Genomic DNA, 113870 nt, shown 5'->3' on the forward strand with positions numbered 1-113870 from the left:
TGCTCCTGATCCAGGGTGCCGTGGGAGCTGAGATAGCTCATCGCCTGCGGGGGCAGCCCGAGGCCGCTTTTCAGCTGGTCGGCCACAGTGAGGGCGATGGCGACGCTGGTGCCTTCCAGCACCTGTACCATGCCGAAGAAACCCATGGGGTTTCCCCGCTGGATCTGGTCGTAGAGGAAGGCGACCATCAGCTCGATGGGCAGCCCGGGCTGGCCATGACGCACCGCCTCGGCATCGCCGCCACAGGCGCGGATGTCATTGAGGATCCACTCCTGATGGCCGTACTCCTCGTCGATGTACTCAGCAATGGCGCCGCGTACCCACTCATACTCCTGACCCAGCTTGCCGCCGGTTGCCATTAAAAGCGGGACAGTGTGGCGCACGTGGTAGTAGGCCTGCGCCAGAAAGGCGAGATAGGTGTCGCGACTGATGTCACCACGGCGGCAAGCTTCAATGATGGGGGCCTTGAAAAGGTGCTCGCGCTCAGTGGCAGTGGCTTGTTGCAGAGTCTGATAGAAGCTCATGAGGATTCTCCTGTGGTGCCGGTTGCAAGGCACTGGCTGATCTGTTGGGCAAACTGGCGATAGGTCTCTTCCCGGCGCACCCGCCCGTTGGCGGTGAGCAGCCCGGGATGCTGGTCGAGTGCCACCGGCAGCCAGTGGTGCAGGCGGGCGTAGTCGGGGAGACGACGATTCAATACTTCGATCTGTTGTGGCAGTTCTGCCTCTTTGCCCGGCAGGGGCTGGATCAGCGCCACGTTGGCGGGCTGGCCATCGCCGAACACCACGATACGGGCGATGGCGGGGCAGAGCTGGGCTTCAGCCTCGACCCACTCGGGGGAGAAGTTGCGGCCAAAGGCGGTGATCTGGACATTCTTCTTGCGCCCGGTGATGTGGAGGTAGCCCTCTTCATCGAGGCGGCCCAGATCTCCCGTGGCAATCAGCTCGGGGATTGACTCATCGCTACCCAGATATCCCAGCATGGCGCTGCCGCGTACCAGGATCTCGCCATCGTCGCCGATGGTGACCCGGGTGTGGGGCAGGGGGCGGCCAACGCTGCCTGGCTTGTCAGTACCCATGGTGTTGAGGGCCACCACCGAGCAGCACTCCGAGAGGCCATACCCCTCGTAGACTGGCAGACCAAGCTGGCGGGCATGGGCGATAAGATCGGGGGCAACCTTGCCACCGCCGACGGCGATAAAGCGCAGACCGCGCAGCTGCTGGGCCAGCACCGGGGTACTGGTACAGAGCGCCAGCAATAGGCGCAGCAGCTCGGGCACCAGCACCAGACTGTGAGTTGACCAGCGCAGCAGCGCCTCCCCCAGCATGGCTGGATTGAGCGAGCTGGAGCCGGTGAAGCCGAGTTCTGCCAGCGATGGAATGCGGCTGCAGGCACCGGTCAGCAGCGGTACATAGAGGCCGGTGAGGTTCTCAAGCAGGGTGGCCAGCGGCAGCAGGGTGAGGTGTTTTTCCACCTTGGCTGGCGCAACACGCTCGGCCAGCGATTCGCACACCGCCATCATGCTGGCCAGCGAGAGGCAGACCCCTTTGGGCTGGCCCGTGGTGCCGGAGGTGTAGGTGATCTTGGCAGTGCCCTGTGGCAATACCGGGAGGTTTGCCGGTTTGCGGCGCCAGAGTGGCAGTTCGCCGCTGACCAGCAACAGCGGCTCGGCAGCGTGCCATCCCTGATGGGCCGGGCCAACCAGCGCATCGGCGCCGCTGCTCTCCAGCAGCCACTCTTGCTGCTCAAGGCTGAAGAAGTGGGGTACCGGGATCACCACGATCCCGGCTTTGGTGCAGGCCAGATCCATCAGCGCCCATGGCAAGCCGTTGTCGAGTTGCAGGGCAAGGCGCTTGATGCCGGCTTGCTGCAGTTTGCCAGCCAGATGCTGGATCTGCTGCCAGAGGCTGTGGTAGTCGAGCCGCTGCTGGCTGCTCAGCAGCGCAGGTGATTGCGGATTCTCGCGGGCATGTTTGGCGATGGCGTCGAACAGGCTCATTGGGCGCACCTTTTCTCACTGGTCAGGGTTGCATCGGTAAAAAGCACTGGCATGGGGGCCAGCAGGTTGAGCAGCAGGCTGCTCTGGGCGAGCACTGCCCGCCCCTGATTGATATCTCCCACCATCACCTTGGGCTGGCAGCGGTAGTACTCGCCCCAGGCAGCGGCGTCGGCACCGACCTGATGGGCCTGGGCGGGGGCCAGTTCGACCGGATTGAGGCGCAGACGGGTGAAGCTGTTGCGCAGCTTGGCGGTGCCGGTAAAGACCACATAGTCGAGGGCGTTGTCACACAGCATGCGGCAGAGAGCGGCAAACATCAGGCGGGCATTGCCCGGCTCGCGACAGGCGAGATTGCCCACTTCGATGATGCGCTGGCGGTCGGGACGAACACCAAGGCTAGTCTCGATGGAGGCTTCGATCGGTTGCTCCAGATACTGCTCCAGATAGAGGCGATGCTCGCCGGCCTGGCTGCTGGCACGGTTGAGGCCACAGGCACCAACCAGCGTCCCGTCGGCGCGATATAGTCCGATCAGGCAGGGCAGAAAATGGGGAATGCGGGCATTGAACTCCAGGGTGTAGGCATCCTGGATATAGGCTTGCAGCGCCATGACCTGCTGCTCTGATTCGGCCAGGATCAACCGGTATGGGGCTTGGATCTCGGTGGTCATGGGGAGGCTCCTTCTCTTGCGATGGATTCAGAGTAAAAGCCCAAACTTAAGAAACCCTTAAGCGGCAAAAAAAAGTTGTCAGCATCCGGTACGGCAGGCAAGCTGCCCCCCTGTCGCCATCCCGAGGTATTCCATGTCATCGACTGCCTGCTGCCCCCTCTGTGCCAGCCATCACTCCTATCCCCTGCCGGTGGCGGGCAAGCGCTATCACCGCTGTCGCCAATGCGAGCTGGTCTGGCTGGATGCAGGCGATCATCTGGATGAGGCGGCGGAGAAGGCGGTCTACGACGGCCACGATAACCGGGTGGATGATCCCCGTTATCGCACGTTTTTGATGCGGGCTTTTGGCGAGGTGCTGGTGCGGGTGCCGCTACCTGCCAGCGGCCTTGATTTTGGCTGCGGTCCCGGCCCTGCGCTGGTGGCGATGGGGCGTGAAGCGGGTTACGACATGGTTGGATATGACAAGTTCTATGCCGACTTTCCCGAGTTGCTGACGCGTCAGTATGACTTCATCACCAGTACCGAGGTGATAGAGCACATTGCCGAACCGCGCGCCGTGCTTGACCGGTTGTGGGCCTGCCTCAAGCCCGGCGGTATGCTGGTGCTGCAAACCCAGCGGGTGCTCGGCGACGAGCGGTTCAAGAACTGGCGTTACCGCCACGATCCTACCCATATCGTCTTCTTTTCCGAGGCGTCGTTTCGGGTGCTGGCAGCTCGCTGGCAGGCCAAGCTTGAGTTGCCTCATGCCGATGTGGCGGTATTGCACAAAGGCACGCCTTGAGGCGTGCCTTGTTCTGTTGCTCGTTGGTCAGTTACTCGTCGTAGCCCTTGTCCTGCCACTGGTAGTACATCAGGGCTGACTTGACGCCGATTGACTTGAACGGCTCCGGCGGCAGCCACATTGGCAGCGTCTGCTCGGCGTGGTTGAACCAGGGGTGCTCCTTGCCCTGATAGAGGCTGGCCACGATGTCGCCAAACAGGAAGGAGAGGTTGATGCCGTGGCCGTTGTAGCCGAGGGCGTAGTAGATGTTCTTGTGATCCCCCATCACCCCCACCGCTTCGGTGCTGTCGCCGGTCATGCCGAGTACCCCGTCCCACACCTGCTCAAACTTGATCCCCTTGAGGGCCGGATAGAGTGTCACCAGCTCCTTCATCATCATGGCGCTGACCCGGTTGAGGTCTCCCTTGTAGTTGAGGCCGTCGTTGAAGACGTACTCGGCATTGCCACCGCCAATAACGATCCGGTTGTCCGGGGTCAATACCAGATGAAACAGGATGTTGCGGGTGTCATAGAAGGGCATCCGGCTCTGCCACTGGATGGCGTTGAGCTGATCCCGGGTAAGCGGTTCGGTCACGGCGCTCTGGGCGTGTACCGGAAAGACCCGGCCGCTGAAGTAGCCAAGTTTTGAGGTGTAGCCGTTGGTCGCCAGCACTATGCTGTCGGCGGTCACCTTGTACTTGTCGGCCACGTTCAGTTCGATCTGCTTCCCCTCCTTGATCCCGAGAACCGGGCTCTGTTCATAGATGGTGACGCCCGCCTGCTCCACCGCCTTGTGCAGGGCGTTGACCAGCTTCATGGCGTGTACCTGACCGCCATTGGGGTCGTAGACTGCCCCTACATAGCGGTCGGTGCCGAGTTTCTCTTCGGTGGTGTCGGCGTTCCAGTATTGCAGCGGGATGCCGAGGCGATTGGCGGTTTTTACATAGTCGCGGTACTCGGGAATATCCTCCTCATCGAGGATCGCCTCCACATAACCATCGAGCCTCATATCGGCATCGATGCCGGTCGATTCAACCAGTGCCTGCAGCTTGTGCATGCTGGCGACCGTCAGATCATAGTGGCGCTTGCTCGCTTCCCCCTCTTCATAGAGGTCCATCACCTCGGAGCCCGGCAGCACCATGCCGCCGTTGCGGCCCGAGGCGCCGCTGCCGACCTGTTTGGCCTCGAAGATGGCAATCTTGAGCGACGGATTGGCCTTGGCCAGATGCCAGGCGCTGGAGAGGCCGCTGTAGCCGCCACCTATGATGGCGATATCCACCTTCAGATCTTGTGCCAGCGGGGCACTCTCCTCTGCCGGTTTCTCCTTGAACCAGTAGCTGGTGTTGGGCTCAAAGTCGCTCATTTTGGGGCCGCAGGCGGCGAGGAAAAAACAGCTGATACACATGGTCAACGCTCGTTGGCAGAGGGTGGTCGGGTTCATGGTTTGCTCCGGGTTCAGATTGCTTGTTCGGTGTTGCTGGCTGGTTGCGCCGTATTGACCCGGCGTCCGATATCCCGCAGCCGGGCGAGCTGGTCGGCAAGACCGGGCCCTTCATCCAGGCTGCTGACAAAATTCCACAGGTAGGTCATCACAGCATAGACATGGCCTGCGGAGACCTGGGGTTGGGCCATCAGCATGGTGATGGCGAGCAAAAAGAGCAGGGCCGCGCTGACGCCAACCACCAGAAAGGCGAGCGCCTCCCGATCCGATACCCGGATACGGATCCATGCGAGGGTGCGGTAGTGACGGGCCAGCCTGATTTGCTCGGCGTGCGTCACCAGCTTGACCTCGTGCTCCAGCCGGTCGTTGAGGCGCTCATGCAGCAGCTGGTTCTTGCGTGAAAAACCGGGCAGCAACAAACCGAACAGCAGCAGAACCCCCATACAGGCGATACCGACCCAGAACTCGATCACCGTCAGCATGATGGCGGCACCCATGATGGAGACCAGGCTGGTGGCCAGGATCGGGATATGTTTCTCGAAGAAGTCGACAAACTCCCGTGCCAGGGTTACCCGCGCCACTATGGTGGATTGCCCCTCCTGCTGCTGACGCTGGGCCAGGATCACCGGCACCGCCAGCGCTGCGTAGATATGGGTGAAAGTGCGGGTATCGACCGCACGGCGCAGGGCGCCGATGAGCCAGAACAGCAGCACGATGAGGGCATAGCTCGAGGCTTGCCACCACTCTCCCTTGACGATGGCGTCGATGGCAAAGCCGGCGAACAGGGGATAAGCCACCAGCAGGATGTTTTCGAGGGCGACCAGTGAGAAGGTGCCCGCCAGCTTGAGGGGATTGGCCCGTGCAATCGCCCCCAGCGAACGACCGGCCGAGTGTGGCAACGGCATGGCCTGCTCGTTGCAACTGGCTGCCGAAGTGGTTGGTGTTGTCATGGGTTATCTCCTAAGATGTCGGAAATGCTAACTTTGAGCAAGTGCTCAAAGTTTGTTTGAGCGGTCGCTCAAAGTCAAGCGGAACGATTGATATCGCAGGAGGTAAGATGGCACGCCCATCAGCAGAACAGCGTAAAGAGATGATCATCGAGGCCGTACTGGCCCTGTTTCGAGAGAAGGGAATGGCAGCCTCTTCTACCCGTGATGTGGCCGAGCGCACCGGTCTGGCGCGCAGCCACGTCTACCACTACTTCAAGGATTGGAAAGAGCTCTGTCTCTGCGCCGTGGAGCGCTTCACCAGTCAGGAGATAGCCGAGCAGCGGGAGTGGCTGTTGCCGCTGCCGGCCTGTGAAGCGTTGCCACTGTTCGTGCGGGACAACCTGCCGACCAGTCAGGATGCCTCCTGGGCCATCTATCTGGATGCATGGAACGAGTCGCTACGCGACCCGGTATTTGCCGAGAGTTACCGCAAGACCATTCAGGCATGGCGCGAGGTGCTGGAGCAGATCCTGCAAAAGGGGATCGACAGCGGCGACTTCATGGCCGCTGATACCGGACGACTGGCGCGCCAGATCACCTCCCTCATCAACGGCTATGCCGATGACCTCATTCTGGAGCCAACCCCCGAGACGGTAGAAGCCACCTATCAGGAGATCATGGCGGTGGTGAACCGGCTGGTCCTGCCAAACAATCCGGCATAAAGCTGGGGGAGGGGTCATCAACTCTTCCCCATGTTTATTTGGCCGCTGTTCGGGCATGCTGGAGGTCGGTTACCAAGGAGTGGTTTGATGTCTATCCCCCATTTATCGCTACAGGATGCCCGTCATTTGCAGCTGGCGGCGCAGGCGCTGCTGGTGCCGCGCCGCGGCAAGGCTGCCCCGGCCGATCTGCTAGCGACCATCCGCCGCATGGCGCTGCTGCAGATCGATACCATCTCGGTGGTAGCGCGCAGCCCCTATCTGGTGCTTTTTAGCCGCCTTGGCCACTATGAACCTCGCTGGCTGGAGCAGTTGCTGGCCGACGGCGAGATCTTCGAGTATTGGGCCCATGAGGCCTGCTTCGTGCCCCGCGAGGATTATCGGCTGTTGCGTCACCGGATGCTCGACCCTGCCGCCATGGGCTGGAAGTTTTCGGCCAACTGGCTCGCTACCCATCAGCAAGAGATTGGCCAGCTTATCGGGCGCATTCGCCACCATGGCCCGGTACGGGCGGCCGATTTTGAGCGCAAAGAGGGGAAGGGCAATGGCTGGTGGGACTGGAAACCGGAGAAACGTCATCTGGAGGTGCTCTTTACCACCGGTCAGCTGATGGTGCGGGAGCGGCGCAACTTTCAGCGGGTCTATGATCTCGCCGAGCGGGTGCTCCCCGAGTGGAGCGACCGGCGGGATCTGCCGAGCATCGAGCAGGCGCAGCGGGATATGGTGCGCGCCAGTTGCCGGGCGCTGGGGCTGGTCAAAACTGGCTGGGTGGCTGATTACTACCGGCTGCGGCGTGGCAAATATGACGCCTTGCTCCATCAACTGGCGGACGAGGGGGAGCTGCTGCCGGTACGTGTCGAGGGATGGCAGCACGGTGCTTTCGTGCACGCATCTCTGGCCGATGAGCTGGCAAGGGCGCAGGCGGGTTGTCTCAAGGCAACCCATACCACCGCCCTGTCGCCGTTCGATCCGCTGGTATGGGATCGCAAGCGAGCCAGTGAGTTGTTCAACTTCGACTATCGCATCGAGTGCTATACCCCGGTGCCCAAGCGTCAGTACGGCTACTTCGTGTTGCCGCTGCTGCATCGTGGCAAGCTGGTGGGCAGAATGGATGCCAAGGCCCATCGCCAGCAGGGGATCTTCGAGATCAAGAGCCTCTATCTGGAAGCCGGGGTGAGAGTGACCCGCCAGCTTGCGCAGGATCTGGCGAAGGCTCTGCAAAAGTTGGCCGAGTGGCACCAGACGCCGGCGCTGCACTATGGCGCCATTCCGGCGCCCTTGCTGGCCATGTGGCAATCCGGTGTTGCCCAAGGCGGTGAGGCAGCGGCAGTGGACTAATCTGCACAGTAACGCGTCGCAAGATGATGGCATGAGTGGGGAGAGAGGGATGAGACGAACCCGATTGCTGCTGGCAGGGCTGGGCCTTGCCATGCTGATACCGGCGAGCTTGGCCAGCGCGGCAGAGAAGCCGGTACAGATCTGTCTGGGGGAGGGCAACGAGTGGGCCCCCTTTACTTACTGGGAGCGCAAGGATGGGGTGCCCGATACCAGCCGGTTGACCGGCTCGGCCACCACGCTGGTGCTCGATGCCATCAAGAAAAATGGCTTGTCCTACCAGATCCGCTATCTGCCCTGGGCACGGGTGCAACAGGAGCTGGCGGATTATCACCAGAACGGCCTGTGCGAGCTGACCTGGGATGCCAGCTACAAGCCGGAGCGGGCCGAGTTCGCCTTCTACAGCGTGCCGCTCTACTACACCCATCTCGGTTTCTTCTATCTCAAGCGCCGCTATCCTGAAGCGCCCGATCTGCAGACGGTCAACAGCTCACGGGTATGCGGCGTGATTGGCTATAACTATGCCCCCTATGGGCTCGCGCAGGAGCCACGCCGGGTCAAGCAGTTGCAACAGGCGCTCGACATGCTGGGGCGGGATCGCTGTGACTTCTTGCCAAGCGAGATTGAGCCGCTTGTTGGCGGGTTAACCCTGGGCATCTACCAGAGCGAACCCGGTCTGCTCAATCTCGCCCTGCCAAGTCGCAAGGGATTCTATCTGCTGGTCAGCAAGGGATCGCCTCGTGCCTACGAGCTGGTTACCCGCCTGAATCAGACGTTGGTGGCATTTCAGGAGCAGGGTCATGCGGAGGAGGTGATGCGCCGCTTCCTGCCGCCGATGGAGTAAGCGCCAAGAAGGCTAATCACCCAGATTTATCAGATGAAAAAGAGCCAGCCGGTGCAAACCGGCTGGCTCTTCCGTTTTATGGGAAAACCATCAGGCTGCGATGCGGGTCAGCACCTTCACCAGCAGTTCGATGCGAGGGCCAATGCTGGCCAGATCGAGATACTCCTCGTCACTGTGGAAACCGGCACCAATGGGGCCCAGACCATCCAGGGTGGGGATGCCGAGGGCGGCAGTGAGGTTGGCATCTGAGCCGCCCCCTACCTCTTGCCAGCGAATGGGCAGCCCCAGTTCGGCGCCGCACTCCTCCACCAGCTGCATCAGTGCCTGAGTGCCTTCTGACGGCACCATGGCCGGTTTATGCGCCTCGCGGGTCAGCTTGATGGTGACCCCTTCCAGATGGGGCCGCTCGACCAGGGTCAACAGATGATCGTTGACCAGGTTGTACTCCTGATTGTCCCAGAAGCGCACATCCACCACCGCGCTGGCGTGGGCCGGCACTATGTTGGCGCCGTTGCCCCCCTCGACGATGCCGATGTTGAGGGTAGTGCCGCTCTCGAAGTTGGTCAGGGCATTGATGGCGAGGATCCAGTGACCCAGCTCGGTGATGGCGCTGCGCCCCTTCTGCGGCTCGTTGCCGGCGTGAGCCGCCTTGCCGGTGAAGTCGATGCGATAGCGTGCCATTCCCTTGCGAGCCTTGACCAGCGAGCCATCGGCACGGGCCGCTTCGGCCACCAGCACTTGTCTGGCTTGCTTGGCCACCGATGCCAGCCAGTCGCTGGAGTGGAGGGAGCCAATCTCCTCGTCCGGGTTCATGCAGACGCAGATGCTCAGGCGATCGCGCACCTCGCGGGGCAGTGCACGCAGGGCATAGACGATGTTGAGCAGGCCGGATTTCATGTCGGAGACGCCGGGGCCGTAGGCGCGCTCGCCATCGACACTCATCGGGCGTTCGGCTGCGGTACCGACCGGGAAGACGGTATCCATATGACCGATCAGCATGATGTCGATCTGCTCGGCCTGCGGCTGGTTGCGGATCTCCAGCCCGACCCCGGCGATGCCGCAGTCGACCCGTTTGATCTGCCAGCCGCCCATGGCCTCGTATTTGGCGGCCATCAGCTCGGCCACTGTGGCAATGCCCGGCTGGTGCAGAGAGCCGCAATCCAGATTGATCAGGGGGGCCAGCTCGGCCAGATATTGATCCAAAGAAAAAGTCATTGTTTGCTCCGCTATCAGATCCGGGGTCACAGGATGATGTTCATTACCAGCATGGCGCCAAAGGCGTTGAGCACCGAGATGGCGATCATGACCGGGATATAGCGCCCTTCGGTACCGATACAGCCGAGGATGCGGCCCATGTACTGCACCTGTGAACCCATCAGGTAGATGGCTGGCGCCAGAATGGCGATGTGAGTGCCGTTGAGGATCCCCTGATCGAACAGGGTGATGACCACACCGACTGCACCGCCCATCGACATCCAGGCGCCGATCAGCACGGCTGCCGCTTCACCGGGCAGGCCGAAGATGGCCATGACGGGGGAGAAGATGGCGCCCATGGCGTCCAGCGCGCCGGTGATCTGCAGCGCTTTGATGATGACGAAGGCCATCAGCACGTTGGGAACGGTGGAGGTGGTAGCGATGACCCATCCCTTCTTGGCCCCTTCGACGAAGATATCGGTGACGATGGGTTTCTTGACGTTGGCCTGGCTCATTTGGCTTGCTCCTGGGTGGTAAGGGTCTGATCGCGTTTGCTGTTGTCGGCACTCTTGCCTTCGGTGAGGTTGAGATAGACCCGGAACAGATTGGCGCCAATGAACTTGAAGACGAACATCACGGCGACTGCCAGCCCGATGGAGGAGCTGACCGCCTGGGTGCCGTCAGCCAGGGTCAGGGTGAAGAGCACGGCACCGGAGGAGAAGAAGTTGACTATGGTGGCGCCAGCGGAGAACTGGAACATGGTGAACACGTCGGTCTCGCGCTTGGTGATGAGCCCTTCATCCTTGAGCTGGCGAGTCATGGCAGCACCCGCATCGGTACTCTGCAGCGAGGCGATAAGGGCGAGGCCGGTGTTGCCCGGGATCCCCATCAGCGGGCGAAGCAGCGGAGTCAGCAGCTTGCGGGCGGCATCCAGCGCGCCGTAGTGCTCAAGCACGTTGATCATGCCGAGGGCAAACATCACGGTGGGGATCAGGGTCAGGGCGAACAGGAAGCCATCGCGAGCGCCATTGCCTCCCTTGCCACGCATGTCGGTCATGGCTGTTTTGATACCATCCCCGTTTTCGCTGACGCTCTGCACCATGGTGCCGAACGAACCGTTCAGCGTAGTGAAGTCAAATACCCCGTACCACTGGTTGGACTGCAGCAGCCCGGAGAAGAAGACAATGGCAAAGGCCAGTGCCAGATAACAGCCGATCGTCACCGGACGGTTTTTTTCGCTCATAGATAGCTCCACATGAATAATTATTTAATCGGATAAATTATGGTTGATACGGCTATCAATTATTTGATGGGGGTCAAGGAGCCTTGCTGATATGCGGGGTGACGTTGGTGATATGTGAGGATGATCGTCCTCTGAAAAGAAGAAGATCCGGTTTTTGTTTAATTTGTTGAAAAAGTCAGCGGCAAGGATGCGTGGGGATGCTGCAATAAAAAAAACCGGGCACTTGGCCCGGTTTGTTCAATCAGTTGTGCGGTGATTACTGGAGTACCAGCACCATCAGCAGACCGACGGTAATGGCAGATACCAGGAAGGCAAAGCCATAGAACACATAGTGGTGCAGCTTGGTGGTGTGGATCCCCAGATCATGCAGACCGTGGTAGATACGGTGCATGCCGTGCCAGATCGGCAGAGCGATGATCACCAGCAGGATGCAGGCACCCCACCAGGAGCTGGCGAATGCCAGAACGCGGTCATAGCTCATGGTCTCTACGTCCATGATACCCATGGGTACCAGCAGACCGGTGATGAGGACAATGACCGGCAGCAGCATGGCAACGACCATGCCACCCGCACCAAACAGACCCCAGTAAATTGGCTCGTCAGAACGTCTCATTGTTTTCTCCTCAGGCCACGATGATCAGGACAAGCAGGGATACCACAGCCAGCGCCACATACTGGGCGATGACGATCGGTTTCTCCGGCACCAGGTCTTCACCACGGAAGATACGCATGGCTTTCGGCGCCAGAGCGAACCAGGTCTTGGCATGGAACAGGCAGGCTGCCAGCGCAATCACGTGGAACAGGATGGCGATCGGGCTTTGCAGGGATTCCAGCCAGCCATTGAACGCTTCCTGACCCTGTACCAGACGCATCAGACCCCACATCAGCACAACAGCGTAGATGGAGACGAAGATACTGGTGCCTTCGCGGATCATGTAACCGGTGTAGAAGGCGTTCTTCAGCCACCAGTCTTTCTTCATTTCGCGGACGTAAGGTTTACGTTTGCTTTCAGTGTTGTTCATGGTCTCAATCCTGCTCTCAATCTGGCTTGAACATGGCGATCATGTAGTCCTTGGCACTCTCTACCTTGCCAAGCTGGATGGCCGCTGCCGGATCGACGCCCTTCGGGCACACTTCGGAGCAATAGCCCACGAAGGTACAGCCCCAGACGCCTTCGTCCTGGCTGATGATGCGCATACGCTCTTTGGCGCCGGCATCACGGTTGTCGACGTTGTAGCGATAGGCCAGAGCCAGTGCCGCCGGACCGGTGAACTTCTTGTTGATGCCGTACTGCGGGCAGGCCGCGTAGCAGAGACCACAGTTGATGCACTGGGAGAACTGCTTGTACTTCGCCATCTCTGCCGGAGTCTGGATGTATTCGCCATCGCACAGGTTGCGCGGCTCGCTCGGGATGATGTAGGGCTTGATGCTTTCCAGCTTCTCGATGAAATCGGACATGTCGACCACCAGGTCACGCTCGATCGGGAAGTTGTTGAGCGGCTCGATGGTCATTTTGCCCGGCAGATAGTCGCGCAGGAATGCCTTGCAGCCCAGCTTGGGCACACCGTTGACCATCATGCCGCAGGAGCCGCAGATCGCCATCCGGCAGGACCAGCGGAAGCTCAGGGTAGAGTCCAGGTGATCCTTGATGTATTGCAGCGCATCCAGCAGAGACATCTCTCTCTGGTAGGGCACCTGGAAGGTCTGCATCCAGGGCTCGTTATCCTGCTCCGGACGATAGCGCAGGATTTCAATTTCAATCATCTCAGCCATTCTTCTTAGCCTCGTCTTGTTTCTCACCCTCGGAGCCGTACACGCGTTTTGCCGGCTGGGACTTAGTGATCTTCACATCGGAGTAATCGATGGAGGGCGTTTCGCCATTGTTGTAAAACGAGAGCGTGTGCTTGAGGAAGTTCACGTCATCACGCTCTTCGTAACCATCCAGACGCTGGTGGGAACCGCGGGACTCTTTACGATTGATGGCGGAGTGAGCCATGGCTTCTGCCACGTCCAGCATGTAACCCAGTTCGATGGCGTACAGCAGGTCGGTGTTGAAGACAGAGGACTTGTCGTTGATCTTGACCTTCTTGTAACGGGCTTTCAGCTCGTTGATCTTGTCGATGGTGCCCTGCATCAGCTCTTCGGTACGGTAGATACCGACACCGGCTTCCATGGAGGTGCCCAGTTCGTTGCGGATGTCTGCCGGGTTCTCGGTGCCATCGATGTCGAGCAGGGAGAGGTGCTGCTTGACCAGAGCCTCGGCCTTGGCGACCAGCGCTTCGGTATTGCCATGCTTCTGGGTCTTGGCGAATTCACCGGCTTGTTCACCAGCCAGCTTGCCGAATACCACGATCTCGGACAGGGAGTTGGAACCCAGACGGTTGGCGCCGTGCAGACCAACGGAGGCACATTCGCCAGCGGCGTAGAGGCCGGCCAGACGGGTGGCACACTTGTTGTCGGTCTCGATACCACCCATGGTGTAGTGGGCAGTCGGACGTACCGGGATAGGCTCTTTGGCCGGATCCACGTTGACGTAGGCTTTGGCCAGTTCGCAGATGAACGGCAGACGCTCTTTCAGGTACTTCTCGCCGAGGTGACGCAGGTCGAGGTGAACTACATCGCCCATTGGGCCCTGGATCACGCGGCCTTTCTGCTGTTCTTGCCAGAATGCCTGGGAAACGCGGTCGCGCGGACCCAGTTCCATGTATTTGCTCTTCGGCTGGCCGATCGGAGTTTCCGGGCCCAAGCCGTAGTCTTGCAGGTAGCGGTAGCCATCCTTGTTGAGCAGGACGCCACCCTCACCACGACAACCTTCGGTCATCAGGATGCCGGTACCCGGCAAACCGGTCGGGTGATACTGAACGAATTCCATGTCACGCAGCGGTACGCCGTGACGATAGGCCAGTGCCATGCCGTCACCGGTGACAATGCCGCCGTTGGTGTTGTAACGGTAAACACGACCAGCACCACCAGTTGCCAGAATCACGGATTTGGCCTGGATGAAGCGGGTGATGCCGTTCTGGATGTCAAAGGTCAGAACGCCCTGAACGCGACCATCTTCCACGATCAGGTCGAGGCAGAAGTGCTCGTCGAAGCGCTTGATGCTCGGGTATTTGACGGAGGTCTGGAACAGGGTGTGCAGAATGTGGAAACCGGATTTGTCAGCGGCGAACCAGGTACGGGGAACCTTCATGCCACCAAACGGACGCACGTTGGCTTTGCCATCCGGCTTGCGGCTCCAGGGGCAACCCCAGTGCTCCAGCTGGATCATCTCTTTGGTCGCATTGTTGACGAAGTAATCGACAACGTCCTGCTCACACAGCCAGTCACCACCGGAGACGGTGTCGTTGAAGTGGTTTTCGAGGGAGTCGTCATCACGAACGACACCGGCGGCGCCACCTTCGGCTGCCACGGTATGGCTACGCATCGGATAGACTTTGGAAATCAGGGCGATATCCAGGTCTGGCTGTGATTCGGCTATAGCGATAGCGGCGCGCAGGCCAGTACCGCCGGCACCGATGATGGCTACATCGGTCTTGATAATATCCACATCTGCCTCCTTAGGGATAGATTTGCTGGGCACGATTTTGCTCTATGAAAAAAATTCAGGCTTGATGCAAGTCAAACAGCTTGGTTTTATTCCATTTTTCGTAGTTATTTTTTTCTAAAACACCCTGATCCCTGGATGAAAATGTCGTAATTTTCGTCATTTTTTGGTGTTATTGAGCAGTAAAACACCTTGCTACGAAGACTTTAACTTCCGGATTATACGTAGTTTTCTTTCAATAAAATGCGAATCACCTCTCTTTTTAGGTACTCACGAAAAAAATTTTAAGTTTTTTATTAAAACTTTTTAATGATAATTATTGGCATTTAAATATATGCATAAAAATTACTAATCCTTTTTGTGGCTGAAAAAGTGGAATATATCCGATGGGAGCTACTGGATGGCGGGGGCAACAGGAAGGAGGAGAGGCGACGGTAGTGTTAGATTACTCACTGATAATTAAGCGATATTTAAAAAAGTAAAGGGGCCTGTACGGCCCCTTTCTTATCATCGTCAGATCCGGAACATACCGACCTGATTACTCAATTCACCCGAAATATTTTTAAGTTGTTCAGAGAGATGGCGTGAGCTGTCGGCATCTACGGCCAGCTCGTCAGACACGTCTTTCACCGCCTGAATGTTGCGGCTGACCTCGTCAGTAACAGCTCGTTGCTCCTCGGCGGCGCTGGAGATCTGGGTCGCCATGTCGGAGATCTGGTTGATGGAAGCGGTGATCTGCTCCAGCGCCTGGGTGGCGTTGTTGGCATCATCCACGCTGTTCTGGGCCAGCAACTGCCCTTCATGCATGGTGCTGACCGCCCCCTGGGTATTGCGCTGCAGGGTTTCGATCATGCTGCGGATCTCGACGGTGGAGCTGTGAGTGCGCTGTGACAGCACCCGCACCTCGTCTGCCACCACCGCAAAGCCACGGCCCTGTTCGCCGGCACGAGCAGCTTCAATAGCGGCGTTCAGTGCCAGCAGGTTGGTCTGTTCTGCGATGCCCTGAATGGTGGAGAGGATGGTATTGATCTCCTGCGCGTTCTTCTCCAGCTCTTGAATGATGTTGGAGGCCTGCTCGACCTGAGTTGCCAGATCGGTGATGGAACGCTGGTTGCGGGCGATGACCTGCTTGCCATGTTCACAGCTGCTGCTGGAGGAGCGCGCCGCTTCGGCTGTCTGCTCGGCGTTGCTGGCTACCTCGACGGCTGTGGCTGACATTTCGTGGACGGCCGTTGCAATCTGGGAGATCTCGTTTTGCTGGCGAGCCAGCCCCTGATTGGCCTTCTCTGCCATGTTGTGTGAGGACTTGGCCTGCTGGTTGAGTTGGCCGGAGGAGTTAGATATATCCTGCACCATCACATGGATCCGCTCGATAAAGGTGTTGACGTGTTTGGCGACCACGCCGACCTCGTCTTCACGCTCAATCTTGATGCGGCGAGTGAGATCGCCATTGCCACGGGAGAGATCGGCAATCGCTTCACCCAGGGTTTTCAGCGGAGCCAGAGAGCCATTGATGGCGACATAGGAGAAACCCGCCACGATGATGATGGTGAGCAGGCCTTGCAGAAGTGCTGACGTGACCATGCGTTTGACCGACTGATAGGCCACCGCCTCATCGACCACAATGCCGTAGTACCAGTCGGTATTGGGGATCTGGTTCAGGTCAAACACGCTCAGTTTGCCGCTGATATCCATCTCTGAAATGGTGCCGTCATGAGCAATGCGATTGACCCCGGAGGCAGTCAGCTCAGGGGAGAGGGCGGTGGCTGGTTTCAGGGTCAGTGAAGCATCCGGGTGGGCAATGATGGTACCGCTGCTGTCGATAAGTACCGCGTAGGTGCCTTCGGTATTGACCGCCAGAATGTCGGAGACCAATCCGCTGATGGATACGTCACCGGCGATCACCCCCTGGGTATTGCCACGCTGGAACGGTTCGGCGATGGTGATAATCAGCTGCCCGGTGGAGATATCTGCATAGGGTGCAGTGATGGTCATTTTACCTGCGGCCATGGCGTCCTTGTACCAGGGGCGCTGGCGCGGGTCGTAGCCGGCGGGCAGATCGGTCGGCTTGCTCTGGATCATCTTGCCATCATTTGTGCCCACATAGACGAGATCAAACCCGCCCGCATTCATGGACTGGGCCAGATGGCTGATGGGGTTATCCTCTTTGGCAAACGCCTCCTTGGTGGAGCTGACCATGTTGACGCGGGCATCGAGCCAGCGGGAGATTCCCTTGACGTTGGCGGCTGAACTTTCGTCGATAAAGCTCCAGATCAGTCGCTGGGTTTCGCTGCGCAGCTGCGAGGTGTTGTACCAGACCTGCAGGCCGGTGATCACCAGAATGATGATCCCGATAGCCAGAACAAGTTTGTTTTTAATGGATAAGTTCATAGTTACTTCCTTGTGAGCGTCAGTCTGAAGTGTGTTCGAGCGAATTATTGTTATGTGCCATCTCTTATCGGCCGAAGTTGGACTCTTTTTATCCCGGTCTACGACTTAAAGTTAGCGGTTAACCTCACGCTTATCCATCCGGATGCGGGTTGCTCACTGCGTTAAAAAACGGTCGGGCCGATTGGTGAATATGCCGTCGACCCCCATAGCAGCCAGCTGTTGCTGGTCGGCAAGGTGATCGACCGTATAGAGCAGAACCTTTAGTCCACGGCGATGTGCATCATCGACCAGCGCAGCGTCAATGAAATCAACATCGCAATTGATGGACCAGGCTCCCAGCTGTTCGGCAAAGTGCGCAAGTTCGAGCGGCAGACTGGCCGTAAGAGCGCCAATCCGGATATCGGGTCGCAGGGTCGCAAAGCGAGCCAGCTCTGGATGGTGGAATGAGGAGATCACCCATTGGCTAGCGGTGAAGCCGAGCTCGTTCTCGGCCCGTTTGGTCAGTGCCGCGACGGCATCGGCGGTATTGGTACCTTTGAGTTCAATATGCAGCTCACATCTGCCGTCAATCAGGCTCATCACCTGCCACAAGGTCGGAATGATCTCCCCCTCGCCAGCATCGAGCTGTTCCAGATAGGAGCGGGATTGCTCGGTCAATACTCCCTTGCCGTTGGTACAGCGCTCGAGCCGCCGATCGTGGAATACCCACAACTCGCCATCGGCCGCCTGCACGTCGATCTCGATAGCGGTGACCCCCAGTTCCAGCGCTTTGGCCATCGCTTTGAGGGTGTTCTCGGGGGCCAGGCCGCTGGCCCCCCGGTGAGCAATGATCTGCATGGTTTGCTCCTTTCTCATTGGCCGGGTTAGCCCCTGCTCAAGTGAATATCGATCTGTTGGTGGGGCAGGGTGAGCCCCTGTTGCTGCATCTTCTCCAGCACCAGCGAGTGAACTTCGTGGGTGATGGGCATCCGGTGATCCATGTTGTTCACGTAGAGCCGGATCTCGTAGATCAGTGCCGAGTCGGTGAACTCGATCAGGAACACTTCGGGGGTTGGAGTATCGAGCACCAGTGTCGATGCCTTGACCGACTCTTCCAGAATAGTCTGAACCAGTTTGGGATCCCGGGTCAGGCCGATGCGGATCCGCAGTCGTACCCGGGTGATAGCATCGGAGAGCGACCAGTTGATGAACTGCTCGGTGATGAAGGCCTTGTTGGGGACGATGATCTCCTTGCGATCCCAATCCACTATGGTGGTGGCGCGAGTCTTGATCTTGGTGACGGTGCCGGTCAGATCGCGGATGGTGACGGTATCACCCAGCCGGATCGGTTTCTCGAACAGGATGATGAGGCCGGAGACGAAGTTGGCGAAGATCTCCTGCAGACCGAAACCCAGACCGACCGAGAGAGCTGCAACCAGCCACTGGGTCTTCGACCAGTCGATGCCGAGCATCGAGAAACCGGTGAGGGCGCCGATCAGGATCACCAGATACTTGCTGGTGGTGGTGAGTGCAAAGCCGGTACCGGGGGAGAGGCTCAGATGCTGCAGCAGGGTCAGCTCCATCAGGCTCGGCAAGTTGCGAGCGGTGACCACGGTCAGGATGAAGACGAAGGCGGTCAGCATCAGATCCTGCAAGGTGATGGCCGAGAGCTGCTCTATGCCGCCAATCTTGCTGCTGACCTGCCACACCTCGATGTTGCTGAGGAAGCTGAAGGCGGAGTTGAGATCCGACCATTGCACCACCACCAGCAGGGTGAAGCCGAGCATCAGCAGAGTGCGGATCAGCCCCAGCGACTGGGTGCTGAGGGTATCGAGGTCAAGCTCGGTCTCCTCGACGACATCCGGGATCTCCGAGCTCAACTCCTCGTGCGATTCATCCCGGCCGCGCAGGGCCAAGATCTCCGCCCGCTTGCTCTTGGCCCGATCGAAGGCCAGCCGGCGACGCTGGATCAGCATCCAGCGTCTGGCCAGATAGTAGACAAGCAGACAGCCAAGCCCCATCAGCAGGCTCAGCTCCAGCTGGCGCAGCAGAATGCGCGAGGTATAAAAGTAGCCAAACAGGGTGCCAATCACCGCCAATAGCGGCGCCAGCATCAGGCTGTTCCAGATGAAGTGGTGCAGCAGATGGGGTTTGGTCATATCGCTCTGGCCCCAGGTGAGCGGCAGTCGCTCCCGGTTGAGACGGGCGAAGAAGAGCAGCAGCCAGAGGGCGCCGATGATAAAGGCCAGCCGCCCGAGGGAGTCGTAGAAGGCGTGCTCCTGATAGCTGTTGGCCATCCCCTGCACAAAAAAGCTCGGGATCAGTACCAGCAGCAGGGTACGAAACTGTCCCCACACTTTCTGCACCTGCTCTTTTGGCCAGCGAAAGTGGTGGATCAGGATCCCCTTCTCAAGGGTGAGGTGACGGGCCAGCACCAGTGCCAGCAGCAGAAACCAGATCTCGCCAAGGCCACGGCCGATAGCCACGGCAAAGGGGTATTGCCAGGCACCGCCCAGCAGCCCCCGCACCATCAGTACCATGGCGGGGAGCGGCATGGCTGCAAGCAGAGAGCGCAACAGCAGCCGGCTGGTAAGGCTGAACTTGTCCTGGGTTACCTTGCCGATCCGTGGTGCTATGTGGTCGCAATAGTGGGTCAGATGGCGAGCCAGTTTGAACCAGCTCCAGGCCAGTACCAGCAGTCCCAGCGTGGCCAGGGTCAGACTGAGCGGCGTGTTTTCGGCGATAGCGTGGGGGACTTGCAGCCAGTTCTCCGGATTGAAAGCCAGCGATAGGGCGGCAGGCACCCCGAGCATGACGGAGGGGGTGAGCGGCCGCACATCCGGCATCCAGAACAGGTGACTGGCGCTGAGCTCACGGATCTCGTCGATCTTGCTGTTGCGATGGCTGTAGAGCAGCTTGAGCCGGGTCTGCTCCTGAATCAGGGTGTCGGACGCGTCGTTGAGACGGGTCAGCAGCTGGCGGCGAGCCTTGAGCAGATTGTCGAGCACTGCCTGCTGCGGGCGGTCAAGGGAGACCTCTTCATTGGCGAGGAGCTGGTCGCGCAGCTGACGGGGATCCTTGAGGGTATCCTGCTCGGTCTCGTACTGATATTTGGCCATGCGGGCGCTGACGATTTCGGATTCGAGCTTGTCGAGGGGGTAGTAGGCGGGCAAATCGGCCAGCTTGCTGCGCAGGTTCTCGCCGTAAGCGTCGCTTATCTGCAGCCATTCAAGCTGCTCGCGCACCGAGTTGACCAGTTCGTTGAGCTCAAACAGATTCTTGTCGACGCTGCGTTGCCTGTCCTGCACCTCTTCGATCTGCTCCTCCAGCCGGCCGAGCTGGATGGAGAGAGCCTGATTCTGTTGCTGCTGCTCCAGCAGCAGGGGCATATCGTCAGAGAGCTGTTTGCGCAGTCGCTCGCTCTCTTCCAGTGCCTGCTCGGTCTTCTCCCGACGCAACTGGTTTTGCTGGGCCATCAGGGCCGCTTGCCACTCGTCCTCATCGGCAATGGTCAGATTGAGCTCCTGCAATTTGAGCTTGCCAAGATCGCTGCGCTGCTGGGCCGAGAGCTGCTCCAGCTCCAGCATCTGGATCCGGTCGGAGATACTCTGCTCCTTGATCCGGGTCAGCAGCAGTTGTGCCTCCTGCAGCCGATCCGATTCGCTGCTGAAGTTGAGTCGCTCCAGCTGACTGCGGGTGACTTGCAGCTGTTTGCGCAGATCATCCACTCGCAGATGGTAATCCTGACCGGTGCTCTCCAGCTGATTGAGGCTGTCCATGATGCCCTGACGCTCTTTGCGCAGCATCATCTGGCGGTTGCTGCTAAGGCCAATGGCCTGGCGCAGGCTCTCCTCCTTGAGACTGGAGAGGGCTGGACGGCTCTTGGGCTGATAGTTGCGCAGGCTCTCCTTGAGGCGGGCCGACTCCTCGGGATAGTCGATCAATACCTGCTGATAGGCTTTGCCCTGCTCCCGGTAACGTTCTGCTTCCCGGGCAAACTGCAGTGCCTGCTGATAGCTCTCCCTCAGTTTCTGATTTTCCGGCGTATCGCTCTTGGGGACGCTTTGCAGCAGCGCTTCGGCCTGGGCGATGGTGTCATCGGCCTGTGCCGTGGTCGTGAGCAGAGCGAGGGAAAGAAGCAGGAGGGCGAGCAGGCGTTGCAACATGAAGCACGTGTCCGTTCATAAGAGGTTGCCCTAGCCTAAAGCAGGGGCAGAAGAGGGTAAAGCGTTCAATATTAATGATTTGTAACACAAATAACGGGCGATCCCGGCCCGATTTGGCTATTATTCTGGCCGTTTTTCCCTCCATTGAGCATTTTATGTCCGCAGTCGATCTGGGCACCGCCCCTCTTTCCCGCCTCTTTTGGCGCTATGTCACCCCGACCGTGGCCGCCATGCTGGTCACCGGCATCTATGTCACCATTGATGGCATCTTTGTCGGCCATATTCTGGGGCAGGATGGCTTGGCCGGACTGATGCTCGCCTATCCCATCTGCGCCGTGCTCTACGCTGTTGGTGCGCTGATCGGCATGGGCTCCTCCTCGCTCGCCTCTTTCTACCTTGGCAAGGGGGAGCAAAAACGGGCGCGCCATATTGTCGGCAATGCACTGGTGATGGTGCTGGTGGCTGCCGCCGTGCTCGCTTTCATCGGCATCAACTATGGCGATGAGATGCTGGCCTGGATGGGGGCCGAAGGGGATATTTTTACCGCCGGTCTGGCCTATCTGCAGTGGTATGCCTGGCTCGGCGTCTTTGCCGTGCTCTCCATGGCCTTTACCGCCCTGCTGCGCAACGACGGGCGGCCGGGACTGACTACCTGGATCCTGGTCGGGGGCGGTTTGCTCAACGTGCTGCTCGACTATCTGCTGATGGCGGTCATTCCATGGGGGCTGGCGGGGGCCGCGATTGCCACCATGCTCTCCCAGGCTGTTACCGGTGGTCTTTGTCTGTGGCACTTCTTTACTCCGCGCAGCAAGTTGCGCATCGGTTGGGATACCCTGCTGCCCGACTGGCGGCTGATGCTGGAGACGGTGAAACTCGGCTTCTCCAGCTTCCTGATGTACCTCTACCTCTCGGTGGTGCTGGCGCTGCATAACAAGGCGTTGCTGGCTGTCGGTACCTCTTTGCATGTCGCTGCCTACGGGGTGATCAGCTATACCGAGGCCTTCTTCTATCTCATCTTCGAGGGGATCGCCATGGGGATCCAGCCCATCGCCAGCTTCAATGCCGGCGCGGGCAACTGGCAACGGGTGTTGCGGATCCGCAATCTGGCGCTGGGGGTGACCGTCGCCATCGCACTTTGTGGCATGGTGCCGCTCTACCTCTGGCCCGAGGGGGCTGTCTACCTCTTTGCAGGCGACAATGCGACTCTGCTGCCGGTGGCAACGCTCGGGATCTGGCTCTACTTCTGGGGGCTGCCGATGGAGGGATTGCTGCTGGTGGGCGCCACCTATTTTCAGGCGATCAACCGTCCCCGCATTGCCTCGCTGCTGACTGGTGGCAAGCTGCTGCTGATCGGTGGCTTCCTGTGGGGATTCTCGACCCTGTGGGGCGTGGCCGGGGTGTGGCTGGCACTGCCGACCTGCAGCACTCTGCTGGTGTTGCTGATGTGGCGGGCGATGTGTCAGGAGTCCGGCTCCCACACGCAGGACTAGTAAGAATACCGGACGTTTTATACAACAAAGGCAGCGATTGGCTGCCTTTGTCATTATCAGGGCTTGAACGCGCCGATAAAGATGGCGGGATCGACCCGGGTGTCGTTGAGGCTGACGTTCCAGTGCATATGGGGCCCGGTGGCGCGACCGGTTGAACCGACCCGTCCGACAATGCCGCCGCGCGGCAGACTCTGGCCGAGCTTCACATCGATTTTCGACATGTGGCAGAACATGCTGATGAGCCCCTGACCGTGGTCGACAAAGACGGTATTGCCGTTGAAGAAGTAGTTGCCAATCAGGATCACCTTGCCGGCAGCGGGGGATTTGATCGGGGTGCCGGCGCCGACGGCGAAGTCGAGCCCGGAGTGGGGATTGCGCTCCTCGCCATTGAAGAAGCGGCGCAGGCCGAACGGGCTCGATAGCGGGCCATCGACCGGCTTGTCGAACATCAGATTGCTCGGCTGGTTGGGACTAAAGGTTTGATAAGCTCGTGTCTGTTCGGCCAGTTCACGGTTGATACGGGTCATGTCTTCGGCGAGCGGATTGACCTGACGGCTGTTTTTTAGCTTGATGTGCTGCTCGCGGTAGTGCTTCGGTGTCACGGTGAAGGCGAGGGTGCGACCATCGCTTGTGGTCAGGTTTTGGTTACCAAGCGGGCTTTTGAGGGAGATGCCTACGATGGCGATCCACTGGCCATCTTCCTGCACGACCAGTACGGGCTTGCCCTGATAATGGGCTTGTGGCGCCGGGGATGCCTTGCCAAGGGGGACAACGGCCACGCCGCCCGGCACCGGATGGTTGAGCAGACGGCTGATAAAACCTTCGGCAAGCGCCGACTGGCTGGCCAGCAATAACAACAGACAACACACAACTCTCATGACGATACCACTCGCTGTTAAAACGCTTCAGATGGCGGAAAGTGCGCCCCGTGGGCTGATTGGCCTGCGGGCGCAGGGAGACGATTTTGCCCTCTCTGCGTAGTTGCAGCCAGTGCCGGGTGTTGAAAAGAGCGGACAATCGGGGTTGGCTGCGTCAGGTTTTATGTCGCTGACATCCTGCTTCGCCATTGAGTCACTGGTGTCCAGCCTCTAGAATCGGCATCCGGCACTGATGCCTGCGATACACCGAGGAGACGACATGAATGGATTATCCCCTTTGCGCCAAGCACCGGCCCGCCACCCGCTCAGCCGTGGCTGGGTCTGGGTTCGCAGCGGGTTCGATATCTTCAACAAGGGGATGGGTGCCAGCGTCGCCATGGTGGTGTTCTGGTTCGGCGTTGGCATGGTGCTCGACCTGCTGCCAGCCGGCGGGCTGATCTCCCAACTGCTCTATATGGTGTGGGGAGCGGGATGGGCCGTTGTAGCAGCTAGGGGATACCGCGGTGAAGCGCTCAACTTCAACGATCTCTTTGCCGGTTTTCGCCACAAGCTGACCCCCCTGATGCTGGGTGGTCTGCTGGTCTTGGCACTTTTCACCCTGATTGGGCTGGTTTGCGTGGGGTTGCTCTCCATGTGGGGTCTGCTCTCGGTGCTGACCCAGGATCCCGATAGCATGGTGGTCTCTGCCCTGCAGGTGCAGCAGCTGTTGATCGTACTGCTGGTGGGGATGATGCTGGTTATTCCGGTGCTGATGGCGGTCACTTTCGCGCCAGCCCTCATCTATTTCCACGATATCGGTATTTTGCAGGCGGCTCGCCTCAGCTTTGCCGGCTGCTGGCGCAACATGTGGCCCTTCTTCTGGTGGGGGATCCTCTGCGCCATCCTGCTGCTCTTTGGCGCTGTGCTGTTACTGGTGGGTCTGCTGGTGGTGATCCCGGCGCTCAACTACTCCATCTATGTGGCGTACCGTGACATCTTCGTCGACGAAGAGGGGGAGGTGAAGCCTCCGGTGACTCCGTTTGGCTTCGAAGCCTGACGCAGCCTTGAACAGTTGATTAAAGAAGGGGCCCTCTGTGGCCCCTTCTGCATTGCTGGATGTTGTCACTCCCGCCAAAGCGGGTCTGCCGCCATGCGGGCCAGCAGAAAATCGAGGAAGCTGCGCAGCAGCGGTGACATCTGCTTGCGGGTGGCATACACCCCGTAAACGCCGAGTCGCTTGGGTTGCCACTGGGTCAGCAGCGGGACCAGCTCTCCCCGCTCAAGATAGGGCTGGGCCGAGTAGCGTGGTTGCAGGCTGATCCCGGCACCGCCCAGGGTCGCCTCCAGCAACAGGTTGGAGATATTGGCACTCAGGTTGCCGCTGACCGGCACCGATTCGGGGCCGTCCGGGCCGTTGAACTCCCACAGACTCTTGCCGAAGTAGGTGTAGGTGAGGCAGTTGTGCAGCGCCAAATCCTGCACCTTTTGCGGTGCCGGGTGGTTGGCCAGATAGGCCGGGCTGGCGCAGACCACCGAATGGCAGGTGCCAAGTCGGCGAGCCACCAGATTGGGGTCGAGATCGTTGGTGATGCGCACGGCCAGATCGATCCGCTCCTCCACCAGATTGACGGTTCTATCCAGCAGCAGGATATCGATGGCGGTGCCCGGGTATTGCGCCAGATAGTCGTTGGCCGCGCCAACCAGCAAGGCTTCCGAGAGGGAGTAACTGCTGGTGATCCGCAGTTGCCCCTTGGGGGCATCATCCCCCTTCACGGCGATCTGCTCCATCTCCTCTCCCAACGCCAGCATGGCGCGGGCCCGGTTCAGCGCCTCCTCGCCCGGGCCGGTCAGGCTCAGACGCCGGGTGGTGCGATGCAGCAGCCGGGCACCCATCCAGCTCTCCAGCTCGGCCAGGTAGCGCGACACCATGGCGCGCGACATATCCAGTTTCTCGCCGGCGCCACTCAGGCTCCCCTGTTCGACTACGCTGACGAAGACCCGTAAAGCGGTCAGTCGATCCATGTATGGCTCTCTATATGTTCGATTTGTGCAACAGTGATGCGCTGTTAGTGCTGTATTTGCACCTTAAGTGATCTAATAAACTCTGTCCATCAAATGAACCCCCGAATGATTAATGAGGAAAACATGATGAACAACCTGATCCGCAACCTGACTCTGACCACCACCCTGTTGAGCGGCGCCGTTCTGGCGGGCCCGCTGAGCGTGACCGTCTACAACCCCGGTGAAAAGGCGATCTTCCCGGTCTCCTCCTCGCTGGTAGCGGGCGATAAAGAGGCCATCCTGATCGATGCCCAGTTCGACGTACAGAATGGTCAGGCGCTGGTCGACATGATCAAGAAGAGTGGCAAGCAGCTGACCACCGTTTATATCAGCGCCGGTGACCCCGACTTCTACTTCGGTCTGGAGCCGGTACTGGCCGCCTTCCCGAACGTGAAGGTGCTGGCCGACCAGCACGTGGTCGACCACATCAAGGAGACCAAGGATGCCAAACTGGCTTACTGGGGACCGATCCTGGGTAAAGGGGCTCCGAAGAGCCTGACCGTGCCGCAAGTGATGACTGCCAGCCAGCTGACCCTTGATGGCGAGAAGATCGAAATCAAAGAGATGAACACACCGAATGCCTACCTCTGGGCGCCTTCCATCAAGACCGCTTTTGGTGGTGTGCCGGTTTACCACGGTGTGCATGTCTGGATGGCCGACAGCCAGACCAAAGCGGCCCGCAGCAACTGGGTTCAGGCTCTCGACAAGCTGCTGGCGCTGAAACCCGAGCGGGTAGTGCCGGGCCACTTCCTGGGGGCAGAACCGAAAGGGAGCGAAGCAGTGACCTTTACCCGTGACTATGTGCAGCGTTTCGAGCAAGAGCTGGCGAAAGCGAAGAACTCCGGCCAGCTGATCGATAGCTTGAAGAAGGCCTACCCCTCCCTGCCGGTTGACGATGGTCTGGCCATCGGTGCCAAGGTCAATACCGGCGAGATGAAGTGGTAATTCACTGAGCCGTATCCCTGTGTTTTTTTACCGGGCCAGAAGGCCCGGTTTTTTATCCTGAATGTGAAGAGAGATACCATGAAGCAACAGAATCCCGTTCTCCATTATGTTTATGACCCCCTCTGTGGCTGGTGCTACGGTGCGGCGCCCCTGCTGCAAAGTGCGGCCACCATTACCGGGCTGAAGATTGAGCTCCATGCTGGCGGACTCTGGCTGGGTGTGCGTCGTCAGCCGATGGGCGAAGCGCTGCGCGACTACGTCCGGCCTCATGATCAGCGGATCGAAGCGCTGACCGGTCAGCCTTTTGGCGAGCGCTATTTCAATGATCTTCTGCTACGTGATGGCTGTTTGCTGGACTCCGAACCGCCGATCCGTGCGGTACTGGCAGTCACCGCTCTGGGTGGTGATGGCCTGACCATGCTGCACCGGATCCAGCAATCCCATTATCGGGACGGGATCTGGGTGGGCTCCGCCGAACATCTGGCCACGCTGGCAGCAGAGCAGGGGATCAGTGAAGAGGCGTTCCAGCAAGCCTATCTGCAGGCCCTTCTGCTGCAACATTTGGCTGACAGCCAGGGGTGGATGAAGAGGGTTGGTGGTCAGGGCTACCCCACGCTTGGGCTGGAGTGCGATGGCAAGGTGAGCCCTGTCCGAGTGTCCGACTTTTTGGGCGACCCGGCAGGGTTGCGTCAGCAGTTGTTGGAGCTGATGAAATAGTTATTAAAGTGTGAACAGACAATGCACCTTTAGCGCGGAGGGGGCAGGCCGATATTCCGGTATGCAGAAGCGATATGAAACACTTCGATTTTCTGCTTGCAGGCTATGCTCTATATGACCATTCCCGAGGGACGTTGCGGGAGTGAAGACCTATTTCAAGGAACCCCTCCTATGTTCAAAAACATGTCTATTGGCCAGAAGCTGAGTGCTGGTTTCGCCATACTGGCTTTGCTGGTGCTGGGTTTGGCCTGGTTCTCCATCAGCCAGTTGGCCAAGCTTTATGATGATACCGAAACCATCACTACCAATTTGCTGCCTTCCACCCGTTATGCCAGCCAGATGCATGTGGCCATTCTGGATGCACGCCGTTCTGAACTGGCTCAGGTCATTGGCGGGCTCAACAAGGATGCGCAGGAGGTGAGTGAACGGACGCTCACCTTCAACAAGGCCAAGCAGGAGTTTGAGACTGCGGCAGATAAATATGGTGCCTTGCCTTTCACCACCGATGAAGAGAAGCAAGTTTATGATCAACTCCGCAGTGCCGGAGCCAAGTACTTCTCGGTGCACGAAGAGTTGATGAGTGCCTTTGCTGCCGGTGATCTGGATAAAGTCAGAAGCCTGCGCAAAAACGAGACCAGAGCTGCGTTGGAAGAGGCTGGGGCCAAATCCTATCGCCTGCGCGAGATCAACAATGAAATCGCCGAGCAGATGACCAAAGGGGTGGCCGATCTCTACGACAGTGCCAGAACCATGAGCATCGTCGTTAGCCTGATCACCCTTGGCTTTGTCGTTGTGATTGCCTGGTTGCTGACTGGCCAGATCCGCAATCCGGTGATGGCCCTGCTTGAGCAGACTCGCAGAGTCTCTGCCGGGGATCTCACCTCGCGCATCGATATGCAGCAGTTCAACAACGACGAATTGGGTACGCTGGCCAAGGGGTTTGGCGAGATGCAGACCAATTTGCGTACTCTGGTCAGCGAAGTATCAGGTTCCGTGGTGCAACTGAGTTCGGCTGCCGAGGAGATTAGCTCGGTCGCCAGCCAGTCTGCCAACAATATGCATTCCCAGCAGCATGAGCTCAATCAGCTGGCAACGGCGATGAACGAGATGCAAGCCACGGTGCAGGAGGTGTCGCGCAACACCAGCGATGCTGCCAGTGCGGCCACTTCTGCCAGTGAAACTGCTGAACTGGGTGCCAAGACGGTCAATGACTCCATCCAGCGCATCGAGCGGGTGGCGAGCGCTATCGAGAGTACGGCAGTGGTGATCCGCCAGTTGGGTGATGACAGTCGCAACATTGGCATGGTGCTGGAAGTGATCCGCGGCATTGCCGAGCAGACCAACCTGCTGGCGCTTAACGCGGCTATCGAGGCTGCCCGTGCCGGTGAACAGGGGCGCGGGTTTGCTGTGGTGGCGGACGAGGTGAGAACCTTGGCCAAACGTACTCAGGACTCCACTTCCCAGATCAACAACATCATCGCCGAGCTGCAACAGCGTGCCGAGCAGGCTGGCAGCACCATGCAGCAGAGCCAGGATCTGATGAATACCACTGTGGCCACGGCGCGGGAAGCCGGTGAGTCTATCTCCCAGATCAGTGGCTCGGTCAGCAGCATCTCTCACATGAATATCCAGATCGCGACAGCGACCGAAGAGCAGGGGGCAGTGAGCGAGGAGCTCAACCGCAACGTGGTCAATATCAGCCACGCCTCCGAGGAGGTCGCCTCCGGTGCAACCCAGATGGCGCAGGCGTGCAATGAACTGAACCATCTGGCTACCCAGCTGCAGGAGATGGTGCGCCGTTTCCGGGTTTGATTGTTACAAAAGCAAGGCCGACAACCGCAAGGTTGTCGGCCTTTTTTATTAACGTAGCAATATGGCGTAAGCCCTGGGATGGCGATGGCTTGTTCCTGGTGCGGATATTGGGCATTCTGTTGACCCATTTGCCGGGCAGGACTCTTGCTGTATGAACCTTCGTGATCTCGAATATCTGGTGGCACTGGATGAGGAAAAGCACTTTCGCAAGGCGGCCGAGCGCTGCTTTGTCAGCCAGCCAACCCTGAGCGGCCAGCTGCGCAAGCTGGAGGATGAGCTCGGGGTGATCCTGATAGAGCGCACCTCACGCAAGGTTCTGTTTACCCCTGCAGGGGATGCCATGGCCCAGCAGGCGAGACGAGTGCTCAAGGAAGTGCGTGAGCTCAAGAGTATCGGCCAGCATTTTTCAGAACCCATGTCGGGGGAGATCCATATCGGATTTATCCCGACGGTGGGACCTTACCTGTTGCCTCGTATCATTCAAGTCCTGCGCGAGAGCTTCCCCCAGCTGGAATTCTACCTCTATGAAGAGCAGACCCAGAGCTTGCTCAAGCGGCTGGAGGAGGGAGAGCTGGATTGCGTCATTCTGGCCGAGATGGCTGGCATGGAGGGCTTTGGCTCCATCCCGCTTTATCACGAGCCGATGTGGCTGGCAGTGCCTTGCCAGCACCCGGAGGCAAGATCCAAAGAGGTGCCGCTCGGGCATCTCAAGGGTAAAAAGCTGCTGATGCTGGAGGATGGCCACTGCCTGCGGGATCAAGCCATGGGCTTCTGCTTTGCCGGCGGCATCGGTGAGGATCAGCGTTTCAAGGGAACCAGTCTGGAGACACTGCGCAACATGGTGGCTGCCGGTAGCGGCATGACCCTTATCCCCCGACTGGCAGTTCCTGCCGATCGTGATGAAGGGGGCGTCAGTTATCGACCTGTCATTGATCCGGTTCCCGGGCGGACTATCTCTTTGCTTTACCGTCACTACTCGGTACGGCGTCCATGTTTCAATGAACTGGCAACCAAAATTGCGGGCTTGATGAAGGTCGCTCTGGCGCAATAAAAAACCGGCAGCGCAGGCTGCCGGTTTGAATTGAACCATTGAGCTGATTTAGAAGATATCGTCGGTGGAGACGGGGCCTTCTATATTCGGATTATCTCCGCCATACACCTGATTGCCATCAGAGGTCGGTGTCGCATAGCGGGTCGGTTCGGTTCCTTCCTTGAAGTATTCATCGGTACCGCCACCCGTGGCCAGCAGTCCTGTCTCACTGTCAATCTTGACGGTCATGATCCCTTCCGGCACCGGCATCTTGTGCTCGGGGATATTCTTGAGCGCCACCTTCATGAAGTCGATCCAGATAGGCTGAGCTGCGCCACCGCCAAACTCGGCACGGCCCAGACCGCGTTGGTGGTTGTCAAACCCGATCCAGGATGTGGCGACAATATCCGGGGTATAGCCGGAGAACCAGGCATCACGAGATTCGTTGGTGGTACCGGTTTTACCGGAAATATCGTGGCGCTTCAGGTCACGCGCTGCACGCCAGCCGGTACCGCGCCAACCGTTGCCACCCCAGATGGCGGTGCTCAGGGTATCGGTAATGAGGAAAGAGCTCTGGGCACTGATGGTATGCGGAGCTATGGCAGCAGTGGCACTGGGTGTTGCTCCGTCAGTGGCAGGTGCAGTTTGTTCGGTCTGCTGCTGCGGGTCGCTTTGCTGTTCGCAGGTGGTGCAGGCGATCGCCGGATTGGCTTGATAGAGGGTGTTCTCCTGGCTGTCGGTTACCTTGTCGATAAAGTAAGGGGTGACCAGGAAACCGCCGTTGGCCAGTACCGAGTAGCCGCGCACCACTTCAAGAGGCGTGAATTCAGCTGCGCCCAGCGCCAATGCTTCATGAGGTGAAATGAAGTCGCGCGGGAAACCGAAGCGGGTCAGGCCGTCGATATAGGTATCGAGGCCAATGGCGCGCATCAGGCGTACCGACATGACGTTCTTGGACTTGGCGAGACCCAAACGCAGCGGTGTCGGACCATCGTAGACGGCCGGCGAGTTTTTAGGTTGCCACATCGGCCCCTTGGAGGGATCCCACTGGTTGATCGGTGCGTCGTTGATAAGTGACGCCAGGGTATAACCATGCTCCAGCGCGGTGGCATAGAGGAAAGGCTTGATGTTGGAACCAATCTGGCGACGTGCTTGATCAACCCGGTTGAACTTGGAGAGTTCGAAGCTGAAGCCACCGACCAGCGCTTCCAGCGCACCATTTTTCGGGTTCATGGCAACCAGTGCCGCGTTGACGTCCGGGATTTGAGCCAGCAGCAGCTCTTCGCCCTGCTCGCGAACCCAGATCCGAGCGCCGACTTTCAACACATCCCGCGCTGATTTGGGGGCATAGCCCTGGCGGTCGTCGGTAATAAAGGCGCGAGCCCACTTGATGCCGTTCCAGCCAAGGGTGGCTTCTTTGCCATTTTTCAGAACCAGGGTGGCATTACGGTCATCCAGCTTGGTGACGACGGCAGCCATCAGCGGATCATAGGTAGGCTGTTTGGCCAGATGGGCGACGATCTGCTCGTAGTCCCAGCTCGACTCACCTGCTTTCCACAATTGTTCGCTCGGTCCGCGGTAACCGTGGCGCATGTCATAGGCAAAGACACCGTCCAGCAGGGCCTGTCTGGCCGCGCGCTGACGATCGGCAGAGACGGTGGTGTAGACATGCAGGCCCATGGTGTAGGCATCTTCACCAAACTGCTCGACCATTTTCTGGCGCACCATCTCACCCAGATAGGGGGCATGCAGGGTCACTTCGGCGCCGTGATAACGAGCCTTGATCGGCATCTTGGAGGCTTCGTCAAACTGGGCCTGAGTGATCTTGCCTGTCTCCAGCATCCGACCCAGCACCACATTGCGGCGTGCAAATGCGCGCTCCGGCGAACGGATTGGGTTGAGCATGGAGGGGGCTTTTGGCAGACCGGCGATGATGGCGATCTCGTCGAGTCCCAAATCTTTTACTTCTTTACCGAAGTAGACCTGTGCGGCTGCGCCGACACCAAATGCACGGTAGCCAAGGGGAATTTTGTTGAGATAGAGCTCGAGGATCTCATCTTTGGAGAGGTTTTGCTCAATCCGCCAGGCAAGGAAGACCTCCTTGATCTTGCGGATCAGGGTCTTCTCGTTGCTCAGGAAGAAGTTGCGGGCAACCTGCTGGGTGATGGTACTGGCACCCTGACGGGCCTGGCCGGAGACAGCCCAGACAGTTGCTGCACGCAGGATGCCGATGGGGTCGATCCCCGGGTGCTCATAGAAGCGGGCATCTTCCGTTGCCAGCACGGCATCGATCATCGGCTTTGGAATTTCATCCAGATGCAATGGAATGCGACGGATCTCGCCATATTGGGCGATCAACTCGCCATCACGACTATAGACCCGCATCGGAGTTGCCAGTTTGACGTCACGCAGTGCAGTAACGTCAGGCAGTTGAGGCTTGATGTAGAAGTAGATACCGATGAGGCTGGCAACACCCAGCACAGCACCCAGCATCATGACAATAAACAGGCGAACGAGCCATTTCAGCATGGAAGAACTACCAATCGTCTTAAAATTAGCCAACGGGCGCAGAGTATAGCCCTTTTGCTATCTGGAATTCGAGGTTTTCCTGTGGCGAACCACCCACCTCGAAGGATGCGAGAGGTTAGCACTCCGGGGCGCAATAACCAAGGAGACGCCTTCCGATTAAGAAAGCGAGGCAAGTCACTTTTCGGTATAAACTTTATGACATTGATAGATAGAGCATTTAGGATAGCCAAAGACCTCTTCGGGTGGGCTGTCCTACACTGAACCCAGAAACCAAACCCAATAACGCATGGATGTGTATATGTTTGGGCTATTCAACAAGGGATCCCTCCTCCCGTTGGTGGGCGTTGATTTTGGCAGTCAGACCATCAAGGCGGTCACCCTCAGTGGACGTCCCGGCAAGCTGCATATCGATTCCGTCGCAGATATCGTTACCCCGAAGGGGACGCTGGTGGATTACCAGTTACAGGATATCGAGCGAGTCAGCCAGTCCCTCAAAAGTCTTAAACGCCTGCTCCCCGGTAACAGCGACTATGCCGCCACTGCCGTGACGGGTTCCAACGTGATCACCAAAGTTATTCAACTTGATGCAGCTCTCAGCGACAAGGAACTGGAGAATCAGGTTCAGCTCGAGGCCGAGCAAATCATTCCTTTTCCGCTTGATGAGGTCAGCCTCGATTTTGAGGTACTGGGTAATAGTCTTAACAATGAAGAACGTCTTGATGTGCTGCTGAGTGCAGCACGAACCGAAAGTGTGAATGGCAGGGTTAGTGCGCTTTCCGAGTCAGGTTTTATGGTCAAAGTGGTTGATATCGGGTCACACGCACTGGGACGTGCCGTGGTGACTTGTCTGCCTGAGTTGCTGGAAAGCGAACGCCCTGTGGGGGTAATTGATATCGGTGCCAGCTCAATGACCTTTGCTGCACTGGTTAAGGGAGAGGTTATCTACTCCCGGCTGCAAAACTTCGGTGGCGATCAATATAGCCAGGCACTCTCCTCCTTTTATGGCATGACGCTGGAAGAAGCAGAGCAGGCCAAGACCAAAGGCACGCTACCGGTGGATCACGAGCTGGATGTGCTGATGCCCCATATCAATTCACTGCTTCAGCAGGTTCGCCGCAATATTCAGCTCTTTTGCAGCTCTTCCGGCTATCGGGAAGTATCCAGGCTGGTGTTGAGCGGTGGAGGGAGCTTGTTGCCGGGTCTGGTGGTGCAGCTGAAAGAGGAAGTCAACTGCGAGGTATTGCACCCGGATCTCTTTGCCTTGTTTGGCAAACCAAAAAGTGAAGTCGAACAGTCACATGGTGCCAAATATATGACTGCGTTCGGGTTGGCCTTGAGGAGCTTCACTCCATGTCAAATATAAACCTCCTGCCCTGGCGCGAGGTACGAGCACAGCGCCAGAAGAAACAGTTTGGTGTCTTATTAGGGGCCTTTGTGCTGGCGACGGTTGCACTTGGTTTTTTTGTCGACTGGTTGGTTGAACATCAGGTGGGTTCACAGCAGCAGCGAAATCAGCGTCTTGTTCAGGAGATGGCTATTTTGGATGCGCATCTGGGAGAGATCCGGTTGCTCAAGGAGCGGCGCAAAGAGCTGATCGACAGGATGCAGCTTATCGAGCAGTTGCAGATGCGCCGCAACTTGCCGGTTCGCCTCTTCAACCAACTGCCATCTTTGGTGCCTAACGGGGTCTATCTCAATACTCTCGCCTTGCAGAACAATACGATAGATGTAAATGGCAAGACGGAGGCATATGGTCGGGTAGCCAGCATGATGCGCAGGATTGATGCTTCCGGTTGGCTGGGACAGTCCAAGATCAGCACTATTTTTACTGCCGACGTTGAGCCTGTTTCCCTCAGCCAGTTTTCCATGATGTTCCTTATCGCCAACAATGCGGCAGCTGCCGATGATGCGAACAAGGAGAAAAAATGAATCTGCAGCAACTCAATGAGCTGGATTTCAACAACATAGCGAGCTGGCCCAAGGCTGCAAAAGTGATCTTTATTCTGTTTTGCTGTGTGTTGACTGGTGGGCTCCTCTACTACTACGTGATAGCCAACTCACTGGCTGTGCTGACACAAGAAACGGAGCAGGAGACTGAACTGAAGTCTCAGTTTGAGAGCAAAGCGATGCTTGCTGCGAACTTGGGGGTATACAAGGCTCAGATGGTTGAGCTGGAACATCTGGTCGATACCCAGCTAAAGCAGCTGCCCAATACTCATGAAGTAGCGGGGTTGCTGGATGACATCAGTTTTATTGCGACGGATAACGGCTTGAAGCTGAATCGCATTAATTGGGAACCTGAAGTGAAACACGAATTTTCGACCGAGCTTCCCATGCGTATCGAGGTGGTAGGAACCTATCATGAACTTGGCAAGTTCACGGCTGACATGGCGGCGTTACCTCGTATCGTCATCCTCGACTCCTTTACGCTCGATCAGAACAAGGATTCGGGAGACCTGATCTCGATGTCGATGCTGGCCAAGACCTACAAATATAACGGCAAAACAGTGGGGTCTAAATAATGAAGCGTATCTGCTGGTTGTTACCTGCTCTCCTGCTGGCGGGGTGTGGTGGCCAGGAGGACATGGATTCCTATATTGCCGACGTTAAAGCAAGGCCGCCGATCCCCATTGAACCATTGCCGGAGCTCAAGCCGTTTTCTCCCATGCACTACCAACAACAGGAGTTGCGTAGCCCCTTCATGATGCCTCAGCCCGAGGCGAGCAGTGGGACAGAGAATAGTGCCAAGCTAAAGCCTGATTGTGCACAAGTAGTAAGCGATCGGGAAAAAGAGGTGCTGGAGAATTACTCGTTAGCCAGCCTGTCGATGCAAGGTTCATTGGCCAAGGCAGGGCAATTGTGGGCGTTGATCCGAACTCCCGATGGTCAGTCTATGCGGGTCGGACTAAACCAGTATATGGGGCTTGATCAGGGGCGGGTCATCAAAATTACTGATACTGCAGTGGATTTGCTGGAAACCATACCGGATGGGAAGGGGTGCTGGGTAACAAGAGAAACCCAGTTGGCCATGGCCAATACGCAGGCAAAACAATAATCAGGGATGAGCAGCAATGAGAAGAACAATGGAACATGTAACCAAGGTGGCCCTGCTGTTTTGTGCCAGTGCCTTTACTCAGGCCTGGGCGGTTGCAACCCTGCAAGAGATCAAGGTCAATCCTCTGCTTGCTGACCAACTGCAGCTTGAATTGAGTTTTAGTGAACCAGTCAGCAGTTTTACCGATCGCCTCTCCTACCAACCCAATCAACTGCTGTTACATATTCCCGGTGCAGTAGGTGCCCTCAAGGTCAATCCGTTACCAATCCAGAGACAGGGGGTTGATAACATCAAGGTGGAGGGTAAAGGAGCCGGACTTGATATCAAGATCGCTCTTGATCAGTTGGCCCCCTACCAGGTACAGCAGCAGGGCAGTAAATTGCTGGTATCGCTGGGGGAAGGGGCATCAACGGCGTCTTTTAATGCAGAGAGTGCTCTGCTGACCCCAGCTGCGACACCTGTTGCTACTTCAGCCGCTCCTGTCACCACATCGGCATTGATCAATTCCAACGTGGTAGCCAGTTCGCAGCCTGTTCAACCGCAGGCGATGCCTGTTGCCTCAACGTCCTTAGCCAAACCCGTTCTCAATAATTATCAGAACAGTGGCGGTGGCGCCTATTTCAATACGGTAACTGGCGTTGATTTTCGTCGTGGCAAGGATGGTCAGGGCGAGTTTCTGGTGACACTGGACAACAGCTCAGCAGCGGTGGATGTGAGCAGTCGTGGCCAGACTGTGATGGCCAAATTCCACGGTACCAGCGTGCCTGACGGCTTGCTCAACCTTATCAATGTGCAGGATTTCGCGACCCCGGTTTCTCAGGTCGAAGTGTCTCGTCAGGGCAGTGACACCCTGTTCGAATTATCGGTAAATGGTCAGTTTGATTATCGTTATGATCAGGCAGACAAAATGTTCATTATCGAGGTGAAAAAGCGCACGGCTGCGGCTGGTTCCAAGCAGTATCAAGGAAAGCCCATCTCATTGAACTTTCAGGATATTCCTGTAAGGACCGTGCTGCAGCTCATTGCTGACTTCAATAACCTCAATCTGGTTACCACCGATTCTGTATCCGGTAACATCACGCTGCGTCTTGATGGCGTACCCTGGGAGCAGGCACTCGATATCATCCTGAAGGTGCGTGGGCTGGATAAGCGGCTGGACAACAATATTCTGCTGGTTGCTCCTGCTGACGAGATTGCTACTCGCGAGAAACAGCAGTTGGAGAGTCGCAATCAGGTTGCTGATCTGGCACCGCTTTACACCGAATATCTGCAGATCAACTATGCCAAAGCATCTGAAGTCGCGGCGTTGCTCTCCTCCCAGAGTACCAAGCTGCTCTCGTCCCGCGGTGCGGTCAGTGTGGACGAGCGTACCAACGTGCTGGTGGTAAAGGATACGGCTGAGGTGATCAGCAATATCAAGCGAATGCTGGATATTCTCGATATACCTGTCAAGCAGGTCGTTATTGAAGCTCGCATGGTGACCATTGACGACGGCTTCGATGAGGCGCTCGGGGTGCGTTGGGGAGTGACCAAGAATGATGGCCATGGCAACAGCACCTCGGGCTCCATCCAAGGTAACGATACTTCGGGTAATAACAACGGTACGTCGGCGATTACCAGACCTACCGTTGATGATCGTATGAACGTCAATCTGCCTGTGACCAATGCTGCAGGCACATTGGCCTTTCAGGTGGCTCGTCTGGCTGATGGCACGCTTCTGGACCTTGAACTCTCTGCGCTGGAGAAGGAGAGCAAGGCCGAAATCATCGCAAGTCCCCGGGTAACCACCGCCAACCAGAAACCGGCGCTGATTGAGCAGGGTACCGAGATCCCCTATGTGGAGTCCTCTTCTAGTGGTGCTACCTCTGTTACCTTCAAAAAGGCGGTACTGAGTCTGAAGGTGACTCCGCAGATCACTCCCGACAACCGGGTGATCCTCGATCTGACCGTGACGCAGGATACCAAGGGTGAGACAGTGCCGACCGGCACTGGCGATGCGGTATCCATCAACGCCCAGTCCATCACCACCCAGGTGCTGGTGAACAATGGCGAGACCCTGGTGCTTGGCGGTATCTACCAACAGACCATCAAGAGCGATGTGACCAAGGTGCCGCTACTGGGGGATATTCCCGGATTGGGGGCCCTGTTTCGCAAGACAACCAGCGAGAACAAAAAGCGTGAGCTGCTGATTTTCGTCACACCCAAGATAGTCACCGACGCTTTTTGAATGCTTTACATGTGAGGGTAAAACACATATAACCTTACGCCCCGACAAGGCTGGGGCGTAAGGGCTGCGGTTGCCAGTCCCGATTTCTATTGAGATAATCCCCCACCTGATCCATCGCAAGATAAGGTTCACAGGTACCCCGATCCAGTATTTATCGGGGTCGTACAGTTTGTAATTACTAACGAAAAGACATGGCTGAGAAACGCAATATTTTCCTGATAGGTCCCATGGGTGCGGGCAAGAGCACCATAGGTAGACATCTGGCAGAACAACTGCACATGGAGTTTTTCGACTCAGATCATGAGATTGAGCGCCGCAGTGGTGCTGATATCAGCTGGGTGTTCGATGTTGAAGGCGAAGAGGGTTTTCGGATCCGCGAAGAGAAGGTGATCGGCGAGCTGTCCGAACAGCAGGGTATCGTGCTGGCGACCGGTGGCGGAGCCATCAAGAGTCGCGAAACTCGCAATAAACTCTCTGCTCGTGGCATCGTGGTCTACCTCGAAACCACCATTGAAAAGCAGCTGGCGCGTACACAACGCGACAAGCGTCGCCCTCTGCTGCAGACCGAAGAGCCAGCTCGTGAAGTGCTTGAGCGTTTGGCACAAGAGCGTAATGCCCTGTATGAAGAGGTTGCCGACTTTGTTGTGCATACCGATGAGCAGAGTGCAAAAGTGGTTGCCAATCAAATCGTCAAGCTGATCGGTATGTAAACAAGAGGACGTCCATGGAACGGTTGAAGGTTGAATTGGGTGAACGCAGCTATCCCATCGAGATAGCTGCAGGCTTGTTGCAGCGTGCTGATGTGCTGACATCGGCTATCAAGGGCAAGCGGGTAATGATAGTGACCAACACGGTCGTTGCCCCGCTCTATCTTGAGCTGGTTACCTCCCGACTCTCTGGTTTTCAGGTCGAGCACCTGATCCTGCCGGATGGCGAGGCTTACAAGAACCTGGCAACCTTCGAGCAGATCATGTCTGCTCTGCTTGAAACCAACCATGGGCGCGATACGACACTGATCGCTCTGGGGGGCGGTGTGATAGGGGATGTGGTGGGCTTTGCGGCAGCAAGCTATCAACGTGGCATTCCTTTTATCCAGATCCCGACCACCCTGCTCTCCCAGGTTGACTCCTCTGTGGGCGGTAAAACCGCTGTCAACCACCCCCTCGGCAAGAACATGATTGGGGCTTTTTATCAGCCCAAACAAGTTGTTATCGATACCGAATGTCTGAGTACCTTGCCCGCCCGCGAGTTTGCCGCAGGGATGGCCGAGGTGATCAAGTACGGCATCATTTGGGATGCTGATTTCTTCAGCTGGCTGGAGCAGAACATGGTTCTGCTGCAACAGCTTGATCCTGCTGCGTTGGCATACGCCATCAAGCGCTGCTGCCAGATCAAGGCGGATGTGGTCGGTCAGGACGAGACCGAGCATGGCGTACGAGCACTGCTCAATCTGGGCCACACCTTTGGTCATGCTATCGAAGCGGAACAGGGCTACGGCAACTGGCTGCACGGTGAAGCGGTGGCGGCTGGTATCATGCTGGCGGCCTGGACGGCTCGGGCCCGTGGCGAGATGACCGAGCAGGAGGTCGCCCGAGTTCGCGCTCTGCTGCTGGCGGCAAACTTGCCGATCAAGGCTCCGGCCGAGATGGATTTTGCCGCTTTTATTCGCCATATGCGTCGCGACAAGAAGGTACTGGAAGGCAAGCTGCGTCTGGTTTTGCCGGTCGGTATCGGTCATGCACAGGTGGTTGCAGATGTCTCCGACGCAGAGCTGTTGGCGGTGATCGAGTCAGGTCGTGAGTAAACTCCTTCAATTTCCTTCCCAGCGGCAGCTGGTTGACCGGCTGCTGCATCTGATTGAATTCAATCACCCTTTTATCTTTCTCTCCGGCAAGCCCGGGAGCGGTCGCGGTACCCTCTGCGAGTCACTGCTCGGCAAACTGCCGGAAAAAGTACGCGTCGTCAGCCTGATAGGCACTCCTGCCATGAAGATGGTGGATGTGCGTCAACTGCTGCTGCCTCAAGTGGTGGCACGCCCTCTGTTCAACCCGCAGGATGCGCTGGCTGACAGCTTCTTTCGCATGCTGGAGGGGAGCAAGCCTGCCACCCTGTTGCTGATGATTGAGCGGGCAGACGAGCTGCCTGCCGAGTTGCTGGGTGAGCTGTGGGCCATCAGCCGCCACAACGATACGCTGGCAATACCGCATCGCCTGGCCATCATCGTCTCTGGGAGTGATCACTGGTGTCGCAGCCAGCGGCCTCAGCTCAAAGGGCGAGCCATGCCGGCGCTGGAGCTGGAGGTGCCGCCACTGAGCCCACCGGAGCAACGCATCTTCTTGTATGAAAAGGCCAAAGAGCTCAAGATCCCGACGACCCTCTTGCCCAAGGTCAAAGTGGAAGAGATCCTGACTACGGCGAATGGACATCCGTCCACCATCATGCAGTTACTGGAGGATATCATGACCGACAGAAGGCCCAAGAAGCGTCAGGCCGAGTTGCCCGTCAAGAAGATTGCCACCGTCATCGCGATGGTGGCTGGTGGTCTGCTGGCGATGAGCTATCTGCTGCCTGCGCTGTTTAGCAGCGACAGCAAACCTGCCATGCAAGACCCGGCTCAGACAACCCCCTTGCCCATCCAGGTTTCAGGCGGCGATCCCCTGACCGTCGGCAGTGGCGATAGCAGCCAGCAGGCTGCGCAGGATAATGGCAGCGGCGATGCAAGCAGTGCTACTGGCGTAGTGAAGGATTGGCAGCCGGAGGCCAAGGTGCTGCCCAAGTCGGTCGACAGCGATACCGTCACGACCGAATCCACCAACTACGAGGGGCGCCGGGTGGTGATCTCCGATGAGGTGGTGCAAAAGCTGATGAGCGAGCCCAAGGTGAGCGGTGCATTGCCGACCGATGTGGTTGACGAGCTGACCGGCAAAGGCCCGGCGGTGGCGAGTGGCGCTGCCACGACTGGCACGGCCACGACCACTGCCAAGGCAGCGACCAGTGTGCCGGTTACCGCAACGAGCAAAACCGCTACGCCTGCGGCAACCACCCGCAGCGAACCGGCCGCCGCGCCAGCGCCCAAGGTGGAGCTTACGCCCGTGGCGACTCTCACTAAGAAGCCGCGCAACCACTACAGCATCCAGTTGATGGGGGCGAGCAACACCAAAGCGGTGGATCAGTTTGTTGCCGAGCATGGTTTGGCGGGCAAGGTGTGGGTCTATCAGACCAAGTTCCGCGGTAGTCCCTGGTATGTGGTTCTGCAGGGGGATTACGCCGGCCTGAGCCAGGCCAAAAGTGCCATTCGCAAACTCTCCCCCGAGCTGCTGAAAGGGCAGCCCTGGCCCAAGTCGTTTGCACAGGTACAAAAAGAGCTGAAGCAATAGCCTTGATACCGGATAAGGGGGTAGAATCGACCCCCTTTTTGGGTCTTGCCTTCTTACACACCGGATTTCCATGAAAAAAACACGCGCTTTTTTAAAATGGGCCGGGGGAAAATACTCCCTGGTTGAAGAGATCGCCGAGCGTTTGCCAGCCGGGCGTGTGTTGCTGGAGCCCTTCGTCGGGGCCGGTTCTGTCTTCCTCAATACCGACTACGACGCCTATGTGCTCAATGACATCAATCCGGATCTGATCGCCCTCTATAACCATCTCAAAGAGACACCGGATCATTTCATCGACGAAGCGCGCAAGCTGTTTGTGGCCGAGCATAACCACAAGGCTGCCTACTACCGGCTGCGTACCCAGTTCAACCAGACCGATACCAGCTTCGAGCGCTCCCTGCTGTTCCTCTTCCTCAACCGCCACGGCTTCAATGGCCTGTGCCGTTACAACAAGAAGGGGGGATTCAACGTCCCGTTTGGTTCCTACAAAAAGCCCTACTTCCCGGAGAAGGAGCTGTGGGCCTTTGCCGAGAAGGCGCAGAAAGCGACCTTTATCTGCGAAAGCTACGCCGATGCCATCAAGCGGGCCGAAGAGGATTGGGTTATCTACTGCGATCCTCCCTATGCGCCGCTCTCGACCACGGCGAGCTTCACCACTTATGCAGCCGGCGGCTTTACGCTGGACGATCAGGCGGTACTTGCCCGTCTGGCGCGGCACACCGCGGCCCATAAGGGCGTGCCTGTTCTGATCAGCAATCACGACATCGAACTGACCCGCGAGCTCTATCGCGGCGCCCGTCTCGACGAGATCCTGGTCAAGCGCACCATCAGCCGCAACGGTGGCACCCGCAACAAGGTGGCCGAATTGCTGGCGCTCTATCCGCCCGGAATCGAACCGGAGCAGGGCTACTACCCCAGCGACAGCGAGCTGCTGCCGCTGAGCTAGCAACAAGACGGCACCTTCGGGGGCCGTTTTTGTTTGGCGAGCCGACCTGAATGGAAGCAGGGTAGGGGATTGCCCCATTTCTCCCGCTTTCGAGTCGTTTTCGCCTGCCATTTACGTTAAAATTGCGCCGCTTTTTCTCCCTGGCTGCCAATGGATGATGCTGATGAAAGACTTTCTGATTGCCCCCTCGATCCTCTCTGCCGATTTTGCCCGTCTGGGTGACGACGTAGCCAAGGTACTGGCTGCCGGTGCCGACGTGGTTCACTTCGACGTGATGGACAACCACTATGTCCCCAACCTGACCATTGGCCCCATGGTCTGTCAGGCGCTGCGTGACTTTGGTATCGAGGCCCCCATCGACGTGCATCTGATGGTCAAGCCGGTAGATCGCATCATTCCTGATTTTGCCAAGGCGGGTGCTTCCCTTATCACCTTCCATCCGGAAGCATCCGACCACGTCGACCGTTCTCTGGGCCTGATCAAGGAGATGGGCTGCCAGGCGGGTCTGGTGCTCAATCCGGCTACCTCGCTCTCCTGCCTCGAGTATGTGATGGACAAGCTGGACGTGATCCTGCTGATGTCGGTCAACCCGGGCTTCGGTGGCCAGAGCTTCATCCCCGGCACCCTCGACAAGCTGCGTCAGGTACGTCGCCTGATCGACGAGAGCGGCCGTGACATTCGCCTCGAGATCGATGGTGGGGTCAAGGTCGACAATATCCGTGAAATCGCTGAAGCGGGTGCCGACATGTTCGTCGCCGGCTCTGCCATCTTCGGCAAGCCCGATTACAAAGCGGTGATCGACCAGATGCGTGCGGAGCTGGCTCATGTCAAACGCTGAGCGCGCATTTGACCTGGTGCTGTTCGATCTGGACGGCACCCTGATCGACAGCGCCGCCCAACTGGCGCTGGCTGTCAATCTGACTCTGGCTGATCTGGGTCTGGAACAAGCTGATGAAGCGGTTATCCGTACCTGGGTCGGCAATGGTGCCGACAAGCTGATCCAGCGGGCCCTTGCCTATCGCGAGGCCGACCCCGAGCTGTTTGCCAAGGCCCGTCCGATCTTTTTCCAGCACTACAACGCCTGTTTGCTGCAGGGATTGGCCATGTATGATGGGGTTGACCGGAGTCTGCGCCGCCTGCAAACCCTGGGTTACAAGCAGGCGATCGTCACCAACAAGCCGAGCGATTTCGTGGCCCCTATCCTCGATGCTCTTGGCATCAGCGATTGCTTCGCGCTCTGGCTCGGTGGCAACTGCGTGCCGGTCAAGAAGCCGAGTCCGGAACCCTTGCTGCACGCCTGCCTGGAGCTGGGAGTGAGTCCGGCTCGTACCCTGATGGTGGGTGACTCCGAAAATGATGTGCTGGCTGCCAAAGCGGCCGGCATGAAGGTGGTGGGGCTCACCTACGGTTACAACTATGGCCGCCCCATTGCCGACTCCCGGCCCGACTGGGTGTTCGAACACTTTTCCCAGCTCGATGCGCTGCTGAGCTAAGCGCGCCGCCGGACTGGCTGAATTACAAGGATTACTACTCTCATGACCAAACCAATCGTATTGAGCGGGGCGCAGCCCTCCGGTCAGCTGACCATCGGCAACTACATGGGCGCACTGCGTCAGTGGGTCAACATGCAAGATGAGTACGACTGCCTCTACTGCATCGTCGACCTGCATGCCATCACCACCCGCCAGGATCCGGTTGCCCTGCGCAAGGCCTGCCTCGATGCGGCTGCCCTCTATCTGGCGGTCGGTATCGATCCCAAGAAGAGCACCGTTTTCATCCAGTCTCACGTGCCGCAGCACGCCGAGCTGGGCTGGATCCTCAACTGCTACACCCAGATGGGTGAGCTGTCGCGCATGACCCAGTTCAAGGACAAGTCCGCCCGTTTCGAGAACAACGTCAACGTTGGCCTGTTCGGTTATCCGGTGCTGATGGCAGCCGATATCCTGCTCTATCAGGCCAATCAGGTTCCGGTCGGCAACGACCAGAAGCAGCATCTCGAGCTGACCCGCGATATCTGCACCCGTTTTAACAACCTCTATGGTGAGGTGTTCACCATGCCTGAGCCCTTCATTCCGACCGAAGGGGCGCGAGTGATGAGCCTGCAGGATCCGACCAAGAAGATGTCCAAGTCGGATGACAACGAGGCCAACTTCATCGGCCTGCTGGAAGATCCCAAGCAGATCGTCAAGAAAATCAAGCGTGCGGTGACCGACTCCGATGATCCGGCCGTGGTGCGTTTTGATCCGGAAAATAAACCGGGCGTCTCCAACCTGCTGACCCTGATGTCCGGTGTGACCGGCCGCACCATCCCCGAGCTGGAGCTGCATTTTGAAGGCAAAATGTACGGTCACCTCAAGACCGAAACCGCCGAGGCGGTTGTCGCGCTGCTGGAGCCGATTCAGGCCCGTTTCAATGAGCTGCGTCAGGATGAGGCCCATCTGATTGCGATTTTGGCCGAAGGGGCACAAAAGGCGCGTGAAAGGGCTGAAAAAACTTTGACCAGCGTATATGATGTAGTCGGCTTCGTTCCTCGAGCCTGACATACTGGGAAGGTGTAGTAGAAGAGAGCTGGGTATTTGCCTGGCTTTCTTTATTTTCCCCAGCTCTATTTTTGTTTGATTTTATTATTCCAACCCGGGATATATCCCCAAGAGTACCCATGTCTGTTCAACCGAATATTTCAATTGAAGAGCTGAGTGACAAAGGTCACTGGCTGCGCAAGTTTCGCAAGGCGAAAAACCTCAATACCCTGCAGTTGATGGTCTCCAATGCCATCGACAAGCATCACAAGACCGCTGCCATTGCTGCCGCCATCTATCTGGCCGAATGTCAGCGTGAGCGGGAAATGGAGCAGGGTCGTTTTCTCGATCGTTAATTCTCCGCTGCTGGTTATCTCATGTTGCTGTTAATTGATAACTACGACTCCTTTACCTGGAATCTGGTGCAATATTTTGGCGCGCTGGGTCAGGAGGTAGAGGTCAGACGCAATGATGAACTGACGCTGACCGATATCGAGCAGTTATCTCCCCGTTTTCTGGTTATCTCTCCCGGCCCCTGTACTCCCAACGAGGCAGGTATCTCTCTCGACGCCATCACCCATTTCGCTGGCAAGCTGCCCATTCTCGGCGTCTGCCTTGGTCATCAGTCGCTGGCGCAGGCGTTTGGTGCCCGCGTGGTTCGCGCACGTCAGGTAATGCACGGTAAGACCTCCCTCATCCGTCATCGCGGCGAAGGGGTATTCTGCGGTCTCAAGGATCCCTTGCGGGTGACCCGATATCATTCGCTGGTGGTGGAGCGCGAGACGCTGCCCGACTGCTTCGAGATCACCGCCTGGAGCGAGCATGCCGATGGCTCATTCGACGAGATCATGGGGCTGCGTCACAAGACGCTCAACATCGAGGGGGTGCAGTTCCATCCGGAGAGTATTTTGAGCGAGCAGGGTCATTTGTTACTGGCCAATTTTCTGACCCGTTCATAAAAAGTTGTGACCGCCTTCTCAATATCGAGAGAAGGCAAAAAAAATTTCTCTGACACTTTATTCACCCCCTCTCCTGCCCAAATTATCTCTTGCCAAGCCCCCCTGAGTCGTTATGCAATGCGGTTGCCTAAAATATCAGGGGCAGTCGAACATTGTTCCTTACAGGCCCTCTTGTTACAGACTTTTTACTTTATTTCTGTGATAATCCCGTCACGTTTACACGGATTTAACTTTTGGGCGGTGGATTATTCTGTCGCCGAATCGAAGGAGAGCTATATGTCAGAGTTGTTGGCAGTGACACGTGAAGTGTTTGATGAAGTGATGGTTCCCAACTATGCGCCGGCCAAGATCATCCCGGTGCGTGGCGAAGGATCACGTGTCTGGGATCAGGATGGTCGCGAGTATATCGACTTTGCCGGGGGCATCGCCGTAAACGGCCTTGGCCACTGCCATCCCAAGCTGGTCGAGGCCCTGAAAAGCCAGGGCGAGAAGCTGTGGCACCTCTCCAACGTGATGACCAACGAGCCGGCCCTGCGTCTGGCCAAGAAGCTGGTCGCCGCCACCTTTGCCGACAAGGTCTACTTCTGCAACTCCGGCGCCGAGGCCAACGAGGCCGCCCTCAAGCTGGCTCGTCGCTACGCCATCGAAAAGTTCGGTGAGCAGAAGACCCAGATCATCGCCTTCAATCAGGGCTTCCACGGTCGCACCTTCTTTACCGTCAGCGTCGGCGGTCAGGCTGCCTACTCCGATGGTTTCGGGCCCAAGCCCGGTGACATCACTCACGTCCCCTATAACGATCTGGCCGCGCTGGCTGACGTGATCTCCGATAACACCTGCGCCGTGGTGATGGAGCCGCTGCAGGGGGAGGGGGGCATCATTCGTCCCACCGACGAGTTTGCCAAAGGGGTGCGCGAGCTGTGCGACAAGCACAATGCCCTGCTCATCTATGACGAAGTGCAGTCTGGTGTCGGTCGTACCGGTGAGCTCTACGCCTATATGGGGCTTGGCGTCACGCCGGACATCCTCACCAGCGCCAAGGCACTGGGTGGCGGTTTCCCCATCGGCGCCATGCTGACTACCAACGAAATCGCCTCTTACCTGAAAGTGGGCACTCACGGCTCTACTTACGGTGGCAACCCGCTGGCCTGTGCGGTGGCGGAAGCAGTGATCGATGTGATCAACACCCCGGAGGTGCTGGCGGGTATCAAGCAACGCGAGCAGCTGTTCCGTGATGGGCTTGAAGCCATCAATGCCAAGTACCACTGCTTTAGCGAAATTCGCGGCAAGGGGCTGCTGCTGGGCGCCGCTCTGAGCGAAGAGTACAAGGGGCGCTCGCGCGACTTCCTGCTGGCCTCCATCGATCAGGGGCTGATGGCGCTGGTTGCCGGCACCAACGTGGTCCGTTTTGCTCCTTCGCTGGTGATCCCGGAAGCGGACATCAAGGAGGGGCTGGCCCGCTTCGAGAAGGCGGTCGCCCAGGTGGTTAACGCCTGATCCAAATTGAGGTGGGGAGCCCTCCCGGCAGGAGCCGGGACCCCACCTGACGTCAATGAAAGGGAGTTGTCATTTATGTTGGTTATCCGTCCCATCGAGCAAAAAGATTTTGCCGGGCTCAAGACCTGCGCCATCGAGTCCGGCACCGGCATGACCTCGTTGCCCGTCAACGATGAGCTGCTGCAGCGCAAGATCGATGCTTCCACCCAGACTTTTTCCGACAAGCCGGCCGGCAAGGGGGACTGCCTCTACTTCTTCGTGGCCGAGGATCTCGAGACCGGCGAGATGGTAGGGACCTGCGCCATCGATGCGGCTGTTGGTCTCTCCCAGCCGTTTTACAACTACCACATCGGCAAGGTGGTGCACTCTTCGCCCAAACTCGGTATCTACAATGTGGTCGAGACGCTGACTCTCTCCAATGACTACACCGGCAATACAGAGCTTTGCACCCTGTTCCTGCGCGAATGCGCTCGCGAGGGGCTCAATGGCCGCCTGCTCTCCAAGCACCGCTTCCTGTTTATGGCCGAGCACCCCGAGCTGTTTGACGAAACCGTCTTTGCCGAGATGCGCGGCGTCTCGGATGGCAATGGCCACAGCCCCTTCTACGAGTGGTTGCAGACCCACTTCTTCTCGATGGACTTTCCCACCGTCGACTATCTGACCGGGATCGGCAAGAAGCGCTTCATCGCCGAGCTGATGCCCAAGTACCCCATCTACGTCAACTTGCTGAGCAAGGAGGCGCGCGCCGTCATCGGCCAGACCCACGAGAAGACCCGTCCGGCCATCAAGATGCTGCAGGACGAGGGATTCGTGAATCGCGGCTATGTCGATATCTTCGATGCGGGGCCGGCGGTCGAGTGCGAGTTGAAGAACATCCGCAGCGTGCGTCGCAGCCAGAAACTGCGGGTGCTGATCGGCGAGCCCATCGGCGGCCGCACCCATCTGCTTTGCAACAGCCGTTTCGAACAGTACCGCGCCTGCTACGGCAATATCCGGGTCGATCTCGACAAGCATGAGGCCATCATTCCGCCCAAGATGGCGGCGGCACTCAAGGTGCAGGATGGCGACATGGTGCGGGTAGTCGACCTCGACTGAGGCAGACAGGACAAGCAAATTGATTATCAAGCAGGCAGCCGAGGCTGCCTGTCAGCGACAGGGAGTGAATGGATGAGCCAGTTAGTGCAATTTATCGACGGTCAGTGGCTTGCCGGTGAAGGCAAGCCGTTCGAGTCACGGGATCCGGCCAAAAACGAGGTGATCTGGCAGGGCGCTGCCGCCAGTGAGGCTCAGGTCGATGCGGCCGTCAAGGCTGCCCGCGCCGCCTTCTACCACTGGTCTGATATGGATCTCGAGGATCGCCTGACCATAGTGCGTCGCTATGCCGACCTGCTGGGTGAGCACAAGGAGGCGTTGGCGCTGACTATCGCCCGCGAAACCGGCAAACCGCTGTGGGAGACCCGCACCGAAGTGGCCGCCATGCAGGGCAAGATCGCCATCTCCATCCGCGCCCATGACGAGCGCACCGGTACGGTGGAAAACCCCATGCCGGGCGCCAAGGCGTTTGTCCGTCACAAGCCCCACGGTGTGGTGGCGGTGTTCGGCCCCTACAACTTCCCGGGCCATCTGCCCAACGGCCATATCGTGCCGGCTCTGATCGCGGGCAATGCCGTGGTGTTCAAACCCTCCGAGCTGACACCCATGGTGGCGGAAGCCATGCTCAAGGTGTGGCAGGAGGCGGGGCTGCCCAAAGGGGTCATCAATCTGGTGCAAGGGGAGGTCGAGACCGGTAAGGCGCTGGCGGGCAACCCCGATATCGACGGCCTCTTCTTTACCGGTTCATCCCGTACCGGTCATTTCCTCCATCAGCAGTTTGCCGGCCAGCCGGGCAAAATTCTGGCCCTCGAGATGGGTGGCAACAACCCGCTGATCGTGAAAGAGGTGAGCGACATCGACGGTGCCGTCCATGCCATCGTCCAGTCGGCGTTTATTACCTCCGGTCAGCGCTGCACCTGCTCGCGTCGCCTGTTTGTCGAGCGCGGCGAGCGTGGCGATGCCCTGGTCAAGCGACTGGTCGAGGTGGTCGGCAAGATCAAGGTCGGCCTCTACGACTCCGCCGAACAGCCGTTTATGGGGGCGATGATCAGCGAGAAAGCGGCGATTGGCATGGTCGAAGCGCAGGCCAACCTGCAACAGCTGGGCGGCGAGAGCCTGCAGGTGCTTGAGCACCTGAAAGCGGGCACCGGCTTTGTCTCCCCGGGCATCATCGACGTGACTGCGGTCAGCGCGTTGCCGGACGAAGAGTACTTCGGCCCGCTGCTGCAGCTCATTCGCTATGACGATTTCGATGCGGCCATCGATCTGGCCAATGCCACTCGCTACGGCCTCTCGGCCGGTCTGCTGGGTGACAAGGAGGCGGACTGGAATCACTTCTTCAAGCGGATCCGCGCTGGCATCGTCAACTGGAACAAGCCCATTACCGGTGCTTCCAGTGCCGCGCCGTTTGGCGGTATCGGCGCTTCCGGCAACCACAGGGCGAGCGCCTACTACGCTGCTGACTACTGTGCTTATCCTGTTGCATCCGTCGAGGATAGCAAAGCGGCAATGCCGGAGCAGCTGTCTCCCGGTCTGAGCTTCTGACAATAACAAAACGGGGCATCCGGCGGGTGCCCCAACCTGTACCCGCAATCAAAGGAAAGAGAGATGCAAAAGGATATCGACACCCTGTTCAGTCATCTGTGGGACAACTACATCAAGGTGACGCCGAGCGCCCTTAAAGTGCATGCCCTGCTGGGGGGCGGTGAGCCCATCATCAACGACCACATCGCCTTTCGGACCTACAACCTGCCCAAACTGGGGTTGGAGAAGCTGGCCGCCCACTTTCTGGCGCTGGGTTACGAGCAGAAGGGGGAGTATGTGTTCAAGGCGAAGAAGCTCAACGCCAAACACTTCGAGCACAAGGATCCCGATGCTCCCAAGGTGTTTATCAGCGAGCTGAAGGTCGAAGAGCTCTCCGCAGGCGCGCAGGCCATCATCCACAAGCTGGCGGATCAGGTGCCCGAGCATCTGACCGATACACCGGCATTTCTCTACGCTGGTGCCCCCTGGCAGGTCTCTTACGCCGACTACCAGACCCTGCTGGCGGAGAGCGAGTATGCGGCCTGGATGGCAGCCTGGGGTTATCGTGCCAACCACTTCACGGTCAATATCAACAAGTTGAAGGACTTCGATACCATCGAGCAGGTCAATGCGGCACTGAAGGCTGCAGGTTTTGTCCTCAACAGCGTGGGTGGCGAGGTGAAGGGAGATCCGCAGGTCATGCTGGAGCAATCCTCCACCATGGCCGACAAGGCGGATGTGCCGTTCAGCGATGGGGTGCGCACCATCCCGAGCTGCTTCTATGAATTCGCCCTGCGCTACCCGCAGCCAGATGGCGTGCTCTATCCGGGCTTCGTCGAGGCGTCGGCCGACAAGATCTTCGAATCGACCAACGCCATGTAAAGGTCGGTGACCGGCACGGGTTGTGCCGAGCCACTTGGCATGAAAACGCCTCCACTGTGGAGGCGTTTTGTTTGCTGTTGGTGGCGGCTCCCTCTCCGGTTATCAATGACTTAAGAGGAGAGGGGGGATGGGGTTTGTTGGTGTTTGGTGTGGCCGAATTGTTGATAAAAATGTGAACGAGATCACTCGATACGCCACAGATTGACGCAGGCAAGCGGGCAAAAAGGAGTAGAATGACGCTTTATTTTTGCGGGGCCAATCGATGCCTAACTATCACTTTTTCAAGCAAGGTCAGTCGCTTACCTATCTCGATGCGAATGCACCCAGCTATAGCGATGAGCGTCGACATCTGGTTGCGCAGGGTTTTGCTGCCATTGCTGCGCCCACCTTTGCGGATAGTCCGAGCAAGGCGCTGGAGTTGCTGTGCGCTCATCAGAAGCAGCATGAGTTGCATGCCGATGGCTTTACTCTCACGGTGTCTGAAGTACCCGCATCTGCGGCCTCCCTCTCGGGCAAATAGGTCGGGCAAACAGGCGCCAGCCAGTTACGAGTCGGGGAGCTGACAGGCTCCCCGAAAATGATTGCAGTTGTAACCCTGGCACGGTGGCGATATCCCTGTTATCTCGGGTGCCACTCTCCCTCAAGCACCAGCACGGTATCCATACCTGCCGCCTTGCCAGCCTCAAGCCCGATCTGGGTATCTTCAAACACCAGACAGTTGGCCGGATTGGCCCCCAGCTGTTCGGCCACCTGCAAGAAGGTGTCCGGGTGCGGCTTGTGGTTGATGACGTCATCGGCGCTCACCACCACAGAGATATAGGCGTCGAGACCGGTACTCTTCAGGATCGACTCCGCCTGATTGCGCGGTGAACCGGTACCAATCCCCATTGGCACCTTGCCGTGGTAGTGCCTGACCAGCTCCCACATCCGGGGGAAGACGCTGACCTTGTCGATATGCTCCATGTAGAGGGCAATCTTGCGGCGGGCAAAGGCGTCGGTGTCTACCTCCAGTCCCTGCTGCTCGGCCAGCATGGCGATGATCTTGCGAGTCGGAATGCCGCCGTACTGGTAGAGCTGCTCCCGCTTGAAGGGGATGCCGAATTCGGCGCAGGTAAGCTCCCAGGCATCGAGGTGGAGGGGCATGGAATCAACCAGAGTGCCATCCATATCGAAAATCAGGGCATCGTAGTGATCAAACCGGTACTGCTCGCTCATGGGGACTCCTTGGCTAAATAGGGCAGGCTAGCAGATCGGGGACCTGGATTGTGGGATCGGCCTCATGGTTGAGGATGGCCGGCCGTGGTTTTTTCTCTCTCTTGCTGATTTGTGAGACAATAATTCGCTCAATGCCGGATCCTTTGGCATATCAGATTAGCGAGTCCTCGTATGTCCCCGAAAACCATCTTCTCGAGTGTGGCGCTGGTGATCGCACTGGGATCACTGGAAAAAAGCATCGTCACTACCCCGCTGCCCATGATTGGCGCCGAACTGCATGCCGGTGGCGCCCTCACCTGGGTGGTCACCGCCTACCTGCTGGCGGCCACCGCCGTGTTGCCCCTCTACGGCAAGCTGAGCGATCTCTTTGGTCGGGTGCGGATGCTCAATATCGGCATCGGCCTGTTTCTGGCAGGCTCGGTGGCCTGCGCCCTCTCCCAGGATCTGCAGACCCTGCTGGCAGCGCGGGTGCTGCAAGGGCTGGGGGGCGGCGGTCTGATTGCCCTCGCGTTTACCGTGATTGCCGACACCATTCCGCCACGGGAGGTGGGCAAATATCAGGGCTACATTTCGGCGGTCTATGCGGTCTCCAGTATCGCAGGCCCCTTGCTTGGCGGCTACTTCACCGAGCAACTCAGCTGGCGCTGGATCTTCTGGATCAATCTGCCGCTCGGGGCGCTGGCTGTCTTTCTCATCAACCGCAACCTCAAGCAGCTCAACGTGCGTCGCCACAGTCGCTTCGACTGGAAGGGGGCGGGTCTGCTGATTACCGTCACCACGCTCACCCTGTTGCTGCTCTCGCCGGAGGCGGCGCTGCCCGCCGTCTGGCTCTCGGCGGCGCTGGGCGTTGCATTGCTGCTGCTGATTCTGATTGAGCGGCGTGCCCACGACCCCATATTGCCTGCCCATCTGGCCCGGTTACCCGGCTATCTGGTGAGCGTGCTGCTGGTGATGCTCTCCCAGTTGCTGATGTTTGCCGTGCTGGTCTATCTGCCGTTGCAGATGCAGTGGCAAAAGGGGATGAGCGCCAGCGAGAGCGGCACAATCATGGTTATCTTCATGATTTGCATCACTGCCGGCGCCTTTGTCGGCGGCAAGCTGATTGGCCGTACCGGCCACTACAAGAGCTTTGTCGCGGTGGGCTTTGGCCTCGCGGCGGTGGCGCTGTGGCAGATCCACTTCGATGCCTGGGTCAGACTGGCGCTCGGGTTTGCCGGTATCGGTCTGGGTCTGGTGCTGCCCGCACTCTCGGTAGTAGTGCAAAATGCCCTGCCACGGCAGGATCGCGGCATCGGCATGTCGCTGTTCAACTTCGGGCGGGAGCTCGGCGGTGCCGTCGGCGTGGCCATCTGCTCCATGCTGTTTCACTTCCGCCTGCCAGCCGGTAGTGATGGCGATCTGAGCCGGCTCGCCCCCGATCTGCTGGCCCCGGGCTTCAGCGCGACCTATATTGGCATGGCACTGATCGCCACGCTGGCGCTGCTCATCACATTGCTGGCGTTGAAGCGCCACGAGCTGGCCTCCATCAGTGCCTGATCAGGCCTGCGCCGACATTGGCTCACCATAGATAGCATCAGGGCTCCCCGCGGGGAGCCCTGATTGTTATTTGGCGAATAGAGTGGCTGCTGCCATCAAGCCATACGTGGCTTACTCCTGCACCGGACCCTCCTTGCCCGCCAGCTGGCTCAGCCAGGCGAAGCGGCGATTGGCCTCCTGCTCCGCCTCTTGATAGAGCTGGCTGGCCACCTCCGGCAGCTGGCGCTCCAGCCGCTGGAAGCGGGGCTCATGGCGCAAGGTCTCGGCCAGCGAGGCATTGGGGGCCCGCGAGTCGAGCGCCAGCGGCAATTTACCCTCGTCAGCGCGGCGCGGATCGAAGCGGTAGAGGGGCCAGAAACCGGTGGCGGTAAGCTGCTTCATCTGCTCGTGGCTCTGGGCCATGTCGTAGCCATGCTCCTCGCAGGGGCTGTAGGCGATGATGAGCGAGGGGCCCGGGTAGGCTTCCGCCTCCTGAATTGCCTTCACTGTCTGGTTCATCTGGGCGCCGAGGGAGATCTGCGCCACATAGACGTGACCATACATCATCACGCTGGCCCCGAGATCCTTGCGTGCCTTGCGTTTGCCCTGCTCGCCAAACTTGGTGATGGCACCGAGTGGCGTCGCCTTCGACTGCTGGCCGCCGGTGTTGGAGTAGCACTGGGTATCGAGCACCAGCACATTGATGTTCTCCCCCAGACTCAGCACATGGTCGAGTCCGCCAAAGCCGATGTCGTAGGCCCAGCCATCGCCGCCGATGAGCCAAACCGATTTTTCCACCAGATAGTCCGCATCGCGAGCCAGCTCTTGGGCTGCCGGGATCGGGCTCTCCTGCAGAAGCACTCGCAACTGCTGGATATGGGCCCGCTGCTCGGAAACCGGCAGGGTGGTATCGCCGAGCGTCTCGCGCAGCGCTGCCGGAATGGTGTCGCCCAGGCTCGCCAGCAGACGGCGCACCCGCTCCCTGTGCTGATCGACGGTGAGGCGGAAGCCCAGTCCGAACTCGGCGTTGTCTTCAAACAGCGAGTTGGCCCAGGCCGGCCCGCGCCCCTCGGCGTTGGTGGTGTAAGGGGTGGTAGGCAGGTTGCCGCCATAAATGGACGAGCAGCCGGTGGCGTTGGCAATCAGCAGCCGATCGCCATATAGCTGGGTCAGCAGCTTGATATAGGGAGTCTCGCCACAACCGGAGCAGGCGCCCGAGTATTCAAACAGCGGCGAGATGAGCTGGGAGGTGCGGATGTCGATGCGCTCCAGCTGCTCGGCGCTGCGCTCTGGCAGGTTGAGGAAGAAGTCGTAGTTGGCCTTCTGCTCGTCGAGGTGATCAAGGCGTGAAGCCATATTGATCGCCTTGCGATCCGGGTTGCTGCGATCCTTGGCCGGGCACACCTCGACGCAGAGGTTGCAGCCGGTGCAATCCTCCGGCGCCACCTGCAGTACGTACTGCTGGCCGCGCATGTCACGGGATTTCACATCCAGCGCATCCAGAGTTGCGGGAGCCGCGGCCAGCGCATCCGGTTCTACCACCTTGGCGCGAATGGCCGAGTGGGGACAGGCGGCGACGCAGTAGTTGCACTGGGTGCAGAGCTCCGCCTCCCAGATGGGGATCTCCTTGGCGATGTTGCGCTTCTCCCAGCGGGTGGTGCCGACCGGCCAGGTGCCATCCGGCGGGAAGGCGGAGACCGGCAGGCTGTCACCCAGCCCCGCCAGCATGGCGGCGGTGACGGTCTGGACAAAATCGGGGGCCTTGGCCGAAACCACCGGTGGGCGCGGGCGGCTGGCGGGATCCAGCTCGCCAAGTGGCACCCGGGTCAGGGCGGCGCAGGTTGCCTCCAGTGCCTGCCAGTTGCGTTCGACCAGCGCTTGTCCCTTGCTGCCATAGCTGGTGGCGATGGCCTGCTTCAGCAGGCTGGTCGCCTCTGCGGGGGGAATGATGGCGCTGAGCTGGAAGAAGGCCATCTGCATCACGGTATTGATGCGGTTACCGAGCTGGCAGTCGCGGGCAATTTTGGCGGCGTTGATGATGTAGAAGCGCGCCTCTTTCTCGCGCAGGGCATGCTGCACCTCGCTGGGGAGGCGTTGCCAGATCTCCGCTTCGCTGTAAGGGGTGTTGAGCAGGAAGATGCCACCCGCCTTCAAGCGCTCCGCCATCCGGTACTTGTCGACAAACTGCCACTGATGGCAGCCGATAAAGTCCGCCTCTTCCACCAGATAGGCCGATTGCAGCGGCCGCTCGCCCACCCGCAGGTGAGAGACGGTGAGGCCGCCCGCCTTCTTGGAGTCGTAGACGAAATAGCCCTGCGGATAGAGGTCGGTGTGGTTGCCGAGGATCTTGATGCTGTTCTTGGCCGCCGAGACGGTGCCATCGCTGCCAAGGCCGTAGAAGAGTGCCTCCAGCTTGTGTTGCTGGTTGTGGATGGGGCTTTGCGAATCCAGCGCGGCCAGCGGCAGCGAGAGACCTGTGATGTCATCGAAGATGCCGACGGTAAAGCGCGGACGCGGGTTCTCCTGTGCCAGTTCGGCAAACACCGCCAGCGCGCAGGCGGGGCCGAACTCTTTGGAGGAGAGGCCATAGCGACCGCCGATCACCCGCGGCAGGCTTGCCCGCTCGCCCCGGCTGACTGCTTCGGCCAGCGCCGTCATCACGTCGAGATAGAGGGGCTCGGCCTGTGCGCCCGGCTCCTTGGTGCGATCCAGTACGGCGATGGTGCGGGCACTCTCGGGAATCGCGGCCAACAGGTGCTCGGCCGAGAAGGGACGGAACAGCCGCACCTTCACCAGCCCCACCTTCTCCCCTTGGGCCAGCAGGCGATCGATCACCTCTTCACAGGTGCCGATGGCTGAGCCCATCAGCACCATAATCCGCTCCGCCTGCGGGTGGCCGACGTATTCAAACGGCCGGTAGTGGCGGCCGGTCTGTTTGCCAAAAGCCTGCATCGCCTCGCTCACATGACCATAGGCAGCGTCATACCAGGGGTTGCTCGCCTCCCGGCACTGGAAATAGGTGTCCGGGTTGGCCGCGGTGCCGCGAATGACCGGTTTGTCGGGGGTGAGCGCCCGGTCACGATGAGCACGGATGGCATCTGCGGGCAGCAGGGCGCGCAGGGTGTCATCAGCGAGCGGCGCTATCTTGGCGATCTCGTGAGAGGTACGAAAGCCGTCGAAGAAGTGGATAAAGGGGAGGCGGCTGTTGAGGCTCGCTATCTGGGAGATCAGGGCGAAATCCTGCGCCTCCTGCACATTGCTGGCACAGAGCATGGCACAGCCGGTCTGGCGCACCGCCATCACGTCCGAGTGATCGCCAAAGATCGATAGGGCGTGGGTCGCCACGGTACGCGCCGCCACATGCAGCACAAAGGGGATAAGCTGACCCGCCAGCTTGTAGAGGTTGGGGATCATCAGCAGCAACCCCTGCGACGAGGTAAACGAGGTCGCCAGCGCGCCGGTCTGCAGGGCGCCGTGGACGGCGGCGATGGCGCCCCCTTCCGATTGCATCTCGACAACCCGGGGGACATCCCCCCACAGGTTCTTGCCCCGTTCGCTCGACCAGGCCGACGACTGCTCAGCCATGGCCGAGCTGGGGGTGATGGGGTAGATGGCGATGACTTCGCTGGTGCGGTACGCCACCGAGGCGACTGCGTTATTCCCGTCTGTGGTGATCATGTGTTTTCCACTTTGCTATGCCAGTTTGAAGGCCGATAGTTGCATCGGCAATGGATAGGTCGCAGGCATAGTAAGAGGGGCAATGAGAGCGTATCAAACGGGATAAATAATCAATTAATAAGTCAGTAATAGTGGTTAATTTAATCCCGCGGCGTGGGGACGTGATTTTCTGCTGGTACCCTACGGGAGGTGGCTGACGGGCCATTGACATGGCCCGTCAGCACTGGGTTAACCCTGATCCACTTGCAGCCAGATGGCGCACTGATAAGGGGCGAAGAGCTGCATCGGTTCGCCAGGGTAATTGGCCAGCAGCAACCGCATTCCGTCTGCCACCTTGTCGAAGTGGGGCATTGGCAAGGGGGTCGCCGTGAGATTGGCGAGTAGCAGCAGGGTGTGCCGCTCTCCGCTGGCCGGATCCTGCCAGTGGCGGCGATAGCCGATACGATCTGGGTCACCCCCATCCAGCAGATCGAAATTGCCGTGGCGAATGACAGGGTGAGCCTTGCGCAGGGCGATGAGCTGGCGATAGCAGTGAAACGGCGAGTCGGGACGGGCCAGCTGCTCGGCGGCATTTATCTCGACGTGATTGGCGTTGAGGGCAATCCAGGGCGTGGCCGTACTGAATCCGGCGTGGGGGCCGGCGTCCCACTGCATCGGGGTACGGGCGTTATCGCGGCCTATGGCATCGAGCCGCCGACTCAGCTCGGCAGGAGCCAGCCCTGAGTGGCTGGCGCGGTAGTTGATCGCCTCCACATCGCGCAGCTCGTCCGGCTGCCAGTGGCGGTTGGTCATGGCGAGCTCCTCCCCCTGATAGATGAAGGGGGTGCCCTGCATCAGGTGCAGCGCCATGGCCCACAGCCTGGCGCTGGTTTCCCGCCACTCTGGCCTGTCGTCGCCAAAGCGGGAGACGGCGCGAGGCAGGTCGTGGTTGCCGAGAAACAGGCTGTTCCAGCCCTGCCCATGTAGCCCTTGCTGGTGGCGGGCCATGGCCCGTTTGAAGGCGAGGGGATCAAAGCGGGATGACCACTTGTCACTGCCCAGTCCCAGATGCTCGAAGTTGAACACCATGCTGAACTCGCTGCCATCCGTACTGGAGTAGCGCTGCATATGGGCGAGATCGGCCCCCCAGGTCTCCCCCACCGTAATGATCCCCTTGCCGCCGAAGCTCGCGGCATTGAGCTCGCGGATATAGTCGTGCAGGCGCGGGCCATTGCTCATGGCAAGCCGGTCCCACTCCTTGCTCACCATGTCGATCACATCGAAGCGAAATCCCTTGATCCCTTTGCCCAGCCAGAAGTTGATCACCTCTGCCATTTCGGCCCGCACCGCCGGGTTGTCCCAGTCCAGATCGGCCTGACTCGCATCAAAGTTGTGCAGGTAGTAGCGATCAAGCGCTGGCACGTACTGCCAGCCGCTGCCGCCAAAAATCGAGGTAATGGGGTGAGCATCGACAAAGGCTTGATCCCGGAATATGTAATAACCCTGATAACGGGGATCGCCGGCCAGTGCCTGCACAAACCACTCGTGCTCGGTGGAGGTGTGGTTGGCGACGATATCCATCATGATGCCGATGCCGTGAGCGGCCGCTTCGGCTATCAGCAGCTCCATATCGGTCAGGGTGCCGAAGGCGGGGTCGATGGCACGGTAGTCCGCCACATCGTAGCCGTTGTCCCGTTTGGGGGAGCGATAGATGGGGGTGAGCCAGAGCATATCGACCCCGAGGGTGGCCAGATAGTCGAGGCGCTGACGGATGCCGTTGATATCGCCCATGCCGTCGCCATCGCTGTCCTGAAAACTCATGGGGTAGATCTGGTAGATGACGCAGCTATCGAGGTCGATATCGGGCGTGTGAAGGGAGTGCGTATTCATCAGCTTGGCCGGTTAGGGGAGAAGATTTTCTATCTTACGCAGATGAACGGGTACTCGACAGGGCAGGGGAAACCTTGAAAAGGGTTCCATAGTTGGCTGATTGCCAAAAGTGCGGGAAGGGTCACAAAGGTGCCATCCCAAGCCACGGTAGTGGTCGGGATGGCACGGCACTCAGCGTTGATGCTATGCAGGAATACTGGTTATTGAGCAGCCTTGGCCTGCTCGCTGCGCTGCTCCTGCTGGCGTTCGGTCTGGGCTTCCAGCTCCTTGCCGAGGAAGTAGTTCAGGAAGGTGCGGATCACCGCGATGATGGCAAGGCGGATCAGCTCCTCCTTGCTTGGCGCGACCGTGGTGGCCAGGATGTCAGCGGCGAGCTGGAACTCCAGCGCCAGAATGAGCCAGCTGCCAAAACAGAGGCGAATGCGCGGAAAGCCCGGTTCGTGATCCTCCATCCGTGCCGCCAGCCAGAGGGTCTTGCCAAGCCCTATTACCACACAGGCGATGGAGATGATCTCCAGCAGCAGCTGGAACAGCTCGACCCCGTGCATCATCCCTTCTCTCAGGCTCGCTATCTCAAACACTCGGGTCACCTCCCTGATTCAAAAGAGGACACTATTAACACATCGCTCGGCAAAGGCCAAATCAGAGTCTCCTGATAAGCAGTGAGAGCTGTTCAATGAGCTGACGCGCAGCGGGGCTGACTCCGGCCAGTTGGAAGAAGCCGTGTATAACACCCAGTTGCCGCTGACAGGTAGCCGTGACACCGGCTTGCAGCAGTTTGCGATAGAAGGCTTCCCCCTCATCGCGCAGCGGATCATATTCCGCCGTTACGATATGGGTCGGCGGTAATCCTGACAGGGCTGGATGATGGAGCGGACTTGCTTCGGGGTGAGTGACGGGCTGCTCCCCCAGATAGGCGTGAAAACCGCTTAACAGCATGTCGCGGGTGATGAGGTAGTCATCCCCTAGCTGCCGATAGCTGTCACTGTCGCCCGTTGCATCGAGCATCGGATAGATGAGCAGTTGGGCAGCAGGCAAGGGGGCGCCTCGCTCCTTGAGTCGCAAGGTGGTGATCAGGGCTAGGTGGCCGCCGGCACTGTCGCCCGCAAGGACAACCCGCGCCGGATCCCCATGCCATTTCTCCACATCGGCCATGATGGCGAGCGTAGCAGCCAGTGCGTCGTCGTGTGCTGCAGGATAGGTGTGTTCAGGGGCAAGGCGGGTATGTACCGCGAACACCAGTGCCTCGGCGCGATTGCACAGCATCCGCATCTGGCGATCGTGAGTGTCGAACTCGCCGCTGACAAAACAGCCGCCATGAAAGTAGATCAGGGCCGGATGGCTTGCACTTGAGGTGGACGCTGGCTGATAGAGGCGAACGGAATAATGGCCGTTTTGCCACTCTTCGACAACGCCAACCTCTTCCCGTTCACCACTCAATATGGCTGAAGCAAGATAGCCTTCACGCCGCTTCTGCCAGCTCAGGCTGCTCGCCTTGGGGCGGCCTGCAGCGATGAACTCTGCCACCATGGCCGCAATGGCCGGTTCAAGTTGTGTATCCATAATTCACCAGCAACTGTATATAAAAACAGTTATTTTGCGCTTTTAGCCAGAGAGCGCAACCGGCGTTAGCTGAGGCAGCTCACAAAATCAGACTTCAAGCAGCTGGAATTCAATCACATAGAGCGGAGGCAGGTCGGGGTAGATATCGCGGATCACCTGTTTGAGCTCGGGGAGGGTCATGTTCTCCTGACGGGCGTGCTCGTCGTTCAGTTCATCGAAGGCTACAGCATTGACGGAGAGCACCTCGATGGTGCCGAAGGGCTGGTGTTCCGGGTTGGTGAACAGCGCCAGCCGCTGGCCGGGCTGCCAGTTGGCCTCGCTCTCGTCGCGGATGGTGATGGTCTTGCGGCCCGCCTGAATGTCGGCAACGAAGCGGCTGAAGAAGGTGAACTCTGGATAGGTGTGAGTAGACATGGTGACTCCTGACAGGGTGAATCGAAATGGGATAAATGGAAATCAAAGGTCGAGATAGGCGCGCAGCCTGGCCAGATCGGCGATAACGGGGCCGTCGTTGCCGTCGGCAACTATGCCCTGTTCAACCAGCTCCTTGAGGGCGCGGCGGTAGACCCGCTCTGTGGTGCCGAAGCGTGCTGCCTCGTGGGCCCGCTTGCGTGACCCCAGCATGGGGGTGCGCTGGCGTTCTCGCCACAACTCGTAGGCGATGTTGTAGGCGATGGGGTGGAGCAGTCGGCTGGTGGTGATCTCCAGGGTATCGAGATAGTCGCTGGCAAGCGCCGCGGCGAAGAAGAGGGTCAGCTCGGGCTCGGTCAGCAGGCGCTGGGCCAGTTTGTGAGCACAGATGACCCGGGCATCCAGTTCGGTCTCGGCCACCACGTTCCACTGCACCGGGGTGGCGCTGAAGAACTCCATTTCGCCGAAGATCTGGCTGTGACACTCAATCTCGCCAAGCTGGAAGATGCGGCCCGAGTGGACGGCGCTATTGAGGGAGACCCGCCCTGCGCCCACCAGATAGAGCTGTTCGCTCAGCTCCCCCTGCCGCATGATGGATTCGCCCGGCAGGTAGCGACGCAGAAACAGGGTGCACGCTTCCAGCGCCGCGGCAAAGCGGGGTTCCAGTTTGGCGAGTTCGGCGTGAAAACGGCCGAGGGGATAGGGCTGTTGCTGCATGACGTACCTGTCGCACCGATGACGAGGGCCATGAGGCTAGCAAGAGCGCGGGCCGGATACCAGCCCGCCTCCTGTCGAATGTGCCGTGATTAACGGTTTGCGGGTTATTGCACCAGGGCGTGGAGGGCGGCGGCGATGGCGTTTCGCTCGCCGTTCATCATGGCCTGCTCGGCGTTGGCGTACTCATTGACCCCATCTTGCACATCCTGCTCGAACAGCACCACGTTGCAGAGCACGGCGGCAACCCGCACCTTGCGCAGACGCCCCACGGTCAGCAGGGATGCGGTCTCCATGTCTGCGCCCAGCACACCACGGGCATGCCAGTAGCGGCATACCTCCTGCTCGTCATCCCGATAGAAGCTGTCGTGGGAGCGCACCAGCCCGTGCCAATGAGGCTGGCCGCTGGCCGCCACCTGATTGAGCAGGGCAGCCTGCAGCCAGATGTCGGCGCAGGCGGGGTACTCGGCAGGCAGATAGGCCTGCGAGGCCCCATCATTGCGTACCGCCCCTTCCACCACGATAAGGTCGCCAAGACCGATGTCGTGCTGCAGGGCGCCGGCCGAGCCGACCCGAATAAGTGAGCGGGCCCCCGCCTGCACCAGCTCCTCCAGCGCTATGATGGCCGAGGCACCGCCGATGCCGGTGCTGCAAACCGTGATCGGCACTCCCTGATAACGGCCGTTGATGAGACGAAACTCCCGGTGCTGGCCCAGCACTTCGCACTCGTCGAGCTGGCTGGCGATGCGATCAACCCGGGCCGGGTCGCCGCACAGCACCACCCGCTCGGCAATCTGGTCGGGGCGGCACTGGAGATGGGGTAGCAGCGTCATGGCTTATACCCCCAGTGGCTGGCGCTTGGCGGCAATCACCCAGAGGCGGGTGCCGTTGGCGGCGATAAAGAGCAGGATCAGGTATTCGAGCGACATGGCGTAGACACCCTGCGCCGCATAGATACCGATGCTGATGATGTTGATAACCACCCAGAGGATCCAGTTCTCCACGTATTTGCGGGTCATCAGGATCTGGGCGACCACCGAGAGCACTGTCATGGTGGCATCCCAGAACGGGAAGGCATCGGGGGAGGGCTCGGGAGTGGCGAGTCCGGCACCAAACAGGTTGAGCAACGCGACCGAGGTGCGCGCCAGCGCCGCGAATACCGGGTCGATATAGCGGGTCAGCAGGGCGATGGCCAGCACGCTCACCACGGCAGTGACGATGAGCTTGGATTTGCTGAGCCAGCGGATCTGCAGGGAGTCCCCCTGATCGTTGGCGGGGCGGGTCCAGGCGTACCAGCCATAGACGTTGGCGCAGAAGAAGAACAGCTGCAGCAGCAACAGCCCGTAGAGCTGGATCTGGAAGAAGATGATGGCAAACAGGGTGACGTTGATAAGACCGAACAGGTAGTTGATGGTCTTCTCCTGACTGGCGAACCAGATGCAGGCCAGGCCGAACAGGGTACCGATGGCTTCAATCCACGACATGGCGTAGCCGCCGCCCAGCGGTATGGTCACTAGGGTGTTATTGATGCTGAACAGCTCGAATATGCTCATTTTCTGATCCTTGGCATGGAGGTAGTGCGAGGGTGCCATTCTAGGTGGTGCGGCAGCTGCCGGGCAGGACTTTTGTCCCCCCTGTGCTTGGCACACATCAAAGAAATCCAATCCGATGACCGTCTATTCAAGCGCTGATGGGTTATGGTGCGATAGCTGGCCGGACTTTATTGATATGTAACAAGACCATAGCCTCATGGCTGTGGTCTGATAGAGTCCACTCTCCGGGAGGAGAATCGTGTTGTAAAAGGAGGTTTCATTGAATTCCGAGCTTGTCTGGGTGCTCTCTCTGCTGGCGGGTGCCATCTATCTCTTCATGACCAATAAAGTCCGGATGGACGTGGTCGCCCTGTTGATCATCATTCTCTTTGTGCTGAGCGGCACCCTCACTCTGCCGGAGGCGCTGGCGGGTTTCAGCGATCCCAACGTTATTCTGATTGCCGCCCTGTTCGTGGTCGGGGATGGGTTGGTGCGCACCGGTATCGCCTATCAGGTGGGGGATGCGCTGGTGAAGGTGGCGGGCAGCAGCGAGACCAAGCTGCTGGTGTTGCTGATGGTTGCGGTGGCGACGCTGGGGGCTGTGATGAGCAGCACCGGGGTGGTGGCCATTTTCATCCCGGTGGTGTTGAGCGTGGCGAACCGGATGGGGATCCCGGCTGGTCGCCTGATGATGCCCCTCGGTTTTGCTGGGCTGATCAGCGGCATGATGACGCTGGTGGCTACCCCCCCCAACATGGTGGTCAACAGTGAACTGATGCGCCATGGCATTCATGGTTTCACCTTTTTCAGCTTCACACCGCTCGGTGCCCTGATCCTGCTGTGCGGGATTGTCTACATGCTGCTGGTACGCGGCTCCCTGGTGGGCGAGGGGGAAGAGGGCAAAGGCAAGCAGAGCGGACGCCGCACCTTTCGCGACCTTATCCGCGACTATCGTCTTACCGGCCGGGCTCGCCGGTTGGCGCTACGCCCCGATTCACCGCTGATTGGCCATACCCTGGATGAGCTGCAACTGCGCGCCCGCTATGGCGCCCACGTCATCGGGGTAGAGCGCTGGCGCAAGTTTCGCCGGGTGATGGTGCCGGTCTCGGGGATCAGTGAATTTCAGGCCAGGGATGTGCTGCTGATCGACATGTCCGATCCCGAGATCGACATTCGCGAGTTTTGCAGCGAGGCGCGGCTCGAACCGATGATTCTGCGCGGCGAGTACTTCTCCGATCAGGCGCGGGAGGTGGGGATGGCCGAGGTGTCGCTTATTCCCGAGTCGAGCCTGCTTGGTAAAACCGTGCGCGAGGTGACCTTCCGCTCCAGCTACGGTTTGAGCGTGGTGGGGCTGCGCCGGGATGGCGAGACGATGGGTGGCAAGCTGGTGGATGAGCCGCTGCAGATGGGGGATACCCTGCTGGTGGTGGGCAACTGGAGTCATATCCGGCTGCTGCAAACCCACAGCCGTGACTTTCTGCTGATGGGGCTGCCGGCCGAGGTAGACGAGATGGCGCCGGCGCGCAGTCAGGCCATTCACGCCCTTATCTGCCTCGGGGTGATGATCCTGCTGATGGTGACCGACCCGGTGCCCAACGTCATTGCCGCGCTGATCGCCTGTCTGCTGATGGGCAAGTTTCGCTGCATCGACATGGAGAGCGCCTACAAGTCGATCCACTGGCCGACCCTGATCCTGATTGTCGGTATGTTGCCCTTCGCGCTGGCGCTGCAAAAAACCGGCGGGGTGGATCTTATCGTGGGCGGATTGATGAGCGCAGTGGGAGAGATGGGGCCGCGAGTGATGCTGGCCAGCCTGTTTGCCCTCTGCGCCGTGATCGGTTTGTTCATCTCCAACACGGCGACGGCGGTATTGATGGCGCCGATTGCCTTGGGCACGGCGCAGCAGATGGGAGTCTCGCCCTATCCGTTTGCCATGACCATCGCCATCGCCGCCTCGGCTGCCTTTATGACGCCGGTCTCGTCACCAGTGAATACCCTGGTATTGGGGCCGGGCAACTACAAGTTTGCCGATTTTATCCGTATCGGCGTGCCCTTTACCCTGCTGGTAATGGCGGTGAGCGTGGTAGCCATTCCCTGGTTCTTCCCGTTCTGACCATTTGAGGCAAATAGGTGTTTATCTGGCGGCCTGCGGGCCGCTTTTTTGTGGGCGAGTGAAAGCCGTATCGAGAAGATCGGGAAGGGGGAGCCGCAGGAAAGTGGGCAAAAAGAGGCAAATTTCAGATACAAAAAAACCAGCATAAAGCTGGTCTGTTTGGTACTTCGTTCAATGGTGCGGAAGGAGAGACTCGAACTCTCACGCCTAGGGCGCCAGAACCTAAATCTGGTGCGTCTACCAATTTCGCCACTTCCGCAAATTGATGGTGGCTATGACGGGATTCGAACCTGTGACCCCCGCATTATGAGTGCGATGCTCTAACCAACTGAGCTACATAGCCTTTGTTATCTACCACTAGGTGGAAGAGAACAGAATAATGGCTGGGGCACTAGGATTCGAACCTAGGTATGGCGAGATCAAAACCCGCTGCCTTACCGCTTGGCGATGCCCCAACAGTGTTCTTTGCAATCAGATGATTGAAGAAACGTTTTTCAAAAATGGTGGCTATGACGGGATTCGAACCTGTGACCCCCGCATTATGAGTGCGATGCTCTAACCAACTGAGCTACATAGCCGTTTATTATCAACCACAAGGTGGAAGAGAACAGAATAATGGCTGGGGCACTAGGATTCGAACCTAGGTATGGCGAGATCAAAACCCGCTGCCTTACCGCTTGGCGATGCCCCAACAGTGTTCTTTGCAATCAGATGATTGAAGAAACGTTTTTCAAAAATGGTGGCTATGACGGGATTCGAACCTGTGACCCCCGCATTATGAGTGCGATGCTCTAACCAACTGAGCTACATAGCCGTTTATTATCAACCACAAGGTGGAAGAGAACAGAATAATGGCTGGGGCACTAGGATTCGAACCTAGGTATGGCGAGATCAAAACCCGCTGCCTTACCGCTTGGCGATGCCCCAACAGTGATGCCTGACAGAAACTATCAAACACCTTTAAAAAATGGCTGGGGCACTAGGATTCGAACCTAGGTATGGCGAGATCAAAACCCGCTGCCTTACCGCTTGGCGATGCCCCAACAGTGATGCCTGACAGAAACCATCAAACACCATTTTAAAAATGGCTGGGGCACTAGGATTCGAACCTAGGTATGGCGAGATCAAAACCCGCTGCCTTACCGCTTGGCGATGCCCCAACAGTGATGCCTGACAGAAACCATCAAACACCATTTTAAAAATGGCTGGGGCACTAGGATTCGAACCTAGGTATGGCGAGATCAAAACCCGCTGCCTTACCGCTTGGCGATGCCCCAACAGTGATGCCTGACAGAAACTATCAAACACCTTTAAAAAATGGCTGGGGCACTAGGATTCGAACCTAGGTATGGCGAGATCAAAACCCGCTGCCTTACCGCTTGGCGATGCCCCAACTAAGGATGGTGGCTATGACGGGATTCGAACCTGTGACCCCCGCATTATGAGTGCGATGCTCTAACCAACTGAGCTACATAGCCAACCTTGCTTCCGGTGAGTCGTTACCTCGTCACCGTGCGGGCCGAATTATGCGTATCTGGCTCTGGGGCGTCAACCATTTTTTTGCCAGAAAAACTCAATTTGAGTGCGTTTGGCCAGTTATTGGTCTCTGTTGCGCAAAAGCCCAACAATCTGCATTTTTTTACGTCATCTCCTGCTTTGGTGTAACGGCAAAAGATAAAGAGGGAGGCTCGTGAGGGTTGCCTTGTCATAGGGGAGAGAGGAGAGGAAAGGGGGCTGCCACTGGGAGAGAAGAGTGTTTGGCTCCTTTCTATGTCGTCCAGTTGCTACTTTTTAAATCAATATCTTATTCGATGGTCACTCACGGCAGCGTTGTCTTGTGGGGATTTGCCGCTACAAACGGGTCAACAGGGAGATTTTTGGCATGCCATTGGCTTTCCAAAGGCGCTTTTTGCGCTTTTGATTGCTGCCAGCGTAGCCGCGCTCCCCGATGGCAATATGGGTTGTTTTCATTTGAGTTCTATATAAGGGGTTCTGGCCGACAAGTCGGGAGTTAACGTCATTTTTGCGAGCGGTCTCACCCCTCTTTCCCCTGACGCAACCCGGTCAAGTCGGTAAGCTTGGCAGAGTCACCAAAGGCAAGGACGCCCGATGAACTTCACTTTTCGCCAGATCCGCTATTTCGTGGCCGTTGCCGATAGTCTGTCGGTCAGCCGTGCAGCCCAGGAGCTGCACATCTCCCAGTCCGCCGTCACCGGCGCCATTCGCGAGCTGGAGGAGGGGGTGGGCGCCACCCTGTTCGAGCGTGGCCCGCGCGGGGTTACGCTCACCCCTCAGGGCCACCAGTTTCTGCTCCATGCCCGGCGCATCCTCGGTGCCATGAGCGATGCGGCCCACTCCCTGAAAGGAACCGCACGGGAAGAGGAGGGTAGTCTCACCATAGGTGTCACCAGTCTGGTGGCGGGTTACTACCTCTCCGATGCCCTCGGCCGCTTTCGCCGCCTCTTTCCGGCTGTGCATATCGAAGTGAAAGAGGATGAGCAGGCGTTTCTTGAACACCAGCTGGTCAATGGCGAGATCGATGTGGGGCTCTTGATGACCAACCGCACCATCCGCCACGAGGCATTCGATACCGAGCTGCTGACTCGCTCACCGCTGCGGTTATGGCTGCCGGTCAACCATCCTCTCTGCGCCCAGCCCTCTATCTCGTTGACCGAGCTGGCCAACGAGCCGCTCATCGCCCTCACCGCCGACCAGATGGAGCAGGTGATTCAGGCTGGACTGCGTCGTTATGGCCTGCGGCCGCGCATCGTGCTGCGCACCGGTTCGGTGGAGGCGGTGCGCAGTCTGGTGACCAGCCATCTTGGTCTGGCCCTGCTGCCGGATTTTGCCTATCGCCCCTGGTCGCTGGAGCAGGAGCGGGTGGAGGCGCGGGAGATCAAGGAGCCGATCCCCGCCATCGATATCGGACTGGTGTGGCGACGTGGCTCGCGTCTGCCGTGGGCGGCGCGCGAGTTTATTGAAATAGCCAAGGAGCAAGGGCGGCTGCGCGCCCGGCTCGGGCCGACCAGATAGGGTTCATACGACATCGGTATCACTTTTCCCGATAGCTTGGCCCCTGAAAATTGAAATTCTCATTGCTCTCTCCTTCCCCTACGCTCACTCAAGCGTTAACAGGATGTTAATTTACTACTGGAGAAGGAGATCACCATGAGACTGACTGCACTCTGTCTCGGATTGCTGGCGTCGTCCCTGCCGCTGCACGCAGCGCAGAAAGGGGAGGGACAGGTCGACATCGTCGCCTGGGCCGGCTACGTGGAGCGGGGCGAAACCGACAAGAACTACGACTGGGTGACCGGTTTCGAGCAGGCTACCGGCTGCAAGGTGACGGTCAAGACCGCCGCTACATCGGACGAGATGGTCGCCCTGATGAATGAAGGGGGCTTCGATCTGGTGACCGCCTCCGGAGATGCCAGTCTGCGTCTCATCGCCGGTGGCAAGGTACAACCCCTCGATCTGTCGCGCATCCCCAGCTGGAGCAAGGTGGATCCCCGTCTGCAAAATGCCCCCTGGCACACGGTGAATGGCAAGCACTACGGCGTGCCCTACCAGTGGGGCTCCAACGTCCTGATGTACAACACCAAGGTATTCCCCAAGGCGCCCGACTCCTGGTCCGTGGTGTTCGAAGCCCAGACCCTGCCCGATGGCAAGCCCAACAAGGGGCGCATTCAGGCCTTTGATGGCCCCATCTATATCGCCGATGCCGCTCTCTATCTGATGACTCACAAGCCGGAGTTGGGGATCAAGGATCCCTATGAGCTGAACGAGGATCAGTACAAGGCTGCGCTGGAGCTGCTGCGCCAGCAACGGCAGCTGGTCGGTCGCTACTGGCACGATGCCTTCGTGCAGATCGACGACTTCAAGAATGAAGGGGTGGTGGCGTCGAGTTCCTGGCCGTTCCAGGCCAATACCCTGGCCGCGGACAAGCAGCCGGTCGCCACCGTGGTGCCCAAAGAGGGGGTCACCGGCTGGGCCGATACCACCATGCTGCACGCCGAAGCCAAACACCCGGTTTGTGCCTATCAGTGGCTCGAACACTCCCTCGACAACAAGCTGCAGGGGGATCTCGCCTCCTGGTTTGGCTCCGTGCCTGTGGTTCCTGCGGCTTGTCAGGGTAATGCCCTGCTCGGCGCCGAAGGATGCAAGACCAACGGGGCTGACAACTTCGCCCGGGTGCACTTCTGGCGTACCCCGGTCAGCCAGTGCAAGAGCCAGGGTACCTGCGTCCCTTACTACCGCTGGGTCTCCGATTACATCGCCATTCTTGGCGGCCGCTGACACGTCCGGGCCGGCTTGCCGGCCCCTCACTCTGGAGTCAATTCATGCACGCAGTTCAGTTTGAACGGGTGAGCCGTCACTATGGCGCCGTCAAGGCGGTGGACGAGGTGTCGCTGGCCATCGCGCCGGGGGAGTTCTTCTCCTTGCTGGGGCCGAGCGGTTCCGGCAAGACCACCTGTCTGCGGATGCTGGCCGGGTTCGAGTACCCGACCGGTGGCACCATCCGCCTCTTTGGCGAGGAGTGCTCGACGCGTCCACCCTACGAGCGCCCTCTCAATACCGTTTTTCAGGATTACGCCCTCTTTCCCAACATGAATGTGCGGGACAACATCGCCTACGGGCTGATGATCAAGGGGATCGACAAGGCCACCCGCCACCGCCGCGCCGACGAGATGCTCGAACTGGTACGCCTGCCCGGGGTGGGGGATCGCCGGCCGGGTCAGCTCTCCGGTGGTCAGCGCCAGCGCATCGCCATCGCGCGGGCCCTCATCAATCAGCCGCGGGTGCTGCTGCTGGATGAACCGCTCGGCGCTCTCGATCTCAAGCTGCGCGAGCAGATGCAGCTTGAACTCAAGGCGCTGCAGCGCCAGCTCGGCATCACCTTTATCTTCGTGACCCACGATCAGCAGGAGGCGCTCTCCATGAGCGATCGCATCTGCATCTTCAATCAGGGTCGCATCGAGCAGGTCGCCTCTCCAGAGACCATCTACGACACGCCAGCCACCCCCTTCGTGGCCCGCTTTGTCGGCAGCGTCAACCTGTTCGAAGGAGAAGCCGCCCGCCGTCTCACCGGCCAGAGCGGTCAGGTGATGGTGCGTCCGGAGCGGATCCGGCTCGCCACGGCCGGTGTGCCCGGCTGGTCAGGCGAGGTGCGCGAGGTGGAGTATCTCGGCCCCTATGTGCGCTACCGGGTGCGCATCGACAGTGATATCGAACTCATCGTCAACCACCCCAACGAGGGACAGGCGCGCCTGCCGCTCGGGGAGCGGGTCTCGCTGAGCTGGGCGGCTCCCGCCGTGCATGCTCTGGGAGCAACCCCATGAACAGTGCGAGTCTGACCATGCCAACCGTGCTTCCCCGTGCGCCGCTGCGTCGGCGCCTCTCGAACCTGCTTTATGGCCGATCCGGTCTGCTGCTGGGGATCCTGCTCGGGCCCCCCCTCATCTGGCTTGGCCTTATCTATGCCGGCTCCCTGCTGATGCTGCTCTCCAACTCTTTCTTCGGGCTCGACGAGTTCAGCGGCCAGATCCGCCACGAGTTCACCTGGCAGAACTTTATCGATCTGGCACGCCCCGAAAACCGGGATGTGATCCTGCGTACCGTGGTCATGTCTCTGCTGGTCACGCTGGCCTGCGCCCTGATCGCCTTTCCGATCGCCTATTACATGGCGCGCTACACCAGAGGGCGGCAGCGGGCTTTTTTCTATATCGCCATCATGCTGCCGCTCTGGTCGAGCTATCTGGTGCGGGTCTATGCCTGGAAGCTGATCCTCGCCAAGGAGGGGGCGGTGAACTGGTTGGCGGGTCAGCTGGGGCTGGACGGGGTGTTGCAGGCACTGCTCAGTCTGCCGGAGATTGGCGGCCCCTCGTTGTCATTCTCACGGATCGGCACCTTTATCGTCTTCGTCTATGTCTGGCTCCCCTTCATGATCCTGCCCATTCAGGCGGCCGTGGAGCGGATCCCTCTCTCCCTCATCGAGGCGAGCGCCGATCTCGGGGCCACTCCGGGGCAGACCTTCCGTACCCTGCTGCTGCCGCTGGCGCTGCCGGGGGTAGTGGCCGGCTCCATCTTCACCTTCTCGCTGACCCTTGGCGACTACATCATCCCGGGCATTATCGGCAACTCTACCCTCTACATCGGTCAGGTGGTCTACATGCAGCAGGGGACGGCGGGCAACCTGCCTTTCGCCGCGGCTTTCTCGCTGGTGCCCATCCTCATCATCGCCGTCTATCTGATGGTGGCAAAACGTCTGGGGGCTTTCGATGCGCTTTGATCAACCGGGTCGTACCCTGCGGGTGGCCGCTTACGGCGGGCTCGCCTTCCTGCACTTTCCGATCCTCTTTATCTTTCTCTATGCCTTCACCACCGAGAGCAAGAGCTACCAGTTCCCGCCGCCGGGCTTTACCCTCCACTGGGTTGCGGTGACCTTCGAGCGGCCCGATGTCTGGCGCGCCATCCAGCTTTCGCTGGAGGTGGCGAGCCTTGCCACTCTGGTTGCCCTGCTGTTGGGGACGCTGGCCGCTGCCGCGATCGCCCGCAGCCGCTTCTTCGGTCAGGAGATGGTCTCGCTGATGCTGATCCTGCCTATCGCCCTGCCGGGGATAGTGACCGGTCTGGCACTGCGTTCGGCCTACGGTGCGCTGGAGATCCCCTTCAGCTTCTGGACCATCGTCATCGGCCACGCCACCTTCTGCGTGGTGGTGGTCTACAACAATGCGTTGGCCCGTTTTCGCCGTACCAACCGCTCGCTTATCGAGGCATCGATGGATCTCGGGGCCGACGGTTTCCAGACCGTGCGTTACGTCATCCTGCCCAACATCGCCACTGCGCTGCTGGCGGGGGGCATGCTGGCCTTTGCCCTCAGCTTTGACGAGGTGATCGTCACCACCTTTACCGCCGGCCAGCAGACCACGCTGCCCATCTGGATGTATCAGGAGCTGATCCGGCCACGAGACCGCCCGGTCACCAACGTGGTTGCCCTTATCATCGTCGCCGTCACCACGGTACCGATCCTGCTTGCCTATTACCTGACCCGCGATGGCAACGACGCCGTGCGCTAATTACCAAGGAAGGTTATTCATGAACATTTCGACCCAGCAACTTATCGACGGCCAGTTTGTAACAGGGGAGGGCCCGAGCGAACCGGTACTCAACCCCGCGACCGGTGAGCTGATTGTCCAGCTGCCGGAGGCCTCCTTCGAGCAGGTGAGCCGCGCCGTCAACGCCGCCCAGCGCGCTTTTGGCACCTGGCGTCACACCACGCCGGCGACCCGCAGCAACCTGCTGCTGCGCCTTGCCGCCGCCATCGAGGAGCGGGCCGAGGCCTTCGCCGCCATCGAGTCCCTCAACTGCGGCAAACCCTATGCGGCCGTGCTGGGTGACGAGCTGCCGGCGGTAGTCGACTGCTTCCGCTTCTTTGCCGGTGCCGCCCGCTGTCTGCACGGGCCGCTGGCAGGCGAATACCTCGACGGCCACACCAGCATGATCCGCCGTGACCCCATCGGGGTGGTGGGCAGCATCGCCCCCTGGAACTATCCGCTGATGATGGCCGCCTGGAAGATTGCCCCCGTGCTGGCGGCCGGCAATACGGTGGTGCTCAAGCCATCGGAGCAGACTCCGCTGAGCGCCCTGCTGCTGGCGGAGATTGCCAGCGAGATCTTCCCGCGCGGGGTGATCAACATCATCTGCGGCCGTGGCGAGAGTGTGGGCGCCCCGATGGTGGAGCATCCGCTGGTGCGGATGGTGTCGCTCACCGGCGATATCGCCACCGGTCAGAAGATCCTGCAGAGCGCGGCGCGCACCATGAAGCGCACCCATCTCGAACTGGGTGGCAAGGCGCCGGTCATCATCTTTGACGATGCGGATCTCGATGCGGTGGTGGCTGGCATCCGCACCTTCGGTTTCTACAATGCCGGACAGGATTGCACCGCCGCCTGCCGCATCTATGTGCAGAACAAGTTGCACGACCGCTTCGTCGCCGCCCTGACCGATGCCGTCTCCTCCATCAAGGTGGGTACCCAGCATGAAGAGGGGGTCGAGATGGGGCCGCTTATCTCCGATCGCCAGCGCCATCGGGTGGCGAGCTTTGTCGAACGGGCCGTCACCAGCGGCCATATGGAGGTGACTACCGGCGGGCGGATGCGCCCCGGCAGCGGCTTCTTCTACGAACCGACCCTGATCGTGGGGGCCCGTCAGGAGGACGAGATCGTGCGCCGCGAAGTGTTCGGCCCCGTGGTGTCGGTGACCCGTTTCAGCGATGCCGAGCAGGTCGTGCAGTGGGCCAACGACTCCGACTATGGCCTCGCCTCTTCGGTCTGGACCCGCGATCTGGGGCTGGCCCACAAGGTGGCGGCGGGACTCCAGTATGGCTGCACCTGGATCAACACCCACTTCATGCTGGCCACCGAGATGCCTCACGGCGGGATGAAGATGTCCGGTTACGGCAAGGATCTCTCCCTCTACGCGCTGGAGGATTACACGGTACCGCGCCACATCATGGTCAAGCTCTAGCAATCGGCTCTGAGCCACGGCCTTGTGTAAAGTGGCAAGGCCGCGTTGCAATGCGCAAAAGAAAAAGCCCATCCGTTGCCGGATGGGCTTTTTGTCGTTCCGGGCCGAAAACTACGGCCAGCACAGGATTAGACGTTGAACAGGAAGTTCATGATGTCGCCATCTTTGACGATGTAGTCCTTGCCTTCGGCGCGCATCTTGCCCGCTTCTTTGGCGCCCTGCTCACCCTTGTAGGTGATGAAGTCTTCAAAGGCGATGGTCTGGGCACGGATGAAGCCCTTCTCGAAGTCGGTGTGGATCTTGCCAGCCGCTTGCGGGGCAGTGGCGCCAACCGGAATGGTCCATGCACGCACCTCTTTCACGCCGGCGGTGAAGTAGGTCTGCAGGTTCAGCAGCTGGTAGCCGGAGCGGATAACACGGTTCAGACCCGGCTCTTCGATGCCAAGGTCGGCCATGAACTCGGCGCGATCTTCGTCGTCCAGCTCGGCGATGTCAGCTTCGATGGCGCAGCAGACGACTACGACAACGGCGTTCTCGGCAGCAGCGATCTCACGCACCTTGTCCAGATAGGGGTTGTTCTCGAAACCATCTTCCGCCACGTTGGCGATGTACATGGTGGGTTTGAGGGTCAGGAAGTTGAGGTGGCTGACCGCGGCCAGCTCTTCCTTGTCCAGCTTCATGCCACGGATCATCTGGCCGTTTTCCAGCGCGACCTTGATCTTCTCCAGGGTTTCGACTTCCAGCTTGGCATCCTTGTCGCCGCCCTTGGCGCGCTTGGACTGGCGGTGAATGGCGCGCTCACAGGCGTCCAGGTCCGACAGGGCCAGCTCGGTGTTGATCACTTCGATATCGTCAGCCGGGGAGACCTTGCCGGCAACGTGAATGATGTTTTCGTCGTCGAAGCAGCGCACTACGTGGCCGATCGCTTCGGTTTCACGGATGTTGGCCAGGAACTGGTTGCCCAGACCTTCACCCTTGGAAGCTCCGGCTACCAGACCGGCGATGTCGACGAATTCCATGGTGGTAGGCACAACGCGCTGCGGATTGATGATGGCCGCCAGCTGGTCGAGGCGCGGGTCCGGCATCGGTACTACACCTGTGTTCGGTTCGATGGTGCAGAACGGGAAGTTGGCGGCTTCGATACCGGCCTTGGTCAGCGCGTTGAACAGGGTGGATTTGCCTACATTGGGCAGGCCCACGATACCGCATTTAAAACCCATGGATTGTTACCTTACTTGATGGATGCTGTGAGGCTCGCCCTCAGGCGGCCCGTGTCATGCTTTATTCGGCCTTGAAGCTGTGCAGCCGGTTCATGGCCTTGGTCATATCTTGTTTGAACAGAATGTCGGTAGCACGCAGGGACTCGTCCAGTGCGGCATCGATCAGGTTCTGTTCACTGCTGGGCGCCTTGGTCAGCACGAAGCCGGCGACCAGCTCCTTGGCTCCGGGATGGCCGATCCCGAGGCGCAGCCGGAAGAAGTTATTGTTGTTGCCCATCTTGGCGATGATGTCCTTGAGGCCGTTATGGCCGCCGTGACCACCACCCTGCTTGAACTTGGCGATGCCCGGGGGCAGATCCAGTTCATCATGGGCCACCAGAATCGCTTCCGGCTCAATCTGATAAAAACGCGCCAGAGCGGCGACCGCCTTGCCGGAGAGGTTCATGTAGGTGTTCGGGATGAGCAGTCGCACATCCTGCCCATCAACCAGAATGCGGGCAGTGTGGCCGAAGAACTTGGGCTCTTCGCGCAGGCTGACATTGTGCCAGCGGGCCAGTTGCTCCACATACCAGGCGCCCGCATTGTGGCGGGTTTTGGCATATTCCGGGCCGGGATTGCCCAGTCCGACGATCAGTTTGATTTGGCTTGTCACGCTTGATGTCTTCACTCGCAGCTGCCGTGGGCACACTACCCAGGGCAATAGGACGCAATATTCTAGCCGCCGAGTGGCGATCACTCAACCAATGTGCATGTTATGGCGGGATTTGAGCGATTTTGGCGGCCAATGGATGACAAACGGGCCTCTTGCGAGAGGCCCGTTCTCTGTCGATTTGCTGATGACCCGGTTATTTGGCGCGCAGCAGGGTGACAGTTTCCTCATCCAGCGCGGTCAGGGTGGGGCGGGCATCGCGCACATACTCGACGAAGGAGGCGGCATCGGTACCGCAATCGACCCCGGCGGCCTTGCAGTCGAGGGATTTGCCCGGGGCGTAGACGGCGCCGAGCAGCTCGCCATTTTGTGCCACTTTGAGCACCGGGAAGGCGGTCAGCTTGCCCTTTACGCTGGCGATGTCGACCCGCTCACTCTTCTGACGCTGGGCATTGGCCAGCGCCTGCCAGCCGTCGTTGCCGTTGGCGCTGTAGGCGTTCATCACCACGCGATAGCGCTGGCTATCCACCAGATCCTGCCACTCGCCGCTCGCCGTCTTGTGCTGCAACCGGGTCAGTGTGCCCGCTTTGCCTGCGCTGGTCTCCTGGAAGGTGTAGCGCAGGTGGCCACCATAGGGGAACTTGCCGGCATGGGCGCTGGCGGGCAGCGTGGCGGTGATGGTTTCGGTCAGCAGGGCACGCACCTCGGCGCCGGTCAGGGTCAGCACCGCGAGCTGATTTTTGAACGGCAGAAGGGTGAGGGAGCTGTCCCCCTCGCGCCACTCGCCGGCCGGCAGCTCGGCGCGCACGCCACCTACCGCTACCAGTGCGAAGTCGACCGGACCACCGGTCAGGGCCTGAACGGCCGGGGTATTGGCCCAGTAGAACTCCCCTTCGGCAACCAGCGGTGCAACATCTGAGCCGTGGCTGTCGCTGCCGTTGTCGCCGGGGCGACGGGCATTTTGCAGCTGCTCGGGGATAGTGCCGATCACCGGGCCATAAGCTTTCTCCAGCGCCGGTTTGTAGTGGCTGTCGATGATGCCGCGCAGGCGGGGATCTTCATCCACGGTGACCAGATTGGGCTGGTTATCGACGAACTGGCTCGCCTCCTTGCTACGGTTTTCGTCGAGGGGCTGCTTGCGCGCCGCATCGGCGAAAAAGTCGCGGCTGGCCAGCAGGCTGTTGTGGCCCTGACAGTCGGTCACATGACCCTGACCATCAAAGCTCACCTGAGCCAGACCAATGGCCTGGGCGTAGGAGCCAGCCTGCACCACGCAGGTCTTGCCGATGCCGTCCGGGTTGGTCACCAGCTTGGCGTATTCGCCGGTGTTGCCCCAGCCGATATTGCGAAAATCGCCGAGCAGGCTGTGGGAGTGACCGCCGACGATGGCATCAATGCCGTTTACCTTGGCGGCCAGCGCCAGATCCCGCTCGTTGCCGATGTGGGTGAGCGCCACGATCTGGTGGATCCCCTTGGCTTGCAGCATATCCACCGTGGCCTGGGCAGATTCAACCTCTTTGGCAAAGCGCAGCTTGCCGACGTTGGGCGCAATGTTGCCCATATCTTCCAGCACCAGACCGATGACAGCGACCAGCTGTTTGCCTTGCGGCAGGTTGTTGATGTCGGTGACCGGGCTCTTCTGGTTGCCGTCAAAGGCGTAGACAGTGAAAGGCTTGAGATTGGCCACCTTGCTGAGGGCGGGATCGGCCTTGGTATCGAGATTGGCGGCCAGCACCGGGAAGTTGACCCCCTTGATGAAGCGGGCCAGCTTCTGGTTGTCGAGATCGAATTCGTGGTTGCCAAGGGCCATGGCATCGAGGCCGAACTGGTTGAGCAGCTCGGCGTTGGCCATCCCCTCGTTGAGCTTGAAGTAGCCGCTGCCCTGCCAGGCATCGCCGCCGTGCAGCAGCAGCATGGCGTGGTTCTGGGCCAGTGCATCGGCCTGATAGGCCTTGGCCATGGTCAGCAGCCGCGGGTAGCCGCCAAAACGGGTGTAGAGGGTATCTGTCTCTCCCTCCTGGGCAAAGATATGCCCCTTCAGCTCGGCGTTGACCGGGTCAAACTGGGAGTGGGTATCGTTCATGTGAGCCAGCGTCAGCACGAAGGGCTGATTTTCTTTGGCAGGCTGACAGGCGAAGAGGGCGGAGGTCAGGGTCGCAAGCAGGAGGGGGCGCAAGCCATTCATGGGTAAATCCTTAACACCTGCCACAGGCAGGGTCGTACATATAGCCGGGGTCTAGAAAGACGAAAACCGCCTGATGGCGGTTTTCGTTATTGCTGAATCTATCAATGCTCAAACATGGCAGAGATGGACTCTTCGTTGCTGATGCGACGAATGGCTTCGGCCAGAACAGTCGAGAGGGTCAGCTGTTTGACTTTGCCAACTGCCTTCATCTCCGCGGTGAGCGGGATGGAGTCAGTGATGATCAGTTCGTCGATCACGGAGTTCTTGATGTTCTCGACGGCAGAACCGGAGAAGACCGGGTGGGTAGCGTAGGCGAATACACGCTTGGCACCGCGCTCTTTCAGGGCTTCTGCTGCTTTACACAGAGTGCCGCCGGTATCGATCATGTCGTCAACGATGATGCAGTCGCGGCCGGCAACGTCACCGATCAGGTGCATGACCTGGGAGACGTTCGGGCGAGGACGACGCTTGTCGATGATGGCGATGTCGGTATCGTCCAGCAGCTTGGCGATGGCGCGGGCGCGCACTACGCCGCCGATGTCCGGCGATACGACGACAGGGGACTCGAGGTTCTTGGACTTCATGTCTTCGAGCAGCACCGGGCTACCGAATACGTTGTCTACCGGAACGTCGAAGAAGCCCTGGATTTGCTCGGCATGCAGGTCAACGGTCAGCACGCGATCCACACCCACGCTGGAGAGGAAGTCAGCGACAACCTTGGCGGTGATGGGCACACGGGCGGAACGGACGCGACGGTCCTGACGGGCATAACCAAAATAGGGGATTACGGCAGTGATACGGCCAGCTGAAGCACGACGCAGTGCATCCACCATGACGATCAATTCCATCAAATTGTCGTTGGTCGGGGCACAGGTGGATTGAATGATGAAGATATCGCCACCACGTACATTCTCGTTGATCTGTACGCTGATCTCGCCGTCGCTAAAGCGACCTACGGCAGCATTGCCGAGTTTGATAAACAGGCGATCTGCGATCTTCTGGGCTAGTTCCGGCGTTGCGTTACCAGCAAACAGCTTCATGTCAGGCACGGTTTGAAACCTCGGGGTTGCATCCAGTATGTGGGGGAGTCTGAAATCAGACCCTTATCGTTTTGGGGCAAACGATTTAGCCAGACAACGAGCAAGGGATTAGCCGCATCGGGATGGCAGAAAGGGGGGTGAGCCCTGCGACGTGGGCGAGCACGACATCGCCTGCGTCACTGCCATCAGATCAAATTGGCTGGGGTACTAGGATTCGAACCTAGGGATGGCGAGATCAAAACCCGCTGCCTTACCGCTTGGCGATACCCCAATCATTTGAATTGTTGCAAAGTGGCGAGGAGTGGTGATATGTTCTCGCCCTTGGCGATAAACCCATCCAGCCCCTTCGGCACTCTGGCCAACACTTCCCGAGCAGTCACTTCGTCTTCAAACTTAGCAAAGACGCAGGCTCCTGTGCCCGTCATTCTTGACGGCGCGTATTCTAGCAACCAGCCGAGCGCATTGGCAACCTCGGGGTGGCGCTTTTTCACGAGTGCTTCGCAATCGTTTTTCCACTCCCCCTCCATCAGGTTGTGCAAAGCCATCTTCGGAGTGGCTCTGGGCAGGTCCGGATCCTGGAACACGACAGCGGTTGCCACATGGCAATCCGGCTTGAGCACCAGATACCATGACTCGGGCAATTCGACCGGTTGCAGCCGCTCGCCCACCCCCTCGGCAAAGGCCGCCCGGCCACGGACAAAGACCGGCACATCGGCCCCCAGCTGCACGCCAAGCGCTGCCAGTTCATCTTCATCAAGACCTGCCTGCCAGAGGTGGTTAAGCGCCACTAACGTGGTTGCCGCATCGGATGAGCCACCGCCGATACCACCACCCATGGGCAGCACCTTCTCCAGCCGGATATGGGCTCCCTGCGGGCTCGGCAGCTTTGCCTGCAGCAGGCGGGCAGCACGGATAATGAGGTTCTGTTCATCCGGTACGCCAGGAATGGCCGGCGTCAGGGTGAGGGTGTCGCTATCTGGAATCACCTCGAATTCGAGCCAGTCACCGTGGTTGAGGAAGATGAACAGGGTCTGCAGCTCGTGGTAGCCATCCGGACGACGGCCATTGACGTGCAGGAACAGGTTGAGTTTGGCCGGTGCCGGCCAGCGTGTGGAAGCCATTAGCGTGCAAGAGTCCATTGGTTGATCTGAAGCTTGAGGCGGCTGCCCTGACCGGTCATGGTCAGCTGGTGGGGCAGGCGGTAGCCATCCTGATCCCGATAGTCGCCATAGACGATCTGCCACTGGCCATCGCGGACGCGGGCCAGACTGCTGTCGGGGTTGAGCTCGAAGTCGGCCTCGCCCGGCAGCCCCTTGATCCACTCCGGCAGACCGGCGACCGGAATGTTCCAGCCGGTGAGCTGATAGATAAGCCCTTCGGCATCCTGGCTCTGGTGACGCTTGCCCTCGCTGTCGATCAGGGTGATTTCGCCCTTGCTGCGGGAGAGCTCGAGAATGCTGGTGCCGATCAGGCTGGTGAGGTTGAGCCGATAATCATCGCCATCCTGCTGCCAGTTGAGGCGGGCGCTGCCCTTTTGCTGGGGGGTGATGATGGCCATCTTGCCGGAAAGCTCCCACTGGGTGAGCTGTTCGAGGCGGGTTCGCTCCTGATCCCAGTTGACCTGGGCCCGCTGGGGCTGGGTGGTGGCACAACCGCCAAGGATCAGCAGGCAGGCGAGGGTAAAAATACGTAGCAGCAAGAGAAGGCTCCAGAGAGAGGAATTTGCCACAGTATACGGGGCGGCCGTATTGCTTTTAAAGACTTACCCTTTCTCGTACAATTGGCAGCCTTTGCACCCAGCGTATGAAATGATCGTCGCCCACTCATGAGTTTGCTTGCCCTCGGAATCAACCACAACACCGCCAGTGTCGCCTTGCGGGAGCGGGTCGCCTTTGGCCCGGACTGCATCGATCGCGCCTTGCGTGAGCTGGTGAACCAACCCGGCATCAACGAGGCGGTGATCGTCTCCACCTGCAACCGGACCGAGCTTTACTGCAATCTGGCCGGTGAACAGCAGGGCGAGGTGCTGCGCTGGCTGCAGCAGTTCCACGGGCTGGATGCGGCCGAACTGGTCAGCGCCATCTACCAGCACCATGACGAAGAGGCGGTGCGCCACCTGATGCGGGTGGCGTGCGGGCTCGACTCGCTGGTGCTGGGAGAGCCGCAGATCCTCGGCCAGATCAAGCAATCCTACGCCCATGCCCAGCAGGCGGAGTCGGTGAAGGGGGCGTTGGAGCGGCTGTTCCAGAAATCCTTCTCGGTGGCCAAACGGGTGCGTACCGATACCGAGATTGGCGCGAGCGCCGTGTCGGTGGCTTTTGCGGCCGTCAGCCTTGGCCGCCGCATCTTTGCCGATCTCTCCCAGACCAAGGTATTGCTGGTCGGTGCCGGCGAAACCATCGAGCTGGTGGCCCGCCATCTGCGCGAACAGAACGTGACCCAGATGATGGTGGCCAACCGGACTCTGCAACGGGCCCAGACCCTGGCTGCCGAATTTGGCGCCCAGGTGATGACGCTCGAAGAGATCCCCGATTATCTGCACGAGGCGGATATCGTCATCAGCTCGACCGCGAGCCCGCTGCCCATCATCGGCAAGGGGATGGTGGAGCGTGCCCTCAAGGCCCGCCGCTTCAAGCCGATGTTTCTGGTCGATATCGCCGTACCGCGCGACATCGAGGCGGAAGTGGATGAGCTCTCCGACGCCTATCTCTACACGGTGGATGACCTGCAGGGGATCATCGAGCAGAACCTGGAGACCCGCAAACGGGCCGCGGCACAAGCCGAGGTAATCGTGCAGGAGGAGCGCGACGAGTTCATGGGCTGGTATCGCGGCCAGAGCTCGGTTGATCTCATTCGCGACTACCGCCAGCAGTCTCAGCAGGTCGCTGACGAAGAGTTGCAACGCGCCCTGTTGGCACTGGCCCAGGGCGAGAGTGCCGAGCAGGCGCTCAAGGCGATGGCCCATCGCCTCACCAACAAGTTGATCCATGCGCCGACCCAGGCCCTGCGCCAGGCGGCCTCCCAGGGCGACGAGAGTGCGCTGTCCCGTCTGCGGCAGGCACTGGGGTTGTCACAAGAGTAATTTTTCGGGGTTACCATGCTGGTGGTCCCGTCCTCCATTTGAGATTGCAAGAGTTATGAATCCGTCACTGATCAGAAAGCTGGAAGGCCTCATCGAGCGCCACGAAGAAGTTCAGGCCATGCTCGGCGAGCCCGACGTGGTCTCGGATCAGGAGCGCTATCGCGCCCTGACCCGTGAATATGCCCAGCTGGAAGATATCGTTCACGCCTTCCAGCGTTTCCGTCAGGCGCAGGATGATCTGGAGACGACCCAGATGATGCTGGAAGAGGATGATGCCGACCTGCGCGAGATGGCGCAGGAGGAGCTGCCGCTCGCCAAGGCCAATCTGGAGGCGCTGGAGCAGGAGCTGCAAGTGATGCTGCTGCCCAAGGATCCCAAGGATGACAACAACTGCTATCTGGAGATCCGGGCCGGGGCCGGCGGTGATGAAGCGGCCATCTTCGCGGGCGACCTGTTCCGCATGTACTCCCGCTTTGCCGAGCGTCAGGGCTGGCGCGTCTCCATCGTCAGCTGCAACGACGGGGAATATGGCGGTTACAAGGAGGTCATCGCCAAGATTGACGGCGAGCGTGTCTATGGCCGTCTCAAGTTTGAATCCGGTGGTCACCGGGTACAGCGGGTGCCGGAGACCGAATCTCAGGGTCGGGTGCACACCTCCGCCTGTACCGTCGCGGTACTGCCGGAAGTGCCGGAAGCCGAGCAGATCGAGATCAACCCCTCCGATCTGAAGATCGACACCTTCCGCGCCTCCGGTGCCGGTGGTCAGCACGTCAACAAGACCGACTCGGCCATTCGCATCACCCACCTGCCGACCGGGCTGGTGGTGGAGTGTCAGGACGAACGTTCCCAGCACAAGAACCGCGCCAAGGCAATGTCGGTACTCTCTGCCCGCCTGCAGGCGGCTGAGGATGAGCGCCATCGCGCCGCCGAGCAGAGCACCCGCCGCAATCTGGTGGGCTCCGGTGATCGTTCCGAGCGCATCCGGACCTACAACTATCCGCAGGGCCGTCTCTCCGAGCACCGTATCAACCTGACCCTGTACCGTCTTTCCGAAATTTTGGAAGGGGATCTGGACTGCGTTATCACGCCGCTGGTGCAGGAGTATCAGGCCGACCAGCTCGCCTCGCTGGCCGAGAGCAATTGATGCAAATGCGGAACCGGCAAGCTCGCATTCAGAACAGCCTGATTAAGGTGGGACGGCACTGATGCAGATCCAGCAGGCTCGTGCCCATATCATGACCGTACTGGCTGAGGGGGAGTCTCCTCGCGCCGATGCCGATGTGCTGCTCTGTCATCTGCTTGACTGCCGGCGCAGCTATCTGATGACCTGGCCAGAGCGTGAGCTGGATGCCGCCCAGCAGGCCACCCTGCAGACGTGGCTTGTCCGTCGTCTCAACGGCGAGCCCATCGCCCATCTCGTTGGCGAGCGGGAGTTCTGGTCGCTGCCGTTGAAAGTGAGCCCGGCGACCCTGATCCCGCGCCCCGATACCGAGGTGCTGGTGGAGCAGGCGCTGGCGAAGATCCCGCAAGGGCCCTGCGCCGTGCTGGATCTCGGTACCGGCACCGGCGCCATCGCGCTGGCCATCAAGTCCGAGCGACCCGAGCTCGATGTCTGGGCGGTGGATCGCATGGCGGACGCTGCCGCACTGGCGCGTGAGAACAGCGCGGCGCTGGGGTTGCCCATCGAGGTGCGTGACGGCAGCTGGTTTGCCCCGCTCGATGAGCAGGCACCCCGCTTTGCGGTGATTGTCTCCAATCCCCCCTATATTGATGGCGCCGATCCCCATCTCGAACAGGGTGATGTACGCTTTGAACCGCGCTCGGCGCTGGTGGCGGACGAAGCGGGGCTGGCGGATATCCGCCATATCGCGACCCATGCCTCGGCCCATCTGCACAGCGAAGGGTGGCTGCTGCTGGAACATGGCTGGGATCAGGGGATGGCGGTGCGCCAGCTGTTGCAGGATCTCGGCTATCGCAGCGTAACCACGGTGCGCGATTACGGGGAGAACGAGCGGGTCACTCTGGGCATGTGCCCGGCCTGCTGAATCTCTTAACTACCGGTTTGACGGGCAGGGGCGCGGCCTCTGCATCGAGGATTGATATTGAATAGCTATCTTGTGCTCAAGCATCTGCATCTCACCCTGATTGGCGGTGCCGTGCTGATGTTTATGCTGCGTTTTTACTGGGTTCAGGCCGGTTCTGGCCGGGCATTCAGCGCACCCGTGCTGAAAAGCAGCGGTCTGCTCAACGGACTGGTGGTGCTCTCCGGCATACTGCTTTGCGTGGTGCTGGGTCTCAACCCGCTCAATAACGGCATTCCCTGGCTCAGCGAGAAGCTGACGGGGATCCTGGTATTGGTCTTTCTGGCGGCGATGGCGCTGCGGCTGGCCAAAAGCAATCTGGTGCGCTGGTGCTCTTTTCTGGGGGCGCTCGGCTGGATCTACTTTATTGCCAAGTTGGCAGTGCTCAAACAGGCGAGTTTGTTCGGTTAAGGCATGAAGAGCATGTTACGTATAGACGAATGGACCGATTTTGAAGCCCATGAGCTGACCGAGCTGGCCCTGGCGGTCAGCGACGAAATCTATGGTTCGGCCGAGCAGGGGATCCGCGAACTGCAGCTGCTGGACGAGTGGCTGGATGAGCAGATCGAAGAGGGAACCTGCGACGAGGTGCGCCAGCAACTGCTGCGCGGTTTCTATCAGAGCCTCGGGTTTTACGGCGACTGGCAGGATTACTTCTCGGCTGACAATTGCGACATCAATCAGGTGTTGCTGCAGCGCAAGGGGATCCCGGTCAGTCTCGGTATCCTCATCATCCAGCTGGGACGCAAGCTCGGGCTCGATGTAGAGGGGATCTGCTTCCCGGGCCACTTCCTGGTGAGCTTTGCCGGCGGCGAGGGGGAGGTTTATGTCGATCCCTTCACCGGCGATGAGCTGAGCCTGGCCCGTATCGAACTGCTGCTGCGCGGTGCGCTCGGCGATCTGGCCACCCTGACCCCGGACTACCTGCAGCCCTCTGGCCAGTGGGAGATCATCGAGCGGCTGCTCAATGTCAGCAAGGGCGCCCTGCTGCGGGAAGACCGCATGTCCGAGGCGCTGCGCTGCAGCGAGTTGTTGCTGCGGATGAAGCCGGGCGATCCGCTGGAGACGCGGGATCGCGGCTTTATTTACGAGCAGCTCGATTGTCCCCGTCAGGCTGCCGACGACTTTGAATACTTTATTGAACAATGCCCGGACGATCCGGTAGCCGACGTGCTGAAAGTGCAGCTGGCTGCGCTGGATTTGACCCCCAAGCCCCTCCATTAAGGATGTCTTAGATGGAACAGAAGAATATCAAGATCAACGAGATCAACGTTGCCAATGACAAACCGTTCGTGCTGTTTGGCGGCATGAATGTGCTGGAGTCTCGCGACATGGCGATGGCGGTGTGCGAGAAGTACGTGGAAGTGACCAGCAAGCTGGGCATCCCGTTTGTCTTCAAGGCGAGCTGGGACAAGGCAAACCGCTCCTCTATCCACTCCTATCGTGGCCCGGGTCTGGAAGAGGGGATGAAGATTTTCCAGGAGCTGAAGGCGACCTTCGGCATGCCGGTGATCTCCGATCTGCACGAGCCCCATCAGGCCAAGCCAGTGGCCGAGGTGGTTGACGTTATCCAGCTGCCCGCCTTCCTGGCGCGCCAGACCGATCTGGTAGAGGCGATGGCCCGTACCGGCAACGTCATCAACATCAAGAAGCCGCAGTTCCTCAGCCCAAGCCAGATGAAGAACATCACCGACAAGTTCGAGGAGTGCGGCAACGATCGCCTGATCCTGTGCGAGCGCGGCGTCAACTTCGGTTATGACAACCTGGTGGTAGACATGCTGGGTCTGGGCGTGATGAAGAAGAGCACCGGTGGCTATCCGGTTATCTTCGACGTGACTCACTCCCTGCAGTGCCGCGACCCGCTGGGGGCAGCGTCCGGCGGTCGCCGCGAGCAGGTCACCGAGCTGGCGCGTGCCGGTATGGCGGTTGGTCTGGCCGGTCTCTTTATCGAATCCCACCCGGATCCGAAAATTGCCCGCTGCGATGGCCCGAGCGCGCTGCCGCTCGACAAGCTGGAAGGCTTCCTCAAGCAGATGAAAGCGATCGACGATCTGGTCAAGGGCTTCGAGCCGCTCGATACCTCTGTCTGATTGGTTCCATAACGCTGGTTAAGACTGACAAGGCCCCGCATGCGGGGCCTTGTCATTGATTCAATCCCCTCTGTTTTCCCCTCATGTCAGACTGCTTCCCCCTCATTGCGTACCACCCATCAATTAATAATCAGTGAATAAATATTTATAAATGGTTACTAATGTTGCGTGATCGGTGTCGCTTAACTCCATTTTTTAACATGAGATGATGGCGTTACAGTCACCAGAGCGCGGCATCAGCCGATCCAGGATTCGTTACGTCTCCTGCGGGTTGCTTTTGCCTGATGCATCGGGGCTGCATACCAATAAAACAGAACAACACACCGACAACGGAAGGGATGAAGCAGCATGAGTAAAAAGATTATGGGCAGCCTCTATTTTCAGGTACTGCTCGCCATAACCCTCGGGGTATGTCTTGGCCACCTCTATCCCCAATTGGGGGCCGACATGAAACCCCTTGGCGATGGTTTCGTCAAACTGATCAAGATGATTATCGCGCCCGTCATCTTCTGTACCGTGGTAACAGGGATTGCCGGTATGGAGAGCATGAAGGCCGTTGGCAAGACCGGTGCCATCGCCCTCGTCTATTTCGAGGTGGTCAGCACCATCGCCCTGATCATCGGGTTGTGCGTGGTGAACCTGCTGCAGCCGGGGGCCGGCATGAACGTTGATCCTGCCGCACTGGATGCCAGCGCCATCGCCGTCTATGCCGAGCAGGCCAAGTCACAGGGGATCATTCCATTCCTGCTCGACATCATTCCGGGTAGCGTGATCGGTGCCTTTGCCAGCGGCAACATCCTGCAGGTGCTGCTCTTTGCCGTGCTGTTTGGCTTCTCCCTGCACCATATCGGCGAGAAGGGGAAAATTATTTTCGGGGTCATCGAGAGCTTCTCCACCGTCATCTTCGGCATCATCAACATGATCATGAAGCTGGCGCCGGTAGGGGCATTCGGTGCCATGGCGTTTACCATCGGCAAATACGGGGTGGGTTCTCTGGTGCAACTGGGCCAGCTTATCGCCTGCTTCTATATCACCTGTCTCTTCTTCATCTTTATCGTGCTGGGCAGCATCGCCAGAGTTTCCGGTTTCAGCATCCTGCGCTTCATCTCTTACATCCGCGAGGAGCTGCTTATCGTGCTGGGCACCTCCTCCTCCGAGTCTGCTCTGCCGCGCATGCTGGACAAGATGGAGAAACTGGGTTGCCAGAAATCGGTAGTAGGGCTGGTTATTCCGACCGGTTACTCCTTCAACCTGGATGGCACCTCCATCTATCTGACCATGGCTGCCATCTTCATCGCTCAGGCGACCAACACCCCGCTCGATCTGTTCCATCAGATCACGCTGCTGGTGGTGCTGCTTATCTCCTCGAAAGGGGCGGCCGGGGTCACCGGGAGCGGCTTCATTGTGCTGGCGGCGACTATCTCCGCAGTTGGCCACCTGCCACTGGCCGGTCTGGCGCTGATCCTGGGGATTGACCGCTTCATGTCGGAAGCGCGGGCGCTGACCAACCTGATTGGCAACGGGGTTGCGACCGTGGTGGTGGCAAAATATTGCAAGCAGCTGGATGTGAAGAAAATGGAGGGCGTGCTGGGCCGCAAGGGCGGGATTCTGGAAACCGAAAAGGTGTAACGGATCCTGTCAGGCTGAATGCAACGCAATAAAAAAACGGCCCTCGGGCCGTTTTTTAGTGACATCCATAGATGTCATCACTTCATGACAGAGCGGGAATTACAGGCTCTGGGTGAAGGTACGGGTAACAACGTCACGCTGCTGTTCCGGGGTCAGGGCGTTGAAGCGCACTGCATAGCCGGAAACGCGGATGGTCAGCTGCGGGTACTTCTCCGGGTTGGCGATGGCATCTTCCAGAGTTTCACGACGCAGCACGTTGACGTTCAGGTGCTGGCCACCTTCAACGGCAGGTTCAGCTTGAACAGGCAGCTCGCGGTATTCGAACTGACCCAGATCAGCCAGTTGAACTTCCTGATCGGCAGCAAAGGCGTCGCCTTTGACACAGATGCAGCGAGCCTGTTGCTTCTCTTCGTCCAGCAGCCAGAAAGAGTTCAGCAGAGCGGTGTTGGCGGCCTGGGTGATTTGAATGCCTTTGATCATGGTATGACTCCTCAATGGGAACGCGAATCCAACTGTAAGGAAATTACCCTGATGTATTTAAGCTACCGAGGATATCGACGACTTAAAGGGCCCTTGCCTTACACCTTTACTTTGTTGGGGTCATATATACCACGGTGGTAATATTACCAAAATTGATCCAGATCAATAAAAATCAACAAATCGCCATTTCAATGGGATTAAATTATTGAGTTGAATCAAAAATAGGTCATTTTTCTGATTTTGTAAGATATCCAAATTATGCATCTTTTATCTTTTAAATCTAGTAATTTAACTACACCTTATGGCGTTTGTGGTGCGTATCAGGGAAGGGTGACTCGAGAGAACTACACTTGATGGAAAATAAAGAGGAGAGTCACGGGTGAAGAGTGGGTGGCAAAAATGGCGCTGGCTGATAGTGGCCTGCTGCCTGGTTATGGCTGGAATGGGGCGGGCCGAAACAGTCCGGATCGCCGTGGGCGAGTGGCCGCCCTATATCAGCGAGTCTCTGCCCGAGCAGGGGTTCCTCTGTCAGGTGGTGCGCGAAGCCTTTGCCGCCGAGGGGCTTGATGTCAGCTTTCACTTTTACCCCTGGGCTGAAGCCTACAAGCTCACTCTTGCCGGGGATTATGTTGTGACCATGCCCTGGTTTCGTTCCCGCGAACGTGAACAGAGCTTCTATCTCTCCGCATCGCTCGGCCAGTTCACGACCCGTCTTTTTACCTTGTCCGGTTCGCCAGTCGTCAATCTCGGGGAGATCAACCACGAGCCGGTGGGGGTGACCCGCGGCTATTTTTACGGAGATGGTTTTGCCGCTCGTCAATCCGAACTGGCTCTTGAGTGGTCGGATTCTGATCAGGAGAGCCTTGAGAAGCTCGTCGCCGGCCGTATTCGCTATCTGGTGATGGATGAACAGGTGGCCAAGGCTCTCTTTCTGCAGATGCAATCCCGCCATCCCGGGGCGCTGTCGTTGACCAGCTCGCCCGACCCTATCTGGTCTCAACCCGGTTATCTGCTGATGCGCAAGGCGGATCCCGATGCGCGTCGTCTGATGCTGCTGTTTAATGCGGGTCTGCACAAACTGGAGCGCTCCGGGCGGCTCGCCAGGCTCTGGAAAGTGTGAGTCACGGTTGCGTCTTGCGGGCTGCCCCCCTATCCTGACTCCTTCGCCGTATCAAGTGAGGAGTTCGGGGTGCTGACCTGGAGTGATGTGATTGGCTCTGAAAAAGAGCAGGACTATTTCAAGAGTACGCTGGCGACTGTCAGGGCAGAGCGGGAAGCGGGCAAGGTAATCTATCCCCCTGCAGCCGATGTGTTCAATGCCTTCAAACTGACCGAGCTGGATCAGATCAAGGTCGTCATCCTGGGGCAGGATCCCTACCACGGCCCCAACCAGGCGCATGGTCTCTGCTTCTCCGTTCTGCCCGGCGTGCGCACGCCCCCCTCTCTGGTCAACATCTATAAAGAGATGCAGCGAGACCTGTCAGGTTTCGTCACACCCAACCACGGTTTCCTCGAATCCTGGGCCAAGCAGGGGGTATTGTTGCTCAATACCGTGCTGACGGTGCAGGCCGGTCAGGCTCACTCTCATGCCCATCTGGGTTGGGAGACCTTTACCGACAGGGTTATCGAGCAGATCAATGCCAGCTGCAACGGGGTGGTGTTCCTGTTGTGGGGTTCCCATGCCCAGAAGAAGGGGCGTTTTATCGACCGGCAGCGCCATCATGTGCTGACGGCCCCCCATCCCAGCCCCCTCTCCGCCCATCGCGGTTTCATCGGTTGCGGTCATTTTTCGCAAACCAACCAGCTGCTGGAGCAGCAGGGCAAGAGTCCCATTGAGTGGCAATCTGTCTGCCGCCCACTTGATTGAGTGCAAAGTTCGGGCGACAAATGACCGTATACTCAGGAAAATAACATCTTATTTCAGCGCCAAGGAGTGCCCATGTTATCGAGTCTGCACAAGGATCACCTCAACATCGCCCGACTGCTGGAGCTGCTCAAGCAGAAGCTGGCAGCCATTCACGCCGAGCAGCCCATCAGCTATTTTCTGGTGCGCGACGTCATCGACTATCTGCGGGAGGTCTCTGACAAGTACCACCATCCCAAGGAAGATCTTATCTATGACTACTACCTGAAATACCGGGTGGTGGAGGGGGAGGTTGCCAACCGGTTGCAGGAGGAGCACGTCAAGCTGCTGGAGGCGGGTGGTGAGCTCAAGGAGATGGTGGAGATGATCCTGATGGATGCAGTGATCCCGCTCGACCAGTTCACCGCCAAGCTGGAGCGTTTTGTTGAGCTGCAGGAGGCGCACATGAATTACGAGGAGGGAATCATCTTCCCCCATCTGCGCGATTCTCTGACCGAGGATGACTGGCGTCATCTGGAGCAAAACTGGCAAAACCGTGCCATCGGTGACCCCCTGTTCGGGGCCGAAGTGAGCCAGAGCTTCCAGGCACTGGCCAAACGCCTCTCTCTGCCGCTTACCACTCACTGACAGAAACTCTTGCGGCCAGCAATGCCGCCTGTCAGCCAAGCATAAGAAAGGCCTCCCTATGGAGGCCTTTTGCATATGCGCAGCTTTACTCCTGCGGCTTGAGAAAGTGGCGATAGAGCATATAGAGGTGGGCCGAACTCCAGCTGAAGTTGCTGGCTCCCTGCATAGCACCGCTCTCCGGGTTGTAGTTCTCGCGGATGGGGCCGCTGCCGGCCAGCCCTTCGGCGTTGGCAAACAGCTTGTTGACCAGCATCTGGGCATCGCTGCGATAACCGTAGTTCTCCAGCCCCTTCACCCCGAAGTAGAACTGATCCAGCCATACCCGGCCGCGCCAGTAGATGTTGGGGTCGTAGGCCGGGTTGGTCAGCGCCGCCGTGCCGAGCGGTACCTTGGTGTTGAATTCCTGAGAATTAAGCATCACTTCGCGCACTCGTGCTGCTTTTTCCTGGTCGGCGACTTCGGCCCAGAGCGGGCTCCACCCCTCGGGGCCGCGGCCGCGGGCGGTCAACAGCTTGCCGACACAGCCGTTGCTGTCGGCTACATCACCAGCAGCGATCTGTCGGTCGTAATAGAACCCGGAGGCGTCATCAAACATACAGGTGTTGATGTAGCTGGCGAGCTTGGTCGCGCCATCGCGGTAGCGGCTCGCATCGCCCGGTTTGCCGAGCAGGTCGGCCATATCTGCCAGAATGCGTTTCTCCTTGGCGAGGAAGGCGTTTAGCTCTACCGACTCCTGATCGATGGAGAAGCCGATAAGATCGCCATTGTCCTGATGGTTTTCAAAGAAGAAGACGTTCCAGTCCTGGCGTGCCTTGGCGATATCGCCGCCATAGGTCTTGTCAGCATATCGCTTGAGCTGATCCGGCTCGATAAAGCCGAAGCGGGCAGCGTTGTCCATACCGGACTCCCAACCGGCGCCGTGTTGGGCACCGATATCCATATCGCTGTAGCCGCCAACACTCAATACCTGCTGGTAGAGCGCCATGCCGGTGCAGCCATACCAGTTATCTCCCTCGTTACTGCAACCTGAGAGTGAGATGCCCCCCGGCACGCCGTTGGCATACTGCACCTTGAAGGTGATATTGCCGTACTCGTCGTTATGTTCGACGTGCTTGGTAGCACCATATTCGATGATGCCGTTGCGGTTGTTGTCACGTGCGCGGTACCACCAGTCGTGATAGGCCTGCAGTTTGGGATACATCTCGGCAATGAATGCCTTGTCCTTGGTGGCGCTGTAGATCTCCCAGATGGCCCAGGCTGAGAGGGGCGGTTTGGTGTCGCGCTCGTTCCAGTTGCCGCCATCGCCACCGCGATCCGATTGCTTGTTGTAGAAGACGGCGTCTATCACCATGCCGGCATCCTGCGGACGAACCGGGTCATTGGCCTGGATCTGGTAGTCATACATGGCGCGAACGTTGTTTTTGGCCACTTCCGGGTTGAAGTGAGCCATGGCGTAGGCGTGCTTCCAGCTGTCCCAGGCCCAGACGCCGTCGAACCAGCGGGCGGTATTGGAAGGGGTCACCCCGTCGTGCAGGATGGCGCCAGCCGGCGAGCGCCAGTTGCCGTTGAGAGTCTCCATCGCCTTGACCGCGATGCGTCGTTCCGACTCGGGGATCCCCTGATTGGAGAGACCCTTGGCAAGATAGCCTTCCCAGCGGCGGATGGAGTCGGCGAAGTAGGTCGCCGGGTCGGCCAGCAAGGCCTGACGGCTCTGCTGGTGGCGGTTGGCATCCTCGGCGGAGTGGAGGTAACTCTGCAGGGTATAGATATCCTCACTCCCCTTGGCCGCCAGTTGGATGGTGGCTTCGCTCACATAACCCAGCGCCTTTTCGTCGATGGTGGTGCGGCTTGGCAGGGTACGTTCGATGCGGTAGCGAGCGCTGCCGCTCTGCATGATGTTCCAGGTACTGCGCAGATTGCCGAACTGGAACTCAACCCCCTGCTTGTTCTGGCTGATGGTGCGGGTCCAGTCAGGATACTGCTCGGCGATCGTCTTCTTGGCGTCCCACTGATTGAGCAGCTCCCCCTGCCAGTTGAGGTTGAGGGTGAGCGGGGCATCGGTGTTGTTTTGCAGGCGAGTGCGGATCAGAGCTGTGCGGGCATCGCCGTAGCGCAGCTCCAGCTCCAGCGTGAAGGGCTCGAACTCGAAGCGTTGTACCAACGCACCGGGAATGGCGTACACCTCCTGCTTGCTGGCGCTGGTGAGCGGGAAAGCCCGACCGCTCGCATTGCTCAGGGTGAGCTTGTCCAGCTCGCTTGCGAAGAAGAGGCTGTACTCCTCCGAGATGACCATGGGGCCGGTGAATCCCCCCCACTCCTTGTCGCTGGCTGGCAGCAGGAAGCCGTGCCAGGCGCCCAGATCGAGCAGCGGGTTGTATTTGAGGTTGGAGTAGCTGTCAAAGTCGCGGAATTGGGTCGGTGTTCCCCGGCGGTCGATCACGTCCTTGTACTGGATGGCCTGCTCCGGTTTGGCGACGGTGCTGCTCTCTGTCTGGTTATCGTTGCAGGCAGTCAGTCCGAACAGGGCGGTGCCGAGGGCTACCGAGAGTAAAGTTTTACGAAACATTTCTCGCTCCAATTCCGTTTATGTAGGTTAAGAGGAAGGTTTTTTACGCTTATTTTTAGTGAAAAGGTTTTCGGTGGCCATTGTATGGCAAGGGAAAAGGGAGCGTTGGCGCGAGATCACATTCTGAAGAGGTGGCAATGTGAGCATGATCACCTGGTTACATCAGGTTACACAATGGGCTTATTTAGTAATGTTTTACTTGGTATTGCCGAGTCGTACGGCAGGGCAGGTTTGCAGGTATTGGTAAGGGGTCAGGCCGAACTCCTGTTTGAAGCGGGCAGCAAAGCGGCTGAGGGAATCATAACCGCAGGCGATGGCTACCTCTTGCAGGGAGAGTGATTGTTGCAACAGGGTGAGTGCATGGCTCATCCGTACCTGAGCCAGCAGGTGACGGAAGGTGCGCCCTTCGGCTGTCAGTTTGCGAACCAGCGAGGCGCGGCTCATCGAGAAGTGAGGGGCAACAGTTTCCAGCGTGTGATCGGCTCCGGGCTCAACGCCGAGGTAACGGGCCAGCCGCTCGCCGAGGGTCATGGTGCTGGCGGGAAAGAGCAGATGAAGCGCGCCAGCAGCCCTCAACTCCGCATAGAAGGCCCGCAGCAGCTCGCTCTGGGTCGCCTCACTCAGCCCCCGCTCTGTCATGGTGCAGACCATCTCGAAGCAGTAGGCGAGGTTTGTCGTCACCTTTATTGCGGGATCTGCCATCGCCTGAGTCGCGGAGGGCGTATCGGGCAGCCACCCGGCGGGTGGCGGCGTCAGCAGGGTAAGGACATGGGAGCGAAACTTCTCCTGCTCCGGCTGGTTGACGAAGGTGAGCTGGTGACCCGCCGGGATCAGCAGCCAGCTCTCCTTGCCAAACGAGAGACGTCGCTCCTGCCACCAGAGCAGCTTCCTGCCCTGTTTGACCCAGATGATGGTCGGCGCATAGATGAGCACCCGGTGCAGCGGCTGCTGGCGGATCCCGAGATAGTGGTGCTGTTGCAGCAGCGGCGTGCTCATCCGGTTGCTCCTAGGGGGTGACGAAAGTGGCGGTCAGAGTAGCCTTACCAAGGGCCATGCTGTTGAGCATGTAGCCTACCATGGCGGGCGGGGTGTCTGCTTTTACCTCCAGATTCTGGGGCAGGGCCCAGGCGGTGAACTGATAGCGATGCATGCCGTGGCCAGCGGGCGGGCAGGGGCCGCCGTAGCCCTGGCTGCCGAAGTCGGTCTTAAGCTCCAGTCCCTGCTTGAGCTTGCCGGAGGCATTGCTGGCGAGCTCGCTCTGGGTGGCAGGCAGATTCACCACCAGCCAGTGCCACCAGCCGCTGCCGGTGGGGGCATCGGGGTCATAGGCTGTGATGGCAACGCTTTTGGTGCCGGCCGGCAGATCCTGCCAGCTCAGCTGGGGTGAACGGTTGTCGCCGCTACAGCCAAAGCCGTTGAAGCTGAAGGCTTTGTCCATCAGCTGGCCTTCGTGGATATCGCTGCTCTTCAGGGTCATGGCAAAGGCTGGCATGGCCGTCAGGCAGAGTAGTGGCAACAGGGCACTGTGTTTGAGCAATTTCATTGGGTGACTCCTCGTGTGGTAACGGGTTCACTTTAGCGAGGGTGGCGCAGGATGTTGTTGCAGAACGACTCAATGTGCTGTCGATTTGTGAGTTAATTGAGCCTTTTAGTTGTTTTTATGGCGAGAGGGTAAATCGCAGCCATAAAAAAACCGGCATCATGGATGCCGGTTTTTCACAGTGCTGGCAGCTGATCGCGCGGATTAACGCAGGATCATCTCGTCACGGCCCGGGCCGACGGAGACCATCGGAACCGGTACGCCCAGCAGCTCTTCGATACGCAGTACGTACTGCTGGGCCGCTTTGGGCAGCTCTTCGAAGGTGCGGCAGCCGGTGATGTCTTCGCTCCAGCTTTCCATCTGCTCGTAAACCGGCTTCAGGGCTGCGGTTTGCGGCCAAATCGGGTTCTCGGTGTGAGCACCTTCGTAGGCCACGCAGATCTTCAGATCCGGCAGACCGGTCAGGCAGTCCAGCTTGGTCAGGGCGACTTCGGTCGCAGCCTGCAGCTCGACACCGTTCTTGGTGGCAACGGCATCGAAGTAGCCGACGTCACGGGGACGACCGGTGGTTGCGCCGAATTCGTTGGCGATCTTGCGGAATTCGTCCTGGTTCTCCATGGCGGTCAGCAGGGTGCCGGTGCCGACGGAGGTGCTGAATGCCTTGGCAACAGCGATGACGCGCTCGGGACGCAGGCCCGGCAGACCGCCACCGATGCCGGCGTAGGCACCGGATACGTGGGAGGAGGTTACCCAGGGGTATTCGCCGTAGATCAGGTCACGGCCGGCGCCCAGCTGAGCTTCGAACAGCAGGGTCTTGCCTTCGGCCTGCAGCTCTTTGAGCGGCATGCTGACGTTGCAGACGGAGTCGATCCAGGGAGCGGACACTTCCAGCAGCCAGTCAGCCATCTCCTGGGCGGTCTGGTTGAACTCGAAGGTCGGGTAGAGCGCTTTAAGTTGCGGCAGTTTCCAGTCGAGGAAGAATTGAATGCGCTCGACCAGTACTTCCGGCTGCTTCAGCCAGCCAACCAGGATCGCTTTCTTCATGACGCGATCGCCGTAGGCCGGCGCAATGCCCTGACGGGTGGAACCGTAGGCACCGTCACCCAGACGCTGCTCTTCCAGGGTATCTTCCATGGCGTGCAGCGGCAGGCAGAGGGTAGCGCGGTCAGAGATGGCCAGCTTGGGAACGACACCGGAGGCTTTCACTTCGTCGAGTTCGACGGTGAGCTTCTCGGGGCTGATCACCATGCCCGGGCCCAGCACGACCAGGCAGTTCGGGTTGAAGACACCGCTCGGAACCTGGTGCAGCTTGAAGGTGCCAAGGTCGTTGACGACGGTATGGCCGGCGTTGTTGCCGCCCTGGAAGCGAATGCTGGCGCCAGCTTGGCCTGCCAGATAATCCACGATGCGGCCTTTGCCTTCATCACCCCAGTTGGCACCTACGACTACGATAGACGACATGACTCTTTCTCCTAAGACGTTAGGCGTTCATCCTAGGAGCCTGCTGCGGATTAGAAAAATTAATTATCTTTATAGTTCCGATAATAAAACCATATAATGATGGCCAATTTATCGGCATGTGGCCGCAAGATCGCCGCGCAGAGCCCAATGAACAGTGAGTTGAGGGAGTCTTATGCTGGACATCCACTGGCTGCAAACCTTCATCACCCTGGCCCGGTTGCAGCACTTTGGCCAGACCGCCACCGAACTGCACATGACCCAGCCCAACGTTAGTCTGCATATCAAGCGGTTGGAGCAGGCGACCCGAGTGCGGCTTATCGAGCGCAGCCCCTTTCGTCTGACTCAGGCTGGCGAGCGGCTGTTGCAAAGCGCCGAGCGGGCCATCGCCGAACTCCAGCTTTGCCAATCCGATCTCAATGCTCTCAACCAGTTGAGTCAGGGGACACTGGCCATCGCGGCCAGCGATATCATCTCGCGCCTGTTGCTCATTCAGCCGTTTCAGCGCTTCAAGCGGGAGTTTCCCGGCATCGACCTCACCCTGTTCAACACCACCTCGGATCAGGCGGCTGAGCTGGTCAAAAGCGGCAAGGCGGATCTGGGTTTTGTGATGGCGCAAAAGCGCAGTGAACCGCTGTTCTACACCGAACTGCAGCAGGTGACCTGGTGCGCGCTGGGCCACGGTCTCGCCCGTTGGCAGGCGCGGGCCAGAGCGGGGGAGAGCGATCCCCTCGATGAGCCGACCCTGATCCTGCTTGGTCATGACACCCGTACCAGGGCCCTTATTGATCCCTCCTTGCCGCTGCTGGCGCTCCCCCCTTGCCGCATCATGGAGGTGGGCAGCGTGGACGCCCAGCTGGATTGGGCCGAAGCCGGGTTTGGCGTAGCTATCGTGCCGGACTTCTCCCTGCATCCTCGTCTCAATCTGACCGCGCCGGTTGCCAGCCTGACCGATTTCCCGGGCACCAGCCTGGGTTATGTGGTGCGCCAGAATCAGGTGCTGTCGCGCGCTATCAAGCAACTGCTTGTCTGGGTGGAGGAGGAGATCCACAAACCCAACCCCTATCTGGCAGGGGCTGATAAACAGCCCGAGCAGAGATAGGGAAGAAACCGAGATAAACAAACAGAGCAGCCAAGGCTGCTCTGTTTGTTTGATATACCAGCGCGGCGTCGCTTTATTGCGTCGCGACAGCGCTGCTGGTGGCAACGGCGCTGCTGCTGGCTGCTACAGGCTCGGTTGCTGGCATGGTCTCTGCTGCTGCACTGGCTTGAATGGCTGTTGCCGCCACTTCCCCGCTTGTCGATACCGCGTCAGAGGGGGCTACCGCAGGTGCCGCTGCGGAAGTGGCAGGTTCGAGCTGGGTCGGTTGTGGCTCGGAGGCTGGCTGCGTCGCGACCGCCGCGCTGCTGGCTGTGGGATCGGCGCTGGAGACGGCACCGGAAGCCACTTCAGAGGCGACCCCGGTCGAGATGGCCGCACTGGTGGCTGCAGAGGGAGCTTCCCCCGCTATCAGCTGCTCGGGGGCGAGCGGCAGCGGTTCGGGCACTTCATCCGACATACCCTGGTGCAGCGGCAGCTCGGTCTGCGCCTGCAGCTGTTCCGGCGTCACGGTACTCAGGGCCGGGTGGAGGCGGCTGAACTGCCTGACCCGCGCCAGCAGGGTGTCGCGCACAGTGCGAACGATGGGATCCGGCAGGCTGGCCAGCGCCACCAGCTCGGCGCTCATCCCGATATTGTTGATGGCGGTGAGCTGCCCCGGATAGAGGTTGGCGGCGATCTGGCTGCGATGGTAGTAGGGATGCTGCTTGAGCAGTTTGTCGATCTGCTCCCCTTCGATAGGGATGAGGCGCACCTGGCAGCGGCTAATCAGATCGCCGATCGCCTGGCTCGGGTGGCCTACCACCACGAAGGCGGCGTCCAGTGTGCCGTCACAGAGTCCCTCCAGCGGGGTTTGCGGTGATTTGAGCTTGTAGGCGGCAAACTGCTTGGGATGCCACCCCATGGCGCCCATCAGGGCCTGACTGGTCACCATGTCGCCGGCCCCGGCATTGCCCGGGTAGACCCGCTTGCCCTCTATATCGGCCAGAGTGGTGATATTGCTGTTGGCACTGGCCAGCAGGGTCAGCGACTCCTGATAGAGGCGAAACAGGCTGCGCAGCTTGTGATTGGCTCCCTGTCCGCTGAAGGGGCCGGTGCCATGGAGTGCATGGTGGAGCACGTCGGACTGCACCAGTGCCAGCTGCACTTCTCCCTTGTTCAGCGCCTTGAGATTGGCCAGAGCACCGCGGGTGCTCTGCACCGTACAGCTGTCGCCATGCAGGGCGTGATCGACATTGAGCACCCGGCAGATGGCGCCTCCCGTGGGGTAGTAGACGCCATTGAGGGGGCCCGTGCCGATGGTCAGCGCCTGACTGCCGAAGGGGAGCAGGATGCCGAGTGAGAGCAGGAGGTGACGCAAAATCCGTGGGTACATAGTTAACCGCTGGCTGGTGGTGCAGGAAAAGGGGACGGGCACTGCCCGTCCTGTCAGTTGTTACTGTTTGCCGTGGCTCAGGATGGCCCGTTCCATCCGCGCCAGAGCCTCGACCAGACGCGCTTTGGTGCAGCCGAAGTTGAGGCGAACGAACTGGCCATTGCCAAACTGGGCTCCCGGCGAGAGACCGACCCCAGCCTGTTCAAAGAAGGCGACGGGATCGTCCAGTTCGAGCGCGCTCACATCGATCCAGGCCAGATACGTCGCCTGATGGCTGGCCAGCTCGACACCGGGCCAGCGGGCGACGGCCTGCTGGATCAGGGCCAGATTGGCCGCCAGATAGTCGAGTTGTTCGCAGAGCCACTGCTCGCCACCCTCATAGGCAGCTTCAGCCGCCACAAAGCCGAGCAGGTTGACGTCGGCGCTGATGCCGCGCATCGCCTGTTGCAAACGGAAGCGCAGACGGGCATTGGGCACCACGGCAAAGGAGCAGCAGAGGCCGGCGATGTTGAAGGTTTTGCTCGGAGCCATCATCACGGCGCAGCGCTCGGCTGCCTCCGGGCTGATGGCGCCGTAGGGGATGTGGCGGGCCGACTTGTCCAGCAGCAGGTCGCAGTGGATCTCGTCTGAGCAGATCACCAGATTGTGGCGCTCGGCGATGGCGTCGATGGCCAGCAGCTCCTCGCGGGTGAAGACGGTACCGCCCGGGTTGTGGGGGTTGCAGAGCAGCAGCAGGTCAGCCGAGGGGGCCTGGCGCTCCAGTTCTGCAAGATCCAGCACCCAGCGACCGGCCTCTTCCACCATGGGGACGGTGAGCAGGGGACGGTCGTTGAAGCCCGGCGCCTGCAGGAAGGGGTAGTAGACCGGCTTGGGGGTGATGATGCCGCGGCCATGCTGGCTCCACGCCTTGCAGGCAAGGTTGAGCCCAGGTACCACGCCGGGCAGAAAGACCAGCCACTCCGGCTGGATGGCCCAGCCATAACGGGTGGCCAGCCGTTCGATGATGAGTTCGATCAGGCGGGGGGAGGGGCGAGAGTAGCCGAAAATGCCGTGAGCAACCCGTTGGGTGAGCGCCTCGATCACGGATGGCGGAGAGACAAAGTCGGTGTCGGCAACCCACATGGGCAACACATCCTGGCCCTTGTACTTGTCCCACTTCAGACTCATGGTGCCACTGCGGTCAACTTCCCGATCAAAATCAAACATGCGAACTCCTTGTGCTGGCCAGATGGGCTTTCACTCTACGGGGTCGCGGCCCGCCCCGCAAGCGACAACCCCGGGGTGAGCAGCCTTGAGCCGGCTCTTGATAATGACATAAGATAAGTGCGGTTTTTTCATGCGGTTGCTGCTCTGACCTTCCGTATTTTCTGCTTCGCGACGAATGGTAATCCTATGGCCTTGCTGACGGCGGTAACAAGACGCCCCGATCCCGTATCCCTCTCCTTTCTTGTTGTCACCTTCATGACCGGTGTGGCGGTGGCGCTTCAGGTGCCAACCTTGAGCCTCTTTCTTGCACAAGAGGTTCAGGTGCGCCCCTTTCTGGTGGGCTTCTTTTACACCATCAATGCCGTGGTCGGCATCCTGATCAGCCAGTGGCTGGGCCATCGCTCCGACAACCGGGGGGATCGCAAGCGCCTCATCCTGCGCTGCTGTTTTGCCGGCATAGCCCTCTCCTTGCTGTTTGCCTGGAACCGCAACTACTGGCTGCTGGTGAGTCTGGGGGTATTGCTGGCCAGTCTGGCGGCTACGGCCAGCCCCCAGCTGTTTGCACTGGCGCGGGAGTACTCCGACAGCCGCAACAAACGGGCTGACATGTTCAGCTCGGTGATGCGCGCCCAGTTCTCGCTGGCCTGGGTCATCGGTCCGCCCATCGCCTTTGCGCTGGCCATCGGCTACGGCTTCGAGGTGATGTATCTCGCCTCCGCAGTTGCCTATCTGCTCTGTACCCTAGTGGTCTGGCGCTGGCTCCCCTCTCTGCCGTTGCCAAAGATGGCCGAAGAGACCGAGCGGGTCAGCAGCTGGCGGGATCCTTCGGTGCGGGCGCTGTTTATCGCGTCCACCCTGATGTGGACCTGCAACAGCATGTACCTCATCAATATGCCGCTCTACATCACCCGCGAGCTGGGAATGGACGAGAAGCTGGCGGGGGTGCTGATGGGGACGGCTGCGGCCCTCGAGATCCCCTTCATGCTGCTGGCGGGCTACTACACGGCGCGGTTTGGCAAGCGGCCCATGATGCTGCTGGCGGTGCTGGCCGGTGTCATCTTCTATGGCGGACTGGTGAGCTTCACCAGCCACTATGCGCTGATCGCGCTGCAGCTCTTCAACGCCATCTTCATCGGTATCGTTGCGGGGATCGGCATGTCTTACTTTCAGGATCTGATGCCGGGTCGGGCAGGGGTTGCCACCACGCTCTTCTCGAACAGCATCCGCACCGGCTCCATCATGGCGGGCGCCATTGCCGGCATTGTGGCGGAGGTGTGGAGCTTTCACGGTGTCTTCATGGTGGCACTGGTGCTGGCCATGGTGGCGCTGGCCGCCTGCTGGCGGGTGCCCAATGTCTAGGAGAAAAGGGTAGCGGCTTATTTACCCTGCGCGGAGAGGCTCTGCTCGCCCTGATACTCGTTGCGCAGGCAGCGCAGCAGCAGCTCGGTGGCGGGGCCAAGTGATTCGGGAGAGAGGGTAAGCAGGTAGGTGTAGAGGTGGCGTTCGTTGCCGCTCTCCAGATCGAGCTGCACCAGCGCACCGGAGGCCAGCTCTGCTTCCACCAGATGACGCGGCAGCCAGGCGTAGCCAAGCCCCTGCAGGATCATGCTGATCACCTCGTGGTAGTGCGTCGCCTTCCAGCCGGTATCATCTGCGTCGTTCCAGTCCACCGAGCGGTGAATGGGGGGATGAAGGCTGATCTGGTTGTGGCTGGTGAGGTCATCGAGGCTGATGGGCCCCTCCAGTTGGGCCAGCGGGTGGCTGGCGGCGCAGAGCGGGCGCAGGCACACCTCGTCCAGCACCAGCCCGGTGCGATCCCCCGGCAGATGTTCCGAGAGCATCAGATCCCCCGGCTGCAACGCGTTGAAATGGCAGTGAATTCGCTCGTGCAGATTAACCCGGCAGCCACGGCTGCGGGGGTAGAAGTGGGTCAGCGCACGATAGAGGCGCTCCCTCGGCTGTAGCGCCGAGACGTAGAGGTTGATCTGCGGCTCCCACTGCCGCTCCAGGTTATTAGCCAGATTCTCCAGCTCCTCCACTTGCTGACTCAACTGGCGCGCCCGCTTGAGGAAGATCTCCCCCGCCGGTGTCAGCACCGCCTTGCGGCCGCGCACTTCCAGCAGGGGCACCCCCAGACTCTGTTGCAACTTCGCAACCGCATGGTTGAGGGAGGACTGGCTCTTGTTCAGCGCCTCGGCCGCCTGGGCGTAGCCGCCACAGTCGACCACTGCCTGAAAGATCCGCCATTGCTCAAACGTGCTTTTGGGACGAAACATAGTTCAACCTGATTGGAGAGGGTGGAGTCAGGGAGATGCAGGGAGCCGAGGCTCCCTATTCAATTTAATCCCTGTCTCGCAATAACCCGGTTATTTTGTTGATTTATTTGGGCTGCGCCGCTTTCCTGGCTTATTTGGGCTGCGCCACAAAGGTCTGGCCGGTTTTGCCCCGGCTGTCGCTTCCCATCAGATAGAGGTAGAGCGGCATCAGGTCGGCCGGAGTCTTGAGGTTCATCGGATCTTCCGCCGGGAAGGCGCTGGCCCGCATCTTGGTCCGGGTGCCACCCGGGTTGAGGGTATTGACCCGCACGCCGGTGTTTTCCAGCTCGTCCGCCAGCACTTCCATCATCCCCTCAATGGCAAATTTGGAGATGGCGTAAGTGCCCCAGTAAGCCCGTCCTTTGCGGCCCACACTGGAGGAGGTGTAGACGATGGAGGCATCGCCGTGCTCTTTGGCGCTCTGGCGAACCAGCGGTAGCAGCGCCTGGGTCAGCAGAAATTCCGATTTGACGTTGACCTGCATTACCTCGTCCCACTCCTTCTCCTGAATGTGCTCGAAGGGGGAGAGGGTGCCGAGCAGTCCGGCATTGAACAGAATGCCGTCGAGGCGGCCAAACTGGCGGGCGAAGGTGGTGGCCAGTCCACGATAATCGGCGGCGGTTGCGGTTTTCAGATCGAGCGGAACGATGGCGGGCAGCGGGTAACCGGCAGCCTCAATCTGGTCATAGACGGCTTCAAGTTTGGCGCTGGTGCGGCCGAGCAGGATCACGGTGGCGCCGTGGGCGGCATAGGTGAGGGCGGCTTCGCGGCCGATCCCGTCTCCGGCACCGGTGACCAGAATGACCTTCTCCCTGAGCAGATCGCGGGGGGCCTGATAATCGAGCATGGCAACTCCTGTTAACAAATTCCGGCCATAAGTGCATGGCAATCGAGGCCAAGTGTACTGATCCGCGCCTCGGTTTGACCAGCTCATCGCCGAAAAAATGTGAAGAAAATAGAGGGGTTGTGAGTATCAGGTTGGATTTTTAACGGCTTGATGCAGAGTTTTTGCGCGCGTCCGGCAAACTCCCTAGAATGTGACAAAACCGATCCTCTCTGGAGTCCACCGTGACATTTTTGACCGAATATGGCCTGTTTCTGGCCAAAACCGTGACCTTTTTGCTGGCCATCGGCGCCATCGTCCTGATGGTGGTCAGCAGTCGTCAACCCAAGGCGCGCAAGGGCGAGCTGGTGGTGACCGATCTTTCTAACGAACTGGAGCAGGGGCAGTTTGCACTCAAGAGCGCACTGGCCAGCAAGGCCGAGCGTAAAGTGCTGGAGAAGCAGCAGAAAGAGGAGCAGAAAAAGCGCGCCAAGACGGGTGACGAACGCAGCCGGCTGTTCGTCATCGATTTCAATGGCAGCATGGATGCCAAAGAGGTTGCATCACTGCGCGAAGAGGTGAGCGCGGTCATCGGCGTAGCTCAGCCGAGCGACGAGGTGTTGCTGCGCCTTGAGTCCGGTGGCGGTGTGGTGCATGGCTACGGTCTTGCCGCTTCCCAGCTGCAGCGGCTGCGTGACAAGGGGATCAAGCTCACCGTAGCCATCGACAAGGTGGCTGCGAGCGGCGGCTACATGATGGCCTGCGTGGCGGATCAAATCCTGGCTGCGCCGTTTGCCATCGTGGGCTCCATCGGGGTGATCGCCCAGATGCCGAACTTCAACAAGCTGCTGAAAAAGCACGACATCGAGTTCGAGATGCACACCGCAGGTCAGTACAAGCGCACCATCACCATGTTTGGCGAGAATGACGATCTGGGCCGCGAGAAGTTTCGCGAGGAGCTGGCCGCCATCCACGAGCGCTTCAAGCAGTTTGTTACCGAGCACCGGCCGCAGCTCGATATCGATCTGGTCACCACCGGCGAGCACTGGCTGGCGAGTCAGGCCAAGGGATTGGGGCTGGTGGATAGCCTCTGTACCAGTGATGACTACCTGCTGGCGCAGGCCAGCCAGCACAAGGTGGTAGGCATTCGCTACAGCCGGCCCAAGAGCCTGACCCAGAAATTGGGGCAGCAGGGCGCACAGGCGCTGGAAGCCGGGCTTGGCCGCTTGTGGCAGCAGAGCCCCTGGCGCTGAGTCGCGACCCGCAACGGCGTGACAAGTGGTGAGCGAGGCCAGTCGGGGTAATCCGGCTGGCCTTGTTTTTTGGCCACGTTGCAGGCCGTGTTGCCGATGAGGCAACTCCGTGGCGAGGAGGGTTGTATCCATTTAAACCCTCTGTTAAAACTGAGGGCTTTCCCCTTTCATTGCAGGGCCCTACGGGCCATGGAGCAGGCCAATGCCATGGAGCACCTTCAGGCAATTTACCCCGCTGGTCTGGATCGTCATTCTGGGCACCTTCATGGTGCGCACCAGCTACTACATGGTGTGGCCCTTTCTCTCCATCCTGCTCTATCGGGAGTATAACCTCTCGGCAACCCTCATCGGCCTGCTGCTGGGGGGCTCGGCAGCGCTCTCGACGCTGGTGAGTTTCTACGGCGGCTGGCTTTCGGACCGCTTCGGGCGGCACAGCATTTTGCTCGGCGGTTGTCTGGTGGCGATGCTCTGTTTTGGTTTGCTCGGCTTTTCCCACTCCGTGCTCTGGCTTGGCGTCGGAGTGATGGGGAGCGGGCTTGCCTCCGGGCTTATCGATGCGCCCGGCAAGGCGCTGATGGCTGACAGTCTGGCGTCGGCCAAGGCGCGGGAGCTGGCTCTGCACCTGCGCTATTTCCTGCTCAACCTTGGTGCCGCGCTGGGGCCACTGCTCGGGGTGACGCTCGGGATCAATGCCCAGCAGGAGACCTTCCTCTTTCTGGCCACGAGCTATCTGCTGCTGGGTGTCGCCTTTGGCTGGGGCTTTCGTCGGGCGGGTTCCTCTCACCGTCATGGCGCTGCCGGCCCCGGTTTGCGCGATGCCATTCAGGTGTTGCTGGCAGATCGTGCCTTCCTGCTGCTGGTGATGGCCAATCTGCTGATGGTGCTGGTCTACTCCCAGTTTCACTCGCCACTGGTTCAGTACCTGACCCGCGCCGGCATGCCGCAGGTAGCCGAGCTGGTTGCCTTGCTGGTGGCGACCAATGCCCTGACGGTGGTGTTGCTGCAGTTCCCGCTGCTGCGGCTGCTCTCGCGCTGGCCGGTGCGGGTGCGTCTTCATATCGGCATGGCTCTGTTTCTGGCGGCCCAGCTGCTGTTTGCCGCAGGGGATCCGCTGGTGCGTAGCCACTGGTTTGCCGCCGTACTGCTGCTTAGCATCGGCGAGACAATCCTTTTCCCCCTGCTCAACGTGCTGATCGACCAGATGGCGCCCGGCCATCTCAAGGGGAGCTATTTTGGTGCCAGTGCGCTTGCGGGCTTGGGCAGCGCCGTGGGGGCTTTGCTGGGGGGCTGGATCCTGGAGCAGTGGAGTGGGCAGCTGCTATTCCTGCTGATGGCGCTGCTCTGCGTGGCCATCTTCTGGCTCTATGAACGGGGTGCCCGCGTGCGGCACCCTGCGGCAGCCGTGTCGAAGCCCGGCAGCAACTGAGTGCTCAATGGCGCTCTTTGGGGGAAACTGTCTTGAGGGCTCGCTTGGCGGCATACATCCGCTCGTCCGCCAGCCGGATCAGGTTTAGCCCCTCGTCATAGTGTTCGGGGCCGGTCTGTACTATGCCGATACTGAGGGTGATCCCGGCCAGTTGATCTTTTATCGCCTGGGTCAGCCGCTTGAGATAGATATCCCGCGCCTGCGCCTCGTTGCAGTTGGGCAGGATCAGGCAGAACTCATCCCCGCCATAGCGAAAGCAGCTATCCTCGGTGCGAAAGACCTGACGGATGCAGGTACCGACGGTGCGCAGGATCTCGTCCCCGCGCTGGTGCCCCTCGTTGTCGTTGATCTGCTTGAAGTTGTCGATATCGAGGTAGGCGATGGCCACCGGTTCGGCTCGTCGCTGGCAGGAGCGCAGCGTCAGCTGCAGCTGATCATTGAGGTGGCGAACGTTGAGCAATCCCGTCAGCGCATCGGTGCGATTGAGCTCCTCCAGCTGATGGGTGCGCTCGCGAACCTTCTGTTCGAGGCTTTTCGCATAGTTCTCCGATTTCTCTCTGGACGACTCGATCTCTGACACCAGGCTGCGGATATAGGTTTCGAAGACCAGCGTGATGTCGAACAGGATCAGCTTGTCCAGCGCCGCCAGCATGGCGATCCGCTCGCTCTCGTTGCCGATTTGGTCAAAGATGTTTTCGATCAGCAGCGCCTTGAGGGTGTTGATGGCGGCCAGATAGAGCTTGGGTTCGACGCCGATCCGCTTGTGCACCAGCCCGATCCGCAGCCGGTTGTTGACGTACTCCAGATCGTAGAGACCGCTGAACAGATCGAGAATGTAGCGCCGCTGGGCGGCTCGCAGCCGGTTGAGGGTATCGGCATCGCCTATCAGCAGGGCAATCTCGGTGATGGCTGTTTGCTGCTGGTAAAACTTGTCGACCAGCTCATCGATATGGGGCTCGATCTTGCCGCTGTAACTTGCCAGCAGAGCGACATCCTGTTCGTTCAGCAAAAGCAGCTCTTTGCGATGGGCAATTTCAAATTCGGTGATCCGCATCTGCTCCAGCAGGGTCTGTTCCGTGGGTTTCATCGCCGCTCTCTATCAAGGGGGGCGGCAGGACTCCGTGTCGCTGCCGTAGCCTTATTGGAAATAATTTGCAATTGATAGTGTAGACACTTGTGGGGTGGAGACTGAAATGGCTCTTGTCGACAGAGCCATTTCATCGGGCTGGATAGTAAGGCGAGCGGTATTAGAAGGTCAGTACCTTGTCAGCGGCGAGGGTCCACTGGGCCAGCATCGGCAGGGTGCCGATCTCGATGCCCTCGATCAGCGGCAGGGCAGTGATACCACGAGCATCGGTGCAGGTTTTGCACAGGCGAATGGTGACCCCTTGTGCCAGCAGGATCTCCAGCATCTGGCGCAAGTTGTATCCTTCGGCCGGAGCCTGACCGGCCAGCGCCGCGCTCACCGCATCGGACATCAGGAACAGCTTGAGGCTGGCACCGCCCTGTTCGTTGAGGGCAATGGCCAGACGCAAGGCATTGAACAGGGATTCGCTGCCATAGGGGGCACCATTGGCAATCACCACAATTTGTTGATTCATAAGAGACTCCCGATTGGAAAGAGCGCCATTGTAGAACCAATAAGGTGGCAATTGCGTGATATGACACAACTTCTGTCGCACCTTTTTCCCGCTTGCTTGACCCTGCTGCCGATCGAGGTTTTTATGGTCAGCTCGCAAACAAGACCGGATGAATCGAGATGTGGAAAGTATTGGGAGCCGGCTTGCTGCTGTTGGCGGGCTCGGCCTGTGCCAGTCAGCCTGTCGGTTGCAAGGCCCGCCTGCAGGCGGTCAACGAGCAGCTGGTGTTTGCCAAAGCACACAACAATGCCGGGCAGATTGCCGGGCTGGAACAGGCCGCGCGCAATATCAAGGCCTACTGTACCGACGAAGGGCTCCTCAAGGAGCAGAAACAACGGGTAAGCAAGCTGCGGGGAGAGGTCAATGAGCGCCTGCTTGAACTGCAGGAGGCCAGAGTGTCCGGCAAACCGGGCAAGGTGGCCGACAAGCAGAGCAAGCTGGAACAGGCTCAGACCGACTTGCTGGAGGCGCAGCGGGAGCTGGGTGAGTTGAATCGGTTGGTCAACAAAAAGTAGCGCCCATTCGATGAGCGGGGATCAAAAAGGCCGGGATAACCCGGCCTTTTGCATTTACTGCCTGTGCATCCGCACAAACTTCTCCATCAGCTGATCTTCGGTCTCCACATGGGCGGGATCCCAGATGATGCAGTCGATGGGGCAGACACTGATACAGGTCGGCTTCTCGTAGTGACCGACGCACTCGGTGCAGCGACCGGGATCGATCTCGTAGATCTCCTCCCCTAAGCTGATTGCCTGGTTCGGGCACTCGGGATCGCACATGTCACAGTTGATGCACTTGTCGGTGATGAGCAGCGCCATCTCAAGCCGCCGTATGGGGGTTACGCGTGTCTTCGCGATCCCCGAGGTTGCGCAGCAGGATACCGAAGTTCACATCCAGATCTTTGGGAACCGGCACATAGACCACGTGACCGTTGCCCGGCGCGGTGTCGATGAGCTCGCCTTTGCGGTTCTCCATCTGCTCCAGATTGAAGCGGACGTTGCCCTGCGGGGTCATCAGCTCCAGGCTGTTGCCAACCAGGAACTTGTTCTTCACTTCCACTTCCACCATGTCGCCACGGCGACCGGTGATCTCGCCGACAAACTGCTGGGTGTCGGAGACGGAGTAGCCGTAGTCGTAGTTCTGGTATTCGCTGTGGTTGTGACGGCGCAGGAAGCCCTCGGTATAGCCGCGGTGAGCCAGGTTTTCGAGGGTGCCCATCAGGCTGCGATCGAACGGACGGCCTGCCACTGCATCGTCGATGGCCTTGCGATAGACCTGAGCGGTGCGGGCGCAGTAGTAGAAGGACTTGGTGCGGCCTTCGATTTTCAGCGAGTGAACGCCCATCCTGGTCAGACGCTCAACGTGCTCGATGGCACGCAGGTCCTTGGAGTTCATGATGTAGGTGCCGTGCTCGTCCTCAAACGCGCTCATGTACTCGCCCGGACGGTTGGACTCCTCCAGCAGCACCAGTGCATCGCTCGGCTTGCCGAGGCCCAAAGTCGGGTCAACTTTCTGCACGGCGATAGGCTCCTGACGATGGACTATCTGGCCCACTTCGTCTTCCTTGCCCTCGTGTACCTTGTACTCCCAGCGGCAGGAGTTGGTGCAGGTGCCCTGATTGGGGTCACGCTTGTTGATGTAGCCGGAGAGCAGGCAACGGCCGGAGTAGGCCATGCACAGCGCCCCGTGAACGAACACTTCCAGCTCCATCTCCGGCACCTGCATGCGGATCTCTTCGATCTCGTCCAGCGACAGCTCGCGGGAGAGGATGACCCGGGTCAGGCCCATCTGATGCCAGAACTTCACCGTGGCCCAGTTGACCGCGTTGGCCTGCACCGACAGGTGAATGGGCATATCAGGGAAAGCTTCGCGCATCATCATGATGAGACCGGGGTCGGACATGATCAGCGCATCCGGCTTCATCTCCACCACCGGACGCATGTCGCGGATAAAGGTCTTGAGCTTGGAGTTGTGGGGCTGGATGTTGGCAACCACGTAGAACTGCTTGCCGAGGGCATGGGCTTCGTTGATGCCAAGCTGCAGGTTCTCGTGATCGAATTCGTTGTTACGCACCCGCAGGCTGTAACGGGGTTGGCCGGCATAGACGGCATCGGCGCCATAGGCGTAGGCGTAACGCATGTTCTTGAGGGAACCTGCGGGGGAGAGCAATTCTGGTTTAAACATGTCGGACTCTTCGTATCTGATTGCAAATCAGGACGACGCCACCTGATGGCGCCGTATGGATTGAGTAGCAGCGCGAGCCATTACATGGTGCTCTGCCACCCGATAACGGCATATCCAGCCTGCACGCTTATAAAATATGCGCCAGATATTCGGGGTGCGAGATTGTACTCGCCCCCACGCCATCATGCAATTTGGCAGGGATAAAGAGGGACGGGGTGTATCGCTGTCAGGCCCAACGGGAGAGGGGGGCGGGCATGGCGTGGGCATAGCCCTGCTGATAGTCGCAACCGAGCTGGTTGGCGATCTCGATGTGAGTCAGGGTCTCGACCCCTTCGCACACCACCTTCATGCCAAAGCGCTGCAGATACTCCACCAGACCGCTCAGCATCCGCAAAGCATGGCTACTCTTGCTCGCCTGTAGCAGCAGGGAGCGATCCAGCTTGATGATCTCGTAAGGGAGTGCCATCACCCGCTGAAAATTGCACTCCTGGGTGCCGAAATCATCGCAGGCGATATGAGCGCCGTGGCTACGCAGCACTTCGATAAGATCGCGATGTTTGCGATAGAGCGGCGCGTGTTCCAGCACCTCGAACCAGATCGCTATCCCCAGCTTGCGAGCCTGCAGGATCACCAGCAACAGCAGGTTCTGGTATGTCGAGCTCTCAAGTGCAGGATTCAAGTTAATGGAAAGAGAGCAGGGCGCATGGCGTGCCAGTACGGGCAGGTCACGCCAAATTGCTCTCAGTATAACTATATCGATGTCCAGAGCTTCACCCTGGCTCAGAGTCAGGAAGTCGATACCCTGGTAGCCCTGCCGGGCGGGATCCCAGCGTCTGGCCAGCGCTTCAAAGCCGATGATCTTGCGATCCCGGTCAACGATTGGCTGATAAAAGGGTACGGCAATGTCCGCTGTCGTCAGGGATGCCACGCCACTGACCGGAAACTCTTCTTTGAACGCAAACATGGCACTCACCTGTTGACGGATATAGCTGCGAATAATACGAGAGGCAACAGAAGTCTGGCTGTAGGAATTGTCCGATTATTGAAAGGGAGATAGAGAGGAGAATAGTTTGGCAATATCAGATTATTCCGATTAAGTTTGGTGCGAGCATTATCTAGACTGGCCTTAATGATGAACAACAAAACAAAATATAATTATTGAATTGTTTGCAAGTAAACATTTATTAGAGCTCTGATATGACAGAGTCTCTTTCTATTTTAGTAGTGTGATAACACCCATGAATAAATTTTTTGTTTTGTTGCTGTTTATATTGAGCAGTAACGCATTGGCATCGCCGGATATCAGCGTTGGTACTTTATATGACTATATGCCGGCAGAGAAAAGCACCTTGCTAAAGCGGGTTAGAAATATTGGTGATGAGACGGCCTTTGTCAAAATAACGCTGGCCGAGATTGTATATGGTGTTGATGGTGTGCCACAGGAGCGGGAGTTACCTGAGGAGGGCGTTCGTCAGCTGGTGACCAGCCCATCAAGGTTGATTATTCCCGCAAGCAGCATGCAGGCCACCCGCTTTATCTATATGGGAGAGCGGGAACGGGAACGTTATTTTCGGGTGCGTTTTGTACCGGTCAAGCCACAGGATGATGAAATAACCGAATTACCACCACAACAGCAAATAAGTGCCGGTGTCAGCATCATGACCGGTTTTGGCACTATTCTGTTTGTGGCACCCAAAGAGACCCGTTATGACACCCGGATTGAACGTGAAACCGGGGCCCTTTATGTGGAGAACCGGGGCAATGCCACCGTTATTCTCGATTATCTGGAGCTGTGTGGCGAAAAAGAGAGGTCATGCAGTCAGCCGGAGAAGATGCATCTGCTGCCTGGCGTTAAAAAGCGGGTCAGTGAAGAGGCAACCCGAATGGTTCGTTTTGAACTGATTGAAGGGAAAAAGTCGGTATTCCGGGAGCTAAAGCTCTGAATCCCGATCTATCACAAGACAGGTAATCACACCTGAAGGAGTAGTTATGAAGAAGTTATCGATCATCCCGGCCTTGCTGTTAGCGAGCAATACGCTGATGGCGGCTGAGCGAGTAGAGCATACGGTGACGGTAACGGCGCAGATCCCGACCGAAAACTTTTATGTGCAGCCCGTAGGGGATTGGATGAGTACCCCGCAAAAACTGGCCTTTAACTCTTTTAGTCAGCAGTTGGAGCCATTAACCAAGCAGCTGGAGATGAAGAGCACCATTGGCCCCATCAAGGGCTATCTGCTCTATCCCGCCACCATTATCAGTGGCAAGGAGAGCATCGGATTGACGGTCAAGGTGGCGGGGGTCGCACTGACCACTACATCCGCCGACTTGCTGAACCAGGCGGATGCCAATACCGGCAAAAAGGTTGGGCTGGAGATTGTTCCGGCCGTGGCACCAAACGGTGGCTACAAACCCGGCAACTATCAGGGGATTGTCAGCATGATGTTTGAATCCGAAGCGCCGAAAGTGTAGCCGTTGACATAAACACGCGGGGGCCATCAGGCCCCCTTTAATTAAGATTTCAGGCATTCAGGTTGCACTTCATGGTTCGTTCTCTTCTTCTCTTGCTCGGGCTGTTGCTCTCTGCCCCGTTGGTAGCGGCAGATCCGGCACTGCTGTTGCAGCAGGCGCGGCAGTTGCCCGAAGGGTTTGAAGAGCACTTTTTTGGTGTCCCGCTGATGGTGCGAGTCACCGTTGACGGTCGCCTGCTGGGGGATGGGGAGGTGCTGCTCGGGCGGGATAACTCGGTACAACTTCTCTCACTGATGGATGTGCAGGATAGCGAGTTTGACGAGGGGGCGCGTGAACGTTGGTTGAGCAAGCTGGGAAGTCATCTGCCGCTCGGGGAGTGTGGCCGGGCCTGTCCTGAAGGCATAGTGGGGTTGCAATACAGCCTGGAGGAGTCCCAGCTCTCGGTGCTGACCGGTCAGGTGGAGCAGGGGGCGCGGGATCAGCGTTTTATGGCGTTGCCTCAAGAGAGCAAGGGCTTGCTCGTCCAGAATCAGCTGAACCTGGTGCAGGGCAGCCAGCGCAATGGACACTACAACCTGCAGCTGGAGGGCAGCTGGGGACAGTGGACCCCTTTTATGGAGGGGGATGCCACCTGGCAAGAGGGTGGGCCAACTGATCTGGGGATGGCTCAGGTCTATGGAGAACGGCTCCATGAGGCCAATTTTTATCGTCTCGGCTTCTTCTTTCCCTCGGCGCAGGGGTTGGTGCGTCAGCCCAACTACTACAGTGGTGCGACGCCTACAGTGCTTGGCGTGATGTGGGGCAGCTCGGATCTGCTGCGCCGGGAACGTGGGGTGCCCAGCTTGGCGCCGATCCAGGTGGCACCGGCACGACCGGGCATGGTGGAGATCTATCGGGATGGCAACCTGATCCAGTCCCAGCCGGTCGTATCGGGTCTGCAGGCGCTCGATACCCGCTCGCTGCCCGGTGGTATCTACGAGGTGGAACTGCGGCTGCTGGAGGATGGTCAGGAGACCCGACGTTGGCACGAAATGATCTACAAACCTTCCAACTGGCAGACGCCGGAGGAGCCGTGGCGTTTCAACCTGTTTGCCGGGCGTCAGACCCGCTGGCTGGTGCGGCAGGGAGATAGCGATCTGGAAGGCGCCAGTGGTGGCGCAGCGGTGAACCACCTGTTGCTTCCCTCGCTGGTAGTGGGGGCGGGTAGCCAGTATGTGGACAAGCGTGCCCAGCACTCCCTCTCGCTCGATTGGGAGGCCACCAGTCAGCTCCACGGCTTTGCCTCCCTCAACCAGAGTGTCGGCATGGGGTGGGGTTACGACTTGCAGGGGATCTACTGGCATGGCAATAGCAGTCTGGTTGCCAGTCATTCGCGCAATCTGCGCAAGCAAGGGGAGGCGAGTGCGGTGTCCAGTCTGTCATTGCAGCAATCGCTTGATAAGTGGGGAACCCTCGGTGTCTATCTCTCTCACCAGTCTGGTCGTGGCAACGGCGCTGATGTGGGATGGAACTACAGTGACCGGCTTTGGGGGCGTTGGGTGACCTGGGGGGTGACCCTGTTCGATCGCCCCGGCAGCGAGAGTACGGCGCAGCAGCGGGATCGCGGTAGCACGCTGAGTCTCACTATCAACTTGGGGGGAGATGATCGCCAGTTGTCGCTGGGGCTGGGCAGCAATACCTCGCGCTCGGGCGGTGCCCAGCGCAG

General features: G+C 59.2%; 102 protein-coding genes and 13 tRNA genes (2 of these 115 cut by a window edge). 55 read left to right on the plus strand and 60 right to left on the minus strand.

Annotation, left to right across the window (positions count from 1 at the left end; translation table 11 throughout):
* The 3 genes in view from BS300_RS12210 to BS300_RS12220 are tightly spaced (each overlapping or abutting the next) and all read right to left on the minus strand, a layout consistent with a single transcriptional unit that may run on beyond the window.
* Nucleotides 1-524, minus strand: partial view of an iron-containing redox enzyme family protein gene (locus tag BS300_RS12210; RefSeq protein WP_043850156.1) — the 5' portion only. The gene continues 130 nt to the left of window position 1, outside the view; the window shows 524 of its 654 coding nt (coding positions 1-524); its start codon is at nucleotides 522-524; the stop codon falls past the left edge of the window.
* On the minus strand, nucleotides 521-1999 hold the full coding sequence (locus BS300_RS12215; protein ID WP_071913060.1) for an AMP-dependent synthetase/ligase: 1479 nt from the start codon (nucleotides 1997-1999) through the stop codon (nucleotides 521-523). Before BS300_RS12215 ends, BS300_RS12210 begins: the two co-directional genes overlap by 4 nt.
* Complete coding sequence (locus BS300_RS12220) at nucleotides 1996-2667, minus strand: thermostable hemolysin (RefSeq protein ID WP_071913062.1); 672 nt, start codon at nucleotides 2665-2667, stop codon at nucleotides 1996-1998. The genes BS300_RS12215 and BS300_RS12220 overlap by 4 nt, the downstream gene beginning before the upstream one ends.
* A 133-nt stretch (nucleotides 2668-2800) precedes the next feature.
* Between BS300_RS12220 and BS300_RS12225 the strand changes: the two genes are divergently transcribed.
* Nucleotides 2801-3448 carry a class I SAM-dependent methyltransferase gene (locus BS300_RS12225; protein ID WP_071913064.1) on the plus strand — a complete coding sequence of 216 codons (648 nt, stop codon included), beginning with the start codon at nucleotides 2801-2803 and terminating at the stop codon, nucleotides 3446-3448.
* A gap of 31 nt (nucleotides 3449-3479) precedes the next feature.
* Here BS300_RS12225 and BS300_RS12230 read toward each other — a convergent pair whose 3' ends face one another.
* Both BS300_RS12230 and BS300_RS12235 read right to left on the minus strand, forming a co-directional pair.
* On the minus strand, nucleotides 3480-4868 hold the full coding sequence (locus tag BS300_RS12230; protein ID WP_071913066.1) for an FAD-dependent oxidoreductase: 1389 nt from the start codon (nucleotides 4866-4868) through the stop codon (nucleotides 3480-3482).
* Between the two features lie 14 nt (nucleotides 4869-4882).
* Entirely contained in the window at nucleotides 4883-5818 is a 936-nt protein-coding gene (locus BS300_RS12235; protein ID WP_071913069.1) for an ABC transporter six-transmembrane domain-containing protein, read from the minus strand.
* 107 nt (nucleotides 5819-5925) lie between these two features.
* On the opposite strand from BS300_RS12235, the gene BS300_RS12240 reads away from it, so the two are divergent.
* From BS300_RS12240 to BS300_RS12250, 3 genes are all read left to right on the plus strand, one after another.
* Entirely contained in the window at nucleotides 5926-6519 is a 594-nt protein-coding gene (locus tag BS300_RS12240) for a TetR/AcrR family transcriptional regulator (protein ID WP_071913071.1), read from the plus strand.
* Between the two features lie 87 nt (nucleotides 6520-6606).
* Nucleotides 6607-7854: a winged helix-turn-helix domain-containing protein gene (locus BS300_RS12245; RefSeq protein ID WP_071913073.1), complete on the plus strand. Its 1248-nt coding sequence runs from the start codon at nucleotides 6607-6609 to the stop codon at nucleotides 7852-7854.
* A gap of 49 nt (nucleotides 7855-7903) precedes the next feature.
* The gene (locus tag BS300_RS12250; protein WP_071913075.1) at nucleotides 7904-8695 is read left to right on the plus strand and encodes a transporter substrate-binding domain-containing protein; all 792 of its coding nucleotides are present in this window, start codon (nucleotides 7904-7906) and stop codon (nucleotides 8693-8695) included.
* Nucleotides 8696-8785: 90 nt separating this feature from the next.
* On the opposite strand, the gene BS300_RS12255 is transcribed toward BS300_RS12250, so the two are convergent.
* The 10 genes from BS300_RS12255 to mscM all read right to left on the minus strand — a co-directional run bounded on the left by BS300_RS12255 (nucleotide 8786) and on the right by mscM (nucleotide 21215).
* Nucleotides 8786-9910: a M20 family metallopeptidase gene (locus BS300_RS12255; RefSeq protein WP_071913078.1), complete on the minus strand. Its 1125-nt coding sequence runs from the start codon at nucleotides 9908-9910 to the stop codon at nucleotides 8786-8788.
* 26 nt (nucleotides 9911-9936) lie between these two features.
* Nucleotides 9937-10404, minus strand: coding sequence for a YjiG family protein (locus tag BS300_RS12260; RefSeq protein ID WP_041210001.1), 468 nt, complete (start codon nucleotides 10402-10404; stop codon nucleotides 9937-9939).
* Nucleotides 10401-11132 carry a nucleoside recognition domain-containing protein gene (locus BS300_RS12265; protein WP_071913079.1) on the minus strand — a complete coding sequence of 244 codons (732 nt, stop codon included), beginning with the start codon at nucleotides 11130-11132 and terminating at the stop codon, nucleotides 10401-10403. The genes BS300_RS12260 and BS300_RS12265 overlap by 4 nt, the downstream gene beginning before the upstream one ends.
* Before the next feature lie 256 nt (nucleotides 11133-11388).
* Nucleotides 11389-11745, minus strand: coding sequence for a fumarate reductase subunit FrdD (frdD, locus tag BS300_RS12270; RefSeq protein ID WP_033112665.1), 357 nt, complete (start codon nucleotides 11743-11745; stop codon nucleotides 11389-11391).
* Between the two features lie 10 nt (nucleotides 11746-11755).
* A complete protein-coding gene (locus BS300_RS12275; protein WP_033112664.1) occupies nucleotides 11756-12154 on the minus strand; it encodes a fumarate reductase in 399 nt (132 codons plus the stop codon).
* A 16-nt stretch (nucleotides 12155-12170) separates the two neighbouring features.
* On the minus strand, nucleotides 12171-12905 hold the full coding sequence (locus tag BS300_RS12280) for a succinate dehydrogenase/fumarate reductase iron-sulfur subunit (RefSeq protein ID WP_005347973.1): 735 nt from the start codon (nucleotides 12903-12905) through the stop codon (nucleotides 12171-12173).
* The gene (gene frdA / locus BS300_RS12285; protein ID WP_041210004.1) at nucleotides 12898-14682 is read right to left on the minus strand and encodes a fumarate reductase (quinol) flavoprotein subunit; all 1785 of its coding nucleotides are present in this window, start codon (nucleotides 14680-14682) and stop codon (nucleotides 12898-12900) included. The genes BS300_RS12280 and frdA overlap by 8 nt, the downstream gene beginning before the upstream one ends.
* Before the next feature lie 510 nt (nucleotides 14683-15192).
* Nucleotides 15193-17070 carry a methyl-accepting chemotaxis protein gene (locus BS300_RS12290; RefSeq protein WP_041210005.1) on the minus strand — a complete coding sequence of 626 codons (1878 nt, stop codon included), beginning with the start codon at nucleotides 17068-17070 and terminating at the stop codon, nucleotides 15193-15195.
* 153 nt (nucleotides 17071-17223) lie between these two features.
* Nucleotides 17224-17907, minus strand: a complete 684-nt coding sequence (locus BS300_RS12295; RefSeq protein WP_071913081.1) for a glycerophosphodiester phosphodiesterase family protein — start codon at nucleotides 17905-17907, stop codon at nucleotides 17224-17226.
* 26 nt (nucleotides 17908-17933) lie between these two features.
* Complete coding sequence (gene mscM / locus BS300_RS12300; RefSeq protein WP_071913084.1) at nucleotides 17934-21215, minus strand: miniconductance mechanosensitive channel MscM; 3282 nt, start codon at nucleotides 21213-21215, stop codon at nucleotides 17934-17936.
* 155 nt (nucleotides 21216-21370) lie between these two features.
* Between mscM and BS300_RS12305 the strand changes: the two genes are divergently transcribed.
* Nucleotides 21371-22705, plus strand: coding sequence for an MATE family efflux transporter (locus BS300_RS12305; protein WP_071913086.1), 1335 nt, complete (start codon nucleotides 21371-21373; stop codon nucleotides 22703-22705).
* Between the two features lie 56 nt (nucleotides 22706-22761).
* On the opposite strand, the gene BS300_RS12310 is transcribed toward BS300_RS12305, so the two are convergent.
* Complete coding sequence (locus BS300_RS12310) at nucleotides 22762-23583, minus strand: M23 family metallopeptidase (protein ID WP_071913088.1); 822 nt, start codon at nucleotides 23581-23583, stop codon at nucleotides 22762-22764.
* Between the two features lie 259 nt (nucleotides 23584-23842).
* Between BS300_RS12310 and BS300_RS12315 the strand changes: the two genes are divergently transcribed.
* The gene (locus tag BS300_RS12315; protein WP_071913090.1) at nucleotides 23843-24619 is read left to right on the plus strand and encodes a BPSS1780 family membrane protein; all 777 of its coding nucleotides are present in this window, start codon (nucleotides 23843-23845) and stop codon (nucleotides 24617-24619) included.
* A 65-nt stretch (nucleotides 24620-24684) separates the two neighbouring features.
* Here the strand turns inward: BS300_RS12315 and BS300_RS12320 are convergent, their stop codons facing one another.
* Nucleotides 24685-25584: a LysR family transcriptional regulator gene (locus tag BS300_RS12320; protein ID WP_041210011.1), complete on the minus strand. Its 900-nt coding sequence runs from the start codon at nucleotides 25582-25584 to the stop codon at nucleotides 24685-24687.
* Nucleotides 25585-25707: 123 nt separating this feature from the next.
* Here BS300_RS12320 and BS300_RS12325 point away from each other — a divergent pair, with 123 nt between their 5' ends.
* From BS300_RS12325 to oxyR, 4 genes are all read left to right on the plus strand, one after another.
* Complete coding sequence (locus BS300_RS12325; protein ID WP_043850210.1) at nucleotides 25708-26568, plus strand: Vmh family MBL fold metallo-hydrolase; 861 nt, start codon at nucleotides 25708-25710, stop codon at nucleotides 26566-26568.
* 78 nt (nucleotides 26569-26646) lie between these two features.
* Nucleotides 26647-27285 (plus strand): protein-disulfide isomerase, encoded by a 639-nt coding sequence (locus tag BS300_RS12330; RefSeq protein ID WP_071913092.1) that lies wholly within the window; start codon nucleotides 26647-26649, stop codon nucleotides 27283-27285.
* Between the two features lie 171 nt (nucleotides 27286-27456).
* Nucleotides 27457-29097: a methyl-accepting chemotaxis protein gene (locus tag BS300_RS12335; protein ID WP_041210013.1), complete on the plus strand. Its 1641-nt coding sequence runs from the start codon at nucleotides 27457-27459 to the stop codon at nucleotides 29095-29097.
* A gap of 151 nt (nucleotides 29098-29248) precedes the next feature.
* Nucleotides 29249-30148, plus strand: a complete 900-nt coding sequence (gene oxyR, locus BS300_RS12340; RefSeq protein WP_071913094.1) for a DNA-binding transcriptional regulator OxyR — start codon at nucleotides 29249-29251, stop codon at nucleotides 30146-30148.
* Nucleotides 30149-30196: 48 nt separating this feature from the next.
* Here oxyR and BS300_RS12345 read toward each other — a convergent pair whose 3' ends face one another.
* Nucleotides 30197-32656: a PBP1A family penicillin-binding protein gene (locus BS300_RS12345; RefSeq protein WP_071913096.1), complete on the minus strand. Its 2460-nt coding sequence runs from the start codon at nucleotides 32654-32656 to the stop codon at nucleotides 30197-30199.
* A gap of 298 nt (nucleotides 32657-32954) precedes the next feature.
* Between BS300_RS12345 and tapM the strand changes: the two genes are divergently transcribed.
* The 19 genes from tapM to BS300_RS12440 all read left to right on the plus strand — a co-directional run bounded on the left by tapM (nucleotide 32955) and on the right by BS300_RS12440 (nucleotide 51248).
* Nucleotides 32955-34019 carry a PilM family type IVa pilus assembly protein TapM gene (gene tapM, locus BS300_RS12350; protein ID WP_071913099.1) on the plus strand — a complete coding sequence of 355 codons (1065 nt, stop codon included), beginning with the start codon at nucleotides 32955-32957 and terminating at the stop codon, nucleotides 34017-34019.
* A complete protein-coding gene (gene tapN / locus BS300_RS12355) occupies nucleotides 34007-34585 on the plus strand; it encodes a PilN family type IV pilus biogenesis protein TapN (protein ID WP_041210017.1) in 579 nt (192 codons plus the stop codon). The genes tapM and tapN overlap by 13 nt, the downstream gene beginning before the upstream one ends.
* Nucleotides 34582-35178: a PilO family type IV pilus biogenesis protein TapO gene (tapO, locus tag BS300_RS12360; RefSeq protein ID WP_071913101.1), complete on the plus strand. Its 597-nt coding sequence runs from the start codon at nucleotides 34582-34584 to the stop codon at nucleotides 35176-35178. Before tapN ends, tapO begins: the two co-directional genes overlap by 4 nt.
* Entirely contained in the window at nucleotides 35178-35711 is a 534-nt protein-coding gene (locus BS300_RS12365) for a pilus assembly protein PilP (RefSeq protein ID WP_041210018.1), read from the plus strand. Before tapO ends, BS300_RS12365 begins: the two co-directional genes overlap by 1 nt.
* A gap of 16 nt (nucleotides 35712-35727) precedes the next feature.
* Nucleotides 35728-37938 (plus strand): type IV pilus secretin PilQ family protein, encoded by a 2211-nt coding sequence (locus tag BS300_RS12370; protein ID WP_071913102.1) that lies wholly within the window; start codon nucleotides 35728-35730, stop codon nucleotides 37936-37938.
* 191 nt (nucleotides 37939-38129) lie between these two features.
* Complete coding sequence (gene aroK / locus BS300_RS12375; protein ID WP_033113859.1) at nucleotides 38130-38648, plus strand: shikimate kinase AroK; 519 nt, start codon at nucleotides 38130-38132, stop codon at nucleotides 38646-38648.
* Nucleotides 38649-38662: 14 nt separating this feature from the next.
* Nucleotides 38663-39742: a 3-dehydroquinate synthase gene (aroB, locus tag BS300_RS12380; RefSeq protein WP_071913105.1), complete on the plus strand. Its 1080-nt coding sequence runs from the start codon at nucleotides 38663-38665 to the stop codon at nucleotides 39740-39742.
* Nucleotides 39735-41315 carry an AAA family ATPase gene (locus BS300_RS12385; protein ID WP_071913107.1) on the plus strand — a complete coding sequence of 527 codons (1581 nt, stop codon included), beginning with the start codon at nucleotides 39735-39737 and terminating at the stop codon, nucleotides 41313-41315. Before aroB ends, BS300_RS12385 begins: the two co-directional genes overlap by 8 nt.
* Nucleotides 41316-41385: 70 nt before the next feature.
* The gene (locus tag BS300_RS12390) at nucleotides 41386-42258 is read left to right on the plus strand and encodes a Dam family site-specific DNA-(adenine-N6)-methyltransferase (RefSeq protein WP_033113856.1); all 873 of its coding nucleotides are present in this window, start codon (nucleotides 41386-41388) and stop codon (nucleotides 42256-42258) included.
* A gap of 163 nt (nucleotides 42259-42421) precedes the next feature.
* Nucleotides 42422-43096, plus strand: a complete 675-nt coding sequence (gene rpe / locus BS300_RS12395) for a ribulose-phosphate 3-epimerase (RefSeq protein WP_041210023.1) — start codon at nucleotides 42422-42424, stop codon at nucleotides 43094-43096.
* Nucleotides 43083-43751, plus strand: coding sequence for a phosphoglycolate phosphatase (locus BS300_RS12400; RefSeq protein ID WP_071913108.1), 669 nt, complete (start codon nucleotides 43083-43085; stop codon nucleotides 43749-43751). The genes rpe and BS300_RS12400 overlap by 14 nt, the downstream gene beginning before the upstream one ends.
* 42 nt (nucleotides 43752-43793) lie before the next feature.
* Nucleotides 43794-44798 carry a tryptophan--tRNA ligase gene (gene trpS / locus BS300_RS12405; RefSeq protein ID WP_071913109.1) on the plus strand — a complete coding sequence of 335 codons (1005 nt, stop codon included), beginning with the start codon at nucleotides 43794-43796 and terminating at the stop codon, nucleotides 44796-44798.
* A 119-nt stretch (nucleotides 44799-44917) separates the two neighbouring features.
* The gene (locus BS300_RS12410; RefSeq protein ID WP_019446358.1) at nucleotides 44918-45133 is read left to right on the plus strand and encodes a hypothetical protein; all 216 of its coding nucleotides are present in this window, start codon (nucleotides 44918-44920) and stop codon (nucleotides 45131-45133) included.
* A gap of 21 nt (nucleotides 45134-45154) precedes the next feature.
* Entirely contained in the window at nucleotides 45155-45736 is a 582-nt protein-coding gene (locus BS300_RS12415; RefSeq protein ID WP_071913110.1) for an aminodeoxychorismate synthase component II, read from the plus strand.
* Nucleotides 45737-46012: 276 nt separating this feature from the next.
* On the plus strand, nucleotides 46013-47230 hold the full coding sequence (locus tag BS300_RS12420; protein ID WP_071913112.1) for an aspartate aminotransferase family protein: 1218 nt from the start codon (nucleotides 46013-46015) through the stop codon (nucleotides 47228-47230).
* A gap of 75 nt (nucleotides 47231-47305) precedes the next feature.
* On the plus strand, nucleotides 47306-48325 hold the full coding sequence (astA, locus tag BS300_RS12425; protein WP_019446361.1) for an arginine N-succinyltransferase: 1020 nt from the start codon (nucleotides 47306-47308) through the stop codon (nucleotides 48323-48325).
* A gap of 72 nt (nucleotides 48326-48397) precedes the next feature.
* Complete coding sequence (astD, locus tag BS300_RS12430) at nucleotides 48398-49867, plus strand: succinylglutamate-semialdehyde dehydrogenase (RefSeq protein ID WP_071913114.1); 1470 nt, start codon at nucleotides 48398-48400, stop codon at nucleotides 49865-49867.
* A 63-nt stretch (nucleotides 49868-49930) separates the two neighbouring features.
* Nucleotides 49931-50728, plus strand: coding sequence for a DUF1338 domain-containing protein (locus tag BS300_RS12435; protein WP_071913116.1), 798 nt, complete (start codon nucleotides 49931-49933; stop codon nucleotides 50726-50728).
* 262 nt (nucleotides 50729-50990) lie between these two features.
* The gene (locus BS300_RS12440; protein ID WP_042029754.1) at nucleotides 50991-51248 is read left to right on the plus strand and encodes a hypothetical protein; all 258 of its coding nucleotides are present in this window, start codon (nucleotides 50991-50993) and stop codon (nucleotides 51246-51248) included.
* Nucleotides 51249-51346: 98 nt separating this feature from the next.
* Here the strand turns inward: BS300_RS12440 and BS300_RS12445 are convergent, their stop codons facing one another.
* Nucleotides 51347-51943: a beta-phosphoglucomutase family hydrolase gene (locus BS300_RS12445; protein ID WP_041210029.1), complete on the minus strand. Its 597-nt coding sequence runs from the start codon at nucleotides 51941-51943 to the stop codon at nucleotides 51347-51349.
* 171 nt (nucleotides 51944-52114) lie between these two features.
* Here BS300_RS12445 and BS300_RS12450 point away from each other — a divergent pair, with 171 nt between their 5' ends.
* Nucleotides 52115-53479 carry an MDR family MFS transporter gene (locus tag BS300_RS12450; RefSeq protein WP_071913118.1) on the plus strand — a complete coding sequence of 455 codons (1365 nt, stop codon included), beginning with the start codon at nucleotides 52115-52117 and terminating at the stop codon, nucleotides 53477-53479.
* A gap of 111 nt (nucleotides 53480-53590) precedes the next feature.
* Here the strand turns inward: BS300_RS12450 and nifJ are convergent, their stop codons facing one another.
* The 8 genes from nifJ to pnuC all read right to left on the minus strand — a co-directional run bounded on the left by nifJ (nucleotide 53591) and on the right by pnuC (nucleotide 63246).
* Nucleotides 53591-57136, minus strand: a complete 3546-nt coding sequence (gene nifJ / locus BS300_RS12455) for a pyruvate:ferredoxin (flavodoxin) oxidoreductase (protein ID WP_071913120.1) — start codon at nucleotides 57134-57136, stop codon at nucleotides 53591-53593.
* Between the two features lie 228 nt (nucleotides 57137-57364).
* Nucleotides 57365-59005 carry an alpha-glucosidase gene (locus BS300_RS12460; RefSeq protein ID WP_071913122.1) on the minus strand — a complete coding sequence of 547 codons (1641 nt, stop codon included), beginning with the start codon at nucleotides 59003-59005 and terminating at the stop codon, nucleotides 57365-57367.
* Between the two features lie 200 nt (nucleotides 59006-59205).
* The gene (locus BS300_RS12465; protein ID WP_033115688.1) at nucleotides 59206-59586 is read right to left on the minus strand and encodes a DUF1622 domain-containing protein; all 381 of its coding nucleotides are present in this window, start codon (nucleotides 59584-59586) and stop codon (nucleotides 59206-59208) included.
* 61 nt (nucleotides 59587-59647) lie between these two features.
* On the minus strand, nucleotides 59648-60568 hold the full coding sequence (locus BS300_RS12470) for an alpha/beta hydrolase (RefSeq protein ID WP_071913124.1): 921 nt from the start codon (nucleotides 60566-60568) through the stop codon (nucleotides 59648-59650).
* Nucleotides 60569-60655: 87 nt separating this feature from the next.
* Nucleotides 60656-60982: a N(4)-acetylcytidine aminohydrolase gene (gene yqfB, locus BS300_RS12475; RefSeq protein WP_071913126.1), complete on the minus strand. Its 327-nt coding sequence runs from the start codon at nucleotides 60980-60982 to the stop codon at nucleotides 60656-60658.
* Nucleotides 60983-61024: 42 nt separating this feature from the next.
* The gene (locus tag BS300_RS12480; RefSeq protein ID WP_071913128.1) at nucleotides 61025-61696 is read right to left on the minus strand and encodes a Crp/Fnr family transcriptional regulator; all 672 of its coding nucleotides are present in this window, start codon (nucleotides 61694-61696) and stop codon (nucleotides 61025-61027) included.
* 104 nt (nucleotides 61697-61800) lie between these two features.
* Entirely contained in the window at nucleotides 61801-62526 is a 726-nt protein-coding gene (locus BS300_RS12485) for a nucleoside phosphorylase (protein ID WP_071913130.1), read from the minus strand.
* A 3-nt stretch (nucleotides 62527-62529) separates the two neighbouring features.
* Nucleotides 62530-63246, minus strand: a complete 717-nt coding sequence (gene pnuC, locus BS300_RS12490; RefSeq protein WP_071913132.1) for a nicotinamide riboside transporter PnuC — start codon at nucleotides 63244-63246, stop codon at nucleotides 62530-62532.
* Nucleotides 63247-63505: 259 nt separating this feature from the next.
* On the opposite strand from pnuC, the gene BS300_RS12495 reads away from it, so the two are divergent.
* Nucleotides 63506-65338, plus strand: a complete 1833-nt coding sequence (locus BS300_RS12495) for an SLC13 family permease (RefSeq protein ID WP_071913134.1) — start codon at nucleotides 63506-63508, stop codon at nucleotides 65336-65338.
* Nucleotides 65339-65513: 175 nt separating this feature from the next.
* On the opposite strand, the gene BS300_RS12500 is transcribed toward BS300_RS12495, so the two are convergent.
* From BS300_RS12500 to BS300_RS12555, 12 genes are all read right to left on the minus strand, one after another.
* Nucleotides 65514-65597, minus strand: a tRNA-Leu gene (locus tag BS300_RS12500).
* 7 nt (nucleotides 65598-65604) lie between these two features.
* A tRNA-Met gene (locus BS300_RS12505) sits at nucleotides 65605-65681 on the minus strand.
* A gap of 37 nt (nucleotides 65682-65718) precedes the next feature.
* Nucleotides 65719-65793, minus strand: a tRNA-Gln gene (locus BS300_RS12510).
* Between the two features lie 46 nt (nucleotides 65794-65839).
* A tRNA-Met gene (locus tag BS300_RS12515) sits at nucleotides 65840-65916 on the minus strand.
* A 38-nt stretch (nucleotides 65917-65954) separates the two neighbouring features.
* Nucleotides 65955-66029 (minus strand) — tRNA-Gln (locus BS300_RS12520).
* Between the two features lie 46 nt (nucleotides 66030-66075).
* Nucleotides 66076-66152, minus strand: a tRNA-Met gene (locus BS300_RS12525).
* A gap of 38 nt (nucleotides 66153-66190) precedes the next feature.
* Nucleotides 66191-66265, minus strand: a tRNA-Gln gene (locus BS300_RS12530).
* Between the two features lie 41 nt (nucleotides 66266-66306).
* A tRNA-Gln gene (locus BS300_RS12535) sits at nucleotides 66307-66381 on the minus strand.
* 42 nt (nucleotides 66382-66423) lie between these two features.
* Nucleotides 66424-66498: transfer RNA gene (locus tag BS300_RS12540), tRNA-Gln, on the minus strand.
* A 42-nt stretch (nucleotides 66499-66540) separates the two neighbouring features.
* Nucleotides 66541-66615: transfer RNA gene (locus BS300_RS12545), tRNA-Gln, on the minus strand.
* 41 nt (nucleotides 66616-66656) lie between these two features.
* A tRNA-Gln gene (locus BS300_RS12550) sits at nucleotides 66657-66731 on the minus strand.
* An 8-nt stretch (nucleotides 66732-66739) separates the two neighbouring features.
* A tRNA-Met gene (locus BS300_RS12555) sits at nucleotides 66740-66816 on the minus strand.
* Nucleotides 66817-67447: 631 nt separating this feature from the next.
* On the opposite strand from BS300_RS12555, the gene BS300_RS12560 reads away from it, so the two are divergent.
* The 6 genes from BS300_RS12560 to BS300_RS12585 all read left to right on the plus strand — a co-directional run bounded on the left by BS300_RS12560 (nucleotide 67448) and on the right by BS300_RS12585 (nucleotide 73864).
* Nucleotides 67448-68371, plus strand: coding sequence for a LysR family transcriptional regulator (locus BS300_RS12560; RefSeq protein WP_071913136.1), 924 nt, complete (start codon nucleotides 67448-67450; stop codon nucleotides 68369-68371).
* A 135-nt stretch (nucleotides 68372-68506) separates the two neighbouring features.
* Nucleotides 68507-69634, plus strand: coding sequence for an ABC transporter substrate-binding protein (locus BS300_RS12565; RefSeq protein ID WP_033115309.1), 1128 nt, complete (start codon nucleotides 68507-68509; stop codon nucleotides 69632-69634).
* 44 nt (nucleotides 69635-69678) lie between these two features.
* Complete coding sequence (locus tag BS300_RS12570) at nucleotides 69679-70677, plus strand: ABC transporter ATP-binding protein (protein WP_041210697.1); 999 nt, start codon at nucleotides 69679-69681, stop codon at nucleotides 70675-70677.
* Nucleotides 70674-71627, plus strand: a complete 954-nt coding sequence (locus tag BS300_RS12575) for an ABC transporter permease (protein ID WP_041210698.1) — start codon at nucleotides 70674-70676, stop codon at nucleotides 71625-71627. Before BS300_RS12570 ends, BS300_RS12575 begins: the two co-directional genes overlap by 4 nt.
* The gene (locus tag BS300_RS12580; protein WP_033115312.1) at nucleotides 71617-72414 is read left to right on the plus strand and encodes an ABC transporter permease; all 798 of its coding nucleotides are present in this window, start codon (nucleotides 71617-71619) and stop codon (nucleotides 72412-72414) included. The genes BS300_RS12575 and BS300_RS12580 overlap by 11 nt, the downstream gene beginning before the upstream one ends.
* Nucleotides 72415-72433: 19 nt before the next feature.
* The gene (locus BS300_RS12585) at nucleotides 72434-73864 is read left to right on the plus strand and encodes a gamma-aminobutyraldehyde dehydrogenase (protein WP_071913138.1); all 1431 of its coding nucleotides are present in this window, start codon (nucleotides 72434-72436) and stop codon (nucleotides 73862-73864) included.
* A gap of 128 nt (nucleotides 73865-73992) precedes the next feature.
* Here BS300_RS12585 and ychF read toward each other — a convergent pair whose 3' ends face one another.
* The 7 genes from ychF to lolB all read right to left on the minus strand — a co-directional run bounded on the left by ychF (nucleotide 73993) and on the right by lolB (nucleotide 80657).
* Complete coding sequence (ychF, locus tag BS300_RS12590) at nucleotides 73993-75084, minus strand: redox-regulated ATPase YchF (RefSeq protein WP_033115314.1); 1092 nt, start codon at nucleotides 75082-75084, stop codon at nucleotides 73993-73995.
* A gap of 61 nt (nucleotides 75085-75145) precedes the next feature.
* A complete protein-coding gene (gene pth / locus BS300_RS12595) occupies nucleotides 75146-75736 on the minus strand; it encodes an aminoacyl-tRNA hydrolase (protein ID WP_033115315.1) in 591 nt (196 codons plus the stop codon).
* Between the two features lie 193 nt (nucleotides 75737-75929).
* Nucleotides 75930-77918: a bifunctional metallophosphatase/5'-nucleotidase gene (locus BS300_RS12600; RefSeq protein ID WP_071913140.1), complete on the minus strand. Its 1989-nt coding sequence runs from the start codon at nucleotides 77916-77918 to the stop codon at nucleotides 75930-75932.
* Nucleotides 77919-78019: 101 nt separating this feature from the next.
* Nucleotides 78020-78967: a ribose-phosphate pyrophosphokinase gene (locus tag BS300_RS12605; protein WP_005343846.1), complete on the minus strand. Its 948-nt coding sequence runs from the start codon at nucleotides 78965-78967 to the stop codon at nucleotides 78020-78022.
* A 187-nt stretch (nucleotides 78968-79154) separates the two neighbouring features.
* Nucleotides 79155-79229: transfer RNA gene (locus tag BS300_RS12610), tRNA-Gln, on the minus strand.
* Nucleotide 79230: 1 nt separating this feature from the next.
* A complete protein-coding gene (gene ispE, locus BS300_RS12615; RefSeq protein WP_071913143.1) occupies nucleotides 79231-80079 on the minus strand; it encodes a 4-(cytidine 5'-diphospho)-2-C-methyl-D-erythritol kinase in 849 nt (282 codons plus the stop codon).
* A complete protein-coding gene (gene lolB / locus BS300_RS12620) occupies nucleotides 80079-80657 on the minus strand; it encodes a lipoprotein insertase outer membrane protein LolB (protein WP_071913145.1) in 579 nt (192 codons plus the stop codon). Before lolB ends, ispE begins: the two co-directional genes overlap by 1 nt.
* A gap of 126 nt (nucleotides 80658-80783) precedes the next feature.
* Here lolB and hemA point away from each other — a divergent pair, with 126 nt between their 5' ends.
* The 7 genes from hemA (at nucleotide 80784) to BS300_RS12655 (ending at nucleotide 87840) form a co-directional block, all read left to right on the plus strand.
* Nucleotides 80784-82040 (plus strand): glutamyl-tRNA reductase, encoded by a 1257-nt coding sequence (gene hemA, locus BS300_RS12625; RefSeq protein ID WP_042030053.1) that lies wholly within the window; start codon nucleotides 80784-80786, stop codon nucleotides 82038-82040.
* Nucleotides 82041-82095: 55 nt separating this feature from the next.
* Nucleotides 82096-83184: a peptide chain release factor 1 gene (gene prfA, locus BS300_RS12630; RefSeq protein WP_033115320.1), complete on the plus strand. Its 1089-nt coding sequence runs from the start codon at nucleotides 82096-82098 to the stop codon at nucleotides 83182-83184.
* A 61-nt stretch (nucleotides 83185-83245) separates the two neighbouring features.
* Nucleotides 83246-84085: a peptide chain release factor N(5)-glutamine methyltransferase gene (gene prmC / locus BS300_RS12635; protein WP_071913147.1), complete on the plus strand. Its 840-nt coding sequence runs from the start codon at nucleotides 83246-83248 to the stop codon at nucleotides 84083-84085.
* Nucleotides 84086-84142: 57 nt separating this feature from the next.
* The gene (locus BS300_RS12640) at nucleotides 84143-84532 is read left to right on the plus strand and encodes a SirB2 family protein (protein ID WP_071913149.1); all 390 of its coding nucleotides are present in this window, start codon (nucleotides 84143-84145) and stop codon (nucleotides 84530-84532) included.
* 12 nt (nucleotides 84533-84544) lie between these two features.
* Nucleotides 84545-85345, plus strand: a complete 801-nt coding sequence (locus BS300_RS12645; protein ID WP_033115322.1) for a tetratricopeptide repeat protein — start codon at nucleotides 84545-84547, stop codon at nucleotides 85343-85345.
* Nucleotides 85346-85356: 11 nt separating this feature from the next.
* A complete protein-coding gene (gene kdsA, locus BS300_RS12650) occupies nucleotides 85357-86211 on the plus strand; it encodes a 3-deoxy-8-phosphooctulonate synthase (RefSeq protein WP_041210704.1) in 855 nt (284 codons plus the stop codon).
* 348 nt (nucleotides 86212-86559) lie between these two features.
* The gene (locus BS300_RS12655; protein ID WP_071913150.1) at nucleotides 86560-87840 is read left to right on the plus strand and encodes a dicarboxylate/amino acid:cation symporter; all 1281 of its coding nucleotides are present in this window, start codon (nucleotides 86560-86562) and stop codon (nucleotides 87838-87840) included.
* Between the two features lie 99 nt (nucleotides 87841-87939).
* Here the strand turns inward: BS300_RS12655 and grcA are convergent, their stop codons facing one another.
* Nucleotides 87940-88320, minus strand: coding sequence for an autonomous glycyl radical cofactor GrcA (grcA, locus tag BS300_RS12660; protein WP_033115325.1), 381 nt, complete (start codon nucleotides 88318-88320; stop codon nucleotides 87940-87942).
* Between the two features lie 379 nt (nucleotides 88321-88699).
* On the opposite strand from grcA, the gene BS300_RS12665 reads away from it, so the two are divergent.
* The 3 genes from BS300_RS12665 to BS300_RS12675 all read left to right on the plus strand — a co-directional run bounded on the left by BS300_RS12665 (nucleotide 88700) and on the right by BS300_RS12675 (nucleotide 90811).
* On the plus strand, nucleotides 88700-89440 hold the full coding sequence (locus tag BS300_RS12665) for a transporter substrate-binding domain-containing protein (protein ID WP_071913152.1): 741 nt from the start codon (nucleotides 88700-88702) through the stop codon (nucleotides 89438-89440).
* A 69-nt stretch (nucleotides 89441-89509) separates the two neighbouring features.
* Complete coding sequence (gene ung, locus BS300_RS12670) at nucleotides 89510-90187, plus strand: uracil-DNA glycosylase (RefSeq protein WP_071913154.1); 678 nt, start codon at nucleotides 89510-89512, stop codon at nucleotides 90185-90187.
* Nucleotides 90188-90259: 72 nt separating this feature from the next.
* Nucleotides 90260-90811 carry a hemerythrin domain-containing protein gene (locus tag BS300_RS12675; RefSeq protein ID WP_071913156.1) on the plus strand — a complete coding sequence of 184 codons (552 nt, stop codon included), beginning with the start codon at nucleotides 90260-90262 and terminating at the stop codon, nucleotides 90809-90811.
* Between the two features lie 85 nt (nucleotides 90812-90896).
* Here the strand turns inward: BS300_RS12675 and ygjK are convergent, their stop codons facing one another.
* The 4 genes from ygjK to BS300_RS12695 form a co-directional block, all read right to left on the minus strand.
* Nucleotides 90897-93377 (minus strand): alpha-glucosidase, encoded by a 2481-nt coding sequence (ygjK, locus tag BS300_RS12680; RefSeq protein ID WP_071913158.1) that lies wholly within the window; start codon nucleotides 93375-93377, stop codon nucleotides 90897-90899.
* 195 nt (nucleotides 93378-93572) lie between these two features.
* Complete coding sequence (locus tag BS300_RS12685) at nucleotides 93573-94373, minus strand: AraC family transcriptional regulator (protein ID WP_071913160.1); 801 nt, start codon at nucleotides 94371-94373, stop codon at nucleotides 93573-93575.
* Nucleotides 94374-94383: 10 nt separating this feature from the next.
* Nucleotides 94384-94920 (minus strand): YbhB/YbcL family Raf kinase inhibitor-like protein, encoded by a 537-nt coding sequence (locus BS300_RS12690; protein WP_071913162.1) that lies wholly within the window; start codon nucleotides 94918-94920, stop codon nucleotides 94384-94386.
* 201 nt (nucleotides 94921-95121) lie between these two features.
* Nucleotides 95122-96378: an adenylosuccinate synthetase gene (locus tag BS300_RS12695; protein ID WP_033115332.1), complete on the minus strand. Its 1257-nt coding sequence runs from the start codon at nucleotides 96376-96378 to the stop codon at nucleotides 95122-95124.
* 172 nt (nucleotides 96379-96550) lie between these two features.
* On the opposite strand from BS300_RS12695, the gene BS300_RS12700 reads away from it, so the two are divergent.
* Nucleotides 96551-97477, plus strand: coding sequence for a LysR family transcriptional regulator (locus BS300_RS12700; protein WP_071913164.1), 927 nt, complete (start codon nucleotides 96551-96553; stop codon nucleotides 97475-97477).
* 73 nt (nucleotides 97478-97550) lie between these two features.
* Here the strand turns inward: BS300_RS12700 and BS300_RS12705 are convergent, their stop codons facing one another.
* Both BS300_RS12705 and BS300_RS12710 read right to left on the minus strand, forming a co-directional pair.
* Nucleotides 97551-98849 (minus strand): TAXI family TRAP transporter solute-binding subunit, encoded by a 1299-nt coding sequence (locus BS300_RS12705; RefSeq protein WP_071913166.1) that lies wholly within the window; start codon nucleotides 98847-98849, stop codon nucleotides 97551-97553.
* Between the two features lie 60 nt (nucleotides 98850-98909).
* Entirely contained in the window at nucleotides 98910-100055 is a 1146-nt protein-coding gene (locus tag BS300_RS12710; RefSeq protein WP_071913167.1) for a PatB family C-S lyase, read from the minus strand.
* 186 nt (nucleotides 100056-100241) lie between these two features.
* Between BS300_RS12710 and BS300_RS12715 the strand changes: the two genes are divergently transcribed.
* Nucleotides 100242-101414, plus strand: a complete 1173-nt coding sequence (locus BS300_RS12715) for an MFS transporter (RefSeq protein ID WP_071913169.1) — start codon at nucleotides 100242-100244, stop codon at nucleotides 101412-101414.
* Between the two features lie 17 nt (nucleotides 101415-101431).
* Here the strand turns inward: BS300_RS12715 and BS300_RS12720 are convergent, their stop codons facing one another.
* Both BS300_RS12720 and BS300_RS12725 read right to left on the minus strand, forming a co-directional pair.
* Nucleotides 101432-102331, minus strand: coding sequence for a LysR family transcriptional regulator (locus BS300_RS12720; protein WP_071913171.1), 900 nt, complete (start codon nucleotides 102329-102331; stop codon nucleotides 101432-101434).
* Nucleotides 102332-102461: 130 nt separating this feature from the next.
* Nucleotides 102462-103217 (minus strand): YciK family oxidoreductase, encoded by a 756-nt coding sequence (locus BS300_RS12725; protein ID WP_071913173.1) that lies wholly within the window; start codon nucleotides 103215-103217, stop codon nucleotides 102462-102464.
* A gap of 221 nt (nucleotides 103218-103438) precedes the next feature.
* On the opposite strand from BS300_RS12725, the gene sohB reads away from it, so the two are divergent.
* Together sohB and BS300_RS12735 are read left to right on the plus strand one after the other, a co-directional pair.
* A complete protein-coding gene (gene sohB, locus BS300_RS12730) occupies nucleotides 103439-104446 on the plus strand; it encodes a protease SohB (protein WP_071913175.1) in 1008 nt (335 codons plus the stop codon).
* Between the two features lie 202 nt (nucleotides 104447-104648).
* Nucleotides 104649-105872: an MFS transporter gene (locus tag BS300_RS12735; RefSeq protein ID WP_071913177.1), complete on the plus strand. Its 1224-nt coding sequence runs from the start codon at nucleotides 104649-104651 to the stop codon at nucleotides 105870-105872.
* A 4-nt stretch (nucleotides 105873-105876) separates the two neighbouring features.
* Here BS300_RS12735 and BS300_RS12740 read toward each other — a convergent pair whose 3' ends face one another.
* On the minus strand, nucleotides 105877-106959 hold the full coding sequence (locus BS300_RS12740; RefSeq protein WP_071913179.1) for a protoglobin domain-containing protein: 1083 nt from the start codon (nucleotides 106957-106959) through the stop codon (nucleotides 105877-105879).
* Between the two features lie 160 nt (nucleotides 106960-107119).
* Nucleotides 107120-107473: a DsrE/DsrF/TusD sulfur relay family protein gene (locus tag BS300_RS12745; RefSeq protein ID WP_041210722.1), complete on the minus strand. Its 354-nt coding sequence runs from the start codon at nucleotides 107471-107473 to the stop codon at nucleotides 107120-107122.
* 158 nt (nucleotides 107474-107631) lie between these two features.
* Between BS300_RS12745 and BS300_RS12750 the strand changes: the two genes are divergently transcribed.
* A complete protein-coding gene (locus tag BS300_RS12750; protein WP_041210723.1) occupies nucleotides 107632-108027 on the plus strand; it encodes a DUF1090 domain-containing protein in 396 nt (131 codons plus the stop codon).
* Nucleotides 108028-108081: 54 nt separating this feature from the next.
* Here the strand turns inward: BS300_RS12750 and BS300_RS12755 are convergent, their stop codons facing one another.
* The 3 genes from BS300_RS12755 to BS300_RS12765 all read right to left on the minus strand — a co-directional run bounded on the left by BS300_RS12755 (nucleotide 108082) and on the right by BS300_RS12765 (nucleotide 110660).
* Entirely contained in the window at nucleotides 108082-108330 is a 249-nt protein-coding gene (locus BS300_RS12755) for a YfhL family 4Fe-4S dicluster ferredoxin (RefSeq protein ID WP_041210724.1), read from the minus strand.
* Nucleotide 108331: 1 nt separating this feature from the next.
* The gene (gene yegQ, locus BS300_RS12760) at nucleotides 108332-109696 is read right to left on the minus strand and encodes a tRNA 5-hydroxyuridine modification protein YegQ (protein ID WP_041210725.1); all 1365 of its coding nucleotides are present in this window, start codon (nucleotides 109694-109696) and stop codon (nucleotides 108332-108334) included.
* Between the two features lie 226 nt (nucleotides 109697-109922).
* Entirely contained in the window at nucleotides 109923-110660 is a 738-nt protein-coding gene (locus BS300_RS12765) for an EAL domain-containing protein (protein ID WP_071913181.1), read from the minus strand.
* Nucleotides 110661-110934: 274 nt separating this feature from the next.
* On the opposite strand from BS300_RS12765, the gene BS300_RS12770 reads away from it, so the two are divergent.
* The 3 genes from BS300_RS12770 to BS300_RS12780 form a co-directional block, all read left to right on the plus strand.
* Nucleotides 110935-111639 (plus strand): hypothetical protein, encoded by a 705-nt coding sequence (locus tag BS300_RS12770; RefSeq protein WP_071913183.1) that lies wholly within the window; start codon nucleotides 110935-110937, stop codon nucleotides 111637-111639.
* 46 nt (nucleotides 111640-111685) lie between these two features.
* A complete protein-coding gene (locus BS300_RS12775) occupies nucleotides 111686-112165 on the plus strand; it encodes a CS1 type fimbrial major subunit (protein ID WP_043851845.1) in 480 nt (159 codons plus the stop codon).
* Nucleotides 112166-112236: 71 nt separating this feature from the next.
* Nucleotides 112237-113870, plus strand: the 5' portion of a protein-coding gene (locus tag BS300_RS12780; protein ID WP_071913185.1) for a TcfC E-set like domain-containing protein. It continues 775 nt past the right edge of the window; only the first 1634 of its 2409 coding nucleotides appear in the window; it begins with the start codon at nucleotides 112237-112239; the stop codon falls past the right edge of the window.

The organism is Aeromonas sp. SCS5 (assembly GCF_001887375.1).
In the GTDB taxonomy this organism is placed as follows: Bacteria; Pseudomonadota; Gammaproteobacteria; order Enterobacterales; family Aeromonadaceae; genus Aeromonas; species Aeromonas jandaei.

Excerpts from the sequence above, each read along its gene's own strand:
- BS300_RS12410 (WP_019446358.1), top strand. The coding sequence starts at position 44,918 with ATGTCTGTTCAACCGAATATTTCAATTGAAGAGCTGAGTGACAAAGGT.
- ychF (WP_033115314.1), bottom strand. The coding sequence starts at position 75,084 with ATGGGTTTTAAATGCGGTATCGTGGGCCTGCCCAATGTAGGCAAATCC.
- BS300_RS12265 (WP_071913079.1), bottom strand. The coding sequence starts at position 11,132 with ATGAGCGAAAAAAACCGTCCGGTGACGATCGGCTGTTATCTGGCACTG.
- BS300_RS12220 (WP_071913062.1), bottom strand. The coding sequence starts at position 2,667 with ATGACCACCGAGATCCAAGCCCCATACCGGTTGATCCTGGCCGAATCA.
- BS300_RS12765 (WP_071913181.1), bottom strand. The coding sequence starts at position 110,660 with ATGTTTGCGTTCAAAGAAGAGTTTCCGGTCAGTGGCGTGGCATCCCTG.
- oxyR (WP_071913094.1), top strand. The coding sequence starts at position 29,249 with ATGAACCTTCGTGATCTCGAATATCTGGTGGCACTGGATGAGGAAAAG.
- BS300_RS12345 (WP_071913096.1), bottom strand. The coding sequence starts at position 32,656 with ATGCTGAAATGGCTCGTTCGCCTGTTTATTGTCATGATGCTGGGTGCT.
- BS300_RS12485 (WP_071913130.1), bottom strand. The coding sequence starts at position 62,526 with ATGACGCTGCTACCCCATCTCCAGTGCCGCCCCGACCAGATTGCCGAG.
- mscM (WP_071913084.1), bottom strand. The coding sequence starts at position 21,215 with ATGTTGCAACGCCTGCTCGCCCTCCTGCTTCTTTCCCTCGCTCTGCTC.
- BS300_RS12470 (WP_071913124.1), bottom strand. The coding sequence starts at position 60,568 with ATGGATACACAACTTGAACCGGCCATTGCGGCCATGGTGGCAGAGTTC.
- BS300_RS12715 (WP_071913169.1), top strand. The coding sequence starts at position 100,242 with ATGGCCTTGCTGACGGCGGTAACAAGACGCCCCGATCCCGTATCCCTC.
- BS300_RS12565 (WP_033115309.1), top strand. The coding sequence starts at position 68,507 with ATGAGACTGACTGCACTCTGTCTCGGATTGCTGGCGTCGTCCCTGCCG.
- astA (WP_019446361.1), top strand. The coding sequence starts at position 47,306 with ATGTTGGTTATCCGTCCCATCGAGCAAAAAGATTTTGCCGGGCTCAAG.
- BS300_RS12750 (WP_041210723.1), top strand. The coding sequence starts at position 107,632 with ATGTGGAAAGTATTGGGAGCCGGCTTGCTGCTGTTGGCGGGCTCGGCC.
- BS300_RS12745 (WP_041210722.1), bottom strand. The coding sequence starts at position 107,473 with ATGAATCAACAAATTGTGGTGATTGCCAATGGTGCCCCCTATGGCAGC.
- BS300_RS12445 (WP_041210029.1), bottom strand. The coding sequence starts at position 51,943 with ATGAGCGAGCAGTACCGGTTTGATCACTACGATGCCCTGATTTTCGAT.
- BS300_RS12390 (WP_033113856.1), top strand. The coding sequence starts at position 41,386 with ATGAAAAAAACACGCGCTTTTTTAAAATGGGCCGGGGGAAAATACTCC.
- BS300_RS12260 (WP_041210001.1), bottom strand. The coding sequence starts at position 10,404 with ATGAGCCAGGCCAACGTCAAGAAACCCATCGTCACCGATATCTTCGTC.
- BS300_RS12305 (WP_071913086.1), top strand. The coding sequence starts at position 21,371 with ATGTCCGCAGTCGATCTGGGCACCGCCCCTCTTTCCCGCCTCTTTTGG.
- BS300_RS12225 (WP_071913064.1), top strand. The coding sequence starts at position 2,801 with ATGTCATCGACTGCCTGCTGCCCCCTCTGTGCCAGCCATCACTCCTAT.
- BS300_RS12560 (WP_071913136.1), top strand. The coding sequence starts at position 67,448 with ATGAACTTCACTTTTCGCCAGATCCGCTATTTCGTGGCCGTTGCCGAT.
- BS300_RS12725 (WP_071913173.1), bottom strand. The coding sequence starts at position 103,217 with ATGCTCGATTATCAGGCCCCCCGCGATCTGCTCAGGGAGAAGGTCATT.
- tapM (WP_071913099.1), top strand. The coding sequence starts at position 32,955 with ATGTTTGGGCTATTCAACAAGGGATCCCTCCTCCCGTTGGTGGGCGTT.
- yqfB (WP_071913126.1), bottom strand. The coding sequence starts at position 60,982 with ATGTCTACTCACACCTATCCAGAGTTCACCTTCTTCAGCCGCTTCGTT.
- aroB (WP_071913105.1), top strand. The coding sequence starts at position 38,663 with ATGGAACGGTTGAAGGTTGAATTGGGTGAACGCAGCTATCCCATCGAG.
- BS300_RS12645 (WP_033115322.1), top strand. The coding sequence starts at position 84,545 with ATGTTACGTATAGACGAATGGACCGATTTTGAAGCCCATGAGCTGACC.
- BS300_RS12700 (WP_071913164.1), top strand. The coding sequence starts at position 96,551 with ATGCTGGACATCCACTGGCTGCAAACCTTCATCACCCTGGCCCGGTTG.
- BS300_RS12245 (WP_071913073.1), top strand. The coding sequence starts at position 6,607 with ATGTCTATCCCCCATTTATCGCTACAGGATGCCCGTCATTTGCAGCTG.
- BS300_RS12400 (WP_071913108.1), top strand. The coding sequence starts at position 43,083 with ATGTCAAACGCTGAGCGCGCATTTGACCTGGTGCTGTTCGATCTGGAC.
- BS300_RS12480 (WP_071913128.1), bottom strand. The coding sequence starts at position 61,696 with ATGCAGCAACAGCCCTATCCCCTCGGCCGTTTTCACGCCGAACTCGCC.
- BS300_RS12255 (WP_071913078.1), bottom strand. The coding sequence starts at position 9,910 with ATGACTTTTTCTTTGGATCAATATCTGGCCGAGCTGGCCCCCCTGATC.
- tapN (WP_041210017.1), top strand. The coding sequence starts at position 34,007 with ATGTCAAATATAAACCTCCTGCCCTGGCGCGAGGTACGAGCACAGCGC.
- prmC (WP_071913147.1), top strand. The coding sequence starts at position 83,246 with ATGCAGATCCAGCAGGCTCGTGCCCATATCATGACCGTACTGGCTGAG.
- nifJ (WP_071913120.1), bottom strand. The coding sequence starts at position 57,136 with ATGATCACCACAGACGGGAATAACGCAGTCGCCTCGGTGGCGTACCGC.
- astD (WP_071913114.1), top strand. The coding sequence starts at position 48,398 with ATGAGCCAGTTAGTGCAATTTATCGACGGTCAGTGGCTTGCCGGTGAA.
- trpS (WP_071913109.1), top strand. The coding sequence starts at position 43,794 with ATGACCAAACCAATCGTATTGAGCGGGGCGCAGCCCTCCGGTCAGCTG.
- BS300_RS12775 (WP_043851845.1), top strand. The coding sequence starts at position 111,686 with ATGAAGAAGTTATCGATCATCCCGGCCTTGCTGTTAGCGAGCAATACG.
- BS300_RS12320 (WP_041210011.1), bottom strand. The coding sequence starts at position 25,584 with ATGGATCGACTGACCGCTTTACGGGTCTTCGTCAGCGTAGTCGAACAG.
- prfA (WP_033115320.1), top strand. The coding sequence starts at position 82,096 with ATGAATCCGTCACTGATCAGAAAGCTGGAAGGCCTCATCGAGCGCCAC.
- pnuC (WP_071913132.1), bottom strand. The coding sequence starts at position 63,246 with ATGAGCATATTCGAGCTGTTCAGCATCAATAACACCCTAGTGACCATA.
- BS300_RS12575 (WP_041210698.1), top strand. The coding sequence starts at position 70,674 with ATGAACAGTGCGAGTCTGACCATGCCAACCGTGCTTCCCCGTGCGCCG.
- BS300_RS12415 (WP_071913110.1), top strand. The coding sequence starts at position 45,155 with ATGTTGCTGTTAATTGATAACTACGACTCCTTTACCTGGAATCTGGTG.
- BS300_RS12295 (WP_071913081.1), bottom strand. The coding sequence starts at position 17,907 with ATGCAGATCATTGCTCACCGGGGGGCCAGCGGCCTGGCCCCCGAGAAC.
- BS300_RS12435 (WP_071913116.1), top strand. The coding sequence starts at position 49,931 with ATGCAAAAGGATATCGACACCCTGTTCAGTCATCTGTGGGACAACTAC.
- BS300_RS12705 (WP_071913166.1), bottom strand. The coding sequence starts at position 98,849 with ATGTACCCACGGATTTTGCGTCACCTCCTGCTCTCACTCGGCATCCTG.
- BS300_RS12720 (WP_071913171.1), bottom strand. The coding sequence starts at position 102,331 with ATGTTTCGTCCCAAAAGCACGTTTGAGCAATGGCGGATCTTTCAGGCA.
- BS300_RS12280 (WP_005347973.1), bottom strand. The coding sequence starts at position 12,905 with ATGGCTGAGATGATTGAAATTGAAATCCTGCGCTATCGTCCGGAGCAG.
- BS300_RS12325 (WP_043850210.1), top strand. The coding sequence starts at position 25,708 with ATGATGAACAACCTGATCCGCAACCTGACTCTGACCACCACCCTGTTG.
- BS300_RS12365 (WP_041210018.1), top strand. The coding sequence starts at position 35,178 with ATGAAGCGTATCTGCTGGTTGTTACCTGCTCTCCTGCTGGCGGGGTGT.
- BS300_RS12290 (WP_041210005.1), bottom strand. The coding sequence starts at position 17,070 with ATGAACTTATCCATTAAAAACAAACTTGTTCTGGCTATCGGGATCATC.
- BS300_RS12335 (WP_041210013.1), top strand. The coding sequence starts at position 27,457 with ATGTTCAAAAACATGTCTATTGGCCAGAAGCTGAGTGCTGGTTTCGCC.
- BS300_RS12585 (WP_071913138.1), top strand. The coding sequence starts at position 72,434 with ATGAACATTTCGACCCAGCAACTTATCGACGGCCAGTTTGTAACAGGG.
- BS300_RS12330 (WP_071913092.1), top strand. The coding sequence starts at position 26,647 with ATGAAGCAACAGAATCCCGTTCTCCATTATGTTTATGACCCCCTCTGT.
- BS300_RS12370 (WP_071913102.1), top strand. The coding sequence starts at position 35,728 with ATGAGAAGAACAATGGAACATGTAACCAAGGTGGCCCTGCTGTTTTGT.
- BS300_RS12710 (WP_071913167.1), bottom strand. The coding sequence starts at position 100,055 with ATGTTTGATTTTGATCGGGAAGTTGACCGCAGTGGCACCATGAGTCTG.
- BS300_RS12695 (WP_033115332.1), bottom strand. The coding sequence starts at position 96,378 with ATGTCGTCTATCGTAGTCGTAGGTGCCAACTGGGGTGATGAAGGCAAA.
- BS300_RS12420 (WP_071913112.1), top strand. The coding sequence starts at position 46,013 with ATGTCAGAGTTGTTGGCAGTGACACGTGAAGTGTTTGATGAAGTGATG.
- BS300_RS12240 (WP_071913071.1), top strand. The coding sequence starts at position 5,926 with ATGGCACGCCCATCAGCAGAACAGCGTAAAGAGATGATCATCGAGGCC.
- BS300_RS12600 (WP_071913140.1), bottom strand. The coding sequence starts at position 77,918 with ATGAATGGCTTGCGCCCCCTCCTGCTTGCGACCCTGACCTCCGCCCTC.
- BS300_RS12685 (WP_071913160.1), bottom strand. The coding sequence starts at position 94,373 with ATGAGCACGCCGCTGCTGCAACAGCACCACTATCTCGGGATCCGCCAG.
- BS300_RS12310 (WP_071913088.1), bottom strand. The coding sequence starts at position 23,583 with ATGAGAGTTGTGTGTTGTCTGTTGTTATTGCTGGCCAGCCAGTCGGCG.
- ygjK (WP_071913158.1), bottom strand. The coding sequence starts at position 93,377 with ATGTTTCGTAAAACTTTACTCTCGGTAGCCCTCGGCACCGCCCTGTTC.
- BS300_RS12450 (WP_071913118.1), top strand. The coding sequence starts at position 52,115 with ATGTCCCCGAAAACCATCTTCTCGAGTGTGGCGCTGGTGATCGCACTG.
- BS300_RS12250 (WP_071913075.1), top strand. The coding sequence starts at position 7,904 with ATGAGACGAACCCGATTGCTGCTGGCAGGGCTGGGCCTTGCCATGCTG.
- hemA (WP_042030053.1), top strand. The coding sequence starts at position 80,784 with ATGAGTTTGCTTGCCCTCGGAATCAACCACAACACCGCCAGTGTCGCC.
- BS300_RS12675 (WP_071913156.1), top strand. The coding sequence starts at position 90,260 with ATGTTATCGAGTCTGCACAAGGATCACCTCAACATCGCCCGACTGCTG.
- BS300_RS12460 (WP_071913122.1), bottom strand. The coding sequence starts at position 59,005 with ATGAATACGCACTCCCTTCACACGCCCGATATCGACCTCGATAGCTGC.
- rpe (WP_041210023.1), top strand. The coding sequence starts at position 42,422 with ATGAAAGACTTTCTGATTGCCCCCTCGATCCTCTCTGCCGATTTTGCC.
- tapO (WP_071913101.1), top strand. The coding sequence starts at position 34,582 with ATGAATCTGCAGCAACTCAATGAGCTGGATTTCAACAACATAGCGAGC.
- frdD (WP_033112665.1), bottom strand. The coding sequence starts at position 11,745 with ATGAGACGTTCTGACGAGCCAATTTACTGGGGTCTGTTTGGTGCGGGT.
- BS300_RS12315 (WP_071913090.1), top strand. The coding sequence starts at position 23,843 with ATGAATGGATTATCCCCTTTGCGCCAAGCACCGGCCCGCCACCCGCTC.
- BS300_RS12440 (WP_042029754.1), top strand. The coding sequence starts at position 50,991 with ATGCCTAACTATCACTTTTTCAAGCAAGGTCAGTCGCTTACCTATCTC.
- grcA (WP_033115325.1), bottom strand. The coding sequence starts at position 88,320 with ATGATCAAAGGCATTCAAATCACCCAGGCCGCCAACACCGCTCTGCTG.
- BS300_RS12215 (WP_071913060.1), bottom strand. The coding sequence starts at position 1,999 with ATGAGCCTGTTCGACGCCATCGCCAAACATGCCCGCGAGAATCCGCAA.
- BS300_RS12580 (WP_033115312.1), top strand. The coding sequence starts at position 71,617 with ATGCGCTTTGATCAACCGGGTCGTACCCTGCGGGTGGCCGCTTACGGC.
- BS300_RS12235 (WP_071913069.1), bottom strand. The coding sequence starts at position 5,818 with ATGACAACACCAACCACTTCGGCAGCCAGTTGCAACGAGCAGGCCATG.
- yegQ (WP_041210725.1), bottom strand. The coding sequence starts at position 109,696 with ATGTTTAAACCAGAATTGCTCTCCCCCGCAGGTTCCCTCAAGAACATG.
- BS300_RS12690 (WP_071913162.1), bottom strand. The coding sequence starts at position 94,920 with ATGAAATTGCTCAAACACAGTGCCCTGTTGCCACTACTCTGCCTGACG.
- kdsA (WP_041210704.1), top strand. The coding sequence starts at position 85,357 with ATGGAACAGAAGAATATCAAGATCAACGAGATCAACGTTGCCAATGAC.
- BS300_RS12275 (WP_033112664.1), bottom strand. The coding sequence starts at position 12,154 with ATGAACAACACTGAAAGCAAACGTAAACCTTACGTCCGCGAAATGAAG.
- BS300_RS12570 (WP_041210697.1), top strand. The coding sequence starts at position 69,679 with ATGCACGCAGTTCAGTTTGAACGGGTGAGCCGTCACTATGGCGCCGTC.
- BS300_RS12740 (WP_071913179.1), bottom strand. The coding sequence starts at position 106,959 with ATGAAACCCACGGAACAGACCCTGCTGGAGCAGATGCGGATCACCGAA.
- BS300_RS12655 (WP_071913150.1), top strand. The coding sequence starts at position 86,560 with ATGAGTAAAAAGATTATGGGCAGCCTCTATTTTCAGGTACTGCTCGCC.
- BS300_RS12230 (WP_071913066.1), bottom strand. The coding sequence starts at position 4,868 with ATGAACCCGACCACCCTCTGCCAACGAGCGTTGACCATGTGTATCAGC.
- ispE (WP_071913143.1), bottom strand. The coding sequence starts at position 80,079 with ATGGCTTCCACACGCTGGCCGGCACCGGCCAAACTCAACCTGTTCCTG.
- BS300_RS12770 (WP_071913183.1), top strand. The coding sequence starts at position 110,935 with ATGAATAAATTTTTTGTTTTGTTGCTGTTTATATTGAGCAGTAACGCA.
- BS300_RS12755 (WP_041210724.1), bottom strand. The coding sequence starts at position 108,330 with ATGGCGCTGCTCATCACCGACAAGTGCATCAACTGTGACATGTGCGAT.
- aroK (WP_033113859.1), top strand. The coding sequence starts at position 38,130 with ATGGCTGAGAAACGCAATATTTTCCTGATAGGTCCCATGGGTGCGGGC.
- BS300_RS12735 (WP_071913177.1), top strand. The coding sequence starts at position 104,649 with ATGCCATGGAGCACCTTCAGGCAATTTACCCCGCTGGTCTGGATCGTC.